We start from the raw sequence: 85,722 nt of genomic DNA, 5'->3' as shown, positions 1-85,722 counted from the left end.
AGAGAACAAGAGAACAAGAGAACAAGAGAACAAGAGAACAAGAGAACAAGAGAACACGAGAACAAGAGAACAAGAGAACAAGAGAACAAGAGAACAAGAGAACAAGAGAACAAGAGAACAAGAGAACAAGAGAACAAGAGAACAAGAGAACAAGAGAACAAGTCAACGGGCGGACAGGTGATTAGGCAAGTAGCGTCTGGAACAAACTTTAAGAAAGCAAAGAACCCGAATTCCGGTCATCACGGCAGCCTCGGCCGCTCCAGGCTCAAGGATCCCACGCTGGGTTACCGGTACTTTTTCCGAACGGCGCGGGCTGAGGGAGCGAGCCGACGTGATCGGCCAGCGGTCGACGAAAAGACAAACCTCCCCGCGACAGGCGTTGGAGCAAATCGCAAACATGGAAGCGCGAGAGTCGTGATGTCGTTGAGGGTTACTCTCCCAACCTGAACCTCGTGCTTCGCTCGATTAGACTCGACCCGTCGGGACATCCCATTAGTGAAGTCCGATTTGACCGGTTTCAGACTGGTTGGAGCAACTGACACCTGGTGGCCGTAGAACAGGACTGCGTCGCCGGATGTCCGAGGCATTCGCCTATCCAATCTTGTCGAGTTAGGATTTATCAACAAAGCCTGCTTTCTGCACAACGGCCATGCCTGCTTCGACGCGTGGGCCCAACGTGCTCGACTACCGCGATGGCCGGACGAGAAGCAGCGGCGCCGCGCCTCCAAATCGGTCGTTCATGCGGTTCCGAAACCGTCTTGAAAGAAGTCGTCCGTACGCGCCAACGCGAAGGACCAAGAAGGGCGGGCGTTTTCATGCGTGACCAGAGAGGAACTTTTCGGTAGACGGACGATATCGCTATGCACTCAGAAAACGAGCGAATAGGCTCGGGTCGGGCTCCAGCTCATCGACCACCTAATCGAACCTGAATTCTTCGACACCGCTTTCGAACGCTGTGCGTAAGCCGCTCGAACACCCTCGTCGGATCGCTGGCCGAATCAGAAACCTCCTGTGCCACCGCATCGCATCCGACGCTGACCAGTTGTGCGAGCTCCTCCACCCGTTTCAACGTTGATGCACCGCTCAGTCCAACGTCATCAGCCAGTGCCTGCCAACGGCACGTCGCAGGTCAGGCGCATGGAACCGGCCAGAAATCCCCTGAGGCAGACTTTGATCGACCTGCCGATAAGCGGCTGCGCACATAAGGTCATAGAGAGGAGCCATCTTCGCGGACCCACCGGCACCGATCAGGATCGAGTAATTTTCGCATGCGAATCCGAATTGCAGATCAGAACATTCAAGATCACCGCGTCGAGAAGTTTCAACCGCTCGCCAGGAGAAACAAGATCGCTGACGGCGTCAAACATCATCTTCATGGTCACGCCGCGGCCGGTCGAGGATCGCTCGTATTTCTGCGACGGGAAATGTCCCGTTAACTGGCAAATATCCTCCTGATGCGCAACCTGCGGATCTCCCCTTGAGGGTCGGTAAAGCGATCATAGCGTTTCACGAGAAGATAACGTCGCTTGCCAGCTACTCCGATCGTCGCCTCGGCAGCCTCCAGACCGCAGGCACGCGCAAGCGACAGGCAAAAGGCTTCGTTCTCCACGCTCCCCGCAAGGCGTTTCGTATCAGGCTTGAGAATATGCGTTGATGGCGTCCCATCAACCGGAACTGAAATATGGCCGTGCCCGTCGACAAACACCGGCAGTTTCTCCTGGACGCCCGCAAGCGACATGGAAACACCGCGCTCTCCGACCAGAAAAGTTTGGCAGGAAGTTCACCGAGAATACGCTCCAGCGCCTGCTCATCCGGCACGGGCTGGAGGTTGACACCCGCTTTACGCGGTTCGCCGGTCGACAGCGCTCCCGCCGTGTCACGTCCGATATGACCAAGCAGACCGACAATGTCCTGTGGAGAAACCTTGAGGCGTTGTCCGATCTAGGCAAGATGTGTTTCTGGAAGCAGATTGGCAAGCCAGGGCAGCAGCTTGGCAGTACCCATGGGCCCGGAGCGCAGCGGCATGGTGAGCGACACCGGAAAGGCCGTGCGGCGCGCTTCCCAGCCCGGATCATAGTCCAACGTCCATTCGCCATCAAAAGTCAGATGGGCGACAGGCAAGGTCTCGTAGTAGATGGTTGTCATCGATCAGCACCAAACATCGGCAAAAAGCCAAGGTCATCGTCCGGCGCGGCTGGCACAGCCTGAACCGTCTTGAGATCGCCGATCTCAATGCCGACGGTGCGCGCGACGATCAGGGCTTTTTCGAGCTGGCAACTCGGCTTGCCCGATTCAAGCTCGACGATGAAGTCGTTCACCCGTTCCGGAACGGGCAGCAAGCCCGGTTTGCGTCCAGCCAAGAGATTTGCGTTTCTCCTTGATAGCATCGCCGAAATCGCGTGCGGACCTGAACATCGTGAACCTCTATCTCTTATCTTACCGTACAACTATTGTTTTCATCAACATTGCCAGATAAATTACTACACCGGCACTTACAGTAACCTTAATTATATACATTAGAAATATCGCATAAATACATAATATTCCATCCATAATCTATTATGAGTATAGCGGATAACCCTGTTCACCCCGCGTTCCGCCCTTTGGGACTGGCATCACAGTAAAGCCCCAAAACCGCAGTCCAAGGCAGCGCTGCAGGACTTCTGTTGACGCCAGCCGGCCGTCCCGGCAACCTCATACCATGACCCAGACCAACTGTTTCATTGCCGAGCTCATCCGTGATGCCAACCTGCTCGACCATCTCGACGGCTATCAGAAGCGCCGTATGCTCGAACGCGCGCTCACAACAATTCGCGACATGCGCGAAACAATCGGTATTCCATCCGGCGCCGGCCGTGACAGTCTCGTTGACCTCCACGCCGTTGCACTCTCGGTAGAACGTGGACGGCGCAGCGATGAGGAAGTGCGAAACGCTCTGCTGCAGGCAGCCGGCATGATCCGCGACCTGCATATCGTCCTCGACAGCAAAACCGAAATCAGCCTTGTCAAACCTGCCGGTTGAAAGCGTTGCAGCTCGCCTGACCGGCGGCACCAGAGCCGAAACCGCCCCTGAAACCGGTGAGTAATCACAAATGCTAAGGCTCGCGCATTCCTACGCTTCAGGCGAGATCAGAGCGACCGTTGGAAAATACGATCGGTAACGAGCCACATCTCGCGTCAACAAGGGAAGGTTTTGTATTGCCGCGTGGGCGCCTATAAAAAAGTCAGGCAAAACACCGTTACGGGTACCGCCACCGCGGCGATATCGGTAAAGGCCTTTCCCGCCAGAAATAACGCCGCGCGAGGGAAAAGGCTGAACTTCAACCCCGCCTGATCAACAAAAGCATCAAGTTCTTCTATCCGCTCATATCGAACAGACAGTTCCGCGTAGACAACGTCATTGATGAACAGCGGACCCGAAACGCTCGCCAGTTCGAGCTGCTCAATCGACCAGTCGGCCCAAACCGGGTCGTCCGTCACAAGATCAAGCAGGACATTTGTATCGACAAGCGTCACTCGTCACCACGGGTCAGCGCCATGATGGCGTCGGTACCCAGACCTTCACCAGCATGTCCGCGCAGCTTGGCGAAACGCGTGAGTGGCTGTTTCTTGTCTGCCCTGACGAGAACTATCCTTCCATCGGGGGCCCGAACAAAATCGACCGAGCTACCTGGCGAAATCCCTAAAAGCTCACGTACGGCTTTTGGAATGGTGACCTGCCCTTTGGCCGTTACCGTTGTTGCCATCTCAAACTCCCGTAATACCGGCGTAGAAGATGGTATTACTTCTGTGCCTCTGTTTCAACCAATCTCGCGATGAAATCAGTCACCAACGCCCAGCCACCAAATCATACCCGACAACATTCAGCCTATCGCCGTTAGGATTACATTAACCATGCCGGACCACTCTTCCGTTAGCAACGATGGAGGTTGGCTATGGCTTACGACTGGGACCGCAATGAACGCGACGGCCGGTTCGATGAACTGGCGGCAGGACTGATATTCTTCACAATAATCACCCTGCTTCTGGCGTCAGCTTATCTCGTGACAAGCCTTGCCAGCTAGGGCGGTTCATTGCCTGCGTGCCGGCCAATATAGAATACGCCAGATTGGCAACATCGATAGCACAATGATCACATCATCATCCGCTTTATGCCTGCCAAAGGTCAGTAATGGAACATGACGGACGATCTTGGCGGCCATATCCTGCTTCTCTCCGGCCATCCCGGCTCTGGCAAGTCGACAATCGCCGGAACGCTGGCTCACTTGCCCGGCGTGCCAAAGGTGCATTTCCATAGCGATGATCTGTGGGGATATATCAAGCATGGCCGCATCGATCCCTGGCTGCCGCAATCCCATCAGCAGAACCAGATGATCATGCAGATTGCCGCCGACGTTGCCGGTCGCTACGCGAAGGCGGGCTACTTCGTGATCCTCGATGGCGTCGTGCGACCGGACTGGCTTCCGGCCTTTACGGCACTTGCCCGGCCGCTGCATTACATCGTCCTGCGCACGACAGCGGCAGAGGCGGTAGAACGCTGTCTAGCCCGCGGTGGTGACAGCCTCAGCGATCCTGATGTCGTCGCCGATCTTCACTCGCAGTTCGCCGATCTTGGTGCCTTCGAGCACCATGTCCTGTCAATGTCAGGCATGGACAAGGGTCAGGCTTTGCAATCGGTCATCAATGCGCTGCAATCGGCACGTTTCCGTATCGATGCTTTGGATGAAAGCAATCGATAACGAATGTGCAGGATGAAACAAGCGTGGCTCTACCGACCATCTACCTCCTTCGTCACGGCGAAACCGTCTGGAACTCTCTTGGCCGGTTTCAAGGACAATCGGATTCACCTCTCACGCAGCGTGGCATCGAGCAGGCGGATCATGTAGCTCACTTGCTCCGCGAAACGCTCTGCAACGATGACCAGTTGTTCCAGATGCAGATCAGTCCGCTTGGGCGCGTGCGCCAGACCGCGGACCGCGTACAGGCCAAGGTGCCACTCCCGTATATAGAAGATGACCGACTGGTTGAAGTTACGACCGGCTCCTGGGACGGGATGACGCGATTTGAGATCGACAACGAGTTTCCCGGCCATCTTGACGGGACAAACGCGTTCGACTGGTATTTCGGGGCGCCAGACGGCGAAAGTTTCGATGACGCCTGCAAGCGCGCGACGTCATGGATCTGGGATATCCGGCATCCGACCATCGTCATTTCCCATGGTCTGTTCGGGCGGATCCTTCGCGGCGTGTTTCTCGGACTTTCAAAGCGGGAGATGCTCGAACTGCCCGTTCCGCAGGATGGATTTTACCGGCTAGACGATGGCAGGTGCGATCTCGTCACCGGTTCCCCGTCCATACCTGCGCGTGTTCAATGACGGAGCACAGTTCGCTGTCCCAACGGACCGCGAGCAACGCGCAAACTGCTGACATCGACCTCGGCGCCGAAGCAGGCTCGACCCTTCGATCGATACGGAGAAACACATGCCGACACTTCAGGATATCTATCTTTCCTATCTCGACTGCCTCAACCGTCAGGCTTTCGATGAACTCGGAACCTTCGTCGCCGACAATGTCGAACACAACGGCCGACCATTCGGATTGTCGGGCTATCGCGACATGCTGGAAAACGACTTTGCCGACATTCCCGACCTGCGGTTCGAGGCAGAGATCCTTGTCATCGAGGCGACACGGGTTGCCGCCCGGCTTCCGTTCGATTGCATGCCCAAATCCACCTTCATGAGCCTTCCGGTCAATGGCAGGAGGGTTCAGTTCTGCGAGCATGTGTTCTACGAATTTGAGCACATGAAAATCCGCAGGGTCTGGTCGGTCATCGACAAGCCCGCAATCGAACGTCAGCTTGGCTGAGAGCCCTGGCCTTGCAAAGACATCGGCTGCCGGCAAAGGCCTGTAGAATTATCCTGACGAGCGCGAGCGCAAGCGACTTCCCACCGCGCCCGGGCAGCCTCGATTTTATGCAGACCGCTGCACGGATCGTAGGCGTTGCACAAAGGTTACATCATTTCTTAGGCAAAAGGCATATAAATGATCTCTCATGTAAGGGAGTTCAGAGACTATGAAGAAAATCGTATCGACTATCGCATTCGTGCTCGCGGCATCGACTGCAATGGCGGCCGATGCCGTATCAGAAGTACCTGCAGCCCCGGCAGCAGAGGTTGCGCCGCTGTTCAGCTGGACCGGATTTACCGCCGGTGTCCAGGCAGGTTACGGCTGGAACAACAATGACGCTTCGATCGTCGGCCTTCCCGGCGAAACGTCCGCAGACTTCGACGGCGCTCTCGCCGGCGGTTTCGTCGGCTTCAACTATGACCTTGGCAACAGCTGGGTCGTTGGCCTTGAGGCTGACTTCGAAAAGAACTGGGGCGATGATTCCGCCACCATTCTCGGCACAGGCTTCGACTACGGGTTTGACTGGCAGGGTTCGGTTCGCGGCCGGGTCGGATACGCATTTGACCGTGCACTGGTATACGGTACCGCAGGCTGGGCCTATGCTCGCGGCTATGCGGAAGTCCCGGGCATTGCCGACGTGAAGGAAACCTTCAATGGCTACACCGTCGGCGTTGGTCTCGACTATGCATTTACCGACATGGTGTTCGGACGCGTTGAGTACCGTTACACCGACTTCGGCGACAAGGATTTCAACTTCGGTGGCGCTGCAATCAACGCGGATGTCGACCAGCATGCAATCCGCGTCGGCCTCGGCGTAAAGTTCTGATCCACCTGGACAGCAACAACAAAAGCCCGGCCTTCGTGCCGGGCTTTTTCCTGTACCTTTTTAAAAGCGGCAGCAAGGAACCGGGGCCGGCAAGTGCGGGCAACCGGTTCGTCAGCGTATCCGCAGCACAATTACTGAACATGCCGACCAGGACCGAACGCGGACGGACACGTTCCTTCTTCCGCCAGCAGACGCTCAGCCGGTCTCATCCATGATCTTCCCTTTGAGCGAATCCTCAAGCAGTTGACGATCGGCACCACGCAGCGCCATCCGCGGCAATTGACGCCGCAGCAAGTCCCACAGCATCTGCGCATCCGTCCGCCGATTTTTGCAGTTGGTAGAGCATTCTCATGCCACGCAGCACCTCCAGCAGCACCTAAAGTTCCCGTTCCTTCAAGGCCTTCTCGGAAACCGACCAGACCGAGAACCTGAAGAATCTCCGTTCCGACGCTTGTTCTGCACGGTGAAGACGACCAGATCGTTCCGATCGCCGACCTGCTGGCCCTCATCAAGGGCTGATACTTTTGTGACATCAGAATGTGGCCGATCATTCGGCCGCATTATTATTTGGGCGAGGCCAGATGGTGCCGCCAGGCGGTGCGACGGGAACCAAGGGTCAACTCGGAAGTTCACAAAACCCGCAGTGGCGTTCCGTTCAGCCATGCGACGAGATTGTCCACGGTATCTCGATAGAAAATCCGATATGAGTTTTCGGTAACAAACCCGATATGAGGCGTCGCGATCACATTGCCAAAAGTCCGAAGCGGATGATTACTGGGCAAAGGCTCATGATCAAACACGTCCACTGCAAGACCTGCGATCCTCTTGGTTTCCAGGGCAGCGATCAAAGCTCCTTCATCGACAAGCGGACCTCGTGACGTATTCACGAGCCAGGCTGTTGGCTTCATCAAAGCCAGCTGCTCCTGACCGATTACGCCCTTCGTTCGCTCCGACAGAACAAGATGCAACGTCACCCAGTCGGACTCGCGAAGAAGCGTCTCTTTTTCAACCCGTCGCACACCGGCAGCTTCTGCCGCCTCATCGGTCAGATTCTGGCTCCAGGCGATCACGTCCATACCGAAAGCAAGCCCGACCTTTGCGATCTGGCGGCCGATCCTGCCCAGACCGATGACACCCAGCGTGCTGCCCGAAAGGTCGCGCCCGACCGTGGTTTGCCAGCCACCACTCCGAAACGAGGCAATTTCTGTGGAAATATGGCGTGCCGCCGCAAGGATGAGTGCCCAAGTCAGCTCCGGGGCGCCCGATCCGTTCGCACCCGTCGCCGAAACAACGATGCCAAGATCACGGGCCGCGGCAAGGTCGATTGAGGCGTTGCGCCCTCCAGTCGTTACGATGAACCGCAGGTTCGGCAGGCGCTTGAGAACACGTCGCGGCAGCGGCGTCCGTTCGCGCATGACGCAGACAGCATCGAACGGCAAGAGACGATCAACCAGGCGTTCTTCGTCCGCGATGTGGTCATTGAAGATCGTGATTTCGGCACAGTCTTTCAATGGCGACCAGTCGGCGCTGGTGATCGCCACATTCTGGTAATCATCCAAAACCGCGATATTTCTTACGTCATGGCGGCTCATGAGACGACGCCACCGATTTTGACGATAAGCTTGCCGAAATTCTTGCCTTTCAGCATGCCGATGAAGGCGTCAGGAGCATTCTCCAATCCATCGACGACATCCTCGCGGTACCTGATCTCGCCGCTAGCGACCCTTGGGCCAATCTCCGCGAGAAAGTCATTGAAATGATCGGCCGCAAATTCAGTCTGGATGAAACCTCGAACGAGAAGGCTCTGTCTCAGGATCGCCGACATCGTTGCCGGAAGACGGTCTGTCTGCGACGAGTTTGCACCGTTATATTGAGAAACGAGGCCGCAGACGGGAACACGCCCGAACTGGTTTAGAAGAGGCAGTACCGCATCCCAGACGCGTCCTCCGACATTCTCGAAATAGACATCAATCCCGTTTGGAGAGGCCGCGTTCAGATCGCTGACAAAATTCTCCGAGCGATGATCAACCACGCTGTCGAAGCCAAGTTCATCCTTCACGAATGCACATTTGTCGGGCCCACCGGCTATACCGACTGCCCTCGCCCCGTAAAGCTTTGCAAGCTGTCCGACCATGGAACCAACGGGGCCAGAGGCTGCAGCGACAGCAACCGTCTCACCCTGCTTCGGTTTGCCAATGAACTTCAGACCACTCCATGCAGTAAATCCCGGCATGCCAAGGACGCCGATCGCGGTCGTGACCGGCGCGCCGTGCGTCTCGACCTTTCGTAGCAAGTCCCCATTGATGACCGCCCCCGTACACCAACCGGTCCGCCCGCGCACGATGTCGCCGGGCGCAAAACCGTTGTGCCGTGACTTCACCACCTCGCAGATCGTCTCGCCTTCCATGATACCGTCGATGGGTACAGGCGCCGCGTACGATTTGGCATCGCTCATACGCCCACGCATGTAAGGGTCGAGCGAAAGATAGAGAACGCGGACCGTGACATCGCCCTCGGCTGCTTCGCGCAGCTCGGCATCCTCAAGGCGGAAATTTTCATGCGATGGTTCTGCCAAGGGTCGGCTTGCCAGCACAATACGTTTTATCGTCATCATAAGGTTCGTTCCTCGTTTATTAGCCCAAGTCTTGGGCCGCCCTCGGCTTGGATATTCCACCGCTTCTCGAACTCCACGGGTGGCGGCATCCCATTCCTGATGTGCTTGCGTTTTGGGTTGTAGATCATTTTGATGTGCGGCGCTGCCTAAAGAACCGGTGATAATTGCCGGAACTCAGTCAAACCAGCAAAAATGACTGCGTTGCTTTTTCGCAAATCTCGTCATTTGATGTGAGTCCGACGCGGATTGGGGGCGCATATGGACGGTACGCATCTCTTCGAACTCGTGATCGCGATGTTTCTCGCCATCATCGTGCTGCACTACATCGCACATCGCATGGGCCTGCCGCCATCGGTAGCGCTACTGGTGGGCGGGGGAACGCTGGCGTTCCTTCCCGGCTTGCCCACGATCGCTGTCAATCCGGAACTGGTTCTTGTTATCTTTCTACCGCCACTGCTTCTCGACGGAGCGTGGTCGATCGCCGTCGATCGCCTGAAACGACACGTCTTCGGAATTGCATCTCTCGCGATCGGTGCAGTGCTGTTCACGACAATCGTCATCGCGGTCGTTGTCCACCTCCTGATGCCGTCTCTGCCATGGGCGGCCTGCGCAGCCCTTGGCGCCATCGTCTCACCTCCGGACGCCGTGTCAGCCCGTGCCGTGCTGGAAAGGGTTAAGATTCCGAGGCGTCTGCAAATCCTTCTTGAAGGTGAGAGCCTTCTCAACGACGCCAGCGGGCTCGTGCTCTTTCGTTTTGCTGTAGCGGCTGCGGCCGGAAGTACATTCAGCACCACCGACGCGATCGGCACCTTCATTTTTCTGGCCCTTGGAGGCGCCGCAACCGGCGTGGTCGTTGGCTTCGCATGGGTAAAGCTCGTCCGGCACCTTGGCGACGAGTACCTCATCATTGCCGCCACCGCAATCTTGTCATGGATCGCCTATCTTTTGGCGGAACAGATCCATGCGTCCGGTGTAATCGCCACCGTAACGGCCGGGCTGATAGCGTCATGGCATCAGCACACCGTCTTTTCTGCGGCGACGCGAATGCGCGGCACCTCATTCTGGAACGTCCTTGTTTTCCTGATGGAGGCTATGGTTTTCATCCTGATAGGACTATCGCTGCGGGACGTCGTTGAACGTGGCGGCGGCTTTGGCTCACTGGTTGGTTCGATGGCACTCCCCGCGGCCGCAATCCTCGTTTCGCTCGTCATCGCGCGGTTCGTGTGGATATTCACATCGGATCTGGTCATCAGGTTTTTTCACGGGGTCAAGGTCGCTCGCTCGACGCCCCTCGGAGCAGGAGGGGTGACGGCGCTCGGCTGGGCAGGCATGCGCGGCGTCGTGACGCTGGCACTTGCGCTCAGCCTGCCGGAGGATTTTCCCGGACGTGACTTCATTCTGGTCATGGCATTCGCGGTTATCGTGGGAACCGTTCTCATACAGGGAACGACGCTTGGGTGGATTATCGCCTGGGCGGGGCTTGGCAATATCGAACCGGAGCGCGCACCGATGACGATGAGTGAGGCTGAAGCCGCCATGGCGCAGGTCCAGCTCGCAGCCGTTCAGGGGCTTGCCTACGACGAAAGTGGGGAACTCATCCATCCCCAACTCCTGAAGAGATACGAACACCGGCTGGCAGCAAGTGTCAGATACGCCGAAAGTACCGAGAAATATTCGCCACTTCTTCATGCCCACTTCGATGTCGTTCTTCAGGCTGTCGCCGCCGGCAGAAAGGAACTTATTCGTCTGCGACGCGAAGGAAAGATCGACGATGAAACTCTAAGGGAGCTTGAGCATGATCTCGATCTTGAAGAGCTCGGCGCAATTTCTGCGAAGGCGTGACTGGCTGGATGCTTTCCAACTTAAGGAAACCAGCACCTATAAGCAGCAGGAAGCCAAGGAAAGCATCGCAACGGTAGTGCCGCGTCAGGATCAGCCCTGAAGAACACCATAATCAATGCAACCACTCGCAACGATAGGCTAGGACCGGCTTGGCGAAGCCTTTAAGCCTGTATCGATGGCCATATACGGGGACATCGGCGCTGCCATATTCCTGCAGGGTCTTGTCCGATATCAGGATCTGATCGCTATGGGCGGCAGCACAAAGCCTTGCAGCCAGTTGAACGGTCGTGCCGAAGAAATCATTGCTGTCTTCAACCGGCTCACCACAATCCAGCCCGATGCGGATGTGAATGGGTTCGCCCCTGTCGCTGTTGTAGCGATGGAAGGCGCGCTGAATATCGATTGCACAGTCGACTGCAAATGGCGTGGAGGAGAACACTGCCATTATGCCGTCCCCGGTGTGCTTTACCTCCCGTCCTGACCGTCTTACCAGACAGCCACGCACGAGCGCATCATGCGCGCGGACGAGTTCAGCTGCCATACGATCGCCCAGGCGAGCGGTCATTTCGGTTGAACCGACGATGTCAGTGAAAAGTATCGCACGGTGGCCAGCATCCATGTGTTTGGGGGCAGGCTCGAGCGGCGTCGGGTCCTGTATTCGCCCGAGAAACGCCTCCACAGCCGACAGAGCGACTTCCACAACTTCGCTGGCGACGAAACCGTGCGCTTCGCGGTGCACGCATTGCGCGGTTTCAGCATCCGGCGCATCCATGAGGCAGAAGGCGGTACCGCGCCTTTCATCGAACCAGTAGGTTAAAAACCTGACGCCATACCGGTCCTGAATGTCGATATCCTTAAGATGCGCGGCGGCAATATCGGCCGCAGAAACTCCGGCGAGCTCATGCCGGTCCATGAAGATAGGCATTGTTTCCTCCCGAGAGTATGTCGTTGCCTCATCTGGCGGCCAGATTACGACGTCACCGATTGACCGTCCACCGTTCATACGGGTGACGTGGAAAACATAGAAGCACCGAAAGAGCGATACTCATTCGCATTATATCAGGGGGTGGAGGTGCTGCGCGACTTTCGTCACCTGCGTTTGACCATGCGGCGGAGCAACGAGCCGGACCGGGCCTTCCTCGGAATGAGGTGGATATCGCTGACCAGCTTCGCGCCACCTTCCCGGCGTTCCAGCGTAATCTTGCGGCTGTGGAAGGCCTCCAGCTCAGCGCGATGTGCCACGCTGATGATCGTAGCATCTGGTAATTCGTCGATGACCGTCTGCATCATCCTGTCCTGGCTTTTTTCATCCAGGGCGGCGGTCGCTTCATCCATGACGATGATATCGGGATCGTTCAGCAGCAGGCGGGCAAAGGTGAGACGCTGTTTTTCACCACCGGAGAGCGTCTGGTCCCACGGCGCCTCTTCTTCCACCTTGTCCTTGAGGTGGCCGAGACCGACCTTGTCGAGAGCTGCGCCGATCTCGTCGGCAGTCCAGCTCTCCGCTGCCTGCGGATAACAGACCGCCCGACGAAGCGTTCCGGACGGAATATATGGCCGCTGCGGCAACATGAACAGCCGGCTACCGGCACGAAAACTGACGCTGCCGCCGCCCCATGGCCACAGGCCGGCGATTGCCCGCACGAGCGTGCTTTTTCCGGATCCGGATTCACCTGCGACGAGCACCCGCTCGCCGGGTCCGATTTCGACATCGGTTTCCTTAACGACAGCAGTACCATCGCCCAGCGAAACGGATACATCCTTGAGGCTCAGCATCGTCTCACCCTCCGTTTCACCGCGCACGATCCGGCCGAGCGTATCGCTCTGTTCGGCCCGCTCGAGGCCGTCAAGCGACATCATCAGCGATGCGACACGCCTTGCGCAGGCATTCCAGTCCGCCAGCCGGGGATAGTTATCGACCAGCCAGCCGAAGGCGGACTGAACGATGGTGAAAGCCGATGCCGCCTGCATGACCTGGCCCAGCGACATGCTTCCGTCGAGGAACTTCGGCGCGCACAGCAGGACCGGAACGACGGGCGCAATCAGCATCGATCCATGCGACACGACGGTGGTACGCATATATTGCTGCGCCATTCGTTTCCACTGATGCCGGACATTGCGGAACCTGCTGTCGAGATCGCTTCGCTCTTCTTCTTCGCCACCCAGCAGCGCAATGCTCTCGCCATTTTCCCTCACACGGGTCAGCGTATAGCGGAATTCCGCCTCGAGCTGGTTCTTGACTTCCGAGACTTTGACGAAGTTCCGGCCGATCCACGCAATCGAGCTTGAGGTTATAAGCGCGTAAATTACCGCTGCCACCACCAGAAAGCCGGGTATCGTTATCCAAACGCCGCCGATCGGCAACGTCAGCGCGCCGCCGATCGTCCACAGAACGACGATGAAGGTGGATGCCGATACGAAGGCGGCAATGACCCCTGCGACGAAATCCACCGGCGCTTCAGTGGCGATCCTCATGTCCTCCGACAGCCTCGCCTCCGGATTTTGATGGTCGCCGTCAATCAGGTTAAGCTGGTAATAGCGGCCATTTGCAATCCACCGGGAGACCAGCACCTTCGTCAACCAGGAGCGCCAGCGCCGCTGGATCCGCATCCTGACATAGACCTGCGATGTTACGATCAGGACGCTGCCCAGAACCAGCGGCGGGAATATGGAAGCGAGAAAATAGACCGTGGACGCATCCCGTTTTTCAATCGCGTCGAAGATGCCACGATTCCAGACGTTGACACCGTATTGGAAAGCGACATTGATGCCGATCATCACCAACAGGCCGATGGAGAACGGCCATGCCAGCCCGTCGCCACGGCGGCTCCAGAAGCCGCGCGCGCTGATCCAGAAGCGTTTCAGCAGATATTTTTTGCGGGCCTTCTCGGCTTCCTCGGGCGTCAGGCCCTCAGCAGGTTCGATTTCCTCCGGCGGCAGCGGCTCATCGGCTGCATTCTCGACATGTACTTTCCCTGCACCATTCTTGCCGGTGCCATCGGCTCGTTTCGAATTTGCGTCAGCATCGGTCATGGACGGCTAAACGGATGGCGGTTTGAAAGGTTGCCCGCCGGCAAAGATTTCCCGCGGGCAGAAAGGCGCACGACCCCCGGACACATCCCTGCGTCAACGCACGCGCCTGCGTTGTGCGCCGCACAAATTTGGACAAATAGGCATGAAATTCGGACTTTTAGATACATATCATCCAGCAAAATTCCTTTAAAACTCTCCCAACTCAAGGAGAGATACCATGACCGACACCACATCAGAGTTTGACGGGACAACAATGTCCCTCGACATCGAGGAGCAACCCGCGTGGACAGCCGCCACATGGTTCGCGGTTCTTTCGATGGCGGCCACCAGCTTTGCGCTGGTATCGGCCGAGTTCCTGCCGGCGGGACTGTTGACGCCGATGGCGCGTGACCTCGGTATCACCGAAGGGACCGCCGGACAGGTCGTCACGGCCACGGCATCCGTCGGCGCAGTGACGGCGCTGTTGAGCAACGTCCTCATCGGCAGGCTGAACCGCAAGACCGTGCTTGTCGGTCTGAGTGCACTGGCGATCGGCTCAAACCTTCTTGCTTCCTTTGCAACCGATTTCTGGCTTCTGTTGCTGGGCCGGGCCGGGCTCGGGATTGCTCTCAGCGGGTTCTGGGCGCTTTCGGTTGCCGTCGTGGCAAGGCTTGTCGGCGCAAATGCGACCGGGCGCGGCATGGCTATCGTTACCCTCGGCGTTTCGCTCGCCACAATCGCCGCGCCTTCGATGGGAGCCCTTATCAGCGACTGGCTGGGATGGCGCACGGCAATGTCGATGACGGCAGGGCTTGCCGTCATTGCCATGCTGCTGCAAATCCTCAGCCTGCCGTCGCTGCCTGCAAGCACCAGTAACAGCCTTTCCGATGTTTTCCGGCTGACGCGGCGGCGTAGCGTTCAGCTGGCCATGCTCGCGATCCTCCTGCTCATGACGGGACATTTCGCCGGATCGGTCTATGTCCGTCCCTTCCTCGAGCAGGTGACGCTCCTCGGTACAACGCCCATTGCTCTCGCACTGCTTGGATTTGGCGTCGCCTCGGTGATTGGCAACGTCGCGGGTGGCCGGATGGCTGATGCCAGTATCCGTCTCGCACTCATCGTCACCGCCGCGCTGATGGCATTTGCAACGATTTCCCTGGTTCTTTGGGGCGTCCATACCGGTGCCGCATTTGCTCTCGTCGCCCTTTGGGGCCTTGCCTTCGGCATGGCGCCTGTCGTGCTGCCGACCAACCTTTCCCGGGGCGCGCCGGATGCGCTGGAGGCGGCAGGCAGCCTGATGGTCGTTTCTTTCCAGGTGGCCATCAGCATCGGTGCAGTGTTCGGCGGCTATATCGTCGATTCCTACGGCGCCACCGCGCCGCTGGCTCTGACCGCGATCCTCGCGACATCCACCGTCGCGCTCGCGCTGCTACAGCGCGCCGATTGATATGTGTGTGCCGGCGCTTCCCTCGCCGGCACAATCGCTGCTACGATCTGATACATAAATCCCGGTTTCAGGAAACATGCCGGATACCTGCCGCGCAGATCATCGTCTGATCGTTTTCGGATCAGGCAGGATTTGTCATGAAGAACCAGATTTTCTTTGCCGTCACTCTTGCAGTTGCGGCAGCAGGTTTCGGAGCCGCTTATTCAAGCCTTGCGGACAGCCCGCCGGAAAACGCCTCACCCCTCTATGGCGTTACGCTTCCCGAGGGATATCGAGACTGGCGCTTCATCGCTCCCGCACAGGAAGCGCCGCCGCTCGATGAGCTTCGTGCCGTTCTGGCAAACGACATCGCCGTGAACGCTTACAAGAGCGGAACCCTGCCCTTCCCTGATGGCTCGATACTGGTGAAGCTTGCCTACAAGCGGCAGCAATCCGCGGAATTTCCACCAGCCACGGTGCCGGGCGCGGCAACCACCGTGCAGGTGATGGTCAAGGACTCCAGGAAATATCCTGACAGCCATGGCTGGGGCTTCGGGCGCTTCGTCAACGGCAAACCGGTCGATACCGCACAGCACGAGACTTGCCTTTCGTGTCATGTCGGCAACGTCAAGGACCACGATTTCGTTTTCACACGATACGCGCCCTGACGAGCAAAGGGCCACGCCGCCGTTACCCTTCATGGTCGACGGTCCGTCCGCTCGCCTACACTCCCATACAAAATCACCCACACACCGACACATCAGAGATACGCGACGCCGGGAAGGTGGCGCCATTACCGGCTCACCTTCGCCGCCCGGTGCCCCTAATCCCAGCTGAAAGGAAAAGATAATGACGCTTCTGGTCGTTGCCTATCTCGGGGGCGTGCTGACAATTCTCAGCCCCTGCATCCTGCCTATTCTTCCCTTCGTCTTCGCGCGGGCCGGCCAACCGTTCCTGCGCAGCACGCTGCCGCTGCTCGCCGGAATGTCGATCACCTTTGCCGCCGTTGCGACGCTCGCTGCCATCGGCGGCAGCTGGGCGATCAACGCCAACGAATATGGCCGGCTCGCCGCCCTTTCAATGCTCTCCCTTTTCGGAATTGGGCTGATGTCACCGAAGTTCGCCTCTGTCCTGTCCCATCCGGTCGTTGAATTCGGCAACCGACTTGCCAATGCCGCCGGCAAGCCCGATGCCGCCCCGACGGTCACTGGCTCCCTGCTGCTCGGCATCGCCACCGGGCTCCTGTGGGCGCCCTGCGCCGGCCCAATCCTCGGGATCGTGCTGACCGGTGCGGCCCTGAAGGGCGCCAATCTGGAAACCAGCCTGCTGCTTTCCGCCTATGCCGCCGGTGCTGCGACATCGCTTGCCGTGGCCGTCCTCATCGGAGGCAGGGTGTTTGCGGCGATGAAGCGTTCCCTCGGTTTCAGCGAGCGTGTTCGCCGGGCAACCGGGGCAGCGGTGCTGGCAGGCGTTGCCGCCATCGCCCTTGGACTGGACACCGGTTTTCTATCGCAGATTTCCTATGCCAGCACGACATCGTTCGAACAGCACGTTCTTGATCGTCTCGACGCCGCCAGAGGGCCCGAACAGAAGGTCGAAGTAGCGAAGAAATCCGCAGCCACAGCGCCGGACGGTGACGCTGCCACCATGCGCCCGGCACTGCCGGTTGAAGGCCCCGCGCCGTCCCTCGATGGTGCTGTCGAATGGCTGAACTCCCCGCCGCTCGCCCGTGAAGACTTGCGCGGCAAGGTCGTGCTCATCGACTTCTGGACCTATTCCTGCATCAACTGCATCCGCACCCTTCCTTATGTGCGTGCCTGGGCGGAGAAGTACAGGGATCAGGGTCTCGTCGTCATTGGCGTGCACGCGCCCGAATTTGCCTTCGAAAAGAAGATCGACAATGTCAGACAGGCCGTCGCCGGCTTCAAGATCGAGTATCCGGTAGCAATCGACAATGATTACAGGATCTGGCGCGCCTTCGATAACAGCTACTGGCCAGCGCATTACCTGATCGATGCCAAAGGCCAGATCCGTTACCACCATTTCGGAGAGGGAGACTACAGGGAGACCGAAGAGGCGATTCAGGATCTGCTGCGCGAGGCGGGCAGCACCGGCGCATCCGCCACCGACACTGTGACGCCTGAGACAAAGGGGGCTGAAGCCGGCGCGGACATGAGCCACATGCTCTCCGGCGAAACCTATGTAGGCTACCGTCAGGCGCGAAGCTTTGCATCGAACGAGACAATACGTGCAGACGCGCCCCAAGACTATTCGGTCACGGCGCCTGCCCTCAATGAATGGGGGCTCTCCGGCGAATGGACGGTTGGCGCGGAAGCGGCCACCCTTGATGCGGCCAAAGGCGGTATCACCTACCGCTTCAGCGCCCGTGACCTGCATCTGGTGCTGGGTCCGATTGATTCCGGAAAGCCGGTCCGTTTCCAGGTGACCGTGGATGGCCATCCGCCGGGTCCTGATCATGGCGCCGATACGGATGCCAATGGCAATGGCGTCGTCACATCAACCCGCCTTTACCAGCTCGTTCGCCAGTCCGGCACCGTGACAGCAAAAACCTTCACCATCCGCTTCCTCGACCCCGGTGTGCAGGCCTACGCCTTCACCTTCGGTTGACCCGTTTTTATCCGGCCACATGAAAGGAATAACACGATGCATCATCGTCTCATGCCAAGATTCGCGCTCGCCTTTGCAACCGCGCTGATTGCGTTTGCCGCACAGGCAGCGGAGGTAAAGAATATCGTCATCGTCCACGGGGCGCTTGCAGATGGTTCTGCCTGGCGCAAGGCAACGGACATCCTCGAAAGCCGTGGTTTCAACGTCACCATCGTCCAGGAACCCATCACCTCGCTTGCCGATGATGTGGCAGCAACAAACCGCGTGCTCGATCTCCAGCAGGGCCCCAGCCTGCTGGTCGGACACAGCTACAGCGGCATGGTGATTTCGGAAGCTGGCAATCGGCCCGATGTGGCGGGGCTGGTGTATGTCGCCGCCTTCCAGCCGGAAAAGGGAGAGAGCCTTCTTGACCTCGCCACAGCAAAACCACCCGCCGGAAGCGGCATAAAGCAGACGAAGGATGGCGCCTTCCTCTATCTGGATCCGGCGGTCTTTGCGCAGGATTTCGCCGCCGACCTGCCCCGCGACGAGGCTGCCTTCATGGCCAAAAGCCAGGTCTTCGCCGCCAAGGCAGCCTTCGCAGCCAAGTCGGGCGAACCAGCCTGGAAAACAAAGAAAAGCTGGTCGATCATCGCGACGCAGGACAGGTCGATCAACCCCGATCTCGAGCGTGACATGGCAAAGCGCGCCGGCAGCGCGGTGACCGAGATCGCCGGGAGCCACGCAGTCTTCGCATCCAAGCCCGAAGAGGTCGCAGACGTCATCACAGAGGCTGCCCGGCGGTCCGCGAAATAAACACGGATCTGGTGGAACGCCACCACAGCCGCTCCTGACATCGGGAGCGGCTGATCTGCATTCAGAGGGCAAGCTGAATGTATCAGTCTGTATATAGAAGGCTCGCTGCTACAAAACCATTCACATCAGGTTCGCCCGGGACACATCGGGGATACACGTACAGCGTTAACTGCCTGTCATCCAAAAAGGACAGGAGAGACGAGAATGAATTCCGAGATCAATTTCCAGCGCCGCCGGTTCTTCGGCATTGCCGCAATGACTGTTGCCGCCGTAGAGTTCGGCGCGGCGGGCCTGGCCCAGGCCAAAGGCGAGGCGCCTTCAGCTACCCCGTCAGCACCAACAGGCGAAAAAACGTCCTTTGGGCCCCTGAAGCAGGTCAAAGCGGGTGTACTCGATGTCGGTTACGCCGAAGCCGGGCCCGAGGAGGGCCCGGTCGCTCTGCTGCTGCACGGATGGCCTTATGACATCTACAGCTATGTTGACGTTGCGCCCATCCTCGCTTCGGCAGGATATCGCGTGCTTATTCCCTATCTGCGCGGATACGGCACCACACGTTTTCTTTCTGATGAAACGGCACGCAACGGGCAGCAGGCAGCACTCGCGGTTGACATGATCGCCTTTCTCGATGCCCTTGGCGTGAGACAGGCCGTCGTGGCGGGCTATGACTGGGGCGCTCGCACGGCCGATATCATGGCGGCACTCTGGCCCGAGCGCTGCACCGGCCTCGTGTCGGTCAGCGGCTATCTGATCGGCAGTCAGGAAATCAACAAAAAGCCACTTCCGCCCAGGGCGGAACTTTCCTGGTGGTATCAGTTCTACTTCGCGACGGAACGCGGCCGTGCGGGTTACGCCGCGAATACCCGCGACTTCGTTCGCCTGATCTGGCAAACGGCCTCCCCGACCTGGAAATTCACCGACGAAACCTTCAATCGTTCCGCTTCCGCGTTTGACAATCCCGACCACGTGGCGATCACCATCCATAATTACCGCTGGCGGCTGGCACTTGCCGAAGGCGAAGCCAAATATGACGACTACGAGCGCCGGCTTGCGAAACTTCCCCTCATCACGATCCCGACGATCACGCTGGAAGGTGACGCCAATGGCGCACCGCATCCGGACCCCTCCACTTACGCATCAAGGTTTTCGGGCAAGTACCAGCATCGCAATATCAGCGGCGGCATAGGGCACAACCTGCCGCAGGAAGCGCCCGAGGCATTCGCCAAGGCCGTTCTCGACGTCGCAAAGCTTTAGGCTTGCCGAAGCCCGCGAACCGTTGTCTTACTGCTGTTGGCAGCGGGCAATGCAGTAGCGGGCCACTGAAACGTCCGCACGATGAAGGCATCCAATGGAACATATCGATCACATTCTCGTCGTGGACGACGACAGGGAAATCCGGGAGCTGGTTTCCAGCTACCTGAAGAAGAACGGCTTGCGAACAACGGTGGCTGCCGACGGACGGCAGATGAGAAGTTTTCTTGACGGCAATACCGTCGATCTGATCGTGCTCGACGTGATGATGCCGGGCGATGACGGTCTGGTTCTCTGCCGTGAGTTGCGGGCCGGAAAGCACAAGGCCACGCCGGTTCTAATGCTGACTGCCCGCGATGACGAGATGGACCGGATCATCGGGCTCGAAATGGGCGCCGACGATTATCTGTCGAAGCCCTTCGCCGCCCGGGAGCTTCTCGCACGGATCAAGGCAATCCTGCGCCGCACCCGGATGTTGCCGCCCAATCTGCAAATCAGCGAAGCGGGGCAGCTCCTGACCTTTGGCGACTGGCGTCTTGACACGGTGGGCCGCCATCTGCTGGACAGGGACGGTACGACCGTGGCACTGAGCGGCGCTGAATACCGGCTTCTCAGGGTGTTCATCGATCATCCCCAGCGCGTCCTCAACCGCGACCAGTTGCTGAACCTCACACAGGGGCGCGATGCCGAAATCTTCGACAGATCGATCGATCTTCTTGTAAGCCGCGTGCGTCAGCGGCTGGGAGATGATGCGCGGGAACCCACCTACATCAAGACGGTGCGTGCGGAAGGTTATGTCTTTTCCGTTCCGGTGGAGATTTCGGAGCCAAGGGCATGAAAGGCCGGCATCTGATTGCCGGCTGGTGGCCACGCTCGTTGCGGTCCAGACTCTTTCTCATCCTGCTTGCCGGGCTTGCCATTGCCTACGGGTTGTCGTTCAGCATCCTCTTCGCCGAACGGTATATGTCTGCCAAAGCAGTCATGCTCGGGACACTGGAGCAGGACCTTGCGGTATCCATCGCCATCATAGACCGCCTGCCTGCGGAAGAGCGGGCGGGATGGGTGAACCGCCTCGGCCGCAGCAACTACCAGCTCATACTCGGTCCGGGCCTTCCCGGCGTCGCCGACATGTCCGGGCGCGGGGCAGAAATCGCGCAGAGGATCGAAGAGGCCGCCGGGCACCGGTTTCCGGTCAGGGTGGAATCCATTCCCGGCGACGGCAAGAGGCTTCAGGCTCATCTGACGCTGTCGGACGGCTCGCCCCTGACAATTGACGTAACACCACGGGGTGTCATGCCCATCGCCGAATGGCTGCCCTACGTCTTCGCCGCACAAATGGCGCTTCTCCTCCTCTGCACCTGGTTTGCCGTGCGGCAGACGACCAGACCCCTCAGCGCGCTGGCAGCCGCGGCGGAAGCGCTCGATCCGGGGGAGAAGGGGTTGCCGATGAGTGAGAGCGGCCCGAGCGAAGTTGCCCACGCGGCTCGTGCATTCAACGCCATGCGCGATCGCGTCGCACAATATCTTGAAGAACGCGTGCAAATCCTCGCGGCGATTTCACACGACCTGCAGACGCCCATCACTCGAATGCGGCTGCGGGCCGATATGGCTGATGATACGCCGGAAAAGGAAAAGCTGGTCAGTGACCTGCGTGAAATCGAACGTCTGGTGCAGGACGGGATCGCTTATGCGCGCAGCGCCCACGGCAACGGCGAGAAGTCCTCTCGCATCGATCTGGCATCCTTCATCGACAGCATCGCCTACGACTATCAGGATACCGGAAAGGCGGTCACGGTTTCAGGCATTGTGCGCGGCACGGCGTCTACAAAACCGCACGCATTGCGACGGATACTCACGAATTTCATAGATAACGCCCTCAAATTTGCTGGCAGTGCCGAAATAAAAGTGGATCGGCATGCTGAAGGCGCCGTTGTCATCACGGTGCTCGACAAAGGACCGGGCATTCCCGACGAGATGCTGCACAACGCCATGCAGCCATTCTTCCGGATTGAAACATCGAGAAATCGCGACACGGGCGGAACGGGCCTCGGGCTTGCGATTGCGCAGCAGCTTGCCGGAACGATCGGCGGCGCGGTACGCCTCTATAACAGGCAGGGTGGCGGGCTGGCGGCCGAGGTTTCTTTTCCCTCACACGAAGGCAGGCCGAGCACCTCGTAACGCGCCGATACGTTTCGATACAGTTTCGCGTTTTCCGGAAACATGGCCGATACGCTGATCCCTCACAAAGCTCCTATCGCAAAACGCCGCGGCAGCGGCAATCAAAGGAGCCTCCCATGACCAGAATCGAGATTGTTCTTTATACGGGCAAGACCCGCACGACCGGCGGCCGTGACGGATCGGCGCAAAGCGACGACGGCGCGCTTTCCATCAAACTCTCGCCTCCGGGCAGCGGCAAGCCGGGAACCAATCCCGAACAGCTTTTTGCGGCAGGCTGGTCGGCATGTTTCATCGGCGCAATGACAAAGGCAGCGGCCAGGCGCCAGCTTCGCCTTCCGGCTGACACCGCCGTCGATGCTGAGGTTGACCTCGGCACGACGGGTGGCGAGTTCTTCCTGCAGGCCCGACTGTCCGTCAGCATGCCGGGCATCGATCGTGCCACGGCGCAGGCGATCGTCGAGGATGCGCACCAGATCTGCCCGTACTCCAAGGCAACGAGGGGAAACATCGATGTCACACTCAAACTCGCATAAACCGCTTTTCCGCCCGCGTTGGCTCGTCATCGCCCTCGTGCTCTCGGCAATATTCGCGGTGTCCTGTGTCTATGACGCAAGTTCAGACGAGCCTTCGCCGCTTGCGGGACTTCTGGGCGCGCTTTCAGCGATGTGACCCTGGGAGCGGCTCGGCGCATGTCGCAGCCGCTTCACACTTTCACCTCCGCGTGCCCCTCCAATCCACTTACGGAAGTTCCTTTGGGGGCAGTTCGCCGCGTTACGCTGCGACCATCGAACCGAACTTCCGACCTTCAATGAGGCCAGATCAATGCGAACAATAGAACAGATCTACGTCGACGGTGAATTTGTCATCCCGGTCGGCGATGAGCGGCTGGACCTTTTCAATCCGGCAACCGAAGAAAAGATCGGCGAGGTCCGTCTCGGCAACACCCATGATGCAAGGGCGGCGGTGGCAGCTGCAAAACGCGCTTTTCCGGCCATGGCGGCCTCGACCAAGATGCAGCGTATCGATATGCTGCGCAGCTTGCGCGATGTGGTCGCCGAGAGGCCGGATGAGCTTGCGCAAGCCATGACCGAAGAATACGGCGCACCCGCTTATTTTACGGCGTTCTCTGTTCAGAACGCCGCTTCAGTTTTTGATGTGATGGCCGAGACCGTTAGGAACTACGACTTTGACCGTGTTGTGGGCAAAAGCACGGTCAGGATGCTGCCCCGCGGCGTTCTTGCCGCTATCACACCTTGGAATAGCAATTTCGGATTTATCGCCACCAAGGTTGCCCACGCGATCGGCTCCGGTTCGTCCCTCGTCATCAAACCGGCAGAACAGAGCGCATTTCAGACGGATTTATTCCTGAGGAGGCTGCACCGGGCCGGCCTTCCGGCGGGGGTCTTCAATGTCATTAACGGCACGGGGCCCGTGGTCGGTGCGGCGCTGACGCAGAATCCCGACGTTGCGACCGTCAGTTTCACCGGCTCCACTCAGGCCGCAAAAATAATTCAGCGCTCCGCGATCGACGGCATGAAAAGATTGGTTCTTGAGCTCGGAGGAAAGGCGCCCACAATCATCCTTCCGGACGCCAACCTCGAAACGGCGATCCCTGTTGCCCTGATGTCAGGTTTTGCAAACAGCGGTCAGGCCTGCGTCGCGGGCACCCGCATCATCGCCCCTCGGTCCCGCCTTACAGAGATTTCGGAGAAGCTCCGGATGGAGACTGGGAAATTCAAGGTCGGCAACCCCCGCGATCCGGAGGTTCGGATAGGACCTCTCGCGAACGCTGCGCAGTGGGAGAGGATTCAGGCCTATATCCGACTCGGCATCGACGAAGGGGCGACCCTGCTGACGGGCGGCACCGGGCGGCCGGCTGGAATGGAAAAGGGCTGGTTCGCCCGTCCAACAATCTTTGCCGGGGTCAGGAACGACATGCGCATCGCCCGCGAGGAGATCTTCGGCCCGGTCCTCTGCCTTATTGCCTATGACAACGAAGACGAGGCCATCGAGATCGCTAATGACAGCGATTATGGACTTCAGGCATATGTGCTCGGATCCGACCTCAGGCGCGCCGAAAAAATTGCCGAAAGGTTGGTGGCAGGCCGTGTCGTCATCAACGGCGCTCCTCATGATCCCCGCGCGCCCTTTGGCGGTTTCAAACAGTCTGGCATTGGCAGGGAAATCGGTGCCTTCGGCCTCGATGGTATGCTCGAACCGCGCGCCATTCTCACTCCGTGACACCAATTTTTTCCAAGCCGATACCGGCGCGCTCCGGTCTGCTGCACGCCGCAGCGTCAGCCGTCTGAAAGCCGACGTTCGGTGACGCAACACCAGGTCGAACCTAGCAGCCGGGACACGAGCAACATCTACCAGTCTCGGGTGCGAATAATTGCAAAAACTCATCATATGGAGAGAAATATGACCTACATACTTCATCCGGCGGAAACCGGGCGCGGCACAGCGATGGTGCTTGGGTCTGCCATAGCCGTACTGATGGCCTTTTTCCCGGCCCTGGCAGCGGAAACTGCCAAACCATCCCAATCACAGACAGCCCGGGAAGACGATAGCATTCACCCGTTCCAAGTGCATATTGACCAATCACAGATTGACGACCTCAAGGCGAGAATCAAAAATGCACGCTGGCCGGACAGGGAGACCGTGGGGGATATCTCCCAGGGCATCCAGCTCTCGCGGGTTCAGGACCTCGTTCGATACTGGGGCAGCGCCTATGACTGGCGAAACGCCGAGAACGAGCTCAACGCATTGCCTCAGTTTATCACCAGTATCGACGGTGTAGACATCCACTTTATTCATGTGCGCTCACGCCACCCCAATGCCCTGCCTGTCATCCTTACCCATGGCTGGCCGGGTTCAATCTTCGAGTTCACGAAGGTTATCGGCCCGCTGACGGATCCGACCGCTTATGGGGGCAAAGCCGAAGACGCATTCGATGTGATCATTCCGTCGATACCCGGTTATGGTTTTTCAGGTCATCCAACAGATCTCGGCTGGGGACCGGATCGTGTTGCACGCGCTTGGGACGTTCTAGTGAAGCGTTTGGGCTACACACGTTATGTCTCCCAAGGTGGCGACCATGGCTCGGTCATTTCCGATGCTCTCGCACGCCAAGCTCCGAAGGGTCTGCTTGGCATCCACCTCAATATGCCGGCCACAGTTCCCGGAACGCTGATGAGGGGTATCAGCAGCGGTGACGCTGCGCCGGCAGATCTCTCGCCTCCCGAACGAGATGCCTACAACGCTCTGCAGACGTTTTTCGGCAGAAACGCTGCTTACGGCGCGATGATGGTCACGCGACCGCAGACGATCGGATATTCTCTCTCGGACTCTCCCATTGGTCTCGCATCGTTCATCTATGAGAAGTTCGCGCAGTGGAGCGACAGCAATGGTGAACCCGAAAGTGTTCTTTCAAGGGACGAGATGCTCAACGATATCACCTTATACTGGTTGACCAACAGCGGCGCCTCTGGCGCACGCTTCTATTGGGAAAACAACAACAACAACTTCAGCGCGGACGCCCAGAAGACCCGCGACATTAAGATCCCCGTCGGTATCACGGTGTTTCCCAAGGAGATCTACCAGGCGCCCGAGAGCTGGAGCAGGCAGGCCTATCCGTCACTCGCCTATTATCATCAGGTGGATCACGGCGGGCATTTTGCAGCCTGGGAGCAGCCCGATATTTTCTCCCGTGAGCTGCGGGAAGCTTTCCGAAAACTGCGCTGAATCCCGTCAGACAAGCGCGGGATCAGCCCGCGCTTCACCACCTATTGCGTCTGGTCTTTCTATAACGCAAAGAAGCCGCCCCCGATTTGGGGCGGCTTTATACCAAGCCGAGCCATTTCAGGCGGCAGCAGCAATCCGTTCCTTCATCCACTGATCCAGCGACAGTCGCAGGGTTAAACGTTCGACCTCATCGGTTGAGGCAATTCCAATCAGGTATCTTGCGGCATCGACGGTCATGGCGCAGCCGATCGGAAGACGATTATCTTCGCAAAACTCATTTAAAACCTTGCGGATCTCCAGGAGCGATACGACTTCGTTGGACATCACGGTTCTCCATACTTGATAGCGACGTTGTGCCAATCGATGGGCAAGTCTTGTGTCTGGAGTTTTTCGTCAAAAGCCGGGAATGTTACCCAGATGTAGTTTCACCGGTTTGCGATACAATAAACGACTGTCAACGGTGGCGATCGACGCACACGGCTGGCACTTTGGTGCTGGGACTTGACCGAGACTGCTTCAGCCCGGCGTCGCCCTCAATATCCCGCCCTGTTCTGCACGAGAGCGGAAGCTCAAGCTGGATATCCTCCATCTCCGGCAGGCTCGCGATCCCGTCACGAAGGAGAGGAGTTTCATCAGCTGGTCTGAACGGCATCGAAATCTCCTTCTCCGCGGGAACCGGCCGCCGCCCGCTTTCGCTGGCAGCGGCGCCTTACGCGATCAGCCTTTCACAAAAGCCAGCAGATCGGGATTGATAACGTCTGCATGGGTGGTGAGCATACCATGCGGGTAACCTTTATACACCTTCAGCGTCCCGTTCTTCAGAAGCTTGACCGACAATTCGGCGGAGGCCGCAATCGGCACGACCTGATCGTCATCGCCGTGAAGGACAAGCGTGGGCACCGAGATTGCCTTCAGGTCTTCCGTCTGATCGGTTTCCGAGAAAGCCTTCACGCCATCGTAATGGGCCTTGGCGCTACCCATCATGCCCTGACGCCACCAGTTCTGGATAACACCGGGATAGACCTTCGCGTCCGGACGATTGAAACCGTAGAAGGGGCCGGTCGGGACATCTAGGAAGAATTGGGCGCGATTATCGGCGACGCCCTTGCGGAAACTGTCGAAGACTTCGATCGGCAGGCCGCCGGGATTGGAATGCGTCTTCAGCATCAGCGGCGGAACAGCGGAGACGAGCACGGCCTTGGCGACACGGCCGTGCGGCTCGCCGAATTTTGCGACATAGCGGGCGACTTCGCCACCGCCTGTTGAGTGCCCGATATGAACCGCATTTCTGAGATCGAGATGTTCGACGACGGCAAAGGCATCGGCGGCGTAATGATCCATGTCGTGCCCATCGCTCACCTGCTCCGACCGGCCGTGGCCGCGGCGGTCATGCGCCACGACGCGATAACCGTTCTCTACAAAGAACAGCATCTGCGCGTCCCAGTCGTCGGATGACAATGGCCAGCCATGATGGAAGACGATCGGTTGGGCATCCTTCGGGCCCCAGTCCTTGAAATAGATATTGACGCCGTCCTTGGTCTTTACGAATGATTCAGTCATTGGAAATGCTCCTTCGGTGGGAGATGGGGTGGAGTTTGAAAAAGCTGTCGATGGTATGGCCATCGCCGTGGAAAGTGCCGCGCCCGCCAGCAGCAGGTGCCGTCTGGAAAGCGCGAGCTCGATGAGATTGCCGGCCATTTCCTTGTCCTGCGTTCAGCGCGCATGGCGCGTGGTTTCAAACAGAAACCATGTGCGCCGCTCGGTCTCGTCGATCCAGTTCTCGATCAGACTGGTGGTCGCGTGGTCGTTGAGGTCGGAGGTAAGGCTGTGCGTTTGCCGAAGGATGGCGGTCAGCTGTTTGTTATCCTCGCGCAGTTCGGCAAGCATATCCTCAGGCGTGACGAAGTCGGCGTCATTATCGAGGAGGCGCTGGAGGCGAGCGATATGTCCGATGGAGCGGATGGTGGTACCGCCGATCTTGCGCGCCCTTTCGGCGATGTCGTCGGTCATGGCAAAGATCTGGGCGCCCTGTTCGTCAAGCAGCGTGTGATAGTCGCGGAAATGCGGACCGGAAACATGCCAGTGGAAGTTCTTGGTCTTGACGTAGAGCGTAAAGACATCCGCCAGCAGGGCGGTCAACGCCGCGGCAATGTCGCGGCTTGCCTCCGCTCCGAGATCGGTCGGGGTTGCAAGTGGAAGCTTGCGGTTTCTGGAAGCTGTTGTCGTGTCCATGATCGTTCTCCTTTGGCACTTGACCGCCCGTTGTTGAGCGTCCCTGTTGCGGCTGTCTGATCGGCCTCGAGAATAGGGAGAAGAACGGGTGAGGAGAAATCGGCTGCTGGTACAGTCTACCCGATACCTAAGTGTAGTTTCGGCTAGCGCCGGCCCGGGATAACGTTTGCCCGTCGCCCCGCCCCTCGGCGATTGGCTCACAGAAGCCAGAAGCTCCGGCGTCCCCTCCCCGGAGCCGCGGATCTCCCTCCCGATCCGCAAAAGGCCGCCCCCGCCGCAGGAGGCGGCCTTTTCGTTTCGCCCTCTGGTGAGCAGGCAACCTATGCATGAGTATGATGTTTAAGCTTGCGTACGTGGGCTACCGTCGTTGCCCACGACAATCGCCAGGCTGCAAAATCGAAGGACTTCCTACATGACAGAACAACGCCCGGAAGGTATCGAAAAATATGATCATCCCGCCGGCGGCTGGGATGCGTTGAAAGCCGTCGCGAAAACCCTCGCCCACCAGCAGATCGTCGCCCAGGGCACCATGACGCTGCTCAAGGCAAATCAACCCGAAGGCTTCGACTGTCCCGGCTGCGCCTGGCCCGATCCCAAACACACCTCATCGTTCGAATTTTGCGAAAACGGCGCCAAGGCGATCACATGGGAATCGACCGCCAAACGATCCGGACCTGAATTTTTCGCACAGCACACGGTCTCCGAATTGTGGCAGTGGACCGACCACAAGCTCGAGGATGCCGGAAGGCTGACCCTTCCGCTGCATTACAAAGCCGACAGTGATCGCTATGAGCCGATCGCCTGGGACGATGCATTCCGCCTGATCGCGCAGGAGCTCAACAAGCTTGGTGACCCAGACATGGCGGAGTTTTACACGTCAGGCCGGGCGTCCAACGAGGCTGCTTTTCTCTATCAGCTTTTCGTGCGCGCCTTCGGGACGAATAATTTTCCCGATTGTTCCAACATGTGCCATGAGGCAACCAGCGTCGGCCTTCCGAAATCCATCGGCGTCGGCAAAGGCACAGTGACGCTGGAGGACTTCGATCATGCGGATGCGATCTTCAGCTTCGGCCATAATCCGGGCACCAATCATCCCCGCATGATGACGACGCTGCACAATGCCGCAAAACGCGGTGTGCCGATCGTCGTTTTTAATCCGTTGAAGGAACGGGCTCTGGAGCGTTTCGCCGCGCCGCAGGACCCGATCGAAATGGCGACGCTCTCTTCCACTCCGATCGCCTCCGCCTATTATCAGCTGCGCACCGGCGGCGATCTCGCCGCCCTGAAGGGCATCATGAAGGCAGTGTTTCAAATGGATGCGGAAAGCCTCGATGCAGGCGGAGCCGGCGCACTGGACCGGGCCTTCATCGAGCAACATACCTCAGGCCTCGACGTGCTGCGCAGCGATATCGACGCCACCTCATGGGATACGATCTGCTCGGTCAGCGGGCTGACGAGGGAGGCGCTAGAGAGCGCTGCCCGGGTTTACGTGAACGCCTCCAATGTCATTATCTGTTACGGCATGGGTATAACACAGCACGCCAAGGGTACGAGCAATGTCCAGCAGATTGCCAATCTATTGCTTCTGCGCGGCAATATGGGCCGCCAGGGTGCGGGGATAGCGCCCATTCGCGGTCATTCCAATGTTCAGGGCGATCGCACTGTCGGCATCACCGAAATCCCGAACAAGGCGCTGCTGGATGGCATGGAACGCGCCTTCGGTTTTCGCCCCTCCGCCGAAAAAGGCCACAATGCCATAGAAGCCGTCGAGGCAATCATCGCCGGAAAATCCCGGGCGCTCATCTGCCTTGGCGGAAACCTCGCCGTCGCTATGTCGGATACCGCCGCGACCTTCGAAGGTATGCGCAAACTCGATCTCGCTGTCCACATTGCAACGAAGCTCAATCGCTCGCATCTTCTGACGGCACGGACATCGCTGATTTTGCCCTGTTTCGGGCGAACCGATCTGGATACACAAGCCTCCGGCCCGCAGGCGGTGACCGTCGAGGATTCCATGTCGATGGTGCATGCCTCACGCGGTTTCCTCAAACCGCCAGGCGAACTTGTGCGGTCGGAGCCCGCAATCATCGCCGGCATCGCCAAGGCAACCATCGGAAACCGTCACGGCATTGACTGGGACTGGCTGATTGCCGATTACGATCGCATCCGCGACAAGATCGAAGAGGTCTTCCCTGACTTCAGGGATTTCAATAGCCGGGTCCGCGTGAAGGGCGGCTTCCGCCTTGATGTCGCAGCCTCCTTCCGCCGCTGGAACACGGAGAGCGGCAAGGCCAATTTCCTTGTCGCCACCGGGATCGAGGAAGATCCGCTGATCTCCAATCCGGACGCCCTCGTGCTGACGACCATCCGCAGCCACGACCAGTACAATACAACGATCTACGGCATGGATGACCGTTATCGCGGCGTCTTCGGTCGCAGGGACGTCATCTTCATGAATCGGCAGGACCTCGCCGAACGGGGCCTGAAGGATGGCGACCGCATCGATATTCACGGTATCGCCAAAGACAGTGAGGGGCGCCACCTCGTTCAGGGTTTCACGGCTGTTGAGTACGATATCCCGAAAGGCTCGGCAGCGGGTTATTATCCCGAGATGAATGCGGTGGTGGCGCTAGACCGTTATGATCGCCTTTCGGGAACGCCCTCCTATAAAGGCGTACCGATTACGGTGAGTGCAGCAGCTGTCTGACGAGCCAAGGGCCGGTGCGCATTGCAGAGGCCATGGGTGCCTGTGGACGACAGGTCCTGGATGCATATTTTTGCATATGGCCCCGCACCCATTTCCCGCTATCCTGATGTTAAGAGGGCGGTGGCAACCAAGACCTATGTATAGGTCAGGTTGTGCTGAAAAAACCGTATTGTCGGCAAAAATCGCATCGGGGGAACAATGTCGATTGCGTCAATGATGTTTCGCGCGAGAGAGCCGGAGGATGGAGCCCACCATCTGTTTTTTGGAGTTGGCGCGCTGGTGCTGGCAGCAGGTGTATTTTACGTCGACACCTATACCGACATAGAAGGCGCGATCGCCGTTCTTTATGTGATCACGGTTCTTCTGGCCGCGCAGGCCGTGAGCTGGTCAGGACTCATCGCGACCTCCTGCACCTGCGCCATTCTATCGCTGCTGTCCTATGCGGCGACCCATGCGCAGGACGCCGACTTCCAGTCTGCCCTTCGATTGGTGGTCGCCCTTGCAGCGCTGGCCGTTACCACCATGCTGCTGCTGAAAACCGAAACCGCGCGGCTGGCGATGCTGTCCGTCAACGCGGCGCTCAAAGAAAGCGAGGAGCGCTATCGCTCCATTTTCGACCGCACGCGCGTAGCGCTCTGGGAGCGGGACTATTCGAAGCTTCACGCCCTGTTGATGGGCCTCAAGCAACAGGGCGTCACCGATATGCGCGCCCACGCACGCGCCAATCCGGGTTTTACGCAGCAATGCATCGACCTCATCACGGTCGTTGCGTCGAATGAGGCCGGAAAGGAAATGCTCGGTTACGACTCCTCTCTGCGCGGAACCCTTCAGCGGTCGATCGTTTCGTCTTCCGGAAAATTCGTCGATGTCCTGCAGGCGATCATCGACAACCGGCGTGTTTTTGAAGACAAGGTGGTGGTGCGCACGGAAAGCGGTGAAGACAAGCTGGTGCTTCTTTCCATCAGCTTTCCGGCCGAGGCCGCCGCCTTCAATCGCGTGGTGGTGAGCATGGTGGATATCACTCAGCGCGAAATGGCGCTGAAGGCGCTGGCCGAAGCACAGGCGGAGCTGACGAAGGCTTCAAAGGCCGCGGCGGTGGGCGCCATGTCGGCATCACTCTCCCACGAATTGAACCAGCCGCTTGGGGCCATCATCGTCAACGCACAGACATTGCTGCGGTGGCTCGATCGCGATCCGCCGGATCTCGCCGCGGCCCGCCGTTCGGCCGAACGCATGATCCGTGACGGCCAGCGCGCCAGCGACATCATCCAGAACACACGCAGTCAGCTCGCCCATACCAGCGGCAAGACGGAAACCTTCGATCTTGATGAGTTCATTGACGAAACGCTCAGCCTTCTCGAACACGAGCTCGAGCGCAGCGGCACCGCCGTCCACGTGGATAAACAGGCCACTCCGCCAATAACGGCCGTCAGGATCGAATTGCAGCAGGTCCTCATCAACCTTCTGACAAATGCCATTCAGGCGATGGAAGAGGCAGGCAGCACCAATCGCACCATCACGGTGCGGAAAGAACGTGAAGACGGTCACAATATCCATATTGCCGTTCACGACAATGGACCGGGTTTCCCCGCGCAGATGAAGGAAAAGCTGTTTTCACCATTCTACACGACAAAGGAGACAGGGATGGGCATGGGGCTATCGATCTGCCGCACCACTCTGGAAGCGCGCGGCGGCAGGCTGACCGGTGATAATCACCCCCTCGGCGGGGCGGTCTTCACCATTTCCATGCCGATCAGCCAGGAGATGGACCATGCCTGACCCACGCAAGCAGGCGAAGGAGCCACCCCAACCCGTCGTTTTCATCGTCGACGACGACGTGTCGATGCGTGAGGCGCTGACCGATCTGTTTCGCTCCATGAAGTTTGATGCCGAAGCTTTCGACAGCGCCACCGCCTTCCTCGAAAAAGCCAATCTGAACCGGCCGGGTTGCCTGCTGCTCGATGTGCGGCTTCCGGGCATCAGCGGCCTCGACTTCCAGATGCAGCTGGAACGCGTCGGCAACAGGATGCCGATCATTTTCATGACCGGCTTCGGCGATATCCCGATGAGCGTGCGGGCGATGAAAGCCGGCGCCGTGGATTTCCTGACAAAGCCCTTCAAGGAACAGGACATCCTGGACGCCGTCGCGGCCGCGATGGAACGGGATGCATCACGACGCCGCGAAAGCGCCCAGAACGAGGCCGTCGCCTCCCTTGCCGAACAACTGACGCCGAGGGAACGCGAGGTCATGAACGCCGTCGTTCGCGGTCTGATGAACAAGCAGATCGCCTATGAGCTAGGCATCAGCGAAGTCACGGTAAAACTGCACCGCGGCAATGTGATGCGCAAGATGGAAGCGAGATCGGTCGCCGATCTCGTTCGCAAGGCGGAACTGATCGGCGAGAAGATGCGCCCACCTGTATCTTAGTATGGTATCTTTGAGGGCGGCATGGGCGCATAGAGGAAGAAAGAAAAACAGAAAAGGTCGCTTTCATTGCCCCCCGTTCCCGTCATTGCCGTCGTTGACGACGACCCTGCCATCCGTGAAGCCATGGACGATCTCATCATGTCCTTCGGTTACCAATGCCGCCTGTTTGCTTCTGCCGAACAGTTTCTGAACGCGCAGCAGCAGGCGGACATTGACTGCATCGTTGTGGATGTGAAGATGCCCGGCCTCTCAGGCATCGAATTGCAGAGTGAATTGAACCGGCGCGGCGAGCATGCGCCGATGATTTTCGTGACCTCCTACGAGGATGACCGCACCCGCAACGCCGCCCTGAGCGGCGGCGCCCTCGCCTTTCTGCGCAAGCCGGTCAATATCGGCAAACTGATGGGATGCCTGGAATCGGTTCTCGGACCGCAGCCCTGACCTTCGGTTGACGCCTGGCGAAGACAGCCTTTCATCACGCGAGGCCTCTTCCTTCGAACCCTGTTTTTTATGCCCCGGCCCCGTGCCGCCAGGGCACGCATTGCCGTTGACGGAATTCCTCCCGGCATTTGCCATACCGCCACGACCTTCCGCCATACCAACTAGACCTCTGTATAGGTGCCCGCAGCGCTGACCCGCCGTAGCCTTGTCCCAGTCAAACGCCTCCCTCCCGGACGGTCCTGACGACACGATCATCCATTTTGAGGAGCAGGGCATGACCTCCATCAGTCAGAAGACAGACGAGCGCAAACCTCGACATCTCAAGCTCGCAACGGTGCTGGCATTGGGCGCGACCGCAGTGCTCGCCGGCAACGCTCTCCTGATCAGGAATACCGAGCCGGCGCTTGCCGCCTCTGAAAACGTTGCATCGGCCAGCGCCTTCCGCATCCTCACGCCGCAGGCGATCGACAGGCTGGCCGGACTTTCGGGTCCTGTTGCTCCAGGGGAGGATGCGGCAACAGGCGTGTCAGCTCCGGCAGATGACGAAACGTCCTGCATCGCCATCCGCGCCGCCCGAAAAACGGACCGGTACGAGGCGCTCGAGCCAAAAGCCTTCTGTCAACTGCAGCACCGTCTCTTCAATGCCGAGCTGATTGATCGCATTGCCGCGCTCCAGCTCGCATCACAACCCGACGATACCGGTACCTCGTCGCAACTCGCCATGAACAAGGAGTTCTGAAATGGAAGCTTTGACCAGACGCGCAGTCCTCGCAATCGGCGCCGTCGGCGGCACCGCGCTTGCCGCCAGCACCGCCGGTGCTGCATCTTTCGGCAATCCCGATCAGCCTGCGGAGGGAGCAATCAACGCCGATGCCGCGGGGCTCAGCGATCCCGGCCCGAAGAACCCTGTTATCAACGACCAGTTCCCCTCCTTCCAGAGCCCGCCCGCGACGGATGTCGGCGACATGCAGCTCTTCTGGGGTTCGTTCAACAATGCCGCCAAGCGTATCCAGAACGGAGGCTGGGCACGTCAGGTGACCAAATCCGATTTCGCGATTTCGGATGCCGTGTCCGGGGTCAACATGCGACTGGGACCGGGCGGCATTCGCGAGATGCACTGGCACCGCGCCGCAGAATGGGCGATCATGACCAATGGACGCTGCCGTATCACCGTGCTCGATACCGAAGGCCGTGCTTATGTCCAGGACGTCGAGGCCGGCGATCTCTGGTATTTTCCGGCCGGTTATCCCCATTCGCTGCAGGGACTTGGTCCCGACGGGTGCGAATTCGTCATTGTGTTCGACGAAGGCGACCAGTCCGAATACGGCACCCTGCTACTGACGGACTGGCTGGCACATACCTCACCTGAACTGCTGGCGAAGAATTTCGGCGTCGAGCAGGATGTGTTCCGCAATATTCCACTGCAGAACCTCTGGATTTTTCAGGGCAAGGAGCCTGGACCTCTCTCCAGGGATCAGGAAGCCGTTGCCGGTGCAGGACTTCCCCCTCACCCCTTTACTTACAAGCTCACGGCCTCCAAACCGCTGAAGGAAAACGCTGCTGGCGTCATTCGCCTTGCCGACAGCAGCGCCTTTACCGTGTCCAAAACCATCGCCGCCGCCATCGAAACGATCAAGCCCGGCGGGGTGCGCGAAATGCACTGGCACCCCAACGCGGACGAATGGCAATACTGGATCAAGGGTGAAGGCCGGATGACCGTGTTCGACGCCGGTCCGCGCAGCCAGACCGCCGATTTCCGCGCCGGCGACATTGGCTACGTGAAACGGAGCCAAGGCCACATCATCGAGAATACCGGCAAGACCGACCTGCAGTTCGTCGCGGTCTTCAAGACGGCAGAGTATCAGGAAGTCAGCCTCTCTTCCTGGCTCACGCATACCCCGCCGGCGCTCGTTGCCCAGCACCTGAATGTCAGCATCGAGGATGTCGCCAGGTTTCCCGCAAACCAGCCGGCAATCATGCCAGGCTGAACATCCTCTCCTTCAGTAGGGCCGGCGTATCCGATCCGCCGGCCTTCTCCCGTCGAGACAGAACGAACAATTGCCAGGTCGATATCGAAAGGCAGGTACGGCCATGAAACCACTGAAAATCCGCATCGCTGGCGGTTCGCTTGCCGGTCTTTTCACCGCGATACTGCTTCAGCAGGACGGACACGATGTAAAGGTCTACGAACGCTCGTCATCCGGGCTTGCCGGGCGCGGTGCGGGACTGGTGCCTCAACAGGACCTGTTCGACGTTCTGAGGGAAATCGGCTGCGAAGACGTTGCCCAGATCGGTGTGGTTGCGAAGGAGCGCATCTACCTCGATGCCGGCGGGCACATTGCCCAGCGCCAGCAAACGCCGCAGATGCAGGTCTCATGGGACTACCTCTTTGAGAGAGTGTCCTCACGCCTCCTCTCCGATACCTATCGTCTCGGCCATCACGTCAACGCTGTTCGCGAAGACCCGCAGGGAGTGACGCTCTCCTTTGCCGATGGCATGGAGGAACGTGCTGACCTCGTTATCGGCGCGGATGGTGTGGGTTCGGCCATCCGCAGCGCCGTCAACCAGCATTCGGAAAACGCCTATGCGGGCTACGTCGCCTGGCGCGGGCTGATCCCCGAAACAAGACTGCCTGCCGACGCCGCCCTGCTGCTGGACCGTTTCGCCTTCTACATCACGTCCGGAATTCATGTTCTTGGTTATCTCGTGCCGGGATCGCGCGGCGAGACCCGGCAGGGACAGCGTCGCTATAACTGGGTCTGGTATCGTCCAACGCCTGCCGAAGATCTCGCCCGAACCTTCACGGGCCGGGACGGCAGGCATTTTGAGCATTCCCTCCCCCGCGGCGAGCTCTCCGGCAGCCGGAGGACGCAACTGCGCGAAGAGGCTTTTTCCCTTCTGCCGCCGCAAATGGCGCTTGCCGTGGACGTAGAGGAGACGCCATCGATCCAGGGGATTTTTGATTACGAGGCGGAACACATGGTCTCCCAGCGTATCGCCCTGGTCGGAGATGCCGCCTTTGTCGTTCGTCCTCACACGGCAATGGGTGTCTCAAAGGCGGCAGGCGATGCAATGGCGCTACGCGACGCCCTGCGGCAAACGGACGACCTTCCTGCCGCCCTTGCGCGGTATCAGAACACCCGCCTGCCAGTGGGCAAGGCAATCGCCGCCTATGGACGCCGACTTGGCGAAACCGCGATGTGAATACGGGTGAAAAATCGGCCACGCTCCCGCCTTGCGCCCCTGCGTGTTTGCGTTACGCTTGCAACCGGGGAATTTCTCATTGGAGGGAATAAGGCATGTGCAATAGCTGCGTGATCGAGAACGTCAAACAGAACATGCTGTCACGGCGTCTGCTGTTCAAGGGTGCAGTGGCGGGTGTAACGGCGATGGCGGCGGGAAGCCTCGCGGCCCCGGTTCTGGCGCAATCGCCCAGACAGGTCGTCGATCTCACCCATACCTACGATTCCACGTTTCCGACGTTCGATGGAAAACCCGGCATTGAGATGGAGTGGGCAGCAGATATCGCCAAAAGCGGCTATCAACTCCATAAGCTGACCATCTTCGAACACACCGGAACGCATATCGATGCGCCTTTCCACTTTAGCGCAGACGGCGCCAGCGTCGATCAACTCGAGCCGCAAAAGCTCGTCGCCCCTCTGGTCATCATCGACATTACGGATCGCGCGAGGGAGGACGCCAATTCCACGGTCGAGGCAGGCGACATCGAACGCTGGATATCGGAAAATGGCGACATTCCGGCAGGCGCAATCGTGGCTTTGCGCTCCGGCTGGGCAACGAAAGTGAAAAGCCCGGCCTTCCGTAATGACGATGCCGGAAAATTTGCCTTCCCCGGCTTCGGCAAGTCGGCCACCGACCTCCTGCTCACGCTGGATACAGTCGCCATCGGCGTCGACACACTCTCGCTGGATCCGGGCAATTCTGCAGACTTCGCTGTCCATAATTCCTGGCTACCTGCTGGGCGCTACGGGATCGAGGGACTGAACAATCTGGAAGCACTGCCGGCCAAGGGGGCGACCATCATCGTCGGCGCGCCTGCCCACCGAGGCGGAACAGGCGGACCAGCCCGTATTTTGGCTCTGGTCTGACGCCGGTAGAGTTTGCCGCAAACCCGAAATCCGAGACGGATACCATCCGCTTGCCATCGCAGGTACAAAAGGGATTCTAAAATGAAAGGCCTTCGGAAGACCCTCGTTTTGCTCCTTTCGCCATGCCTGTTGAGCGGGGTTCAAGCTCTTGCCGCCGACAGCGTGGTCGTTCCCGCCTACGCCCCGGAAACGGGGGTGGAATATCTCTACCGTTCCCATAGAACCACCTCCACCGACATGTCGTTGTGGTTCGACAGGCCGGCAGCGATCATGCGCGGAGATTTTCGGCAGCGCATGACGGTCCTGTCGCGGGATGCGGAGGGTATGCGCGTGCGCTGGTCCCTCAGCGCAGATTTGCCTCAGGACGCCGAAGGCGCTGCAGACACTTACGCAATGAACGCTCTCTATCGGAACACTCTGTCGGCCTATGGCGTCCGGCAGGTGGAATATGAAGCGGGACTTAACGGCTTTCCTGGCAAACTCGTCGGATTGGATGCGATCCTCGGCAACCTGCACAGCACCTCGGTTGTCGGACCGGATGGCAGCGTTGCGAACCAGCCAGCGGGTTTGCGCGATATTGTCGAGGGCATCAAAAGCAATCCAATCCTGGTTATTCATAATCTCGCACCGGAGGCAGAGCTTCTTTCCATAGTACAGGAGCAGGATAGTTCCACATACGAGATCGGCCAGTCAGGTACGGCGTCGGTGGTGGAATATGCACGGGGAACGCCCATTCCCGTCGCCATCGAATGGACGCTCGAGACCGCAGATATCTCCGGACAAACCGCCACCTTCAGCCTCCAAAAAACCTACGATCGCGTTGCGCTCCAGCAATCACAGGCTTCTGCGGTGGAAGGAGTGATCTCAAGCTTCGGTGAAAAGGCCAAACAACTTGGCGACGAGCAACTGGCGGCCGCCAGAAACGCAAGCAAAAACGTGCAGATGACTGTCGTCATGTCACTGCGCGATGGATCGACCCTCGAAGCGACGGAAACCGTTTTGGCGGAAAGCGGCGGCATTAAAATCATGACCCAAACCCATGTATGGCGTGAGGACCTGCCACGAAATCTGCCAGACCTGCCCGACTGGAACAGTCACACCGTATCTGCAGCCTCCATTGATCCGTTGCCGGAACGTGGCGCCAATGCTGCGGCCCTCACGTCAGGCCTTACCGCGCCAACGGCACTTGAAGAAGGCCAGGCGGCCTATGACAGCGGCAATTATGGCGCCGCCCTGCGCTCGTGGAAACCGCTCGCCGATGGGGGAAGCGCGGCCGCGCAATATAAGGTTGCCGTTCTTTACCAGGCGGGTCTGGGCGTCGACCGTGATACGGCACTCGCCGCCGCATACATCCGCAAAGCGGCGGATCAGGGCTGGGCGGAAGCGCAAAGCAGCCTTAGCGATCTCTATGCGGTCGGCCAGGATGTTCCGCAGGACCTGGAACTCGCCGTGTCCTGGGGCCGCAACGCAGCAGAACAAGGGCTGGCTGTCGCCCAGTACAATCTGGGGTACAGCTACGAAAGCGGCCAGGGTGTCGCTCAGGATTATGCAGAGGCGTTGATCTGGTATCGCCGTGCCGCCGATCAGGGTTTCGCAACCGCTCAGTACGCTGTCGGCCTGCTCTACGATCAGGGTCTCGGCGTTACCCGCGACTATGGTGAAGCAGTCAGCTGGTATAAAAAAGCCGCCGATCAGGGGCTTGCCGTCGCCCAGGGCAATCTAGGGAACATGTATGCAATGGGACATGGCGTTGCGCAGGATCGGGCCGAGGCCATCACATGGTTCCGCAAGGCCGCCGATCAGGGACACGCGACTGCGCAGGAATCGCTAAAAAGGCTGGAGCAACCCTAGCTGCGGCCGGGTCGCCTTCTGACCGGGGGACGATGATGCCCCGGTCCTCAGCCAGCTACTTTCCGTAGCGATTTTTCAATCTGCCCACCGCAATAAGCGTCGCCATAGTCGTCAAAGGCGCGGCGGCTCAGGGGGGCCAGCGGGGCCGTCTCTTTCATTCGGCTGGAATAGGCCCAGATGACGGGTGAAGTATCCTCGATTATGCGCCTGATGACTGGAAAGCGGTCTGCAACTGTCGTCCAGAGAATGGCCGTGACGACATCTGCGACGCCGGGTGTCTCCGTTCCCAGCATGAACCCCGAATCGCCGGTAAGACCGTGTCTCGCTCCCGTATCCTCGAAAATGCGGATCCACTCCTGCAACCGGGGAACGAACGCCTCCCATTTTTCAGGGGTCCACATCTCGCGCCCACCGTCGAGCGTCAGTTCATCGATCACATCGTTGGCGTCGTTTACGATCTTGGCAGTGAGCGCGCGTCCCTCGGCGCCCGGCGGCAGAAGCTGCAACCGCTCGCCGAGATAGAGGGCGATTGCGGGCATCTGCGAGAGAGCGAAATTGCGCTCTCGATCGATCAGCACCGGCGGTCCCATGAACGCTATGGGCTGCTTGCCGGCATCACGGCCCATGATCTCCTCGATTGCACCGGCATCGTGCTCGTCCCAGGTACACCCGCCATGCGCTAAAAGTCCGCGAATGAACTGGCCTCGGAACGGGACCGGCCAGTAATAGAGTTCGAAGTTGCTCATTGCGGGCTCCTCGTTGCGGTGAGCGGCGCGGGCGGCAGGTACGGAATTGGCCTCCCGGTTTTGACATCACCGGTGTGAAACGCGGATCGCACCGGCGTCACCGAAGCTGCGCTGTACAGCTGCAATCCGGCTGGATGCAATATCGGCGGACACCTCGATCTCGCCCTCATGCGGCGCATCGCTGCGAGGCAGGTCACCACGTGAAGATTGGGTGCCGGTCGTATTCTGCTCTGATGTGGACTGGATGAAGATATCCGGACGGGAGATCCCGTGCTGCTGGACCAGATGCTCGACGGCGATATCGGCTGCCTCGCGTGTTTCGAAAATGGCGCGAATGGTAACGGTGGCGTCGTCGGCCATGGCTGTTCTCCCTTCAGGCTTAACTCAAACACCCAAACGCCCGGAGAGGCTGGTGGTTTCCAGGCTCCGTCAGTTTTTGCTCGGAGATACGCGTCCGCAGCGGAAAAGTCGTGCACGGATCGACGATGCGGCACGGCAACGCCGGAGCATCACTTGCTCCGGCGTTGCTTTTGTCATGCGACCAAGCCCTTGGTAAGTTCCAGGGCCTGCCGCTCGAACAACCGGCGATAAATGCCGTCATTGAGCCGGATCAGCGCCTGATGGTCGCCCTCTTCAACGATCCTGCCCTTGTCGAATACGAGCAGACGGTCCAGCGCCCTGACGGTCGAAAGCCGGTGGGCGATGACCAGCGTGGTGCGCCCTTCCATCAGGCGTTCCATAGCCCGCTGGATCTGCACCTCGCTTTCGCTGTCGAGGCTTGAGGTTGCCTCATCAAGGATCAGCACCGGCGCATCCGCCAGGAAGGCGCGGGCGATCGCGACCCGCTGGCGCTCCCCGCCCGACAGCTTGACGCCACGTTCGCCCACCATGGTCTCATAGCCCTTGGGCAGGGACATGATGAAGTCATGGGCGCTGGCCTGTTTCGCCGCCTGCTCGATTTCGCGCCGCGACGCGTCCGGCCGGCCATAGGCGATGTTTTCCGCCAGTGTGCGGTGAAACAGGATCGGCTCCTGCTGCACGATGGCAATCTGCCCTCGCAGGCTCGCCTGGGTGACATCAGCAATGTTCTGCCCATCGATGCGGATTGCACCGGACCTGATATCGTAGAGGCGCTGGATGAGCTTGACGAAGGTCGTCTTGCCAGAGCCGGAGTGGCCGACCAGTCCCACACGCTCACCGGGTTTTATGGTGACTGAGAAGTCATCATAAAGCGGCGTGGCGTGCGCGCCATACTGGAAGGTGACGTGATCGAAAACGATCTCGCCTTTTCCAATATGAATCGGTTTCGCATCCGGCCGGTCCTCGACGCCAAGCGGCATCTTGGAAAGCAGCACCAGCTCTTCCATATCGTTGACGGCGCGCTGCAGGTTGCGGATATCCTGCCCCACGTCCCGCAGATATCCCTGCAGCACGAAGAACATGGCCAGCACGAAGGTTATGTCGCCCGGCGTCGCCAATCCCTGTCGCCACATGATGAGGCCGGTGCCGAGAATGCCGGCCTGCATGGAAACCATCATGAAGCTCTGGATCGTGCCATTTATCGTGCCGCGTTTCCATGTCCTGCGCGTGCGGTTATCCCACTTCACCAGCACCTGGCCGAGCCGCGTTTCTTCACGCGTTTCCGCGCCAAAGGCCTTCACGACCGAATTGCAGCTGATGGCATCCGCCAGCGCGCCGCCAAGCCTCGTATCCCAGGCATTGGCAAGCCGTGCGGCCGGAGAAACATATCCCATGGAAAGCCCCACCGTCACACCGACATAAATCAGCGAGCCGAGACCGACGATGAGTCCCATGACGGGCCAGTAACTGCCGAGCACGATGGTGGCGCCCACGAGCATGACGAGCGATGGCAGAAGCGCGATGAGCAGGAGGTCATTGAGCGAATCGAGCGCCCACATGCCGCGCGTGATCTTGCGCACCGTGGAGCCGGCAAAGCTGTTCGCGTGCCAGTCCGTGGAGAAACGCTGCACCCTGTGGAAACCGTTATTGGTAACATCCGCCATGGTTTTCAACGTCAGCCGGATGATGCCGTTGAAGATGAACCAGCGCAGCGCGACGCTGGTCAGCCCCAGCGCGACCACGATGATGAAGGCGCGCAGCGCCTGATCCGCCGCATCGCCGCCGGCGATGGCATCGACGATCCGCCCGGAAAAGACCGGCACCATGACTTCGGCCAATGTGCTGGCGATGACCAGAACGATGATGAAACCCACCAGCGCCGGCCGGTGGCTCCAGTGGTGAAAGACAAAGCCGAGCACATGGCGATAGGCATCGGCGCGGAAATCGAGCTTCTTGCGAGACATTTTTACCAGCACGGCGCCATTCTGCTCGGCGACCGGTCCTTGAAATGGAAGTTGGAAGGCACAGCCCGGGCGGGAGACAAAATGATCCCGTCAGATCAATCGGACTGTGAAGGAAAACAAAACCGCATGTCGGGCGCGCAAAAGGCGGGCCGCGAATGGATATGACCTAGTGTCTGGTCATTCCCTGCGGGAGGGTTTCGATGAATGCTGGTGTCATGCAACGCCTCCCTTGGTTCGATCTGACGCGGTAAAGAAATTTCTAGCTGAACCTGGCAGACTTGCCAAGCCGGTTTTTGCAACCTTGTGGCAAGTGATGCGAAAACGCCACATTGGCGCTTGGCGACTATATCCGTGGCCGATGCGGCCCGGCCACGGCCTTATGATGCCAGAAGCCCCGCCGCGCCCCTCTGGGGACGCAGCGGAGATCGGAAGATCGGTCTATCGAGCCCGATCAATCCATCTGGACATTTGCCGCCTTGACGACGGGTTCCCACTTGGCAATTTCAGCCGCGACGTGGGTTTTCAGCTCCTCTGGCGTGGAGGCGACGATTTTGGCGCTGAAATCCGCCATGCGGGCGGCGACGGCCGGATCGGCAAGCGCTTTCTTGGCGGCGGCATTCAGCTTGTCGACCACCTCGGCCGGCGTTCCGGCCGGTGCGAAAAGCGCGTTCCAGGTATAGGTCTCATAACCCGGTACGGTTTCGGCGATCGTCGGCAAATCCGGGAAGGATGAAGCGCGCTCGCTGGTGGTCACGCCAAGTGCGCGCAAGGTGCCGGATTTCATGTGGCCCGACGAAGATGGCAGATTGTCGAACATGATGGAAATCTGGTTGCCGAGAAGATCGTTGAGCGCCGGGCCGGAACCCTTGTAGGGCACGTGCTGCATGCTGACGCCAGCCATGCTCTTGAACAGCTCGCCGGAAAGATGAAGCGGTGTTCCGTTACCGGATGACGCATAGGCGTGTTTGTCCGGCTCGGCTTTCAGCAGAGCGATCAGTTCCTCGACGCTGTTAACGTTGAGCTTCGGGTTAACGACCAGCACGTTCGGCACCACCACCAGCAATGAAACCGGAGCAAAGTCCTTTTCGGGATCATAGGGCTTGGTCTTGAGGATGAGCGGGTTAAGAGCGTGGGTCGCCACCGTGCCCATCAGGATCGTATAGCCGTCCGGTTCCGCGCGGGCAACGCGGTCGGCGCCGAGATTGCCGCCTGCGCCGGCGACATTTTCAACAACGATCTGCTGGCCGAGTTCGTCGCCCATCTTCTGAGCGATGACGCGGGCGACCACATCGGTGGAGCCTCCGGCCGCAAAGGGAACCACCAGCGTTATCGTTCGATCCGGAAAGCCCTGCGCGCTCGCCGTCATTCCCAACATGCCGAAAGAAACTGCCGCCGCGGCAAGTTTCAACACCATGCGCCGTTTCGAAAACCGGTAATTCATGAACCCTCCTGTAACATGGCCTCCCCGCCATGGCGGCATAGTAGCTCAAATGCACCTGAGGGCAAGCCGCCGGGAAACATTGCCCGGCGGCGAAACGCGGCTAGGCTTTCATGCGCTCCTCCACGACCCGCCAGTTGACCAGCTTGTCGAGCACGGCGCGGATGTGTTCGGCCTTGCGGTTTTCATAATCGACGTAATAGGCATGTTCCCAGATATCGATGCCGAGATAAGCCGGCCGGCCGACGGCGACAGGGTTGTTGCCATCCTCATAGCCGATCAGCGCAAGCCCGCTGTCGTCACGCGTCAGCCACACCCAGCCGGTGCCGAACACGGTGTCCGAGACATCGACGGCGCGTTTGACGAAGCCGTCGTAACCACCAAAGGCCTTGTCGATTGAGGCGGCGAGATCGCCCTGCGGCCGGTTGGGGCCGCCCGGAACGAACTGATCCCAATAGGCAACGTGGTTCCAGGCCTGGGCCGCATTGTTGAAGATCTTGACGTCCGCAGCCTCCTTCGACCGGGCGGATTCGACGACGATGCGATCGAGCTCCATATCGGCATAACGGGTGCCGGCGGCCAGCGTATTGAGCTTGTCGTAATAGGCCTTGTGATGCTTGCCATAATGCAGCCCCACCGTCTTTGCCGAAATCACCGGCGCCAGATCCGCCTCGGCGAACGGAAGTGCCGGCTGGCTGAGGGGAAGCGCCGCCCGCGCCACGTGCGGCCGGGGAAAGATGGCTGCGGCAGCGGTTGCCGCGCCGGCGGCGAGAATCGTGCGTCTGGTAATCTCCATGATGGTCCTCCTTGTCAGTGACGATTAAGGCAAACCCTGAAGGACGCCGGAGGTTGCCTGGATTTCCCCGAATTGTCCGGGCGGATATCCCCGGTCAGAAACCCCAGGGCCATTTCGCAAACAAGGAAAAGCAAAAAGGCCCTCCGGATGGAGGGCCTCGTCTGCTCAGTAGCGGTAATAATCGCGACGGTCTCGCCAGTCACGATACTCCCGCCGGTCACGCCACTCGCGCCATTCGCGCCGTGCCTGACGTTCGCGCCATTCGCGGCGACCCTCCCAGCGATCGCGCCGGTCCCAGCCACGCTCGTAGCGCGGTCCGTTCGGGCGGCAATAGCCGCGGGGTGTCAGATGAAAGCCGCGGCCGCAGGCATAGTCCACATTCTGAATGTGGGATGCCGAAGGTGCGGATGGTTGACCGACGGGCATGGCGTTCGCGCCAGTGCCCAACAGGGCGCCGAGAATTACTCCAGCGGTTAAAATCATCTTACGCATCGCATCTCCCTCCTTATGGGATAAAGCGATTTAGCGCCTCGCCGGGTGAACTGTGGCTGAATGAATCTGGGTGTTTTCGTGGCAATTCGGCGGCAGCACCGACTGATGAATTCCCGGAAAAACCGCCCTATCCCGACTTGCCGAATTCCTTTCTCAGCTTGTCCTTTGCCTCCTCCAGAACCTCCTTACGCTCCTTCGGAAGTTTGCCACCTGCCCGATTGATATAGAAAACCAGCATCGACATTGCAGAGCGGAACGGGTTGGCCTTGCGCCGTGTCGAGTGTTCCGCCGAGGCTTTCAGCGACCGGGCTATGCCGGTGGGATCCTTTTTCGTGAAAACATCCTTCTCGAGATCAAGCGCATCGCTTTCGCTGGTTACCTTCTGCGACCACTTCTTTTTCTTCTTGCCCTTTTTCATCGGTTCTTCTCCCGAACCGGCGTCATTTTCGCTCCGGATCATGCGTGTGGTGGCTGTCGCGCTCGCCGCCACCACCCGAGACCTTGCTTTGGGAGCGCCTGTCGCTGTCTGCGGGCGGCTTCTTGATGTCCAGCGGCGCCTTGGCGTTTTCATGGGACGCGCCGGGGCCGCCCTGGCGGATGCTTGCCGGTGTCTTTGTCGAGGTCGACATCGTTTCCTCCTGTCCTATTGGTCGTCCTTGGTCTTCATCGCGTCGGAGACGCGTTTTTTCCTTGGATCGCGCAGATTTTCGCCCACGGCGTCCCTGTCACGTTCTGGATCGTCCTTGGGCTTCAGGTAGCCGCGCGGCCTGTTTTCTTCCGGCCCCTCCCAGCGCGGTGATTGGTCGGTGGTGCCCGGCGCACCGTCGCTTGGCGAGTTATTACCCATTTTTGCCTCCTGAGTCGTTTCGCTGATCCCGAACCACTCAGCCCGGGCAATGTTCCCGGCCCGGCGACCGGGGCGAATTTTTCGAAACCATTCCGCCGGGTCGAAGTTAGGCGGTTTTGACACAAACTGGTGGAGCACGATGATGACGGACAAACCCCATGAGCCCGATCGCATCTCCCGGATCGCGTATGAGCAACAGCAGGACTTTCTGAGGCGGTCGTCGCTGCAGTTCCTCGAATGCGCAATCCATCTCTGTGCGACGAACATGAGCATCTCCGAGCTTGCCGGGCGGCTGGAAAAGCAGGCGCAAATTTTGCGGGAATTCGGTTAGCGGCGGGCGGAAACCCGCCGGAAGCCGTCAGGTTCTGGGGACACTTCAATGCCAAGGTTTTTCTTCAGCATCGTCAGTGGCCAGCATATGCTCGATGATGACGAGGGAAGTGATCTCGCCTCGCTCGATCAGGCCATAGAGGAAGCCCACAAGGACGCCCGCGAACTGATGAGCGAGGCGATCCTTCAGGGACGCGACATCTCGGAAGGATGCGTCGTGATCCGCAATTCGGCCCGCGAGCTCTTAAAAGTGGTTCCCTTCGCCGACGCCCTCGACAGGAAGCCCTGAGGGCATGGGAATCTCTGCCCGCCATTGCGCCATCAGGCTTTCATATTCCCTTTCGGGGACACCATAGGTGACCCCTGCTATCTCCTCGAGCACCTTGCGATCGATGATTCGCACATTGCCGCGTGTTGCCCTGATGGCCCGCATGCCCTCGAGGATATGCAGCTCATTGGTGATTCCCGGCCGTCGCACCCCCAATACACTCGACATGAACTCATGCGTAATGGGCAGATCATCGGTGTCGAGCCGGTCGTGGCACATCAGCAGCCAGCGGGACAGCCTTTCACGCAGGGCATATTGTCCGTTTGCGAGGACAAGCTGACCCACCTGAAGCAGACAGATATTGATATATCCCAGCAACAGGTCGCGAAGGCGTGCGTCCCGTTCCATCTCGTGCCTGAGATCGGCTGCAGCGATGACGAATCCCTCGCCCGCGACGCCCATCGTCGTCTCGTCGGGCGTTGTCCGCGCGCCGAGCAGAACAGGCCATCCGGTCATGCCCTCGCGGCCGACAAGCATGTTCTCCATGCTTTTGCCGCCTTCCGTCCGGGCCACGGACGAAGCAATACCGCTCTCAATGAAACAGACGCGCGAGATGGGCGTGTTGGCGCCGACCAGTTGATAGCCCACGGGCAGATTGATCATCTCCATCCGGGCGACCAGCCGCGAAAAGCCCACTTCACCCAACGCCCTCAGCAATCGGTTGCGCGCAAAAATACTCGATCCAGGCATAACCGTTACCCGCTTCCCCCTCGCTCGACGACACCAAACGGGCGGCAACTTAGCAGCTTGAAATTGCAAGGAAATACCATGTACGTTTCCGTACCCTTGCACCTTTGCTGCCTTGCGATCGAACCGGGCAGAACCAGAAATCCCATCAATGCCGGCGACCTTACGGTTCGCTTATGGGTAGGTTATCAGCGCTTTGAGAAAACCCTCGGGTCGATCCCTGGTATCGTTCAGCGCCCGGTCCAGATCATTCAGAGTATACCGGTGAGTATATAATGTCGACGGATCGAGCTCGCCCGCGGCAACCGCTGCCACGGCCTTCCTCATTCCGCTGATATAGATGGCCGGATCTCGTTCATGCGCATTGATGACATCAAGCCCGCGCCAGTTCCACAATTGCATATTGATCTGGCGCGGCCCGTCCTGGTGATAGCCGGCGATGATCAGCCGGCCGCGTTCGGCCGTCAGTTCGCCTGCGAGATCAAGCGGCCACTGTTTGCCCACCGCTTCGATGACACGATCGCAGAAGCGCCCGTCAGTCAACTGCCTGACACATTCAATGATGCGCCAGTGATCATCCATCTCGACAAGCTCAGTCGCGCCCATCCGGTGCGCTACTTCAAGCGAAAAAGGCCGCCGCGATATGGCAATGACCCGTGCCCCGCGGCGGGCGGCAAGCTGCGTCAACAACGCGCCGATGAAGCCGATACCGATGATGGCGACCGTCTGCCCTGCCTCAATCCCGCTGCGTTCGAAAATGTTCATGGCGCAGCCGAGGGGCTCGCCCGGAAATGGATGACGATCCAGCTGGGACGGCAGGCGCACCACGAGGCCGGCATCGGCAATATCATGGCTGGCATAGGCGTGGTAACTCAACGCCGCGACCCTGTCGCCGACCTTGAGATCGTCGACACCCGTACCCACCCGGTCAATCACCCCCCAGCCCTCATGGCCGAGACCGCCTGGCTCCGTCGGAAACTGCATCCATTCGGGACCGGACCAGGGTGTCAGATTGGAAGCGCAGACGCCGCATCCTTCCAGCCTTATCCGAACCTGATGCGGTCCCGGCGCGGCAAGGGGATGGGCTTCGACGTGCAGCGTTCCAGGGCCAGTGACGACGGCAGCCTGCATGGTGCTGCTACGGTTATCGACGAGATTCATCACAACGCTCCTTGTCCTGATTACGGCAGGCATGCCCGTCGGAAGCAAAACAACGGGCTCGGAGGTGCCGAACAACAGTGCACGGCTTTGGTTCCGGAAGAAGTCATTGATGAAGTAGAAGACAACATTGAAGTCATTCAAGAAGGAACTTTTGCAACGGTCTGCGGTTGGGCCCCCCAATTCGCTCCCCGACGACCGGGCAAAGGATATTCCAGATGGCGACAATTCTCGTAACAGGCGGCGGCGGTTTCATCGGCCGGCATGTAGCGGCGGAACTGGCCGATCACGGTCACAGCGTTCGCATTCTCGACGCGTTCATCGACCAGGTCCACGGCAGCGGAGGCCCAGCGCCGGGAAATATCACCGACATCGTCAAGGCCGACATACGTGACAAGAACGCCGTCATTGCCGCGCTGGATGGCGTGGATGCCGTGGTGCATCTTGCGGCCGAAGTGGGTGTCGGCCAGTCCATGTACGAGATCGCCCGTTATGTCGGCAGCAATGATCTCGGCACGGCCATTCTTCTTGAAGCCATGATCGAACGTCCCGTCCGCAGGATCGTTGTGGCCTCCTCGATGAGCGTTTACGGCGAAGGGCTGTACCGCGACCGCCAAGGCGCGATCCTGGGCCACGTGCGCCGGCGCGCCGATCTGGTCAAGCGCCATATATGGGATCCCGCCGATGCCCATGGCGCCAGCCTGACGCCAGTCGCCACGGACGAGGAAAAGCCCGTCGATCTGGCCTCGATCTATGCCCTGACCAAATATTCGCAGGAGCAGCAGGTGCTGATATTCGGTCGTGCCTACGGGGTTGAAGGGGTGGCCTTGCGTCTTTTCAACGTTTTCGGAGCGGGCCAGGCGCTTTCCAACCCCTATACCGGTGTACTGGCGAATTTTGCAGCACGCCTTTCCAACGGCCAGCGCCCGATCATCTTCGAGGACGGCGAGCAGCGCCGCGATTTCGTTCACGTGCAGGATGTTGCCCGCGCCTTCCGTCTCGCGCTGGAGAAACCCGCAGCACCCGGCCACGTCTTCAACGTCGGCAGCGGTCAAGCCTACACGATCGCCGAGGTGGCCGCCCTTCTGGCGCAGGCGATGGATTGCCCCGACCTCACGCCGGAAATTACGCTCCAGGCCCGGGCCGGGGATATCCGCAACTGCTTCGCGGACATTTCCAAAGCGCAGGAGCTTCTGGGCTTCACGCCCCGCCATCGTCTGGAAACCTCCCTTGGCCCATTCGCCGCCTGGGTGCGCAGCACAGGTGGACAGGACCGCGGCGCCCAGATGCAGCAGGAACTGCTTGCAAGAGGGCTGGTGTCATGACGGAGCGCGTCAGCAGCCTGCCGGTTCCGCCGCGGAAATTCGGTTTCGTGGAATGGTTTCGCCCTGGCGAATATGAGAGGGCGAAAACCGCCCTGCCGGATATCTGCGCCAGCGGCGCCAGCTATCTACGCACCCATCTCTCCTGGGCGGAGTATCTGGCTCCCGGTGGCGAGGAATGGTTCGACTGGCTCATCCCCCATCTCGCCGGCCAGATAGAAATTCTGCCCTGCATCCACTACACCCCGCCCTCGATGTCGCGCACCGGGCGCTCGTCCGGCGCGCCCGTGGAACTGAAATCCTATGCCGATTTTGTCGACCACATCCTTACCCGTTACGGGCGGCATTTCACCCATATCGAATTGTGGAACGAACCGAACAACCTGCTCGACTGGGACTGGCGGGAAGACAGCGACTTCATGCTGTTTTGCGAAATGGTGGGCGGTGCGGCTTATTGGGCGAGACAGCGGGGCTTCAAGCCCGTCCTTGGCGGCCCCTGCCCGTTCGATCCGTTCTGGCTGAACCTCATGGGGGAACGCGGCGTTCTTGGCGTCGTGGACGCCGTGGGTTTTCACGGTTTTCCAGGGACATGGGACAGCGAACAGGGTGCGTGGGGCGGTTGGGACATGCATCTCGGCGAAATGCGCAAGGTTCTCGACCGCTACAATCCCGGTGCGGAAATCTGGATCACGGAAACCGGTTATTCGACCTGGCGCAAAGACGAAATCGAGCAGGCAAGGCGCTTCATGGTGGCGCTCAACGTCGACGCCGACCGGATGTACTGGTATGCTTGGCAGGATGTGCCGCCCGACGTCGCTGTACAGGAGGGCCTCTGGTTTGACCCCAGACACTACCATCTCGGCGCCGTCACTCATGACAATCAGCCCAAACTCCTGGCGCGCCTGCTGACCGAAGGTGGCATCGACCGGCTGGCGGACGTAACGCGGCTCGCGACGCCGCGTCTTGCCACCCATGCGGCACCCATCGTCATTACCGGCGGCAGCGGTTTCATCGGGTCCAACCTGGCGGACAGTTTCCTCAGGGATGGCGAGGATGTCGTCATTCTCGACAATCTTCAACGCCCGGGCGTCGATCAGAACCTCGCATGGCTGATGGAGCGGCATCGCGACAGGGTTCATCCGGTTCTTGCCGATGTCCGCGATTTCAATGGTATCGACGCGGTGTTTACCGATGCAAAAGCGGTCTTTCATCTGGCCGCCCAGACGGCGGTAACGACCAGCCTCGCCCATCCGCCGGACGATTTCGAAACGAACGGGCGCGGCACGCTCAATGTGCTGGAGGCGGTGCGCAGGGCAGGTCGCAGGGCTGGCGTCATCTTCGCCAGCACCAACAAGGTCTATGGCGCTCTCGACGATCTTGACATGATCGAGGCCGGCGACCGCTATCTTCCAGCTGATGAGGATATACGCGCCGTTGGAATAGACGAGGACCGTCCGCTGGCCTTCTGCACGCCTTATGGCTGCTCGAAGGGCGTGGCGGATCAGTATGTGCTGGATTACGCCCACTCCTTCGGCATTCCCACCAGCGTGCTTCGCATGAGCTGCATTTATGGCCCGCGCCAGTTCGGTACCGAGGATCAGGGCTGGGTTGCGCATTTTCTGCTTCGGCTGCTGGCGAACGAACCGGTATCAATCTATGGCGACGGCAGGCAGGTCCGCGATGTCCTTCATGTCAAGGACGCGGTCGCGGCCTATCGTGCGGCGCTTCTGAACATCGCGACCGTGACAGGTGAAGCCTTCAATCTTGGAGGTGGTCCGCTCAACGCCGTCAGCGTCTTGGAAGTGATCCGGGAAATCGAGGCTGTGATCGGACGCGAGGCCGACATTCATTTCGGCGACTGGCGCGCCGGCGATCAGCTGTTTTTCGTCGCAGACACCCGAAAACTGCAACGGATGCTGGGATGGCAGGCCAGCACACCCTGGCGTTCCGGACTTCGCGATCTCGCGGCATGGCTGATCGAAAGCCGGTTTCGTGACATGGCCTCGCCAGTCGATACCGACAGGAGGCGCGCATGACACCGCCGGCGATTAACGGGCATATCCGGACCATTCTCGTTACCGTCGACGCGGTCGGAGGCGTCTGGCGTTACGCGCTCGATCTCGCGGCCGGGCTTGAGGACGAGGATATAAAAATTATCCTGACCGGTTTTGGTCCACCTCCAACGGCCGAACAGATCCTCGAGATACCCCGGAATTGCCGGCTCGTCTGGCTGGATGCGCCGCTCGACTGGATGGCGGACGACCCGGCACGACTCTCCGCCATACCGGCAATGATCGAAGAGGTCGTCCGACTGCACGACGTCGATCTGCTGCACCTCAACCTGCCGTCGCAGGCCGCCGGGCTTGCTGTCGCAAAGCCGGTGGTGGTGGTGTCGCATTCCTGCATACCGACGTGGTTTTCCGCCGTGCGTGGAACAAAGCCGCCGCGCGACTGGGCGTGGCATGAGGATCTGGGCCGCCGAGGCTTCAACCAGGCTGATCTCGTTCTGGTTCCGAGCCGGAGCCATGCAGAAAACGTGAGGGCGGTCTATGGGCCGTTACCCTCGCTGCAGGTCGTTTACAATGCGAGCGACAGCGTATCGCAGGCCGGGGACAAAGGCGATGTCGTCGTGGCGGCGGGACGCTGGTGGGACGAGGGAAAGAACGGTGCGGTTCTCGACCAGGCAGCGAGGGATACAGTCTGGCCCATTCTTATGGCCGGTTCGACGAGCGGTCCGAACGGCCAGCATCTGGATATCGCCAATGCCCGCCCGGCCGGGGAATGTGCACATTCCGAGATCATGAAGCTGATGCGCAACGCCGCGATATTCGTCTCACCCTCCATTTATGAACCCTTCGGCCTTGCCGCGCTCGAAGCCGCAAAAAGCGGCTGCGCGCTGGTTCTGGCGGACATCCCGACATACCGCGAATTATGGGGTGGCGCCGCACTCTTTGCTTCGCCACGCGATCCATCCGCGTTCGCCGCCGCCCTGAACCGTCTTGCGGGCGATGAATCTCTAAGGGAGAGGCTGGCGACGCAGGCGTTGCTGCGCTCCGGGACCTTCACCCGCAAGGCGCAGTGTGACGCCATGCTCGATCACTACCGCGCGGCGGCACGTTCGCCCCGCCTCCTCACAGCTGCGGAGTAGACCATGAAGTTCGTCTTTTATACGCACTCTCTGATCTCGGACTGGAACCACGGCAATGCCCATTTCCTGCGGGGGATCATGCGCGATCTCCTGCGGCGCGGACATGTCGCCATCGCGCTCGAACCCGCTGGATCGTGGAGCCGTAAAAATCTGGAGGCCGATCAGGGCAGTGCCGCTATCGCCGCCTTTCACGATACATTTCCCGATCTGCGGTCCGTCATCTATGACGAGGATTTCGACCACGAGGCGGCGGTTGATGATGCCGATGTCGTCATCGTCCATGAATGGACTGAACCGGCAACGATTGCGCACCTCGGCCGCCTGCGGCAGTCGGGCGCGACCTTCACGCTCCTGTTTCACGACACGCATCACCGTGCAGTCTCAACCGACGGCGACATTGCCGGCCTTGATCTCTCTGCCTTTGACGGTGTTCTCGTTTTCGGTGAGACATTACGCCAGCGCTATCTGGGCGCCGGCTGGGGACGCAACGTCTTTACATGGCATGAGGCCGCTGACGACACTATCTTCAGGCCGCAGCCATCGACAGAGAAAACCGGCGATCTTATCTGGATCGGGAACTGGGGCGATGACGAGCGGACGGCCGAAATCGGTGAATATCTCGTCCGTCCGGCGGCGGAACTCGGCCTCAAAACGACGGTGCGCGGGGTTCGTTACCCGCAAGACGCGCTGGATGCTCTGAAACGGGCGGGGATCGCCTATGGAGGATGGATCGCCAACACTTCCGTGCCCGGCGCCTTCGCGCAGAACAGGGTGACCGTTCACATTCCACGCCGGCCCTACGTCGAGCATCTGCCCGGCATTCCGACCATTCGCATGTTTGAAGCCCTCGCCTGCGGCATTCCTCTGATTTCGGCCCCCTGGGATGATTGCGAAGGGCTTTTCCGTGCGGGCGAGGATTATCTATCCGTCAGTTCCGGGGAGGCGATGGCGCGACAGCTTCGCAACGTCCTTGCAGATCGTGAGCTGGCCGGACATCTCGTCAGCTCCGGTCTGGAAACCATACGCACCCGGCATACATGCCGCCACCGCGTTGAGGAGCTTTTCGAAATCCTCGGGGCCTGCGGTACTGCACGCGTCGATGACGCATTGTCCGCACGGGAGGCAGCACAATGAAGATCGCCTTTTACGGATCGAGCCTCCTCTCCGCCTACTGGAACGGCGCCGCCACCTACTATCGCGGATTGCTCAAGGCCCTGGCGACCAGAGGTTACGATATCACCTTCTATGAGCCCGACATATTCGACCGGCAGAAGAACCGCGATATCGATCCGCCGGACTGGTGCAGGGTCGTTGTTTATGAAGGAACCGTCAGCGCGCTGCGGCAGGCTGCAAGCCGCGCGGCGGAGGCCGATATCGTCGTTAAGGCAAGCGGCGTCGGGTTTGAGGATGATCTGTTGATGGCCGAGTTGCTGGATCACGCCCGCGAGGATGCGCTGACGATTTTCTGGGATGTCGACGCCCCGGCCACGCTTGCCGAACTGCGGACCTCCCCGGACCACCCGTTGCGCCATGCGCTGGCGCAGACGGATTTTGTGCTGACTTATGGCGGCGGCGAGCCGGTGATCGACGCCTATCGGTCGCTCGGCGCCAGAGACTGTATCCCCGTCTATAATGCACTCGATCCCGAAACCCATCACCCCGTTCCACCCGACCCGCGCTTCGCCGCCTCTCTGGGATTTCTCGGAAACCGCCTTCCGGATCGTGAGGAAAGGGTCGAGACATTCTTCCTCGAGCCGGCCGCACGTCTCGACAAAGAAACCTTCCTGCTCGGCGGATCGGGCTGGCACGGGAAGGCGATGTCCCCGAACATCCGCTATGTCGGACATGTTTCCACCCGCGACCACAATGCCTTCAACGCGACGCCGAAAGCGGTCCTGAACGTCTCGCGCGCTTCGATGGCTCAGAACGGGTTCTCGCCCGCCACCCGTGTTTTCGAGGCCGCGGGGGCTGCTGCCTGCATCATCACCGACCATTGGGACGGTATCGACCTTTTTCTGAAACCCGAGGAGGAAATCCTGATCGCACGCGACGGCAAGGATGTCGTCGATATCGTATTGGCGCTCACCCCGGCAAGGGCGGCCGACATCGGCGAGCGCGCCTCGGCAAGAGTGCGGCACGAACATACCTATGAACATCGCGCCGAGGACGTGGACCGATTGTTTCGCGCCCGCAGCGCCATGAGCGTGGAGGCGGCGGAATGACAAAGCCGCTCGACATCGTCTTCCTGGGCCTCAGCCTTTCGTCATCATGGGGTAACGGCCATGCCACAACCTTTCGCTCGCTCATTCACGGTCTCGCCGCGGCTGGCCACCGGGTGCTCTTTCTGGAGCGCGACACGCCGTGGTATGCGACAAAACGCGATCTGCCCGCTCCTGATTTCTGCGAGCTCGTCTATTACGAGGATCCTATCGCCGTGACGCAGGAGTATGCGCAGCGGCTGCGGCGGGCGGATGCTGTCATCGTCGGATCCTATGTGCCGGATGGGGTCGGCGTCATCGACGCCGTCAAGGCGCTCGGACCGAAACGGCTCTGCTTCTATGACATCGATACGCCGGTAACTCTTGAGAAACTCAACAGGAACGACGAAGAATATCTCGCCCGAAGGCAGATCCCCCTGTTCGACATCTATTTTTCCTTCACCGGCGGCGACACATTACATCGCCTTGAACGGCACTATGGCGCGCAGCGCGCGGAAGCGCTCTACTGCTCTGTCGATGCGGCCCGTTACCGGAAGTCTGGCGACGAAACCCGGTGGGATCTCGGTTACCTCGGCACCTATAGCCGGGATCGCCAGCCGAAACTTGAAGCGCTGCTGATCGAACCGGCACGCCGGTTGCCCCACATGCGGTTCGTTGTCGCCGGCCCGCAATATCCCGGCAACATCGACTGGCCGGAAAATGTCGAGCGCATCGAACATCTGCCGCCTGAAAAACATTCGGCATTTTATAGCTGCCAGCGTTTCACGCTGAACATCACGCGCGCCGATATGGTTGCGGCCGGCTGGTCGCCGAGCGTCCGTCTTTTCGAGGCCGCTGCATGCGGCACGCCGATCATTAGCGACTTCTGGCCGGGCCTCGCAGACCTTCTGCCCGAAAATGAAGCCGTTCTCATTGCCCGCAACACGGAACAGGTGGTGCATGCACTAACTTCCGTAGGGGCAGAACGCAGACAAGCCATGGCGGCTCACGCCCAGCGACGGATTCTCGAGCACCACACCGGCGAAACAAGGGCCGCCGAACTGACATCATATCTCACCGGAATACCGGCGAGGGTTCCGGAAACGGCGAAACACCCCTTCAGGCTCCAGAACAGGGAGAGCGAGTATGCCGCAGCGAAATCAAGGTACTAGAACGGTTGTTGTCGCAGGTGGCGGCGGCTTTGTGGGTTCGCATCTCTGTGACGCGCTGCTTGCACGCGGCGACAGGGTCATCTGCGTCGACAGCTTCCTGACCGGTTCGAGGTCGAATGTCCGCCCGCTTGTCAATCATCCACGTTTCCGGCTTATCGAATCCGACATATGCGAATTGCGGGACATCGATGAACCGGTTCAGCAGATCTATAATCTCGCCTGTGCGGCGTCCCCGCCGCAATATCAGGCCGATCCCGTTCATACGATGATGACCTGCGTTTCAGGCACCGGCAATCTTCTTGCTCTCGCGCAACACCATGGCGCCTCCTTCCTCCAGGCTTCCACGAGCGAAGTCTATGGCGACCCGGACGAACATCCGCAGCGCGAAGACTACCGCGGCAATGTGAGCTGCACGGGCCCCCGTGCCTGTTACGACGAAGGAAAACGCGCGGCGGAAGCGCTGTGCTTCGATCTTTTGCGTGCGGGCAAGGTCGACGCACGCATCGCCCGGATATTCAACACCTATGGGCCGCGCATGCGACCGGATGACGGGCGTATCGTGTCCAATCTGCTCGTGCAGGCGATTGCGGGCGAGCCGCTGACAATCTACGGGACGGGCGAGCAGACACGTTCTTTCTGTTATGTGAGCGATCTCGTCACGGGTTTGATCGCACTCATGGATGTCGACCCCAATCCGGGCGTTCCCGTCAATCTTGGCAATCCCGGCGAATTCACGATCAGACAGCTGGCCGACCTCGTTCTTCTGACAGTTCCCACGCGGTCGGTACTGGTACACCGTCCCCTCCCGACTGACGACCCGCGACGGCGGCGGCCGGATATTTCCCGCGCCCGGGAACTGCTTCGCTGGGCGCCGCAAGTGCCGCTCACCGAGGGCCTTCGCCACACAGCGGACTGGTTCGCCTTCGCCCTGGCTGGCGGAAACTCCAAGGCAGGAGCGCCCCCGGCAGGCAGCGGAGCAATCGCCGCCGGCGCGGTGCTGGGACCATGACCATGCGCCGGAAACTGGAAAAGCAGATCGAGGATCTCGGGCCCTGGTTCCAGAACATGGCGATCGCAGGCGTGGAAACAGCGCCAGACCACTTTCTCGGCAACTACCCGGCATTTAAGTGGGAGGGGTTTCGCCACATCATTCCAGAAGATCTCGGCGGTCGCAGCGTTCTCGATATCGGATGTAATGCCGGGTTTTACAGCGTGGAAATGAAACGTCGCAATGCCGGGCGGGTCGTCGGCATCGATGCCGACCCGCACTATCTCGCCCAGGCCCGCTTTGTCGCCGAGCAATCCGGACTCGACATAGAGTTCCGGCAATTGTCGGTTTATGACGTGGCCAGGCTTGAAGAGCGTTTTGACCTCGTGATCTTCATGGGCGTATTTTACCATCTGCGGCATCCGCTTCTGGCGCTCGATCTCATCCACGAACATGTCGCAGCCGATATGATGCTCTTCCAGTCGCTTCAGCGGGGTGACGGGAGAATACCCGACCTCGAAGAAGATTACCCGTTTTCCGAATGGGCCATGTTCGAGGACCCCGCTTATCCCAAACTGTTTTTCGTGGAGGAACGGTATGCGGCTGATCCGACGAACTGGTTCATACCCAACAGGGCCGCGGTGGAGGCAATGCTTCGCAGCGCCGGCTTCATCATAGAGCGACATCCGGAACGGGAGGTTTATCTATGCCGGCGCGGGGCACGCCACTATGCGGCAGAGCCGCCGCCGGGAGAATAGACCCGTGCCGACCGCAGCCCGCAAGAACCGCCCCCCACCGGCCTTTCAGCCCGATCATGCCGAAGCGCCTTCACTCGCTGCATTGCACAGGCAGGCCGAAGGCTGCGAACGTTGCGATCTTTACAGGAATGCGACCCAGCTGGTTTTTGGCGAGGGCAGAAACGATGCGAGTGTCGTGCTTGTCGGCGAACAGCCCGGCAATGACGAAGACCTGAAGGGCCATCCATTTGTCGGCCCCGCGGGCCGGCTGCTCGACGCATGCCTGCAGGAAGCAGACGTCGATCGCTCGCAATGTTATGTCACCAATGCCGTCAAGCATTTCAAGTTTGAACAAAGAGGCAAACGGCGGCTCCATGCGCGCCCCAACAGCGGGGAAGTGCAGCGCTGCGCCTGGTGGCTGGGAGCGGAACTGCGGTTACTCAAACCAGAGCTGATCGTCGCCATGGGCGCGACGGCTTTTTATTCGCTCACCGGCCGTACCAGCGGAGTGACCACGGAGCGGGGGCATTTCTCCACCACCCCTGGCGGAACACGCCTTCTCGTGACCATTCACCCTTCCTACCTGCTGCGCCTTCGCGACCGCGACGAGGCGCGACTACAACGGCAGGCCTTCGTCGCCGATCTGCGCAAGATAAGGAAATTTCTGGCGGCGGCAGAATAAGCGGTCTGCTGGCAGCAATCATTTCCAGCCGCGGGAACAAGCTTCTTCAAGCGTGGTTAGGCACTGCCGAAAGGGAGGATTGATGGCAATGAAGAAGAAGATCGAATGTGAGATCATGGCACATGAAAATGGCTGGGCCGTTCTGGTCGGCAATGTCATGGAGGCTGTTTATCCAAGCCGTTATCTCGCGGTAACATCGGCGAAGACGCGGCACATGGACTTCATCCTTGTGGACGAAGCCATGCCACTGCGTCACTCGACGACGGACGTCATGGCGACCGACCGGGCGGTATCGCGCCGAAACGGTGAAGCGTTCCGGCTGACAGTCGCCGCGCCTTACCAGGTGGACATTACCTTGAAACGCAGGCGCGGGGAAATAAACACGCCGGTCTCGATTGAAGGCCGGGACCTGGTCACTGGAAAATTTTGAGGGATACGGTATGGATGCCGTCCGGAAAAGATGCCGGACGGCATCGCTCCATCTATCCGCCAGGCGCCGGTTCAGCCGGCCAGCAGCCAGACGAGGAAGCCGCCGATAAGGATGAAGACCAGGATGACGCCAAGCAATCGCGCCAGCCCCTCATTGGTATTGGTGTCTGCGCCGACAATCGTCCAATAGATCGATTTTTCGTCTGTCCGTTCGCTCATCTGCCACTCCTCGCGGGATACTTGTCAGGATACGCGGCCAGGATGCGTACCGACAAGGAAACATAATGCAATCACGATAGCCAGTGCGAAGATAACCAAAGCATAGATCATCATCCTCTTCCATGTTCGCTTCCGTCCGCGAAAGGCACCGTCATCGACGCCGACGGGAGAATATTTGGAATCGAACTCCTCACTGACAGGGCGATTGAGGTCCTCTTCCGGTTTTATGCGGTCGCGTGGCTCGGCCATCTTGTCCTCGTGCTTTCTGTTCCGGGTCTTAGCGTCGGGGCGCGGCCGCCAAACTCCCTTTGCCGCCAGCTTTCGCCCCCGGAAAGAGCGGCAGCTGAGTATTTTCGATACCTGACGATGGGCCAAGCGGAATACCGGCCTCCAGGCATGCTGCAATCAAATGCTCTCTCGCAACCGCCGAAGAGCCGTTTCTCAACATGGCCAGGCGGCAACTCCTCAAAGCCCGAGCGTAATGGACGCCTGCCTTTTCAGGCCATTCCTCCTCCAGCAAACGAACCGCCTCATCCACGCCAGAAACATTGAAGCAGCGGCCGCCCAGAAAAATTTCAAGCGGATATGCGCCGAGCAGCGGAATTGTCGTCATCTTTTTCTCCATCGCCGTGGCATTTGCCACGCGGTCGTGGACCATGCAGGGTTCGGACGCGGAAATAGCCCGCGCCGTCACTTACGGGTCGACTTCCGCATCCTACAATACGGAAGACGGACCCAGCGCTATTGCCGTCAGGCCGCTTTCTGGCTTTTCGGGTTGGCAACCGTCGCGGCGAGTTTCGTCAGCTTTTTGTCGGTTGCGCCTTCTTCGTCGAGGTTTGCCTGAAGCAGCGGAACGGCTTCATCGATGCCCAGCTGACCCGCCCACGCCACCAGAGTGCCATAACGGGCAATCTCGTAATGTTCGACGGCCTGCGCGGAGGCAATCAGGCCCGCATCGAGCGCCGGCGAATCCTTGAAGGATTCGATGATTTCCTCGGCTTCCGCAATAATGCCCTGAATGGCCTCGCACGTCTTGCCGCGCGCATTCTTGCCGATGATTTCGAACACGCGCTCCAGACGCTCGATCTGGCCTTGCGTCTCATCCCGGTGCTGCAGGAAACCCTGTTTCGCCTCTTCGAGCTGCGCGGCGCGCGCCATTTTCGGCAAGGCCTTGAGTATCTGTTTTTCCGCATAATAGATGTCCTTCAGGCCATCCAGAAACAGATCGTCGAGCGTTTTTTGACTAGCCATTTACGTCTCCTTGAGTGAACGACGCCCCGAACCCCGCGTGCCCACAATTGTTCCGCTCTGGCTGAAAAGACCTGAAAAAAGCGCATCCGGACGTGCCGCGTTCATCGTCGGTGCATGTTCAGAACTACACAGTAGTGCCGTCTCGCATATATTTGATGAAATCGAATGAACCGACTACGGTTAGTTAGACATTATAGTATTGAATAGAGATACGCATTGCCGGTGGCGTGCGAGGAGCAAGGCATGCAGACTATCAAGCGTCTCCCTATAATGGTCATCGGCGCGGCCGACACAGTCACACCGGAAATAGCAAAAGCCTGGTCCCGAGCGCAGGTCGGTCTGATAGGTCCCTACCCGGCCGACGTTATGGAAAATGACGATACGCTGCTGTTTTCCGCCGCTATCATCGATGTCCGCTACGAGGCGGAGATCATGCTTCGTGTGACCGATCAGCTTGAAGAGAAGGCCGTTCCCTACCTGTTTTTCGTGCCCCGACCGGTCTTCGAGAGCGAACCGGGACCTTTTGTGCTCTCCGCACGTTCAGAGGACATAGACAACATTGTCTCCGCCTTGATGGCGCAGGGAGGGGGCATAAGACACTAGCGAGGCAAAGTGTTATGCTGGAGCGGAGCAACGGGCGAGAAGAAACGGGTTTCCTCCTTTCCCTTCTTGATGCGGAAATCCGGAGCGAGGTGCTGAAGGCGTCGACATCGTTGACACTTTCGCTTGGCGACAAACTTTTCTCAGCCGGTCAGCGCATCGATCGCGTGCTTTTTCTCGCCTCGGGCATAGCATCCATCGTGGTAGTTTCGAGATCAGGACGGAAAACCGAGAGCGGCATCGTCGGACATGAAGGTTTCATACCCACCGGTGCACTCGCCGGCGCGGAGGAGAACTTAACCGAGATCGTCGTTCAGGCGCCGGGCAAGGCGGTGGCTATGGACATGGAGGTTTTCCGCAGCCTGATGGCGAAACATCAAATATTCTCGGACATCGTGATCTGCGCCTCGCACGTCGCGAGGACGCAGGTGGAATGCACGGCCGCCGCCAACGCCACCGGCACGGTCAGCCAGCGCCTGGCGCGTTGGCTCCTGATGTGTCACGACCGCGTGCGTGGCGACCAGCTACAGTTGACCCACGATTTCCTGTCGATGATGCTGGCGGTGAGGCGCCCGAGCGTGACGGACGCCCTGCACGTCCTCGAAAGCGAACGCCTGATCCGCGCCGAGAGAGCGAAAATCACCATAAGGGACCGGCAAGCGCTGGAAACGTATGCGCAGGAATATTACGGGCTGGCAGAGGAGGAAAGTGCGCGGGTATTCGCGCGCTTTCATGCGCAGATACCCGAAGTGGCCGGAAGACATAATCTCGCATTATAGGCAGATCGGCGCCTTCGGTACGGTCACGACCATTTACCTCCACTCTTTTCCGTATAAGATAGACACGTGATCCCTTTTTCGGCCTCGCAAACGCAGCCGCCAAGGAGGTGAAATTGTCCGCCTATCGCGCCTATCAGAGTTCGGGTATCTTCCTGAATGACGATATCAATACGGTCAAGTCGGCTTATGACAGCGTCCTGGCCGGAGAGCACGATCCCAGCCTTTGCTTGGAGGACCTCGCCCGTTACGTCCTCAAAATGTATAATCGCGGCATTGTCGATCCCGGCAAGCTCCATGAAATGTCGGCGCTTTATTTCAGAATGAGGCGCACCGGCCAACGCCGGGCGTAGGCCCTTGGGTCGTCGATGCGGCCGGGCTAAGGCGGCCGTGCGGGGCGGAACTTTCGGCGGACCGGATTGTTAGCTGACCGTAGCTGACCCACAAATCATTCGGACATTCCCATGAATTCTGAAGAGGGCCTCTTTCCTCGGTGGTGTCATCTTTGCATCGACATGCAGCGCATGTTTGCGGAAGAGACGCCATGGCACGTGGACTGGATGCCGCGCATCATCGACAATGTCGGGCGGGTGGTTGAGAACTCGCCGCACACGACCATTTTCACCCGCTTCATCCCACCGCCGGATGCCGACGCCGCCTCGGGGCGGTGGGGGCGTTATTATGAGAAATGGTGGATGATGACCGGCGAGTACCTTCGCCCCGAAATGACCGATATCGTCCGCGAGTTCGCGGGCTACGTTCCACCTGCGGAAGAATTCCTGAAAACCACCTATTCCCCCTGGACGGATGGTCGCCTGCACCGAAAACTCGTAGGCCAAGGGGTCGGCACGCTTGTCATATCCGGTGGGGAAACGGATGTCTGCGTACTCGCAACCGTGCTAGGGGCGGTGGATCTGGGGTATCGCATCTTCCTTCTTGAGGACGCCGTCTGCAGCGCACGCGATGCAACGCATGATGCCTCGCTGACGGTATTGAGGGGCCGTTTCGCGGCACAATTGACCCTCGTCAGCACGCAGGACTGGCTTCAGGCCAAAGAGGAATTCCTGCGCAGCGATTAACCCCGAAGACGCCGCGCGGAAAATTAGCGACCGCGACGAAACGGACGGGAACAATCGCTCGGAAGCAGGGTTCGAGTCGTTCGATCGAAACGATCAGCACCAGATGCGAACGAGGTTCAAAATGACCAGAAAAACGCTCCCCATTCCGAAAGACAACCAAACGGACAAGGGCCCGGGCGACAATGAGCGCCTCAATGCGGAGGAAGCCTCTTCTGCGAAGGAGAAGAACGCCTCCACCCGCACGGGACGACAGGCCAACATAAAAATCAACACCACCCATCAGGGACATCAGCAGGATCGATAGCGTTCCTCGGCGCCAAGGCAGAATTGCGGATCGGCCGTCCTTCTGAGCGCCGCCGCCTGCCCCCCGTGATGCGGCACACCACTAAAGCGGCGAGAGGCTTTGCAAACACTAGAAGCCCCGCGTCTCCTCACGATGACAGATCGACGAAATGCGGAGGCATTCATGCACATTCTTGCCGTCACGGCCGAGATGTTCCCTTTCATCAAAACCGGCGGGCTGGCCGATACGACGGGAGCATTGCCGGACGCGCTTACCAAACTCGGTGCGGAGGTGCGCACGCTGCTGCCGCTCTATCGCAAACTGCGTCCCCTCATCCGCGGGCATCAGCCCTGCTTTTCCGGGAGCGTGCTGGGACAGGACGTTAAGGTATATTCGCTCGTTGCCGACCAGAAGAATTTGCTGCTGCTCGATGCGCCCCATCTCTTTGACCGGGATGGGCATCCTTACGGCGAAAAGGACCATCCGTTTCCGGACAACGACCTCCGGTTCGCCGTCCTGTCCAAGACCGCGGCGGACATTGCCCTTGGATCAATGCCCGGTTGGAGGCCGGATATCGTCCACGTTCACGACTGGCACGCCGCCTTGACCTGTGTCTATCTCGCCGACGCGGCGCCGGGCGAGGTGCCGACCGTCCTGACCATTCACAACCTCTCATTTCAGGGTCAATATCCTTTTTCGCGCGCAAGGGTTCTGGGGCTTCCGGACGAGCTCTGCACGGTGGAATGCCTCGAATATTACGGCGACATCTCTTTTCTGAAGGGCGGCCTGACGACAGCATCGGCCGTTACCACGGTCAGTCCAACCTATGCGCGCGAAATCCTGACACCGGAAGCCGGCATGGGCATGCATGGCGTGTTCGGCACGCGAAGCGAAAGTGTGCGCGGCATCGTCAACGGCGTCGATCAGAATGTCTGGAATCCCGCGACCGATCCCTTCATTCTCGCGAATTTCATGTCGGCGACCGTGGCAAGGCGGAGCCTGAACAAATATGCGCTGCTTCAGGCTCTGGGCCTTGCCCACACACAGGGTCCGGTATTTGGTGTGGTGAGCCGTCTCACCTGGCAAAAGGGCGTTGATCTTTTGCTAGATGTTGTTCCCCTCATCATCGCGCGGAAAGGCAGACTGATCGTTCACGGAGAAGGAGACGGGCAACTGGAAGATGGCCTGCGTGACCTGTCGAAAAGATATCCGGAAATGGTCTGTGCCCATATCGGGTATGACGAACGTCTGGCCCACATGATCCATGCGGGGTCGGATTTCATCATCCAGCCTTCGCGCTTCGAACCATGCGGCCTGACCCAGCTTTACGCATTGCGATATGGCGCCTTACCCATCGTCAGCCGCACCGGAGGTTTGGCCGAGACGATCATCGACGCCAACGACGCCGCCATAGATGCGGGGGTTGCTACCGGCTTTCAGTTCGAACCGGCAAATATCGACGACCTGCGGGCGGCGCTGGAGCGCGCCATCGCTGCGTTCAACAACAGGGAACTCTTCAAGCGCCTCCAAGCCCAGGCCATGCGTGCCAACTTTTCCTGGGAAAAGAGTGCGGCGCAATATCTGGCGCTTTTTGAAGGGCTCGTCAGCAAAGAGCCGCAGGAGTCGCTTTCGTTTCCCGACATATTGCCGGACGCATTTGCGAGAATGCGTATCGAGCGGCGGCAGGCCAGACAATAAGGCAAACGCCGACTTTACCGCGCATCAGAGGAGCCGGTCCTGTTTCCAGCGGACATAGGGAGCGAGCGACTGGCCAGGAAACCGGTTTTCGATCTCCGTGGCTGTCAAATCCACCAGTGCTTCCACTTCCTCAAGCCCCTCCTTCTCGCTCTTTGCTTCGAGTTCGCGCATCTTGTGGAATAATTCGTCGTCCGTTGCCACGCGGAGAAAGTCGGCAAGGTCGGTTTCCTGTGTCATGTCACCGTCTCTTTCTGTCTTCAGGTCAGCGATCGGGCGGCAAGCTGATGCCCGCCGAGCCGTCGTTTTGGCTGTTCAACGGCGAACGACGGCCAAACCCGTTTGTTCCTTTCATCAGCATATTCCCGGTGCGGAGGCAGGAACCGACCGACGGCGATCCGGTTAGGACCAAACGAGGCTGACTGGAGGTTCCGTGAATGTTCAACGCAATGAAATACCGCAAATGGGGCGTGCAATTCGATGCTGCAGGAGATGCGCGCTTTCGCATCTGGGCGCCCGGTTCTGATGCGCCGAGGCTCGTTATAAACGGCGCGGAATACGAAATGCGGTCTGAGGGGAACGGCTGGTACGAAGCCGTTGCAGCGGATGTGAGTGGCGGCGCCACCTATCACTTTGTTCTGCCGGACGGGCGTGAAATCCCCGATCCGGCCTCACATTGGCAGGAAGGCGGCCTGGACGGCCCGTCAACCATCATCGATCACGACTTTGCGTGGCGGCATGAGAACTGGACCGGCAGGCCGTGGCACGAGGCTGTGATCTACGAGATTCACATCGGCACATTCACGGAAGAAGGGACTTTCCGGGCAGCCGAAAAGAAGCTGGAACGACTGGCTGAACTCGGCATCACCGTCATTGAGGTGATGCCGCTCGCGAGTTTTCAGGGAGATCGCGGCTGGGGCTACGACGGCGTTCTGCAATTTGCGCCGCAGCGGGATTATGGATCGCCGGACGACCTCAAAGCCTTTATAGACGCGGCCCATGGCCTGGGGATGATGGTTTTGCTGGATGTGGTTTACAATCATTTCGGGCCGGAGGGGAACTTCCTTCAAACTTATGCGCCCGACTTTTTTCAGAAAAACGAAACGCCCTGGGGCCCTGCTCCCGATTTCGACAGCGTGGATGTGCGATCATATTTCCTGCAAAACGCTCTTTACTGGCTTCAGACCTACCGTTTTGACGGGTTGCGGATCGATGCCGCCGACCATCTGGCCGGCGGCGGCGGCGAGGTGGATTTCCTGACAGAGCTTGCCCAGACGATCAGGCACAAGGTGACGGGCAGGCATGTGTATCTTGTCATAGAGGATGCAAGAAACACGGCAAAGCCGATGACGCCCGAAGAAGATGCCCCACCGCTGGTAGACGCCCAGTGGAACGACGACTTTCATCACGTCGTTCACGTCATGACGACCGACGAAGATGGCGGTCTTTATCAGGATTTCGTTTCGAACCCGGAGAGCCTGCTTCGTCGGTCGCTTGCGACCGGCTTCGTTTATCAGGGCGATCCGCGCCCTTCCCGGGACTTTGCGGCGAGCGGCGAACGCAGCGACCATCTATCCCCGCAAACCTTCGTGAATTTCCTTCACAATCACGATCAGGCCGGAAACCGGCTTTGCGGCGAAAGACTGCGTGCCCTGCTCGAACCAGCTCTTTTCGATATACTAGAGTGCATTCTCCTGCTCTCCCCCCAAACGCCGCTGATGTTCATGGGCGACGACCACGCATCGACGCAGCCCTTCTACTTCTTTTCCGACCACCCGCAACACGATCGGGAAGCCGCGATAAAAGGGCGGTTGCGGCAGGCTGAAATGTTTCAGGGAGCTCTTCCCGAAAACGCGCGCGATCTTGTCCAGGACCCCAATGATGTGCGCACGCGGCTCCTTTCTACCTTGAACTGGCGTCAGGCCGATGAGGAAGATGGGAGACGGGCAAGCGAGATCCTTGCGGGATTGCTTGCAAAGCGCCGGCAGTATGTCTGGCCCCTGCTCGCTTCGGAATTCGGAGGCGGGACGGCACTCGGTTCGCCTGCGCGAACGCTTGCCATAGACTGGGCGTTTGCGGCCGGCCGGTTGCAGCTCAGGGCCAATTTATCCGATGCTCCGGCGGATCTGCCCCCGGTGGAAGGGGAAATCTTCCACCGGCGTGGCGACATCGACGGGCGAACGGGGAAATCCTGCAGCTACAGTGTGCTGTTCGCGGTAGCCCGCTGATGTCAGGCGAGATTGCGCCGCAGGGATTCGCGGGCGCGGTTGACGCGGCTCTTGATGGTGCCCACCCTGCAGCCGCAGATGGAGGCTGCATCGGCGTAGCTCGTTCCTCCGGCAACGAGCAGCAGCGCCTTCTTTTGATCCGCATCTAGATCGCGGATCGCGCGCATGACTTCATCGTGCTCCATCCGCCATTCCTGACTGGCGGGGACCGACATCGTTTGCTCTATTCCCGCCGGCAGCCCGACGCATTCGCGCCTTGCAACCTTGTATCGGGTACAGAAGGTGTTCCGCAAAATGGTGAACAGCCACGATTTCAGGGCTGTTCCGGGGGTGAAGCGGTGCAGGGAACGAAGCCCCCGCATGATGGTTTCCTGAACGAGATCGTTGACATCCTCGTCATTTCTGACGAAACGACGCGCAAACGCCGTCAGCGCTGGCGCGAGATCGGCAATTCCGATACGCAAGGTCTCAAGTTGCGCTTCGCTTAGTGCGGGGCCGGACTCTTCATTTATAGCGTGTTTGGCCATGGTCCTTCCTTTCACATAGAAGGGAAATGGCCCATCTACCGCTTGGTTGCCGTACGCCAACGTACAATGCGTATTTTTTCGCCGGTGCCAGAGGTCCTAGTGACCCGAAAGGGACGCGGTCTTCTCAGACGTCTCCGGCGACGAGCGGGAAAGACGCAGCAGACGAAAATACCCGGTTGGGGGAATCGTCCTGTTTTCCGCCAGATGGAAAGACGGGTTGCGGCGCAACCAGTCCTCAATCCCGTCCAGACGAAACGCCGAACTGAGCCCGATGTTATGGGCCACCGGCGAGACCATCTGTTCTATGCGGCGAACTGCGCCGCTGCTGTCGGTGATCTTGCTGACGATGACGATCTCGCCACGCGGCTTCAGCACTCGGGCGCATTCGGAAAGTAGCCGGCCGGTATCGGGAATGAGCGTGATGACGAAGGGCAGCGAAATCACGTCGAAGGACGCATCCGGAAACGTGGTTTCGCAGGCATCCATCACATGCAGTGCCTTCACATGCGGCAGTGAACCGCCTGCCACCTTTGTTTTGGCCTTCCCGAGCATGTCCGCTGAAATGTCGATCCCGGTCACGTTGCTGGCCGGAGGATAAAGCGGAAGGACCAGCCCCGTGCCGACGCCGATTTCGAGAATGTCGCGACCGGCACCACCCACACATCTGGCCAACTCCATCTGCGCCCGCTTGAGAAAGAAGCCGTACACACGGTCATAAACCGGGGCCCAGAACCGATATGCCTTTTGCTGCTGTGCCCGGTTCGGGATGCTCGATACCGTTTCGTCGCTCACTCGCCTCTCCCTCAGCGTGAAATGAACTTGTTGAAGCGGCTCTCGCCGCCCGACGTTCTGTCCTGATAAAGGAATGCCAGCTTCCTGTCCTCGAAGATTTCAAAAAACTCGTCCCATGATATGGCCTTCAGTGCATCCTCCGGCTCACCGAAATCGATCCTGAGGATCCCTCCGTCGCCCGAGACGTCCACTTTGGCAGGGTGGCCATCGCGCAGCTCCGCCCATTTCCGTATCGTGTCATGATCGGTGGTTGTTGCCGATTCCGTCATCGTTGTTCTCCTTGTCTTCGTCGCGTCCATACCGGGAGCGCCTTTCGCGTTCGGCGTTTTCTGTCGCCTTTTCACGGTCTTTGCGGCTTTCATCGCTTTCAGTCGAGCGTGCGTCATCGGTGCCGGGTTCGGGCCTGACATCGTCCTGTGATCGGGTCATCGCGGAAGCCCCTTTTTTTAAAACATCCAGCAGCGCAGACCCTGCGGTCCGCTCTCTCCTCCTAACCCCGTGAGCAAAAAGCGGTTCCGTACTGATGGTTCGAGGGAACAGCATTGGCGTAAAAAGGTTAGGGACAGACAGGAGGATGCCATGACGAAGAAAGACAAGCTCGAGCAGATTCACAAGGACAGCGCGCCCCAGTTTGCTCCCGGCAAAAAGACCTCGACCAATAACGGCGTTGCGAGCGCGAAGCCGAGGGTCATTACCGGCTCGGACGACGCAACCGCCAACAAGCTGCCACCAGGTACAAAAAAGCCGGAAAAAGACTGGGACATCAATTACGACGAGCGGGAAAGCAACGAGGGCGACTTTCGCGGCTAGAGACGCGGCGCCCTTGCCGCGCCGAGTGTTCGCGAAGCGGCTAGCGAGCCAGATCCTCGACAACCAGTTCGATGGATTGCGGCTCGGCGCCCTCTTTCGTCTGCACGCTCAGAACACTTCCGGTGTTCAGCACGCCTTCGAGGAGCGTCCGACCGTCGATGGTGATTTTGACCACCTTGGGGGTTGCGGCCTCTATGTTCAGGCTGTTGCAGGTCTCGTGATCAGTTTCCGGGTCCACGTGCCGACCTCCATTGGGATTGAACGTGCCGGCCTAACCACGGTCGGGTCCGGTTGTTCCCGAACGGCGGCCATGACTGGCGATATGATCGCGCGGGAACCACAAACGGCATGCGAAGTTCGATAGCGGCGGATCAGCCGTGCGGCCGGAACCCGGCGCAATCATAAAAGTATGCTCTGACGATGGACCTTTCCGATGATGGTTCGCGAGACTCCCGGTTTTCATCTGTCGGTTCAGGCAGGCCGGCTGTTGATATGGTGTCTCGCAGCGATGGCCTGCCTGGGGGGCTGGCTTTTGACCACGCCGAAGCCGGTCTTCGGACCGAACGACATTGGATCATCGCCGGGCGATCCGCAGCTGGGAAGACTGGTATTTCTGGCTGCAAGCTGCGGGTCCTGCCATGCCACGCCGGGACAGCCGGACTCGCTCGTGCTCGGAGGCGGATTGGCGCTTTCCTCCTCCTTCGGCGTTTTCCGTCCGCCGAATATCTCCCCCGACATTGCCGACGGAATCGGCTCCTGGACCGTTGAAGATTTCGCAAATGCGCTCGTCGCCGGCATATCGCCTGACGGCCGCCATTATTATCCGGCCTTTCCCTATACGAGCTATACGGGAATGAAGATCGAGGACATAAAAAACCTCTACGCCTATCTGCGGACCCTGCCGCCTGTTTCCGGCAAAGCGCCGCCGCATGATCTGTGGCCACCCTTCAGGTTGCGCCGTGCCGTTGGCGTCTGGAAGCTTTTGTTCTTTGACGAGGTCGGCAAGCCGCAGGCGATCACCGGCGATCCCGTTCTTGATCGCGGCTCCTATCTGACGGAGACGCTTGCCCACTGTGCCGAATGCCATTCCAGCCGTAATATCTTCGCCGCCATCCGCCCGGAAACCCGTTTCGCTGGTGGTCCCGACGCGGAAGGCACGGGCTTTGTGCCAAACATCACGCCGGCACGTCTCAGCAGGTGGACGCAGACCGACATCTCTACCATGCTCGCAACAGGCCAGACGCCACAGGACGGACATGTCGGGTCCGCAATGGTGGACGTGGTCGCCAATCTTTTGCAGTTGCCACAGGAAGATCGCGACGCGATTGCCCGCTACATCAAGGCCCTGCCGGCAAGGCAAACCCCGCATCCGTGACCCGTCAGTGAGCATAAAGATAGGCCGCGACATGGCGCGCTTCGGCCTCGGTGATACCGGTTTCGGGCATGGCGCTCTGCCGCGACAAACGCGTCGGCGAGACGATCCAGCGAATGAGGTTGTCCGGTGTGTTGTTGAGGCCGTCACCGATATAGACCCGCTGGCGAAGTGAACGTAGTTCGCCCCCCACCTTCCCGTCCGCACCGGCAACGCCGGGGATCGCGTGGCAGCCCGTGCATCCGTAGCGCCGGAAAATCCCGGGCGCCAGGCGCGCATCACCGCCAGTCATTGCCGTGGCAACGGCGCCGCGCTTTGACACGTTCTTGACGATTGCGACCGCAATGCCCGTGGCAAGCGCCGCCGAAAGCACCGCAACGAGTATAAGCCCGGTTCTAGAGAAGGGACGCGCCATATCGGTCCTCCCTGCCCGACCGGGAAATCCACATCGCCAGCATCGCGAGTGCCGCCCCGGCATAGATGACACCGCTGGGCACCCACATCAGGAGACCGGCAAGCTGCTGGTCCTCGAAGGGCGTCAGGCCCCATGCCGGCGCGTCTCGGGTCTGGGCCACGTAAATCACCTGTGGCGCCAGCGCGATCAGGGCGCCGAGAATGCTGGTATGCATCATCGTGACAAACAGGTGCCAGGCCGCAAGCCCCCGGTCCGCGCGCCAGAAAACTGCCCACCAGAACAAGATCGCGGTCAGAAAGAAAAAGAGATGCTGTATCCGGTGCAGTGGCACGTCGCTCACCGTCGCATCGAACAGCGCAGGCGCATGCCAGCCCCAGATGGCAAGCCCGTGCAGAGATGTTGCCACAGCCCCGCCGGAAAGAACATTCCAGCTGGCCCGCACGCGCCTGTCGGTCATCACCGCAGCCATACGACGACGAACCATGCGCGGCATACTCCAGAGAAGGATACCGACGGGGCGCGCCAGAACGATCAGCGGCGCGGCAACCGCCATTACCATCTCGTGCTCTATCATGTGGAACGTAAACAGGTGCTCGCCCATGGAATGGATCGGAGAGACAAGTGCAGCAACCAGAACAAGCCAGCCGCCGGAAAAGGCGAAGGCGGACCTCGCCATCCACCGGCTGGTGCCCGACCGTCTCCGCAGCCGAAAAAAACCGGTACTGAAAAGGCCGGCTGCGACAAGCAGCGGTCCGATGATCCAGCCATCGAAAGTCCATATCATCGCCGTCGGATGCGCCTCCCCCTCATGGGCCGAGAGCGGCTCGGCGCTGACCAGCAACAGAAAGATCAGTGTCAGCGCGCGCATGGGTTCAGCAGCAATGTCGCTGCCCCCTGAAGAAGGAGTGCGAAGGAAAAAACCAGCGCGACGAGGACGCCCAACGACATCAGGAACATCGCCATCCGCGATGCCGTGGAACTCCGGCCCCTTTCCGAAAGAACGCCGCAGGTAACCGCTATCCCGGCAGAGAGGAAGGCAGCGATAGCTGTAAAGCCCGTCCGGCTGCCGCAATCGACCGCCGGCAAGATCTGGCCGAGCTGCGTGTTGAACGCCCAGATCAGGGGAGCGCCGAACAGTCCGGCAATATCGAGGGTTTTCAGGGTCATAGCCGTGGTATCCAGTAAAGGCAGGCGTAAAGCGGAAGCCAGGTCACGACGACGAAATTCCAGTAGAGCGCGTTGTCCTCCACATCGCCGTAACGGCGGGCGCTGTCGCCATTCCGGGTAAACATCAGGCAGGTCAGGACGATGGTATCGATGAGGTCGGTCAGAATATGGGTCGTGTGCAGTCCGAGGATCGTCCACACGATCGATCCATAGGCATTGTCATCCCACTTCACCTGGAGGGCTGGGAACTCAAAGGCGCGCACCGCCAGCAGGACAAACCCGATTGCGGACATGACGACTAAACCGAAACGGACGTGAACAAGCCGCCTCTGCCTGGCCCAGCGACTGACGAGGACATTCGGAACGACGCTGACGACAAGCAGCGCTGTCAGCACCGTGCCGGCTGAAAGATCCGGCGGCGGGGCGTCGATCGGCCATCGTGGCGCCAGGCTCATCAGGTAGAAATAAACGGCGACCGCCAGCGCGAAGCCCGTTCCTTCGATCAGCATGAAGGCGCAGGTTCCCCACCATGTGGGGCTGGCGGTGCCGTTGCCGGACATCGGCAGCTTGGAGACATCGAGCGCGACACGTTCCTTCATGCTTCCTCCTCCACCATTCCTTTCGGCCAGAACCAGCCGATCAGCGCTACAGCAATCGGGATCGATCCCCAGACGACTGCCCAAGGGGAGAACATGGACCAGATGAGCATGATGGACGTTGCGATGGCCGCCCAGAACGGCCACACGGAGTCCGTCGGGGACGCTTCGCGGGCTTCGGGCAGCGCCTCGACGACGCTGGTGACCAGAATTTCACGGCGATCCACCCGCATCCCCGCGACAACAGGCAGTTCTCCGGTGTTCTCCCACAGTGGATCGCGGCTTCCCACCACGGGTATGGAGCGGAAATTGAAGGGCGGCGGCGGAGAGGCGGTTGCCCATTCCAGCGTGGCGGCGCCCCAGGGATTGTCCCCGGCGGGACGGCCTTTGGCAAAGCTTCGGACGATATCGATGAAAAAGACGAGAAAACCTGTCGCGAGCACGACGGCGCTGAGGCTCACGAAGAGGTTGAGGCCCGCCCATGGCATCTCCAGCTGGTAGGTATAGATGCGTCGCGGCATTCCCTGCAGACCGAGAATATGCATTGGAAAAAACGTCAGGTGGAAGCCGACGAAGATCAGCCAGAAGCTGATGCGGCCGAGCGTTTCGCTCATCATCCGCCCTGTCATTTTTGGAAACCAGTAATAGACGGCTCCGATCAGGGGAAAAACGGCGCCCCCGATCAGGACGTAGTGAAAATGCGCGACCACGAAATAGGTGTCGTGAACCTGTGTGTCGAAGGGCACGGACGCCACCATGACGCCCGTCAGACCGCCGATGACAAAGGTGACGATGAAGCCGATGATGAAAAGAAGCGGGGTCTTGAAAATCGGCCGCCCGGCCCACAATGTTGCCAGCCAGCAGAATATCTGCACGCCGGCCGGCACGGAAATCGCCATGCTGGAGGCAGTGAAGAAACTTTCTCCGAGTTTCGGCAGGCCAGCCACAAACATGTGATGCACCCAGAGACCGAAAGACAGGACACCGGTTGCGACAAGCGCCATGACCATGGGCATGTAACCGAATATCGGCCGGCCGACAAAGGCGGGCAGGATGGTGGAGACCATGCCCACAGCCGGCAGGAAGATGATGTAGACCTCCGGATGTCCGAAAAACCAGAAGACATGCTGCCACAGGAGCACGTCCCCTCCTTCGGCCGGATTGTAGAAATGGGTGCCGACGAGACGATCCATGATCATCGTGGAACTGGCGAACATGATCGCGGGCATGGCGATGATGACGAGAAAGGCCATGACCACCATTGCCCAGACGAGAAGCGGAATCCGGTCGAGCGACATGCCGGGGGCGCGCTGCTTGAAGACCGTCACCACGATTTCCACCGCAATGGAGAGCGCGGAAAGCTCCGTAAAGGTTATCATCTGAGCCCATATGTCGGCGCGTTTGCCCGCGCCATATTCCGGACCCGCGAGCGGCACATAGGCGAACCAGCCGACATCAGGCGCGCTGTCCAGCACGAACGAGACCCAGAGAAGCAGCCCGCCCACAAGGAATACCCAGTAGGAATAGGCGTTCAGCCGGGGAAAGGCGATGTTGCGCGTCCCGACCATCAATGGCACGAAATAAACCGCCATCGCCTCCATGACCGGCACGGCGAAGAGGAACATCATGTTCGCGCCATGCATGGTGAATATCTGATTGTACCGGTCCGGGTCGATAAAACGCGCTTCGGGCGTTGCCAGCTGCAGGCGCATGACGAGAGCAAGCAGGCCGCCGAGTATCAGGAACACGAAGGCCGTGACGATATATCGCCGGGCTACCACCTTGTGGTCGACAGTACCAATCGCGCCCCAGAAACCGCGGCTCGACCCCCATGTTTTTTCGAGCGCGCTCTCCATGCCGGGAACCGGCAGATCGGTATCCATGAGGATGGAGGCCTGTTTTCCCGCCATCAGTCGAGCCCCTCCATATAGGCGGAAACCTGCCGCAACTCTTCCCCGGAGAGCGGCACCAGCGGCATGTTGTTGCCCGGTTTCAACGTCTGTGGATCGGCGATCCATGCGGCAAGCGAGCCGCGTGTGGTCTCCAGCAGGCCTGCGCCGATCGTCCGGCGGCTGCCGACATGGGTAAGATCAGGCCCCGTGGTGCCGGCGGCCGGCGTTCCCCTGACGGTGTGGCAGGCGGCGCATTGCTTGCGCAGGAACACGGCCTTCCCGGCCAGAGCATCTGCGTCTTGCGGCATGGCGGCCTCCGCCTTCTGCTTATTGGCCCACCGGCGATAGGTCGCCTCGTCATCGGCCATGACCATGAAAGCCATGTGGCTGTGCTGAAGGCCGCAGAACTCCGCGCATTGGCCCCGGTAAACACCCGGCCTGTCAGCGCGAAACCCAAGCGTATTCTCCCGTCCCGGAACGAGGTCCATCTTGCCGGCAAGGCTGGGCACCCAGAAGGAATGAATTACATCCGGGCTTTCGAGCAAGACCCGGACATTCCGCCCGACCGGGATGTGCATTTCGTTGGCGGTCTGAAAACCGCCATCCGGTGTCGCATCTTCGTATATGAACTGCCACCACCATTGCTGGGCGCGAACACGTATCGTCAAGTCTGCCTCGCCGGTGAAGCTGATGGCCCGCGTTGCAAGAAAGCTCGTAAGCGTCAGGCCGGCGACAATGAAAACCGTCATCATCACCGCGCCCGTGACGAAAAGCTGCAATCGCTTGCCACTTGCCGTCTCGTCCTGCGCCACCCGCCGGCTTCTGACGAGAGACAGGATCAGGATCGCGATCACTGCCAGCCACACGACGAGGCTCACCACCACGATGAAGAGGATCAGATTCTTCAACATCGACGCTGACGGCCCTGCAGCGTTCAGCACCGACTGAACGTCGCCGCACCCCGAAAGCAGGGTAAGGACAGCAAGGAGAGCGGCGACGATCTTCAAGGCACCGGCTCCTCCGGTCTTTTCCACGCCGACCCTTCGTTGAAGAGGATGGCAGCAGGCGCCCGGTTCTCAGCCGGACGGGTCTGACGGTCGTCATTACGGGCCGGGGCCGCCACCGATGGCGAATAGGCCCCGATGGTTCTCACATATCCTGCAAGCTGCCAGATCTCTTCAGTCGTCATTCTGGCGCGGAAAGGCGGCATGCCGTGCGGCCGGCCATCCCTGATCGACGCCGCGACAGAGACCATGGATGGTCCATAAATCCATTGACCGTCGAGAAACGATGGACCTTTGCCGCCTTCGCCTTCACCGTGGCAAGCCGGGCATCCGAACCATGAATAGAGGCGTTTTCCCTGGGAAAGATCATAAGCACCGTTTTCGAACGGCCTGCCGAGAGCAAAATAAACTTCCGGCGGCGCGCCGGCCACGGGAACGGGCATGAAGCGCAATCGCTCAAGCGCTGCCGTTACGGGAGGGTCGCTGCGGAATGTTCGCGGTTCACGCCAGTAACCCATGATCGCCGCTGCCCCGATCAAAGAACCGCAAAGAGCGGACCATAGAAGTGTCGCTGAACGATTGGCCTTTTCCGTCCTCCGCATCCCGCACCTCGAGTATCCTCAGTTGGAAGGAACCGTGGTTGACGGCGTCAATCGGACGGGCAGCAGCTTGTATGATGGCGTCTTTGCTTTCGGACTATGATGGCTCAGCGGAAACAACGGGTTGGTTTCCGGAAAATAGCCAGCACAACAGCCATGGGGAATAGCATAGGCAACGATCCTGAACCCGCGGACGGCCCTTGGCGTCTGCGGCTCGATTGCCGTAACGATATCGACGATATCACCGTCGGCAAACCCAAGCAGGGCGATGTCATCGACATTCATGAACAGAACCTGCCGCGTTCCTTCCACGCCGCGAAAACGGTCGCTATAGCCGTAGACGGTCGTATTGAACTGGTCGTTGGATCGCAACGTTGACAGGTGCAGGACGTCCGGACCCGACGCCTCTGGCGGAAATTCGGGGAAAAGGCGGTCGGGCGTCAGGAAATTCGCCTTGCCGCTTGAGGTTACCCATTTTCGTTCCCTTGCGGGCAATGGGCGCGGGATGCCCCCGGGTTTGAAAAGCCGTTCGTTGAAGTTCTTGAAGGTTTCCGGATAGGTTTGCTCTATGGCGTCGCGAATGCGCGAATAATCGTGAACCCATTGCTGCCAAGGTACGTTGCCGCGCGTCAACGTCGCCACGGCCATGCCGGCAATGATCGCCGGTTCCGAGAGCAACTCCCGGCTGGCCGGCTTTGCCCTGCCACGCGAACCATGGAAATGCGCAACGGAACTTTCCATGGAGACGGCCTGGGGGCCTGTCGCCTGTTCATCGATTTCGATGCGTCCGAGACAGGGAAGCAGAAAGGCGATCTCGCCGTGAATGACGTGGCTGCGATTGAGTTTCGTTGCGATCTGGACCGTCAGCCGCAGCTTGCGCCACGCGGCTTCCATCGCCTCGGTTTCCGGCGCTGCCCGCAAAAAATTGCCGCCGAGGCTGATGAAAGCCTTTGTTTCCCCGGCGAGAATGGATTTGCAGCTGTCAACCGTCGAGTGGCCTTCCCACGCGGGCGGCTGGAACTGGTATAGGTCGGCGAGCTTGTCCAGCGGCACGAGGCCGGGTTTTTCCGTAATGCCGACTGTACGCTGGCCCTGCACATTCGAATGGCCCCTGACGGCACAGATATTTGCACCCGGCTTCCCGATATTGCCGCGCAGCAGCGCGAGGTTGGCAACCATGTGAACGTTCTCCACGCCCATCACATGCTGGGTGAGGCCCATGCCATAGACCATCATCACCGCGTCGGAATCCGCATATATGGCGGCGGCTTCCATCATCTCCTCGCGGGTCAGGCCTGAAACGCGCTCCAGCTCCTCCCATTCATGGCGGCGGGCTGCAGCGGCGAAATCGTCAAAACCCGCCGTGTGCTCGGCAAGAAAATCATGATCGAGCACATGCTTCTTGTCAGCCGCGGCAATGGCGGCGGCAAATGCCACCGCCGCCGCATTGGCCGGATCGCGCGGCTGCCCATCCGAGCCGGAAACCTTGCTTGCGCCACTCGCATGCAGCACGTCGTCCGCCTCGATAAGCGCCTTGCAGATGCCAAACAGGGCAGCGATATCGCCGCCATTCTTCACCTGGTAATACTTCGTCGAGATCGGCGTCGCGGGGGTCGCCAGCATCTGGCCGGGCGACTGCGGGTTGACGAAGCGCTCCAGCCCCGGCTCCCGCAGCATGTTGAATGTCAGTATCTTCACGCCGCGGTCGACCGCATCCTGCAGATCGTGCAGCAGTCGCGGCGAGGATGTTCCGACATTCTGCGCCATATAGAAAATGCAGTCGCAATTCTGGAAATCCGAAAGGATCGCCGTTCCCACGGAAGCGCCGATGCTTTCGGGCAGGCCGACGGACGAGCTTTCATGGCACATGTTGGACGAGTCCGGAAGATTGTTACTGCCATAGATGCGGGCAAAGAGCTGGTACATGTAAGATGCTTCCAGCGAGGCGCGGCCTGAGGTGTAAAACTCCGCCTGCTGCGGCGCGATAGCGCGCAGCTCCCGGCCGATCTCCTCGAATGCGGCCTGCCAGCTGACCGGCAGATATCTATCCGTGGCCGCGTCCCAACGCATCGGCTGGGTCAGCCTGCCCTGCTCTTCCAGATCGTAGTCGCGCCAGCCCTCCAGTTCGGCAAGGGTGTGTCTGGCGAAAAACGCACTGTCGGCGCGTCGGTTCGTTATTTCCCACGCGGTGGCTTTCGCGCCATTTTCGCAAAATTCCAAGGGATGGGTCTTGGCCGGTTTCGCCCAGGCGCAGCTGACGCACATGTATCCCTGCGGCTTGTTCTGGTGTTTCAGCAATGTCGGACCGGACAGGGGAACATGTTCCCTTAACAGCACCTCTCCCACCGACTTGGCCGATCCCCAGCCGCCGGCCGGACCGGGCTTAAACCCGATATCGGGAGCTGCCTTGCGTCGTGATGTCATGATCGATGAACTCCCGAATTGCTGAGTAACCGAACCTCTGAAAGCGCGGCGGGTTTCCGTTCTCTAAAAAAAATTCCGCCCTGCCTTGTCGCCGGGAGCGAGAAGGTCCCGGTGCCGCGGGGAACTTTCGCGCGGACACCCGGTTAGGCACCCGCTCGACAAAGGGCGGCTTCTGACAACCCAGCAGACAATGAAGGTGAGCGACATGAAGGCACTGACCTGGCACGGCAAACACGACATTCGCTGCGAAAGCGTTCCCGATCCGAAAATCGAGCATGGGCGCGATGCGATCATCAAGGTCACGGCCTGCGCGATCTGCGGCTCAGACCTCCACCTCTATAATGGCATCATGCCGGACATGCACAGCGGCGACATCATGGGCCACGAAACCATGGGCGAGGTGGTTGACGTCGGTAAGGACAATACCGCGCTCAAGGTCGGAGACCGCGTGGTCGTCCCCTTCACCATCGCCTGCGGCGAGTGCTTCTTCTGCAAGCGTGGCTATTATTCCGGCTGCGAACGCAGCAATCCGGATCCGCACAAGGTGCGGAAGATGTGGGGCAATTCGCCTGCCGGCCTGTTCGGTTACACCCATCTTCTCGGTGGCTTCAGCGGCGGCCAGGCGGAATATATGCGGGTGCCTTACGCCGATGTCGGGCCGATAAAGGTTCCGGACGGTCTGACCGACGAGCAGGTCCTCTTCCTGTCCGACATCTTTCCGACCGGCTATATGGCCGCGGACTTCTGCAACATCCAGCCGGGCGATACGATTGCCATCTGGGGCTGCGGTCCGGTGGGTCAGATGGCGATCCGTTCCGCCTTTCTCCTCGGTGCTGAACGGGTCATCGCCATCGACGCCGTGCAGGAGAGGCTCGATCTCGCGGCGAAAGCCGGCGCGATGACGCTCAATTACCTCGACGAGGACATTTACGACCGCATCATGGAACTGACCCATGGTCGCGGCGCGGATGCCTGTATCGATGCGGTGGGAACGGAGCCCGATCCCGCGGCAGGATGGGATTCGAGGATCGACCGCATCAAGGTCGCCACCTTCATGGGGACCGACCGGCCGCATGTCCTTCGTCAGGCAATCTATTGCTGCCGCAATTTCGGTACGGTCTCGCTGGTCGGCGTCTATGGCGGTCTTCTTGACAAGATTCCCATGGGTTCCGCCATCAATCGCGGCCTGACGTTCAAGATGGCGCAGACGCCCGTTCAGGCCTACCTCCCCAACCTCATGGGCCGCATCGAAAGAGGCGAAATCGACCCGTCCTTCGTCATTACCCATCGCGCCACCCTCGATGAAGGACCCGATCTCTACAACACCTTCAGCCACCGCGACGATGGCTGCATCAAAGTCGTCCTGAAGCCATAGGAGGTGATCATGAGCAGGGAAGAATCCACCAAGGGCCTTGCGGTCGTCACCGGCGCTTCGTCCGGCATCGGTTATGAACTCGCCCGGTGCGCCGCGCAGGATGGTTACGATCTCATCATCGTGGCCGATGAAAATGACATCGATGCCGCGGCCACCCGACTGCGCGCGGCCGGCACGCAGGTGGAAGCGGTGCGGGCCGATCTTTCGACACAGGCGGGCGTGGAGGAGCTTCTCGCCCGCATCACCGCCTCGTCGCGGCCAGTCGATCTTCTGTTCGCCAACGCAGGACAGGGCCTGGGCGATGGCTTTCTCGATCAGAGAATGGAGGACATCCAGCGGGTCATCGCCACCAATATCAGCGGCACGATTGCGCTGGTTCATGCCCTTGCAGGCCGAATGCGCCAGCGTGGCAATGGACGTATCCTGTTTACGGGTTCCATCGCCGGTTTCATGCCGGGCACGTTTCAGGCGGTCTATAATGCCACCAAAGCGTTCATCAACTCCTTTTCCTTCGCGCTGCGCGAAGAACTTGATGGCACGGGTGTCACGGTAACCTGTCTGATGCCGGGCGCGACGGACACGGAGTTCTTCGAGCGTGCGGACATGCTAGACACCCCCGTTGGCAGACAGAAGAAGGACGATCCCGGTTTCGTGGCCAAAACCGGCTATGAGGCGATGATGAATGGTGAGGGCGATGTCGTGTCCGGCTGGAAAAACAAGCTGATGTCGGCGATGGCCAATGTAACGCCGGCGGAAACGCTCGCCAGACAACACCGCAAGATGGCAGAGCCGGATGGGAAATAGCCTCGCAGCACTTCCGGCGCCACCAAGCCACATCCGGCCCGACCGGACTTCACCTCAATCATCCGTGCCGCGCTTGTGGTGCGGGCTTTCCTGATTTTCACCGCGCAGCATCTGGCGATCATCCTTATCTGTTAATTCCGCATTGCCACCGCGAAGTTTCTCCGCCCCTCGGCGGGCATCCCGTTCTTCCTTCGACCGCTTCAGTTCCGCCTCGGCATTAAAATCATCATCGGCGTTAGCGGTGTTCTCGCGTTTTTCGATGATGCGGAGCTGTTGTTCATGCGTTTTTGGACCGGCCATCGTTGCGCCTCCTGTTATCTGTTCGTGCGTCCGCGCCGTCGTTCAAGACAAAGCCCCCTTCCCGTGCGATCACGAACCACGGAGGGCGACAGAAGTTCCGGAACGAAAAGGCATGGGGGAAGTTCGGGAGCGACGGGTGGCGGCCTCGACTGCCGCAGCAGCCCATCCGACGCCAAGAGGAGGCGATAATGGCACATGCAGACAGGAAACACTTCGGAAAAGCCACGCAGGGGAAAGGTACCGGCGCCGGCGCAATGACCGAGCTGGACAAGGGAAGCATTGAGGAAAACCAGATCCTTTCCAACCGCGACAAGAAGCAGCATTCGAAAGAGCGGGGCCAGGACGGTGCCGCCATCAAGACCGATCAGGAACAGGACCACGCCGCCAACAGGCGTCCCTAGGATAAACGCTGACGGGGGCGGTCAGACTTTGGGATCCACCCCCTCTGCCTTTCACCCGCCGGTTTCGCTATGGGGTGCTGCCACAGGCTTGGATTCGGGCGACCGCCTGAACCGCAGGAAGATGGACAGGACGATCAGGACAGCGGTGGACAGGAATTCCGACTGCCAGTTCTGGAAGGACTCGAACCAGAACTCAACGCTTCCCAGATGTGCCATCAATGTCGTCGCCGGTTCGCCATGCAGGCGTGCCTCCACTGCCGCGGCATCGGCGCTGTATCTCAGATGCAGCAGGAAGCTCGCTACAAAAAGAACAAACAGCGCCACGCCGAGCGAATAGGAATAGACGACACGAATGATGCCGCCGGCCCTGACCGCCCATGGTGCATCAGGGTCGTTTTTCTTGCGTGAAGGGTCCTCGTCTTGCGCTGTCGGCTCATCGGGATCCTTGGATTCTGCGGACCCGCGCTGGAACAGGAATGCCGTCAACACCACATAGGCCGACATCTGCAAAAATTCGCTTTCCCAGTTTTCGAACAGCGCCGAAAGGAAATGCCCGCTCGTGGCGTAGGACAAAAGCGTGAGCGGTTTATCATGATGTTGTACGAGTTCATCATTGTGAACGACCCAGCCTGTGGCGAACATGCCGCCGATCGTCAGCAGTGATGCAAGGACAAGGACGATGGTCAATCCGTTGTCGCGGACAAGCTTCATAATCAGACCTCGCTTTGGACAAGACCTCCGGGTGAGAAGTGCCGCCAAATGTGGCGGCACTTTCGTCTGCCGGTGCTGCGGCGCACTGGCCGCGGGCGGCGCTCCCTGAACGATGAGGGCACGCCGCCGGTTGCGTTATCCGTTAGCGACAGGGACTGATGCCTTCCCAAGCTTGACCGACGGTTCGCGCGCCCAAACGCGCAACTTGCCGAGTTCGGAAACAAAGGCTGCCAACCCGTCTTCTTCCGGCAAAGGCAAGACGCCTTCATCCATGGCATCGGCAATTCCGGCCTTTTCCAGCAATGGCAGGGCCGACTGGTCATAACCGATAAACTTGCAGTGCTGGAACGCATCCGCGACAAAATCCCGGGCCGTTGCTTCCTTGACGAGATCGTCGATGGCCTCTGCCGATGTCAACAAGGCCACCGCATCAAAGAGAACCGAAGGACCGCCATCGATCATGTAATGCGCTTTAATGAGAGTGCCGTCCGAAGCCACGGCGCCCCCGACTTTAGGCGCGATCAACTCGAAGACGGCCTTCTCGGCCGTAACAGCCTCGGTCAGCCCCTGCAGCAATTTTGCGTCGACGCCATCCGTAATGAGAATGCCGAGCTTTCGTCCTTCGAAACGTTGCGGCCCTCGATTGACGATGCTGAGGGCGGGTGAGGGCTCCAGGTCCTGTCGGGTCGGCACTGCCGCCTCCGCCGGTTTAGGCATCGTCTGGAAACCAAGCTTCTGGGCAACGGTCGACGCAAGCGTTTCATCGATGTTGAGGAGGTGTGACACCATCCGTTCACGTATGGCGACCGTCTCCACCCTGCTCAGCTCGAAAGTGAGGGCGGAGGCGATATGGCGCTGTTCGGGAGGAGTCTGGCTGAGATAGAATTGCCTCGCCTGACTATAGTGATCTGCGAAGCTCTCCGGCCGCAATCTCGCCTTGGCGCCCTGCTCTTCGCCTGCAAAATGTGTAAAGCCGCGCGCTGGCGATTCTCGCGGGCCTTCGCCAAAGGAGTTTGGCTGATAATTGGCGCGCCCGGTTGGATTGCGCATCGCCATGTGGCCATCCTGCTGGAAATGCGCGAAGGGACACTTGGGCGCATTGATGGGCAGGTGCGTGAAGTTCGGCCCGCCGAGACGCTTCAATTGTGTATCGAGATAGGAGAAATTTCTTCCCTGCAGCAGCGGGTCGTTACTGAAATCGATCCCCGGCGGCACGTTCTGCGTCATGAACGCCACCTGTTCGGTTTCGGCAAAGAAGTTGTCTGGCATGCGGTCGAGAACCAGCCTGCCGACCGGCTGCGGCGGCAATATCTCCTCGGGAATGATTTTGGTGGGATCGAGGACATCGAAATCAAAGCTGTCGGCGAAATCCTGGTCGAAAAGCTGGACCTGCAACTCCCATTCCGGAAAATTGCCGGACTGGATGGCCGCCCAGAGATCGCGACGGTGGAAATCGGGATCGGCACCATTGATCTTCACCGCCTCGTTCCACGCCACGGATTGGAGACCCAGCTTCGGCTTCCAGTGAAACTTCACGAAAGTCGACTGGTTTTTCGCGTTGATGAAACGGAAGGTGTGCACGCCGAACCCTTCCATGAACCGGAACGACCGCGGAATGGTGCGGTCGGACATGATCCACATGACCATGTTCATGCTTTCGGGCGTGAGGCTGATGAAATCCCAGAACGTATCATGAGCCGTTTGCGCCTGCGGAAAGTCGCGGTCTGGCTCCTGTTTTGCGGCATGGATGAGGTCGGGAAATTTGATGGCGTCCTGGATGAAGAATACCGGGATATTGTTGCCGACGAGATCCCAGTTGCCTTCCTGCGTATAAAGCTTGACGGCGAAGCCGCGCACGTCGCGCGCAAGATCGAAAGAGCCCTTATTGCCGGCCACGGTCGAAAAACGCACGAAAGCCGGGGTTTTTTCGCCCGCACGCTGGAAGAGATCCGCTTTCGTGTAGGCGGCTAGGGAATCGTAGGTCTCGAAATAGCCATGGGCCCCATAACCGCGGGCATGAACGACACGTTCTGGAATTCGCTCATGATCGAAATGAAAGAGCTTTTCCCTGAAATGGAAATCGTCCATGACAAGCGGGCCACGAGGACCGACGCGAAGCGTATTCTGGTCGTCGGCGACTGGCCCGCCCTGCGCTGTCGTCAAGACGGGTGCGTCGCCTTCGGCGGTCTGGTGCAACTCGCCGCCCTCGCCGCGGGAAAGTTTCTGGTCGTGGATCGTAACAACGTCGCTTTTTCCCGCCGATGCGGTGGTGTCCGGTTTTTTGGCCATGGTAACTCCTGAAAGCTTTTCGCAAGGGCGTGGCAGGACGCCACGCCCGGTGGGCGGTGAGGAATGCTCCTGTCAAAGCGCCGAGCGGCGATATCGGTTCCGCTCCTGCTCAACATCTTCAGCGGCGTAGGGCCTCGACGTTTCGTCAAAACGCGTCCAGCCCTCCTGACCATAGGCCGAACGCCGTTCGAAGGGATCGACCCAGTTCGAGCGTCGGAGGATAGCCTCCGCCTCAGGCACAAAATCGTCTTCAACCCGCGCAGTGACGAGAGTTCCGCCTCTGCGCACGCCCTCCGCATAGACA

General features: G+C 59.6%; 95 protein-coding genes and 3 pseudogenes (1 of these 98 cut by a window edge). 52 read left to right on the top strand and 46 right to left on the bottom strand.

Annotated features, from left to right (window positions below; all coding sequences use genetic code 11):
• Window positions 1–447 (top strand): hypothetical protein (locus tag K7A42_RS08015; protein WP_282455044.1); only part of this gene is annotated, 447 nt, incomplete at its 5' end.
• Between the two features lie 800 nt (window positions 448–1,247).
• On the opposite strand, the gene K7A42_RS08010 is transcribed toward K7A42_RS08015, so the two are convergent.
• From K7A42_RS08010 to K7A42_RS07995, 4 genes and pseudogenes are all read right to left on the bottom strand, one after another.
• Window positions 1,248–1,445 (bottom strand): HipA domain-containing protein, encoded by a 198-nt coding sequence (locus tag K7A42_RS08010; RefSeq protein WP_282455046.1) that lies wholly within the window; start codon window positions 1,443–1,445, stop codon window positions 1,248–1,250.
• Window positions 1,433–1,738 (bottom strand): HipA domain-containing protein, encoded by a 306-nt coding sequence (locus K7A42_RS08005; RefSeq protein ID WP_112552917.1) that lies wholly within the window; start codon window positions 1,736–1,738, stop codon window positions 1,433–1,435. The genes K7A42_RS08010 and K7A42_RS08005 overlap by 13 nt, the downstream gene beginning before the upstream one ends.
• 203 nt (window positions 1,739–1,941) lie before the next feature.
• Window positions 1,942–2,145 carry a HipA N-terminal domain-containing protein gene (locus K7A42_RS08000; RefSeq protein ID WP_282455043.1) on the bottom strand — a complete coding sequence of 68 codons (204 nt, stop codon included), beginning with the start codon at window positions 2,143–2,145 and terminating at the stop codon, window positions 1,942–1,944.
• Window positions 2,142–2,415 (bottom strand): annotated as a pseudogene (locus K7A42_RS07995) (helix-turn-helix domain-containing protein). Before K7A42_RS07995 ends, K7A42_RS08000 begins: the two are co-directional and overlap by 4 nt.
• Window positions 2,416–2,701: 286 nt before the next feature.
• Between K7A42_RS07995 and K7A42_RS07990 the strand changes: the two are divergent.
• Entirely contained in the window at window positions 2,702–3,022 is a 321-nt protein-coding gene (locus tag K7A42_RS07990; RefSeq protein WP_282455042.1) for a hypothetical protein, read from the top strand.
• 90 nt (window positions 3,023–3,112) lie between these two features.
• Here K7A42_RS07990 and K7A42_RS07985 read toward each other — a convergent pair.
• Window positions 3,113–3,516: pseudogene (locus K7A42_RS07985) on the bottom strand (type II toxin-antitoxin system VapC family toxin).
• Window positions 3,513–3,746, bottom strand: coding sequence for an AbrB/MazE/SpoVT family DNA-binding domain-containing protein (locus K7A42_RS07980; RefSeq protein ID WP_006700634.1), 234 nt, complete (start codon window positions 3,744–3,746; stop codon window positions 3,513–3,515). The pseudogene K7A42_RS07985 and the gene K7A42_RS07980 overlap by 4 nt, the downstream one beginning before the upstream one ends.
• Window positions 3,747–3,935: 189 nt before the next feature.
• On the opposite strand from K7A42_RS07980, the gene K7A42_RS07975 reads away from it, so the two are divergent.
• The 6 genes and pseudogenes from K7A42_RS07975 to K7A42_RS07950 all read left to right on the top strand — a co-directional run.
• The gene (locus K7A42_RS07975) at window positions 3,936–4,064 is read left to right on the top strand and encodes a hypothetical protein (RefSeq protein ID WP_267900252.1); all 129 of its coding nucleotides are present in this window, start codon (window positions 3,936–3,938) and stop codon (window positions 4,062–4,064) included.
• 114 nt (window positions 4,065–4,178) lie between these two features.
• The gene (locus K7A42_RS07970; RefSeq protein WP_045535492.1) at window positions 4,179–4,739 is read left to right on the top strand and encodes an AAA family ATPase; all 561 of its coding nucleotides are present in this window, start codon (window positions 4,179–4,181) and stop codon (window positions 4,737–4,739) included.
• Window positions 4,740–4,762: 23 nt separating this feature from the next.
• Window positions 4,763–5,374, top strand: a complete 612-nt coding sequence (locus K7A42_RS07965; protein ID WP_282455041.1) for a histidine phosphatase family protein — start codon at window positions 4,763–4,765, stop codon at window positions 5,372–5,374.
• A 106-nt stretch (window positions 5,375–5,480) separates the two neighbouring features.
• Entirely contained in the window at window positions 5,481–5,864 is a 384-nt protein-coding gene (locus K7A42_RS07960; protein ID WP_034497755.1) for an ester cyclase, read from the top strand.
• A gap of 208 nt (window positions 5,865–6,072) precedes the next feature.
• Window positions 6,073–6,732: an outer membrane protein gene (locus K7A42_RS07955; RefSeq protein ID WP_022563966.1), complete on the top strand. Its 660-nt coding sequence runs from the start codon at window positions 6,073–6,075 to the stop codon at window positions 6,730–6,732.
• 395 nt (window positions 6,733–7,127) lie between these two features.
• Window positions 7,128–7,227: pseudogene (locus K7A42_RS07950) on the top strand (alpha/beta fold hydrolase); the annotation flags it as partial.
• 134 nt (window positions 7,228–7,361) lie between these two features.
• Here K7A42_RS07950 and K7A42_RS07945 read toward each other — a convergent pair.
• Entirely contained in the window at window positions 7,362–8,324 is a 963-nt protein-coding gene (locus K7A42_RS07945; RefSeq protein ID WP_282455040.1) for a D-2-hydroxyacid dehydrogenase family protein, read from the bottom strand.
• Window positions 8,321–9,346: an NADP-dependent oxidoreductase gene (locus K7A42_RS07940; protein WP_022563963.1), complete on the bottom strand. Its 1,026-nt coding sequence runs from the start codon at window positions 9,344–9,346 to the stop codon at window positions 8,321–8,323. Before K7A42_RS07940 ends, K7A42_RS07945 begins: the two co-directional genes overlap by 4 nt.
• 258 nt (window positions 9,347–9,604) lie before the next feature.
• On the opposite strand from K7A42_RS07940, the gene K7A42_RS07935 reads away from it, so the two are divergent.
• The gene (locus tag K7A42_RS07935) at window positions 9,605–11,188 is read left to right on the top strand and encodes a Na+/H+ antiporter (protein WP_022563962.1); all 1,584 of its coding nucleotides are present in this window, start codon (window positions 9,605–9,607) and stop codon (window positions 11,186–11,188) included.
• Window positions 11,189–11,300: 112 nt separating this feature from the next.
• On the opposite strand, the gene K7A42_RS07930 is transcribed toward K7A42_RS07935, so the two are convergent.
• Window positions 11,301–12,113 (bottom strand): nickel-binding protein, encoded by an 813-nt coding sequence (locus tag K7A42_RS07930; RefSeq protein ID WP_022563961.1) that lies wholly within the window; start codon window positions 12,111–12,113, stop codon window positions 11,301–11,303.
• 164 nt (window positions 12,114–12,277) lie between these two features.
• Window positions 12,278–14,221, bottom strand: a complete 1,944-nt coding sequence (locus tag K7A42_RS07925) for an ABC transporter ATP-binding protein/permease (protein WP_022563960.1) — start codon at window positions 14,219–14,221, stop codon at window positions 12,278–12,280.
• Between the two features lie 217 nt (window positions 14,222–14,438).
• On the opposite strand from K7A42_RS07925, the gene K7A42_RS07920 reads away from it, so the two are divergent.
• The 10 genes from K7A42_RS07920 (at window position 14,439) to K7A42_RS07875 (ending at window position 26,219) form a co-directional block, all read left to right on the top strand.
• Window positions 14,439–15,647: an MFS transporter gene (locus K7A42_RS07920; RefSeq protein WP_034497759.1), complete on the top strand. Its 1,209-nt coding sequence runs from the start codon at window positions 14,439–14,441 to the stop codon at window positions 15,645–15,647.
• Window positions 15,648–15,784: 137 nt separating this feature from the next.
• Window positions 15,785–16,294 carry a cytochrome P460 family protein gene (locus K7A42_RS07915; protein WP_022563958.1) on the top strand — a complete coding sequence of 170 codons (510 nt, stop codon included), beginning with the start codon at window positions 15,785–15,787 and terminating at the stop codon, window positions 16,292–16,294.
• 181 nt (window positions 16,295–16,475) lie between these two features.
• Window positions 16,476–18,254, top strand: coding sequence for a cytochrome c biogenesis protein DipZ (locus K7A42_RS07910; protein WP_282455039.1), 1,779 nt, complete (start codon window positions 16,476–16,478; stop codon window positions 18,252–18,254).
• A 36-nt stretch (window positions 18,255–18,290) separates the two neighbouring features.
• Window positions 18,291–19,049, top strand: coding sequence for an alpha/beta fold hydrolase (locus K7A42_RS07905; protein ID WP_022563956.1), 759 nt, complete (start codon window positions 18,291–18,293; stop codon window positions 19,047–19,049).
• 204 nt (window positions 19,050–19,253) lie between these two features.
• Window positions 19,254–20,300, top strand: a complete 1,047-nt coding sequence (locus K7A42_RS07900; RefSeq protein ID WP_022563955.1) for an alpha/beta fold hydrolase — start codon at window positions 19,254–19,256, stop codon at window positions 20,298–20,300.
• A 94-nt stretch (window positions 20,301–20,394) separates the two neighbouring features.
• Entirely contained in the window at window positions 20,395–21,135 is a 741-nt protein-coding gene (locus K7A42_RS07895) for a response regulator (RefSeq protein WP_022563954.1), read from the top strand.
• Window positions 21,132–22,475, top strand: coding sequence for an ATP-binding protein (locus K7A42_RS07890; RefSeq protein ID WP_034497764.1), 1,344 nt, complete (start codon window positions 21,132–21,134; stop codon window positions 22,473–22,475). The genes K7A42_RS07895 and K7A42_RS07890 overlap by 4 nt, the downstream gene beginning before the upstream one ends.
• Before the next feature lie 116 nt (window positions 22,476–22,591).
• A complete protein-coding gene (locus tag K7A42_RS07885) occupies window positions 22,592–23,008 on the top strand; it encodes an organic hydroperoxide resistance protein (RefSeq protein WP_108081350.1) in 417 nt (138 codons plus the stop codon).
• Window positions 23,009–23,297: 289 nt separating this feature from the next.
• Window positions 23,298–24,716, top strand: a complete 1,419-nt coding sequence (locus K7A42_RS07880; protein WP_034497768.1) for an aldehyde dehydrogenase family protein — start codon at window positions 23,298–23,300, stop codon at window positions 24,714–24,716.
• 180 nt (window positions 24,717–24,896) lie between these two features.
• Window positions 24,897–26,219, top strand: a complete 1,323-nt coding sequence (locus K7A42_RS07875) for an epoxide hydrolase family protein (protein WP_112552902.1) — start codon at window positions 24,897–24,899, stop codon at window positions 26,217–26,219.
• A gap of 117 nt (window positions 26,220–26,336) precedes the next feature.
• Here the strand turns inward: K7A42_RS07875 and K7A42_RS07870 are convergent, their stop codons facing one another.
• The 3 genes from K7A42_RS07870 to K7A42_RS07860 form a co-directional block, all read right to left on the bottom strand.
• The gene (locus K7A42_RS07870) at window positions 26,337–26,543 is read right to left on the bottom strand and encodes a hypothetical protein (protein ID WP_282455038.1); all 207 of its coding nucleotides are present in this window, start codon (window positions 26,541–26,543) and stop codon (window positions 26,337–26,339) included.
• A 393-nt stretch (window positions 26,544–26,936) separates the two neighbouring features.
• On the bottom strand, window positions 26,937–27,917 hold the full coding sequence (locus tag K7A42_RS07865; RefSeq protein ID WP_034497775.1) for an alpha/beta fold hydrolase: 981 nt from the start codon (window positions 27,915–27,917) through the stop codon (window positions 26,937–26,939).
• 15 nt (window positions 27,918–27,932) lie between these two features.
• Entirely contained in the window at window positions 27,933–28,451 is a 519-nt protein-coding gene (locus K7A42_RS07860; protein ID WP_034497777.1) for a Dps family protein, read from the bottom strand.
• A 412-nt stretch (window positions 28,452–28,863) separates the two neighbouring features.
• Here K7A42_RS07860 and K7A42_RS07855 point away from each other — a divergent pair, with 412 nt between their 5' ends.
• From K7A42_RS07855 to K7A42_RS07815, 9 genes are all read left to right on the top strand, one after another.
• A complete protein-coding gene (locus K7A42_RS07855) occupies window positions 28,864–31,158 on the top strand; it encodes an FdhF/YdeP family oxidoreductase (protein WP_282455037.1) in 2,295 nt (764 codons plus the stop codon).
• A 198-nt stretch (window positions 31,159–31,356) separates the two neighbouring features.
• A complete protein-coding gene (locus K7A42_RS07850; RefSeq protein ID WP_107340434.1) occupies window positions 31,357–32,937 on the top strand; it encodes an ATP-binding protein in 1,581 nt (526 codons plus the stop codon).
• A complete protein-coding gene (locus tag K7A42_RS07845; protein WP_107340433.1) occupies window positions 32,930–33,586 on the top strand; it encodes a response regulator transcription factor in 657 nt (218 codons plus the stop codon). Before K7A42_RS07850 ends, K7A42_RS07845 begins: the two co-directional genes overlap by 8 nt.
• 66 nt (window positions 33,587–33,652) lie before the next feature.
• Window positions 33,653–34,027: a response regulator transcription factor gene (locus K7A42_RS07840; protein ID WP_282455036.1), complete on the top strand. Its 375-nt coding sequence runs from the start codon at window positions 33,653–33,655 to the stop codon at window positions 34,025–34,027.
• A gap of 274 nt (window positions 34,028–34,301) precedes the next feature.
• Window positions 34,302–34,766 (top strand): hypothetical protein, encoded by a 465-nt coding sequence (locus K7A42_RS07835; protein WP_022563945.1) that lies wholly within the window; start codon window positions 34,302–34,304, stop codon window positions 34,764–34,766.
• A gap of 1 nt (window position 34,767) precedes the next feature.
• On the top strand, window positions 34,768–36,015 hold the full coding sequence (locus tag K7A42_RS07830; RefSeq protein ID WP_022563944.1) for an oxalate decarboxylase family bicupin: 1,248 nt from the start codon (window positions 34,768–34,770) through the stop codon (window positions 36,013–36,015).
• A 103-nt stretch (window positions 36,016–36,118) separates the two neighbouring features.
• Complete coding sequence (locus K7A42_RS07825) at window positions 36,119–37,231, top strand: FAD binding domain-containing protein (RefSeq protein ID WP_108081347.1); 1,113 nt, start codon at window positions 36,119–36,121, stop codon at window positions 37,229–37,231.
• Between the two features lie 95 nt (window positions 37,232–37,326).
• Window positions 37,327–38,136 carry a cyclase family protein gene (locus tag K7A42_RS07820; RefSeq protein ID WP_022563942.1) on the top strand — a complete coding sequence of 270 codons (810 nt, stop codon included), beginning with the start codon at window positions 37,327–37,329 and terminating at the stop codon, window positions 38,134–38,136.
• 81 nt (window positions 38,137–38,217) lie between these two features.
• The gene (locus tag K7A42_RS07815) at window positions 38,218–39,987 is read left to right on the top strand and encodes a tetratricopeptide repeat protein (protein WP_234826080.1); all 1,770 of its coding nucleotides are present in this window, start codon (window positions 38,218–38,220) and stop codon (window positions 39,985–39,987) included.
• A gap of 47 nt (window positions 39,988–40,034) precedes the next feature.
• Here the strand turns inward: K7A42_RS07815 and K7A42_RS07810 are convergent, their stop codons facing one another.
• The 9 genes from K7A42_RS07810 to K7A42_RS07770 form a co-directional block, all read right to left on the bottom strand.
• A complete protein-coding gene (locus K7A42_RS07810) occupies window positions 40,035–40,733 on the bottom strand; it encodes a glutathione S-transferase (RefSeq protein ID WP_282455035.1) in 699 nt (232 codons plus the stop codon).
• A gap of 66 nt (window positions 40,734–40,799) precedes the next feature.
• A complete protein-coding gene (locus tag K7A42_RS07805; RefSeq protein WP_045533988.1) occupies window positions 40,800–41,093 on the bottom strand; it encodes a hypothetical protein in 294 nt (97 codons plus the stop codon).
• A gap of 173 nt (window positions 41,094–41,266) precedes the next feature.
• A complete protein-coding gene (locus K7A42_RS07800; RefSeq protein WP_022563938.1) occupies window positions 41,267–43,057 on the bottom strand; it encodes an ABC transporter ATP-binding protein in 1,791 nt (596 codons plus the stop codon).
• 451 nt (window positions 43,058–43,508) lie between these two features.
• Window positions 43,509–44,498, bottom strand: coding sequence for a Bug family tripartite tricarboxylate transporter substrate binding protein (locus tag K7A42_RS07795; RefSeq protein WP_112552884.1), 990 nt, complete (start codon window positions 44,496–44,498; stop codon window positions 43,509–43,511).
• A gap of 100 nt (window positions 44,499–44,598) precedes the next feature.
• Complete coding sequence (locus K7A42_RS07790; RefSeq protein WP_064264266.1) at window positions 44,599–45,291, bottom strand: superoxide dismutase; 693 nt, start codon at window positions 45,289–45,291, stop codon at window positions 44,599–44,601.
• A 165-nt stretch (window positions 45,292–45,456) separates the two neighbouring features.
• The gene (locus K7A42_RS07785) at window positions 45,457–45,783 is read right to left on the bottom strand and encodes a GCG_CRPN prefix-to-repeats domain-containing protein (RefSeq protein WP_022563936.1); all 327 of its coding nucleotides are present in this window, start codon (window positions 45,781–45,783) and stop codon (window positions 45,457–45,459) included.
• Window positions 45,784–45,910: 127 nt separating this feature from the next.
• Window positions 45,911–46,201, bottom strand: coding sequence for a DUF3175 domain-containing protein (locus tag K7A42_RS07780; RefSeq protein WP_004444471.1), 291 nt, complete (start codon window positions 46,199–46,201; stop codon window positions 45,911–45,913).
• 22 nt (window positions 46,202–46,223) lie between these two features.
• Complete coding sequence (locus tag K7A42_RS07775; protein WP_006700510.1) at window positions 46,224–46,412, bottom strand: hypothetical protein; 189 nt, start codon at window positions 46,410–46,412, stop codon at window positions 46,224–46,226.
• 14 nt (window positions 46,413–46,426) lie between these two features.
• Window positions 46,427–46,630, bottom strand: coding sequence for a hypothetical protein (locus K7A42_RS07770; protein WP_022563935.1), 204 nt, complete (start codon window positions 46,628–46,630; stop codon window positions 46,427–46,429).
• 142 nt (window positions 46,631–46,772) lie between these two features.
• Between K7A42_RS07770 and K7A42_RS07765 the strand changes: the two genes are divergently transcribed.
• The gene (locus K7A42_RS07765) at window positions 46,773–46,961 is read left to right on the top strand and encodes a hypothetical protein (protein ID WP_006700508.1); all 189 of its coding nucleotides are present in this window, start codon (window positions 46,773–46,775) and stop codon (window positions 46,959–46,961) included.
• Window positions 46,962–47,009: 48 nt separating this feature from the next.
• Window positions 47,010–47,249, top strand: a complete 240-nt coding sequence (locus K7A42_RS07760; RefSeq protein WP_034497809.1) for a DUF6894 family protein — start codon at window positions 47,010–47,012, stop codon at window positions 47,247–47,249.
• On the opposite strand, the gene K7A42_RS07755 is transcribed toward K7A42_RS07760, so the two are convergent.
• Both K7A42_RS07755 and K7A42_RS07750 read right to left on the bottom strand, forming a co-directional pair.
• Complete coding sequence (locus tag K7A42_RS07755) at window positions 47,205–47,978, bottom strand: Crp/Fnr family transcriptional regulator (RefSeq protein WP_162719083.1); 774 nt, start codon at window positions 47,976–47,978, stop codon at window positions 47,205–47,207. The genes K7A42_RS07760 and K7A42_RS07755 overlap by 45 nt on opposite strands.
• Window positions 47,979–48,149: 171 nt before the next feature.
• Window positions 48,150–49,136, bottom strand: a complete 987-nt coding sequence (locus K7A42_RS07750) for an MDR/zinc-dependent alcohol dehydrogenase-like family protein (protein WP_112552943.1) — start codon at window positions 49,134–49,136, stop codon at window positions 48,150–48,152.
• A gap of 215 nt (window positions 49,137–49,351) precedes the next feature.
• On the opposite strand from K7A42_RS07750, the gene K7A42_RS07745 reads away from it, so the two are divergent.
• The 10 genes from K7A42_RS07745 to K7A42_RS07700 all read left to right on the top strand — a co-directional run bounded on the left by K7A42_RS07745 (window position 49,352) and on the right by K7A42_RS07700 (window position 59,810).
• On the top strand, window positions 49,352–50,458 hold the full coding sequence (locus K7A42_RS07745; protein WP_174150423.1) for an NAD-dependent epimerase/dehydratase family protein: 1,107 nt from the start codon (window positions 49,352–49,354) through the stop codon (window positions 50,456–50,458).
• On the top strand, window positions 50,455–52,491 hold the full coding sequence (locus K7A42_RS07740; protein ID WP_112552882.1) for an NAD-dependent epimerase/dehydratase family protein: 2,037 nt from the start codon (window positions 50,455–50,457) through the stop codon (window positions 52,489–52,491). Before K7A42_RS07745 ends, K7A42_RS07740 begins: the two co-directional genes overlap by 4 nt.
• Window positions 52,488–53,603, top strand: a complete 1,116-nt coding sequence (locus tag K7A42_RS07735) for a glycosyltransferase (protein ID WP_112552880.1) — start codon at window positions 52,488–52,490, stop codon at window positions 53,601–53,603. The genes K7A42_RS07740 and K7A42_RS07735 overlap by 4 nt, the downstream gene beginning before the upstream one ends.
• Window positions 53,604–53,606: 3 nt before the next feature.
• Window positions 53,607–54,737 carry a CgeB family protein gene (locus tag K7A42_RS07730; protein ID WP_282455034.1) on the top strand — a complete coding sequence of 377 codons (1,131 nt, stop codon included), beginning with the start codon at window positions 53,607–53,609 and terminating at the stop codon, window positions 54,735–54,737.
• The gene (locus K7A42_RS07725) at window positions 54,734–55,825 is read left to right on the top strand and encodes a CgeB family protein (protein WP_112552876.1); all 1,092 of its coding nucleotides are present in this window, start codon (window positions 54,734–54,736) and stop codon (window positions 55,823–55,825) included. The genes K7A42_RS07730 and K7A42_RS07725 overlap by 4 nt, the downstream gene beginning before the upstream one ends.
• Window positions 55,822–56,973 (top strand): CgeB family protein, encoded by a 1,152-nt coding sequence (locus tag K7A42_RS07720; protein ID WP_112552874.1) that lies wholly within the window; start codon window positions 55,822–55,824, stop codon window positions 56,971–56,973. Before K7A42_RS07725 ends, K7A42_RS07720 begins: the two co-directional genes overlap by 4 nt.
• The gene (locus K7A42_RS07715) at window positions 56,948–57,982 is read left to right on the top strand and encodes a UDP-glucuronic acid decarboxylase family protein (RefSeq protein ID WP_022563925.1); all 1,035 of its coding nucleotides are present in this window, start codon (window positions 56,948–56,950) and stop codon (window positions 57,980–57,982) included. Before K7A42_RS07720 ends, K7A42_RS07715 begins: the two co-directional genes overlap by 26 nt.
• Before the next feature lie 2 nt (window positions 57,983–57,984).
• Window positions 57,985–58,719, top strand: a complete 735-nt coding sequence (locus tag K7A42_RS07710; RefSeq protein WP_077987606.1) for a TIGR04290 family methyltransferase — start codon at window positions 57,985–57,987, stop codon at window positions 58,717–58,719.
• A 4-nt stretch (window positions 58,720–58,723) separates the two neighbouring features.
• On the top strand, window positions 58,724–59,380 hold the full coding sequence (locus K7A42_RS07705; protein WP_048902942.1) for a UdgX family uracil-DNA binding protein: 657 nt from the start codon (window positions 58,724–58,726) through the stop codon (window positions 59,378–59,380).
• 82 nt (window positions 59,381–59,462) lie between these two features.
• The gene (locus K7A42_RS07700) at window positions 59,463–59,810 is read left to right on the top strand and encodes a hypothetical protein (RefSeq protein ID WP_174150424.1); all 348 of its coding nucleotides are present in this window, start codon (window positions 59,463–59,465) and stop codon (window positions 59,808–59,810) included.
• A 71-nt stretch (window positions 59,811–59,881) separates the two neighbouring features.
• Here the strand turns inward: K7A42_RS07700 and K7A42_RS07695 are convergent, their stop codons facing one another.
• The 4 genes from K7A42_RS07695 to K7A42_RS07680 form a co-directional block, all read right to left on the bottom strand.
• Complete coding sequence (locus K7A42_RS07695) at window positions 59,882–60,028, bottom strand: hypothetical protein (protein ID WP_004444478.1); 147 nt, start codon at window positions 60,026–60,028, stop codon at window positions 59,882–59,884.
• 24 nt (window positions 60,029–60,052) lie between these two features.
• A complete protein-coding gene (locus K7A42_RS07690; protein WP_112552872.1) occupies window positions 60,053–60,277 on the bottom strand; it encodes a hypothetical protein in 225 nt (74 codons plus the stop codon).
• A gap of 28 nt (window positions 60,278–60,305) precedes the next feature.
• Window positions 60,306–60,686, bottom strand: a complete 381-nt coding sequence (locus tag K7A42_RS07685; protein ID WP_112552870.1) for a DUF982 domain-containing protein — start codon at window positions 60,684–60,686, stop codon at window positions 60,306–60,308.
• A 92-nt stretch (window positions 60,687–60,778) separates the two neighbouring features.
• A complete protein-coding gene (locus tag K7A42_RS07680) occupies window positions 60,779–61,279 on the bottom strand; it encodes a ferritin-like domain-containing protein (protein ID WP_112552868.1) in 501 nt (166 codons plus the stop codon).
• A 243-nt stretch (window positions 61,280–61,522) separates the two neighbouring features.
• Between K7A42_RS07680 and K7A42_RS07675 the strand changes: the two genes are divergently transcribed.
• The 6 genes from K7A42_RS07675 (at window position 61,523) to glgA (ending at window position 65,715) form a co-directional block, all read left to right on the top strand.
• Complete coding sequence (locus K7A42_RS07675; RefSeq protein WP_112552866.1) at window positions 61,523–61,882, top strand: hypothetical protein; 360 nt, start codon at window positions 61,523–61,525, stop codon at window positions 61,880–61,882.
• A gap of 14 nt (window positions 61,883–61,896) precedes the next feature.
• Window positions 61,897–62,658, top strand: coding sequence for a Crp/Fnr family transcriptional regulator (locus K7A42_RS07670; RefSeq protein ID WP_072493714.1), 762 nt, complete (start codon window positions 61,897–61,899; stop codon window positions 62,656–62,658).
• A 113-nt stretch (window positions 62,659–62,771) separates the two neighbouring features.
• On the top strand, window positions 62,772–63,008 hold the full coding sequence (locus K7A42_RS07665) for a hypothetical protein (RefSeq protein ID WP_034497819.1): 237 nt from the start codon (window positions 62,772–62,774) through the stop codon (window positions 63,006–63,008).
• A gap of 111 nt (window positions 63,009–63,119) precedes the next feature.
• Window positions 63,120–63,734 carry a cysteine hydrolase family protein gene (locus K7A42_RS07660; RefSeq protein WP_112552864.1) on the top strand — a complete coding sequence of 205 codons (615 nt, stop codon included), beginning with the start codon at window positions 63,120–63,122 and terminating at the stop codon, window positions 63,732–63,734.
• A gap of 121 nt (window positions 63,735–63,855) precedes the next feature.
• Window positions 63,856–64,038, top strand: coding sequence for a hypothetical protein (locus K7A42_RS07655; protein ID WP_004444486.1), 183 nt, complete (start codon window positions 63,856–63,858; stop codon window positions 64,036–64,038).
• Window positions 64,039–64,200: 162 nt separating this feature from the next.
• Window positions 64,201–65,715 carry a glycogen synthase GlgA gene (glgA, locus tag K7A42_RS07650; RefSeq protein WP_174150425.1) on the top strand — a complete coding sequence of 505 codons (1,515 nt, stop codon included), beginning with the start codon at window positions 64,201–64,203 and terminating at the stop codon, window positions 65,713–65,715.
• Between the two features lie 24 nt (window positions 65,716–65,739).
• Here the strand turns inward: glgA and K7A42_RS07645 are convergent, their stop codons facing one another.
• Window positions 65,740–65,952 (bottom strand): hypothetical protein, encoded by a 213-nt coding sequence (locus K7A42_RS07645; protein ID WP_044458872.1) that lies wholly within the window; start codon window positions 65,950–65,952, stop codon window positions 65,740–65,742.
• A 197-nt stretch (window positions 65,953–66,149) separates the two neighbouring features.
• On the opposite strand from K7A42_RS07645, the gene treZ reads away from it, so the two are divergent.
• Window positions 66,150–67,940 carry a malto-oligosyltrehalose trehalohydrolase gene (treZ, locus tag K7A42_RS07640; protein WP_112552860.1) on the top strand — a complete coding sequence of 597 codons (1,791 nt, stop codon included), beginning with the start codon at window positions 66,150–66,152 and terminating at the stop codon, window positions 67,938–67,940.
• Between the two features lie 2 nt (window positions 67,941–67,942).
• Here treZ and K7A42_RS07635 read toward each other — a convergent pair whose 3' ends face one another.
• The 4 genes from K7A42_RS07635 to K7A42_RS07620 all read right to left on the bottom strand — a co-directional run bounded on the left by K7A42_RS07635 (window position 67,943) and on the right by K7A42_RS07620 (window position 69,688).
• Window positions 67,943–68,467: a sigma-70 family RNA polymerase sigma factor gene (locus tag K7A42_RS07635; protein ID WP_174150426.1), complete on the bottom strand. Its 525-nt coding sequence runs from the start codon at window positions 68,465–68,467 to the stop codon at window positions 67,943–67,945.
• A gap of 96 nt (window positions 68,468–68,563) precedes the next feature.
• Window positions 68,564–69,259 carry a class I SAM-dependent methyltransferase gene (locus tag K7A42_RS07630; protein ID WP_174150427.1) on the bottom strand — a complete coding sequence of 232 codons (696 nt, stop codon included), beginning with the start codon at window positions 69,257–69,259 and terminating at the stop codon, window positions 68,564–68,566.
• Between the two features lie 11 nt (window positions 69,260–69,270).
• A complete protein-coding gene (locus K7A42_RS07625) occupies window positions 69,271–69,528 on the bottom strand; it encodes a hypothetical protein (RefSeq protein WP_136883500.1) in 258 nt (85 codons plus the stop codon).
• The gene (locus K7A42_RS07620; RefSeq protein ID WP_022563909.1) at window positions 69,497–69,688 is read right to left on the bottom strand and encodes a hypothetical protein; all 192 of its coding nucleotides are present in this window, start codon (window positions 69,686–69,688) and stop codon (window positions 69,497–69,499) included. Before K7A42_RS07620 ends, K7A42_RS07625 begins: the two co-directional genes overlap by 32 nt.
• Before the next feature lie 150 nt (window positions 69,689–69,838).
• Between K7A42_RS07620 and K7A42_RS07615 the strand changes: the two genes are divergently transcribed.
• A complete protein-coding gene (locus tag K7A42_RS07615; RefSeq protein ID WP_004444504.1) occupies window positions 69,839–70,069 on the top strand; it encodes a hypothetical protein in 231 nt (76 codons plus the stop codon).
• A gap of 40 nt (window positions 70,070–70,109) precedes the next feature.
• Here the strand turns inward: K7A42_RS07615 and K7A42_RS07610 are convergent, their stop codons facing one another.
• Window positions 70,110–70,307 (bottom strand): hypothetical protein, encoded by a 198-nt coding sequence (locus K7A42_RS07610; RefSeq protein ID WP_022563908.1) that lies wholly within the window; start codon window positions 70,305–70,307, stop codon window positions 70,110–70,112.
• A gap of 270 nt (window positions 70,308–70,577) precedes the next feature.
• On the opposite strand from K7A42_RS07610, the gene K7A42_RS07605 reads away from it, so the two are divergent.
• Entirely contained in the window at window positions 70,578–71,444 is an 867-nt protein-coding gene (locus K7A42_RS07605) for a cytochrome c (protein WP_174150461.1), read from the top strand.
• Between the two features lie 4 nt (window positions 71,445–71,448).
• Here the strand turns inward: K7A42_RS07605 and K7A42_RS07600 are convergent, their stop codons facing one another.
• From K7A42_RS07600 to K7A42_RS07565, 8 genes are read right to left on the bottom strand one after another with little or no spacing between them, the layout of a single operon-like run.
• Window positions 71,449–71,856, bottom strand: a complete 408-nt coding sequence (locus K7A42_RS07600; RefSeq protein ID WP_174150428.1) for a c-type cytochrome — start codon at window positions 71,854–71,856, stop codon at window positions 71,449–71,451.
• Window positions 71,837–72,724 (bottom strand): cytochrome c oxidase assembly protein, encoded by an 888-nt coding sequence (locus K7A42_RS07595; RefSeq protein WP_282455033.1) that lies wholly within the window; start codon window positions 72,722–72,724, stop codon window positions 71,837–71,839. The genes K7A42_RS07600 and K7A42_RS07595 overlap by 20 nt, the downstream gene beginning before the upstream one ends.
• Entirely contained in the window at window positions 72,712–73,023 is a 312-nt protein-coding gene (locus K7A42_RS07590; protein WP_174150429.1) for a hypothetical protein, read from the bottom strand. The genes K7A42_RS07595 and K7A42_RS07590 overlap by 13 nt, the downstream gene beginning before the upstream one ends.
• Window positions 73,020–73,622, bottom strand: coding sequence for a cytochrome c oxidase subunit 3 (locus tag K7A42_RS07585; protein WP_034497830.1), 603 nt, complete (start codon window positions 73,620–73,622; stop codon window positions 73,020–73,022). The genes K7A42_RS07590 and K7A42_RS07585 overlap by 4 nt, the downstream gene beginning before the upstream one ends.
• Entirely contained in the window at window positions 73,619–75,529 is a 1,911-nt protein-coding gene (gene ctaD, locus K7A42_RS07580; RefSeq protein WP_174150430.1) for a cytochrome c oxidase subunit I, read from the bottom strand. The genes K7A42_RS07585 and ctaD overlap by 4 nt, the downstream gene beginning before the upstream one ends.
• Complete coding sequence (coxB, locus tag K7A42_RS07575) at window positions 75,529–76,518, bottom strand: cytochrome c oxidase subunit II (RefSeq protein ID WP_174150431.1); 990 nt, start codon at window positions 76,516–76,518, stop codon at window positions 75,529–75,531. The genes ctaD and coxB overlap by 1 nt, the downstream gene beginning before the upstream one ends.
• Complete coding sequence (locus tag K7A42_RS07570) at window positions 76,515–77,117, bottom strand: c-type cytochrome (RefSeq protein ID WP_174150432.1); 603 nt, start codon at window positions 77,115–77,117, stop codon at window positions 76,515–76,517. The genes coxB and K7A42_RS07570 overlap by 4 nt, the downstream gene beginning before the upstream one ends.
• Before the next feature lie 18 nt (window positions 77,118–77,135).
• Window positions 77,136–79,538, bottom strand: coding sequence for an FdhF/YdeP family oxidoreductase (locus tag K7A42_RS07565; RefSeq protein WP_174150433.1), 2,403 nt, complete (start codon window positions 79,536–79,538; stop codon window positions 77,136–77,138).
• Between the two features lie 205 nt (window positions 79,539–79,743).
• Here K7A42_RS07565 and K7A42_RS07560 point away from each other — a divergent pair, with 205 nt between their 5' ends.
• Entirely contained in the window at window positions 79,744–80,913 is a 1,170-nt protein-coding gene (locus K7A42_RS07560; protein ID WP_135856158.1) for a zinc-dependent alcohol dehydrogenase, read from the top strand.
• Window positions 80,914–80,922: 9 nt separating this feature from the next.
• The gene (locus K7A42_RS07555; RefSeq protein ID WP_174150434.1) at window positions 80,923–81,717 is read left to right on the top strand and encodes an SDR family NAD(P)-dependent oxidoreductase; all 795 of its coding nucleotides are present in this window, start codon (window positions 80,923–80,925) and stop codon (window positions 81,715–81,717) included.
• 54 nt (window positions 81,718–81,771) lie between these two features.
• On the opposite strand, the gene K7A42_RS07550 is transcribed toward K7A42_RS07555, so the two are convergent.
• Window positions 81,772–82,017 carry a hypothetical protein gene (locus K7A42_RS07550; RefSeq protein ID WP_174150435.1) on the bottom strand — a complete coding sequence of 82 codons (246 nt, stop codon included), beginning with the start codon at window positions 82,015–82,017 and terminating at the stop codon, window positions 81,772–81,774.
• A gap of 188 nt (window positions 82,018–82,205) precedes the next feature.
• Between K7A42_RS07550 and K7A42_RS07545 the strand changes: the two genes are divergently transcribed.
• On the top strand, window positions 82,206–82,418 hold the full coding sequence (locus tag K7A42_RS07545; RefSeq protein WP_174150436.1) for a hypothetical protein: 213 nt from the start codon (window positions 82,206–82,208) through the stop codon (window positions 82,416–82,418).
• Between the two features lie 51 nt (window positions 82,419–82,469).
• Here K7A42_RS07545 and K7A42_RS07540 read toward each other — a convergent pair whose 3' ends face one another.
• From K7A42_RS07540 to K7A42_RS07530, 3 genes are all read right to left on the bottom strand, one after another.
• Window positions 82,470–83,129, bottom strand: a complete 660-nt coding sequence (locus tag K7A42_RS07540) for a DUF6766 family protein (RefSeq protein WP_004444527.1) — start codon at window positions 83,127–83,129, stop codon at window positions 82,470–82,472.
• A 135-nt stretch (window positions 83,130–83,264) separates the two neighbouring features.
• Window positions 83,265–85,418: a catalase C gene (gene catE, locus K7A42_RS07535; protein WP_174150437.1), complete on the bottom strand. Its 2,154-nt coding sequence runs from the start codon at window positions 85,416–85,418 to the stop codon at window positions 83,265–83,267.
• Window positions 85,419–85,490: 72 nt separating this feature from the next.
• Window positions 85,491–85,722 carry the 3' portion of a general stress protein gene (locus K7A42_RS07530; RefSeq protein WP_006700454.1) on the bottom strand. The gene runs 371 nt beyond the window's last position, so 232 of the gene's 603 nt are visible here — the last part of the coding sequence; the start codon falls outside the window, past its right edge — the gene reads right to left on this strand; its stop codon occupies window positions 85,491–85,493.

It is taken from the genome of Agrobacterium sp. InxBP2 (genome assembly GCF_026191755.1).
Classification (GTDB): domain Bacteria; phylum Pseudomonadota; class Alphaproteobacteria; order Rhizobiales; family Rhizobiaceae; genus Agrobacterium; species Agrobacterium pusense.
This window is presented reverse-complemented; position numbering and strand designations above follow the sequence as displayed.

Bases quoted from the DNA above. Each gene is read 5' to 3' on its own strand.
- K7A42_RS08005 (WP_112552917.1), bottom strand. From the start codon at position 1,738: ATGTCGCTTGCGGGCGTCCAGGAGAAACTGCCGGTGTTTGTCGACGGG.
- K7A42_RS08000 (WP_282455043.1), bottom strand. From the start codon at position 2,145: ATGACAACCATCTACTACGAGACCTTGCCTGTCGCCCATCTGACTTTT.
- K7A42_RS07990 (WP_282455042.1), top strand. From the start codon at position 2,702: ATGACCCAGACCAACTGTTTCATTGCCGAGCTCATCCGTGATGCCAAC.
- K7A42_RS07980 (WP_006700634.1), bottom strand. From the start codon at position 3,746: ATGGCAACAACGGTAACGGCCAAAGGGCAGGTCACCATTCCAAAAGCC.
- K7A42_RS07975 (WP_267900252.1), top strand. From the start codon at position 3,936: ATGGCTTACGACTGGGACCGCAATGAACGCGACGGCCGGTTCGATGAA.
- K7A42_RS07970 (WP_045535492.1), top strand. From the start codon at position 4,179: ATGACGGACGATCTTGGCGGCCATATCCTGCTTCTCTCCGGCCATCCC.
- K7A42_RS07960 (WP_034497755.1), top strand. From the start codon at position 5,481: ATGCCGACACTTCAGGATATCTATCTTTCCTATCTCGACTGCCTCAAC.
- K7A42_RS07955 (WP_022563966.1), top strand. From the start codon at position 6,073: ATGAAGAAAATCGTATCGACTATCGCATTCGTGCTCGCGGCATCGACT.
- K7A42_RS07945 (WP_282455040.1), bottom strand. From the start codon at position 8,324: ATGAGCCGCCATGACGTAAGAAATATCGCGGTTTTGGATGATTACCAG.
- K7A42_RS07940 (WP_022563963.1), bottom strand. From the start codon at position 9,346: ATGATGACGATAAAACGTATTGTGCTGGCAAGCCGACCCTTGGCAGAA.
- K7A42_RS07935 (WP_022563962.1), top strand. From the start codon at position 9,605: ATGGACGGTACGCATCTCTTCGAACTCGTGATCGCGATGTTTCTCGCC.
- K7A42_RS07930 (WP_022563961.1), bottom strand. From the start codon at position 12,113: ATGCCTATCTTCATGGACCGGCATGAGCTCGCCGGAGTTTCTGCGGCC.
- K7A42_RS07925 (WP_022563960.1), bottom strand. From the start codon at position 14,221: ATGACCGATGCTGACGCAAATTCGAAACGAGCCGATGGCACCGGCAAG.
- K7A42_RS07920 (WP_034497759.1), top strand. From the start codon at position 14,439: ATGACCGACACCACATCAGAGTTTGACGGGACAACAATGTCCCTCGAC.
- K7A42_RS07915 (WP_022563958.1), top strand. From the start codon at position 15,785: ATGAAGAACCAGATTTTCTTTGCCGTCACTCTTGCAGTTGCGGCAGCA.
- K7A42_RS07910 (WP_282455039.1), top strand. From the start codon at position 16,476: ATGACGCTTCTGGTCGTTGCCTATCTCGGGGGCGTGCTGACAATTCTC.
- K7A42_RS07905 (WP_022563956.1), top strand. From the start codon at position 18,291: ATGCATCATCGTCTCATGCCAAGATTCGCGCTCGCCTTTGCAACCGCG.
- K7A42_RS07900 (WP_022563955.1), top strand. From the start codon at position 19,254: ATGAATTCCGAGATCAATTTCCAGCGCCGCCGGTTCTTCGGCATTGCC.
- K7A42_RS07895 (WP_022563954.1), top strand. From the start codon at position 20,395: ATGGAACATATCGATCACATTCTCGTCGTGGACGACGACAGGGAAATC.
- K7A42_RS07890 (WP_034497764.1), top strand. From the start codon at position 21,132: ATGAAAGGCCGGCATCTGATTGCCGGCTGGTGGCCACGCTCGTTGCGG.
- K7A42_RS07885 (WP_108081350.1), top strand. From the start codon at position 22,592: ATGACCAGAATCGAGATTGTTCTTTATACGGGCAAGACCCGCACGACC.
- K7A42_RS07880 (WP_034497768.1), top strand. From the start codon at position 23,298: ATGCGAACAATAGAACAGATCTACGTCGACGGTGAATTTGTCATCCCG.
- K7A42_RS07875 (WP_112552902.1), top strand. From the start codon at position 24,897: ATGACCTACATACTTCATCCGGCGGAAACCGGGCGCGGCACAGCGATG.
- K7A42_RS07870 (WP_282455038.1), bottom strand. From the start codon at position 26,543: ATGTCCAACGAAGTCGTATCGCTCCTGGAGATCCGCAAGGTTTTAAAT.
- K7A42_RS07865 (WP_034497775.1), bottom strand. From the start codon at position 27,917: ATGGCCGGCAATCTCATCGAGCTCGCGCTTTCCAGACGGCACCTGCTG.
- K7A42_RS07860 (WP_034497777.1), bottom strand. From the start codon at position 28,451: ATGGACACGACAACAGCTTCCAGAAACCGCAAGCTTCCACTTGCAACC.
- K7A42_RS07855 (WP_282455037.1), top strand. From the start codon at position 28,864: ATGACAGAACAACGCCCGGAAGGTATCGAAAAATATGATCATCCCGCC.
- K7A42_RS07850 (WP_107340434.1), top strand. From the start codon at position 31,357: ATGTCGATTGCGTCAATGATGTTTCGCGCGAGAGAGCCGGAGGATGGA.
- K7A42_RS07845 (WP_107340433.1), top strand. From the start codon at position 32,930: ATGCCTGACCCACGCAAGCAGGCGAAGGAGCCACCCCAACCCGTCGTT.
- K7A42_RS07835 (WP_022563945.1), top strand. From the start codon at position 34,302: ATGACCTCCATCAGTCAGAAGACAGACGAGCGCAAACCTCGACATCTC.
- K7A42_RS07830 (WP_022563944.1), top strand. From the start codon at position 34,768: ATGGAAGCTTTGACCAGACGCGCAGTCCTCGCAATCGGCGCCGTCGGC.
- K7A42_RS07825 (WP_108081347.1), top strand. From the start codon at position 36,119: ATGAAACCACTGAAAATCCGCATCGCTGGCGGTTCGCTTGCCGGTCTT.
- K7A42_RS07820 (WP_022563942.1), top strand. From the start codon at position 37,327: ATGTGCAATAGCTGCGTGATCGAGAACGTCAAACAGAACATGCTGTCA.
- K7A42_RS07815 (WP_234826080.1), top strand. From the start codon at position 38,218: ATGAAAGGCCTTCGGAAGACCCTCGTTTTGCTCCTTTCGCCATGCCTG.
- K7A42_RS07810 (WP_282455035.1), bottom strand. From the start codon at position 40,733: ATGAGCAACTTCGAACTCTATTACTGGCCGGTCCCGTTCCGAGGCCAG.
- K7A42_RS07805 (WP_045533988.1), bottom strand. From the start codon at position 41,093: ATGGCCGACGACGCCACCGTTACCATTCGCGCCATTTTCGAAACACGC.
- K7A42_RS07800 (WP_022563938.1), bottom strand. From the start codon at position 43,057: ATGTCTCGCAAGAAGCTCGATTTCCGCGCCGATGCCTATCGCCATGTG.
- K7A42_RS07795 (WP_112552884.1), bottom strand. From the start codon at position 44,498: ATGAATTACCGGTTTTCGAAACGGCGCATGGTGTTGAAACTTGCCGCG.
- K7A42_RS07790 (WP_064264266.1), bottom strand. From the start codon at position 45,291: ATGGAGATTACCAGACGCACGATTCTCGCCGCCGGCGCGGCAACCGCT.
- K7A42_RS07785 (WP_022563936.1), bottom strand. From the start codon at position 45,783: ATGCGTAAGATGATTTTAACCGCTGGAGTAATTCTCGGCGCCCTGTTG.
- K7A42_RS07780 (WP_004444471.1), bottom strand. From the start codon at position 46,201: ATGAAAAAGGGCAAGAAGAAAAAGAAGTGGTCGCAGAAGGTAACCAGC.
- K7A42_RS07775 (WP_006700510.1), bottom strand. From the start codon at position 46,412: ATGTCGACCTCGACAAAGACACCGGCAAGCATCCGCCAGGGCGGCCCC.
- K7A42_RS07770 (WP_022563935.1), bottom strand. From the start codon at position 46,630: ATGGGTAATAACTCGCCAAGCGACGGTGCGCCGGGCACCACCGACCAA.
- K7A42_RS07765 (WP_006700508.1), top strand. From the start codon at position 46,773: ATGACGGACAAACCCCATGAGCCCGATCGCATCTCCCGGATCGCGTAT.
- K7A42_RS07760 (WP_034497809.1), top strand. From the start codon at position 47,010: ATGCCAAGGTTTTTCTTCAGCATCGTCAGTGGCCAGCATATGCTCGAT.
- K7A42_RS07755 (WP_162719083.1), bottom strand. From the start codon at position 47,978: ATGCCTGGATCGAGTATTTTTGCGCGCAACCGATTGCTGAGGGCGTTG.
- K7A42_RS07750 (WP_112552943.1), bottom strand. From the start codon at position 49,136: ATGAATCTCGTCGATAACCGTAGCAGCACCATGCAGGCTGCCGTCGTC.
- K7A42_RS07745 (WP_174150423.1), top strand. From the start codon at position 49,352: ATGGCGACAATTCTCGTAACAGGCGGCGGCGGTTTCATCGGCCGGCAT.
- K7A42_RS07740 (WP_112552882.1), top strand. From the start codon at position 50,455: ATGACGGAGCGCGTCAGCAGCCTGCCGGTTCCGCCGCGGAAATTCGGT.
- K7A42_RS07735 (WP_112552880.1), top strand. From the start codon at position 52,488: ATGACACCGCCGGCGATTAACGGGCATATCCGGACCATTCTCGTTACC.
- K7A42_RS07730 (WP_282455034.1), top strand. From the start codon at position 53,607: ATGAAGTTCGTCTTTTATACGCACTCTCTGATCTCGGACTGGAACCAC.
- K7A42_RS07725 (WP_112552876.1), top strand. From the start codon at position 54,734: ATGAAGATCGCCTTTTACGGATCGAGCCTCCTCTCCGCCTACTGGAAC.
- K7A42_RS07720 (WP_112552874.1), top strand. From the start codon at position 55,822: ATGACAAAGCCGCTCGACATCGTCTTCCTGGGCCTCAGCCTTTCGTCA.
- K7A42_RS07715 (WP_022563925.1), top strand. From the start codon at position 56,948: ATGCCGCAGCGAAATCAAGGTACTAGAACGGTTGTTGTCGCAGGTGGC.
- K7A42_RS07710 (WP_077987606.1), top strand. From the start codon at position 57,985: ATGCGCCGGAAACTGGAAAAGCAGATCGAGGATCTCGGGCCCTGGTTC.
- K7A42_RS07700 (WP_174150424.1), top strand. From the start codon at position 59,463: ATGGCAATGAAGAAGAAGATCGAATGTGAGATCATGGCACATGAAAAT.
- K7A42_RS07695 (WP_004444478.1), bottom strand. From the start codon at position 60,028: ATGAGCGAACGGACAGACGAAAAATCGATCTATTGGACGATTGTCGGC.
- K7A42_RS07690 (WP_112552872.1), bottom strand. From the start codon at position 60,277: ATGGCCGAGCCACGCGACCGCATAAAACCGGAAGAGGACCTCAATCGC.
- K7A42_RS07685 (WP_112552870.1), bottom strand. From the start codon at position 60,686: ATGGTCCACGACCGCGTGGCAAATGCCACGGCGATGGAGAAAAAGATG.
- K7A42_RS07680 (WP_112552868.1), bottom strand. From the start codon at position 61,279: ATGGCTAGTCAAAAAACGCTCGACGATCTGTTTCTGGATGGCCTGAAG.
- K7A42_RS07675 (WP_112552866.1), top strand. From the start codon at position 61,523: ATGCAGACTATCAAGCGTCTCCCTATAATGGTCATCGGCGCGGCCGAC.
- K7A42_RS07670 (WP_072493714.1), top strand. From the start codon at position 61,897: ATGCTGGAGCGGAGCAACGGGCGAGAAGAAACGGGTTTCCTCCTTTCC.
- K7A42_RS07660 (WP_112552864.1), top strand. From the start codon at position 63,120: ATGAATTCTGAAGAGGGCCTCTTTCCTCGGTGGTGTCATCTTTGCATC.
- K7A42_RS07655 (WP_004444486.1), top strand. From the start codon at position 63,856: ATGACCAGAAAAACGCTCCCCATTCCGAAAGACAACCAAACGGACAAG.
- glgA (WP_174150425.1), top strand. From the start codon at position 64,201: ATGCACATTCTTGCCGTCACGGCCGAGATGTTCCCTTTCATCAAAACC.
- K7A42_RS07645 (WP_044458872.1), bottom strand. From the start codon at position 65,952: ATGACACAGGAAACCGACCTTGCCGACTTTCTCCGCGTGGCAACGGAC.
- treZ (WP_112552860.1), top strand. From the start codon at position 66,150: ATGTTCAACGCAATGAAATACCGCAAATGGGGCGTGCAATTCGATGCT.
- K7A42_RS07635 (WP_174150426.1), bottom strand. From the start codon at position 68,467: ATGGCCAAACACGCTATAAATGAAGAGTCCGGCCCCGCACTAAGCGAA.
- K7A42_RS07625 (WP_136883500.1), bottom strand. From the start codon at position 69,528: ATGACGGAATCGGCAACAACCACCGATCATGACACGATACGGAAATGG.
- K7A42_RS07620 (WP_022563909.1), bottom strand. From the start codon at position 69,688: ATGACCCGATCACAGGACGATGTCAGGCCCGAACCCGGCACCGATGAC.
- K7A42_RS07615 (WP_004444504.1), top strand. From the start codon at position 69,839: ATGACGAAGAAAGACAAGCTCGAGCAGATTCACAAGGACAGCGCGCCC.
- K7A42_RS07605 (WP_174150461.1), top strand. From the start codon at position 70,578: ATGGCCTGCCTGGGGGGCTGGCTTTTGACCACGCCGAAGCCGGTCTTC.
- K7A42_RS07600 (WP_174150428.1), bottom strand. From the start codon at position 71,856: ATGGCGCGTCCCTTCTCTAGAACCGGGCTTATACTCGTTGCGGTGCTT.
- K7A42_RS07595 (WP_282455033.1), bottom strand. From the start codon at position 72,724: ATGCGCGCGCTGACACTGATCTTTCTGTTGCTGGTCAGCGCCGAGCCG.
- K7A42_RS07590 (WP_174150429.1), bottom strand. From the start codon at position 73,023: ATGACCCTGAAAACCCTCGATATTGCCGGACTGTTCGGCGCTCCCCTG.
- K7A42_RS07585 (WP_034497830.1), bottom strand. From the start codon at position 73,622: ATGAAGGAACGTGTCGCGCTCGATGTCTCCAAGCTGCCGATGTCCGGC.
- ctaD (WP_174150430.1), bottom strand. From the start codon at position 75,529: ATGGCGGGAAAACAGGCCTCCATCCTCATGGATACCGATCTGCCGGTT.
- K7A42_RS07570 (WP_174150432.1), bottom strand. From the start codon at position 77,117: ATGCGGAGGACGGAAAAGGCCAATCGTTCAGCGACACTTCTATGGTCC.
- K7A42_RS07565 (WP_174150433.1), bottom strand. From the start codon at position 79,538: ATGACATCACGACGCAAGGCAGCTCCCGATATCGGGTTTAAGCCCGGT.
- K7A42_RS07560 (WP_135856158.1), top strand. From the start codon at position 79,744: ATGAAGGCACTGACCTGGCACGGCAAACACGACATTCGCTGCGAAAGC.
- K7A42_RS07555 (WP_174150434.1), top strand. From the start codon at position 80,923: ATGAGCAGGGAAGAATCCACCAAGGGCCTTGCGGTCGTCACCGGCGCT.
- K7A42_RS07550 (WP_174150435.1), bottom strand. From the start codon at position 82,017: ATGGCCGGTCCAAAAACGCATGAACAACAGCTCCGCATCATCGAAAAA.
- K7A42_RS07545 (WP_174150436.1), top strand. From the start codon at position 82,206: ATGGCACATGCAGACAGGAAACACTTCGGAAAAGCCACGCAGGGGAAA.
- K7A42_RS07540 (WP_004444527.1), bottom strand. From the start codon at position 83,129: ATGAAGCTTGTCCGCGACAACGGATTGACCATCGTCCTTGTCCTTGCA.
- catE (WP_174150437.1), bottom strand. From the start codon at position 85,418: ATGGCCAAAAAACCGGACACCACCGCATCGGCGGGAAAAAGCGACGTT.